The organism is Methylosinus sp. H3A, from assembly GCF_015709455.1.
In the GTDB taxonomy this organism is placed as follows: domain Bacteria; phylum Pseudomonadota; class Alphaproteobacteria; order Rhizobiales; family Beijerinckiaceae; genus Methylosinus.
Window position 1 is genome coordinate 1 of record NZ_JADNQW010000003.1, and the last position, 111439, is coordinate 111439.

At 61.8% G+C, this 111439-nt stretch carries 113 protein-coding genes, 9 pseudogenes and 1 other annotated feature (1 of these 123 cut by a window edge); of the genes and pseudogenes, 72 read left to right on the forward strand and 50 right to left on the reverse strand.

The annotated features are described in order from the left end of the window. The 3 genes and pseudogenes from IY145_RS00840 to IY145_RS00850 form a co-directional block, all read left to right on the forward strand. On the forward strand, window positions 1-1300 hold a 1300-nt coding region (locus IY145_RS00840), incomplete at its 5' end, for a TonB-dependent receptor (protein WP_196406514.1). Between the two features lie 190 nt (window positions 1301-1490). Further along, window positions 1491-1976, forward strand: coding sequence for a transposase family protein (locus tag IY145_RS26450; RefSeq protein WP_196406515.1), 486 nt, complete (start codon window positions 1491-1493; stop codon window positions 1974-1976). Next, window positions 1883-2335: pseudogene (locus IY145_RS00850) on the forward strand (IS6 family transposase); the annotation flags it as partial. The gene IY145_RS26450 and the pseudogene IY145_RS00850, both read left to right, overlap by 94 nt. 317 nt (window positions 2336-2652) lie before the next feature. On the opposite strand, the pseudogene IY145_RS00855 reads toward IY145_RS00850, so the two are convergent. The 3 genes and pseudogenes from IY145_RS00855 to IY145_RS00865 all read right to left on the reverse strand — a co-directional run bounded on the left by IY145_RS00855 (window position 2653) and on the right by IY145_RS00865 (window position 5026). Continuing rightward, window positions 2653-3677 (reverse strand): annotated as a pseudogene (locus IY145_RS00855) (IS110 family transposase). A gap of 145 nt (window positions 3678-3822) precedes the next feature. After that, a complete protein-coding gene (locus tag IY145_RS00860; protein ID WP_409455279.1) occupies window positions 3823-4506 on the reverse strand; it encodes a DUF1501 domain-containing protein in 684 nt (227 codons plus the stop codon). 67 nt (window positions 4507-4573) lie between these two features. Further along, window positions 4574-5026: a hypothetical protein gene (locus tag IY145_RS00865; protein WP_196406718.1), complete on the reverse strand. Its 453-nt coding sequence runs from the start codon at window positions 5024-5026 to the stop codon at window positions 4574-4576. Window positions 5027-5102: 76 nt separating this feature from the next. Here IY145_RS00865 and IY145_RS00870 point away from each other — a divergent pair, with 76 nt between their 5' ends. Together IY145_RS00870 and IY145_RS26280 are read left to right on the forward strand one after the other, a co-directional pair. Then, on the forward strand, window positions 5103-5516 hold the full coding sequence (locus tag IY145_RS00870; protein WP_246721650.1) for a GNAT family N-acetyltransferase: 414 nt from the start codon (window positions 5103-5105) through the stop codon (window positions 5514-5516). Further along, window positions 5509-5853 (forward strand): MarR family transcriptional regulator, encoded by a 345-nt coding sequence (locus tag IY145_RS26280; RefSeq protein ID WP_210332574.1) that lies wholly within the window; start codon window positions 5509-5511, stop codon window positions 5851-5853. Before IY145_RS00870 ends, IY145_RS26280 begins: the two co-directional genes overlap by 8 nt. Before the next feature lie 228 nt (window positions 5854-6081). Here the strand turns inward: IY145_RS26280 and IY145_RS00880 are convergent, their stop codons facing one another. Beyond that, window positions 6082-7071, reverse strand: coding sequence for a zinc-binding alcohol dehydrogenase family protein (locus IY145_RS00880; protein WP_196406517.1), 990 nt, complete (start codon window positions 7069-7071; stop codon window positions 6082-6084). A 147-nt stretch (window positions 7072-7218) separates the two neighbouring features. Between IY145_RS00880 and IY145_RS00885 the strand changes: the two genes are divergently transcribed. Then, window positions 7219-7581 (forward strand): winged helix-turn-helix transcriptional regulator, encoded by a 363-nt coding sequence (locus tag IY145_RS00885; protein WP_246721687.1) that lies wholly within the window; start codon window positions 7219-7221, stop codon window positions 7579-7581. Between the two features lie 31 nt (window positions 7582-7612). Here IY145_RS00885 and IY145_RS00890 read toward each other — a convergent pair whose 3' ends face one another. Continuing rightward, window positions 7613-8239, reverse strand: coding sequence for a peroxiredoxin family protein (locus IY145_RS00890; RefSeq protein ID WP_246721651.1), 627 nt, complete (start codon window positions 8237-8239; stop codon window positions 7613-7615). On the opposite strand from IY145_RS00890, the gene IY145_RS00895 reads away from it, so the two are divergent. Then, the gene (locus IY145_RS00895; RefSeq protein WP_246721652.1) at window positions 8232-8798 is read left to right on the forward strand and encodes a TetR/AcrR family transcriptional regulator; all 567 of its coding nucleotides are present in this window, start codon (window positions 8232-8234) and stop codon (window positions 8796-8798) included. The two genes, IY145_RS00890 and IY145_RS00895, sit on opposite strands and share 8 nt — an antisense overlap. A gap of 57 nt (window positions 8799-8855) precedes the next feature. Here the strand turns inward: IY145_RS00895 and IY145_RS00900 are convergent, their stop codons facing one another. Then, window positions 8856-9767 carry a LysR family transcriptional regulator gene (locus tag IY145_RS00900; protein ID WP_196406521.1) on the reverse strand — a complete coding sequence of 304 codons (912 nt, stop codon included), beginning with the start codon at window positions 9765-9767 and terminating at the stop codon, window positions 8856-8858. A gap of 149 nt (window positions 9768-9916) precedes the next feature. Here IY145_RS00900 and IY145_RS00905 point away from each other — a divergent pair, with 149 nt between their 5' ends. From IY145_RS00905 to IY145_RS00930, 6 genes are all read left to right on the forward strand, one after another. Then, window positions 9917-10705, forward strand: coding sequence for an NAD(P)H-dependent oxidoreductase (locus tag IY145_RS00905; RefSeq protein WP_196406522.1), 789 nt, complete (start codon window positions 9917-9919; stop codon window positions 10703-10705). Between the two features lie 275 nt (window positions 10706-10980). Further along, the gene (locus tag IY145_RS00910; protein ID WP_196406523.1) at window positions 10981-11958 is read left to right on the forward strand and encodes a beta-propeller fold lactonase family protein; all 978 of its coding nucleotides are present in this window, start codon (window positions 10981-10983) and stop codon (window positions 11956-11958) included. Window positions 11959-12094: 136 nt separating this feature from the next. Continuing rightward, window positions 12095-13582: a tetratricopeptide repeat protein gene (locus IY145_RS00915; protein WP_196406524.1), complete on the forward strand. Its 1488-nt coding sequence runs from the start codon at window positions 12095-12097 to the stop codon at window positions 13580-13582. A 249-nt stretch (window positions 13583-13831) separates the two neighbouring features. Then, window positions 13832-14089: a hypothetical protein gene (locus IY145_RS00920; RefSeq protein WP_018268548.1), complete on the forward strand. Its 258-nt coding sequence runs from the start codon at window positions 13832-13834 to the stop codon at window positions 14087-14089. Between the two features lie 103 nt (window positions 14090-14192). Beyond that, a complete protein-coding gene (locus tag IY145_RS00925) occupies window positions 14193-15032 on the forward strand; it encodes a DUF692 domain-containing protein (protein ID WP_246721653.1) in 840 nt (279 codons plus the stop codon). Then, window positions 15029-15784: a DNA-binding domain-containing protein gene (locus IY145_RS00930; RefSeq protein WP_196406525.1), complete on the forward strand. Its 756-nt coding sequence runs from the start codon at window positions 15029-15031 to the stop codon at window positions 15782-15784. Before IY145_RS00925 ends, IY145_RS00930 begins: the two co-directional genes overlap by 4 nt. A 49-nt stretch (window positions 15785-15833) precedes the next feature. Here IY145_RS00930 and IY145_RS00935 read toward each other — a convergent pair whose 3' ends face one another. Then, complete coding sequence (locus IY145_RS00935; RefSeq protein ID WP_196406526.1) at window positions 15834-16481, reverse strand: outer membrane protein; 648 nt, start codon at window positions 16479-16481, stop codon at window positions 15834-15836. Window positions 16482-16689: 208 nt separating this feature from the next. Between IY145_RS00935 and IY145_RS00940 the strand changes: the two genes are divergently transcribed. The 4 genes from IY145_RS00940 to IY145_RS00955 are packed head-to-tail and all read left to right on the forward strand — an operon-like array spanning window position 16690 to window position 19326. Beyond that, entirely contained in the window at window positions 16690-17619 is a 930-nt protein-coding gene (locus tag IY145_RS00940) for a metallophosphoesterase (protein WP_196406527.1), read from the forward strand. 10 nt (window positions 17620-17629) lie between these two features. Beyond that, a complete protein-coding gene (locus IY145_RS00945; protein WP_196406528.1) occupies window positions 17630-17977 on the forward strand; it encodes a cupredoxin family copper-binding protein in 348 nt (115 codons plus the stop codon). A gap of 45 nt (window positions 17978-18022) precedes the next feature. Further along, entirely contained in the window at window positions 18023-18517 is a 495-nt protein-coding gene (locus IY145_RS00950) for a sigma-70 family RNA polymerase sigma factor (RefSeq protein ID WP_210332576.1), read from the forward strand. Next, entirely contained in the window at window positions 18514-19326 is an 813-nt protein-coding gene (locus IY145_RS00955) for an anti-sigma factor (protein ID WP_196406530.1), read from the forward strand. The genes IY145_RS00950 and IY145_RS00955 overlap by 4 nt, the downstream gene beginning before the upstream one ends. Before the next feature lie 7 nt (window positions 19327-19333). Here IY145_RS00955 and IY145_RS00960 read toward each other — a convergent pair whose 3' ends face one another. Further along, on the reverse strand, window positions 19334-20236 hold the full coding sequence (locus tag IY145_RS00960) for a LysR family transcriptional regulator (protein WP_196406531.1): 903 nt from the start codon (window positions 20234-20236) through the stop codon (window positions 19334-19336). A 124-nt stretch (window positions 20237-20360) separates the two neighbouring features. Between IY145_RS00960 and IY145_RS00965 the strand changes: the two genes are divergently transcribed. The 3 genes from IY145_RS00965 (at window position 20361) to IY145_RS00975 (ending at window position 22136) form a co-directional block, all read left to right on the forward strand. Further along, window positions 20361-20912 carry a carboxymuconolactone decarboxylase family protein gene (locus IY145_RS00965; RefSeq protein WP_196406532.1) on the forward strand — a complete coding sequence of 184 codons (552 nt, stop codon included), beginning with the start codon at window positions 20361-20363 and terminating at the stop codon, window positions 20910-20912. Between the two features lie 55 nt (window positions 20913-20967). Beyond that, complete coding sequence (locus tag IY145_RS00970) at window positions 20968-21432, forward strand: nuclear transport factor 2 family protein (protein WP_196406533.1); 465 nt, start codon at window positions 20968-20970, stop codon at window positions 21430-21432. A 74-nt stretch (window positions 21433-21506) separates the two neighbouring features. Next, a complete protein-coding gene (locus IY145_RS00975) occupies window positions 21507-22136 on the forward strand; it encodes a pyridoxamine 5'-phosphate oxidase family protein (RefSeq protein ID WP_196406534.1) in 630 nt (209 codons plus the stop codon). Here the strand turns inward: IY145_RS00975 and IY145_RS00980 are convergent. After that, a complete protein-coding gene (locus IY145_RS00980) occupies window positions 22123-22899 on the reverse strand; it encodes an SDR family oxidoreductase (RefSeq protein WP_196406535.1) in 777 nt (258 codons plus the stop codon). The genes IY145_RS00975 and IY145_RS00980 overlap by 14 nt on opposite strands. A gap of 80 nt (window positions 22900-22979) precedes the next feature. Then, a complete protein-coding gene (locus IY145_RS00985) occupies window positions 22980-23807 on the reverse strand; it encodes an alpha/beta fold hydrolase (protein WP_246721654.1) in 828 nt (275 codons plus the stop codon). A gap of 236 nt (window positions 23808-24043) precedes the next feature. Between IY145_RS00985 and IY145_RS00990 the strand changes: the two genes are divergently transcribed. The 3 genes and pseudogenes from IY145_RS00990 to IY145_RS01000 all read left to right on the forward strand — a co-directional run bounded on the left by IY145_RS00990 (window position 24044) and on the right by IY145_RS01000 (window position 27309). Next, window positions 24044-24625 carry a CGNR zinc finger domain-containing protein gene (locus IY145_RS00990; protein WP_246721655.1) on the forward strand — a complete coding sequence of 194 codons (582 nt, stop codon included), beginning with the start codon at window positions 24044-24046 and terminating at the stop codon, window positions 24623-24625. Between the two features lie 421 nt (window positions 24626-25046). Continuing rightward, a pseudogene (locus IY145_RS00995) lies at window positions 25047-25314 on the forward strand (DUF1348 family protein); the annotation flags it as partial. Between the two features lie 366 nt (window positions 25315-25680). Further along, window positions 25681-27309, forward strand: coding sequence for an ISL3 family transposase (locus IY145_RS01000; RefSeq protein WP_246721656.1), 1629 nt, complete (start codon window positions 25681-25683; stop codon window positions 27307-27309). Window positions 27310-27421: 112 nt separating this feature from the next. Here IY145_RS01000 and IY145_RS01005 read toward each other — a convergent pair whose 3' ends face one another. The 3 genes and pseudogenes from IY145_RS01005 to IY145_RS01015 all read right to left on the reverse strand — a co-directional run bounded on the left by IY145_RS01005 (window position 27422) and on the right by IY145_RS01015 (window position 28415). Further along, the gene (locus tag IY145_RS01005; protein WP_196406538.1) at window positions 27422-27580 is read right to left on the reverse strand and encodes a hypothetical protein; all 159 of its coding nucleotides are present in this window, start codon (window positions 27578-27580) and stop codon (window positions 27422-27424) included. Window positions 27581-27677: 97 nt separating this feature from the next. Beyond that, window positions 27678-27785: pseudogene (locus tag IY145_RS01010) on the reverse strand (DUF1403 family protein); the annotation flags it as partial. Window positions 27786-27863: 78 nt separating this feature from the next. Continuing rightward, a complete protein-coding gene (locus IY145_RS01015; protein ID WP_196406539.1) occupies window positions 27864-28415 on the reverse strand; it encodes a TetR/AcrR family transcriptional regulator in 552 nt (183 codons plus the stop codon). Window positions 28416-28578: 163 nt separating this feature from the next. On the opposite strand from IY145_RS01015, the gene IY145_RS01020 reads away from it, so the two are divergent. Beyond that, window positions 28579-29043 (forward strand): SRPBCC family protein, encoded by a 465-nt coding sequence (locus IY145_RS01020; RefSeq protein WP_196406540.1) that lies wholly within the window; start codon window positions 28579-28581, stop codon window positions 29041-29043. Between the two features lie 223 nt (window positions 29044-29266). Continuing rightward, on the forward strand, window positions 29267-29845 hold the full coding sequence (locus IY145_RS01025; protein WP_196406541.1) for a carboxymuconolactone decarboxylase family protein: 579 nt from the start codon (window positions 29267-29269) through the stop codon (window positions 29843-29845). Between the two features lie 52 nt (window positions 29846-29897). Here IY145_RS01025 and IY145_RS01030 read toward each other — a convergent pair whose 3' ends face one another. From IY145_RS01030 to IY145_RS01050, 5 genes are read right to left on the reverse strand one after another with little or no spacing between them, the layout of a single operon-like run. Then, window positions 29898-30950, reverse strand: coding sequence for a methyltransferase domain-containing protein (locus IY145_RS01030; RefSeq protein WP_196406542.1), 1053 nt, complete (start codon window positions 30948-30950; stop codon window positions 29898-29900). After that, entirely contained in the window at window positions 30947-31525 is a 579-nt protein-coding gene (locus IY145_RS01035) for a carboxymuconolactone decarboxylase family protein (protein ID WP_196406543.1), read from the reverse strand. Before IY145_RS01035 ends, IY145_RS01030 begins: the two co-directional genes overlap by 4 nt. Before the next feature lie 51 nt (window positions 31526-31576). Further along, the gene (locus IY145_RS01040; RefSeq protein ID WP_196406544.1) at window positions 31577-32272 is read right to left on the reverse strand and encodes a TVP38/TMEM64 family protein; all 696 of its coding nucleotides are present in this window, start codon (window positions 32270-32272) and stop codon (window positions 31577-31579) included. Then, complete coding sequence (locus IY145_RS01045; RefSeq protein ID WP_196406545.1) at window positions 32269-33693, reverse strand: NAD(P)/FAD-dependent oxidoreductase; 1425 nt, start codon at window positions 33691-33693, stop codon at window positions 32269-32271. The genes IY145_RS01040 and IY145_RS01045 overlap by 4 nt, the downstream gene beginning before the upstream one ends. Next, window positions 33690-34685, reverse strand: a complete 996-nt coding sequence (locus IY145_RS01050) for a radical SAM protein (protein WP_210332578.1) — start codon at window positions 34683-34685, stop codon at window positions 33690-33692. Before IY145_RS01050 ends, IY145_RS01045 begins: the two co-directional genes overlap by 4 nt. A gap of 170 nt (window positions 34686-34855) precedes the next feature. Here IY145_RS01050 and IY145_RS01055 point away from each other — a divergent pair, with 170 nt between their 5' ends. Then, window positions 34856-35521, forward strand: coding sequence for a TIGR04283 family arsenosugar biosynthesis glycosyltransferase (locus tag IY145_RS01055; RefSeq protein ID WP_196406546.1), 666 nt, complete (start codon window positions 34856-34858; stop codon window positions 35519-35521). A gap of 2 nt (window positions 35522-35523) precedes the next feature. Continuing rightward, entirely contained in the window at window positions 35524-36135 is a 612-nt protein-coding gene (locus IY145_RS01060; RefSeq protein ID WP_196406547.1) for a DUF2064 domain-containing protein, read from the forward strand. A 40-nt stretch (window positions 36136-36175) separates the two neighbouring features. Here the strand turns inward: IY145_RS01060 and IY145_RS01065 are convergent, their stop codons facing one another. Continuing rightward, on the reverse strand, window positions 36176-37075 hold the full coding sequence (locus IY145_RS01065; protein ID WP_196406548.1) for a LysR family transcriptional regulator: 900 nt from the start codon (window positions 37073-37075) through the stop codon (window positions 36176-36178). A gap of 127 nt (window positions 37076-37202) precedes the next feature. On the opposite strand from IY145_RS01065, the gene IY145_RS01070 reads away from it, so the two are divergent. The 4 genes from IY145_RS01070 to IY145_RS01085 all read left to right on the forward strand — a co-directional run bounded on the left by IY145_RS01070 (window position 37203) and on the right by IY145_RS01085 (window position 40352). Then, window positions 37203-37667, forward strand: coding sequence for a DUF1348 family protein (locus IY145_RS01070; RefSeq protein ID WP_196406549.1), 465 nt, complete (start codon window positions 37203-37205; stop codon window positions 37665-37667). 116 nt (window positions 37668-37783) lie between these two features. Next, window positions 37784-38161 carry a DsrE family protein gene (locus IY145_RS01075; RefSeq protein WP_196406550.1) on the forward strand — a complete coding sequence of 126 codons (378 nt, stop codon included), beginning with the start codon at window positions 37784-37786 and terminating at the stop codon, window positions 38159-38161. Window positions 38162-38230: 69 nt separating this feature from the next. Next, on the forward strand, window positions 38231-38836 hold the full coding sequence (locus IY145_RS01080; protein WP_196406551.1) for a pyridoxamine 5'-phosphate oxidase family protein: 606 nt from the start codon (window positions 38231-38233) through the stop codon (window positions 38834-38836). A 283-nt stretch (window positions 38837-39119) separates the two neighbouring features. Then, window positions 39120-40352: a cation:proton antiporter gene (locus IY145_RS01085; protein ID WP_196406552.1), complete on the forward strand. Its 1233-nt coding sequence runs from the start codon at window positions 39120-39122 to the stop codon at window positions 40350-40352. Between the two features lie 190 nt (window positions 40353-40542). Here IY145_RS01085 and IY145_RS01090 read toward each other — a convergent pair whose 3' ends face one another. The 5 genes and pseudogenes from IY145_RS01090 to IY145_RS01110 all read right to left on the reverse strand — a co-directional run. Then, window positions 40543-41202: an NrsF family protein gene (locus IY145_RS01090; protein WP_196406553.1), complete on the reverse strand. Its 660-nt coding sequence runs from the start codon at window positions 41200-41202 to the stop codon at window positions 40543-40545. After that, entirely contained in the window at window positions 41199-41684 is a 486-nt protein-coding gene (locus IY145_RS01095) for an RNA polymerase sigma factor (protein ID WP_246721657.1), read from the reverse strand. Before IY145_RS01095 ends, IY145_RS01090 begins: the two co-directional genes overlap by 4 nt. A 10-nt stretch (window positions 41685-41694) precedes the next feature. Continuing rightward, window positions 41695-42932 (reverse strand): IS3 family transposase gene (locus tag IY145_RS01100; RefSeq protein WP_210332579.1). Its coding sequence is split into 2 segments (ribosomal slippage): window positions 41695-42635 and window positions 42635-42932, totalling 1239 coding nucleotides; the frame shifts between segments, so codons are not numbered across the junction. Next, window positions 42526-42642 (reverse strand) — a sequence feature (AL1L pseudoknot). (Overlaps the previous gene by 117 nt.) After that, complete coding sequence (locus IY145_RS25460; protein ID WP_312030528.1) at window positions 42892-43182, reverse strand: hypothetical protein; 291 nt, start codon at window positions 43180-43182, stop codon at window positions 42892-42894. The genes IY145_RS01100 and IY145_RS25460 overlap by 41 nt, the downstream gene beginning before the upstream one ends. 195 nt (window positions 43183-43377) lie before the next feature. Beyond that, a pseudogene (locus IY145_RS01110) lies at window positions 43378-43608 on the reverse strand (transposase domain-containing protein); the annotation flags it as partial. A gap of 306 nt (window positions 43609-43914) precedes the next feature. Between IY145_RS01110 and IY145_RS01115 the strand changes: the two are divergent. Beyond that, window positions 43915-44094: a hypothetical protein gene (locus IY145_RS01115; protein WP_024881891.1), complete on the forward strand. Its 180-nt coding sequence runs from the start codon at window positions 43915-43917 to the stop codon at window positions 44092-44094. Next, complete coding sequence (locus IY145_RS01120) at window positions 44081-46153, forward strand: recombinase family protein (protein ID WP_024881892.1); 2073 nt, start codon at window positions 44081-44083, stop codon at window positions 46151-46153. The genes IY145_RS01115 and IY145_RS01120 overlap by 14 nt, the downstream gene beginning before the upstream one ends. 30 nt (window positions 46154-46183) lie before the next feature. Here IY145_RS01120 and tnpC read toward each other — a convergent pair. From tnpC to tnpA, 3 genes and pseudogenes are all read right to left on the reverse strand, one after another. Next, a pseudogene (gene tnpC / locus IY145_RS01125) lies at window positions 46184-47620 on the reverse strand (IS66 family transposase); the annotation flags it as partial. A 49-nt stretch (window positions 47621-47669) separates the two neighbouring features. After that, complete coding sequence (gene tnpB, locus IY145_RS01130; RefSeq protein ID WP_142863738.1) at window positions 47670-48023, reverse strand: IS66 family insertion sequence element accessory protein TnpB; 354 nt, start codon at window positions 48021-48023, stop codon at window positions 47670-47672. Then, window positions 48020-48427 (reverse strand): IS66-like element accessory protein TnpA, encoded by a 408-nt coding sequence (tnpA, locus tag IY145_RS01135; protein WP_210332580.1) that lies wholly within the window; start codon window positions 48425-48427, stop codon window positions 48020-48022. The genes tnpB and tnpA overlap by 4 nt, the downstream gene beginning before the upstream one ends. Before the next feature lie 351 nt (window positions 48428-48778). Between tnpA and IY145_RS01140 the strand changes: the two genes are divergently transcribed. From IY145_RS01140 to mtnP, 5 genes are all read left to right on the forward strand, one after another. Then, window positions 48779-49087, forward strand: coding sequence for a DUF2282 domain-containing protein (locus IY145_RS01140; protein WP_196406555.1), 309 nt, complete (start codon window positions 48779-48781; stop codon window positions 49085-49087). Window positions 49088-49101: 14 nt separating this feature from the next. Next, the gene (locus tag IY145_RS01145; RefSeq protein WP_196406556.1) at window positions 49102-50001 is read left to right on the forward strand and encodes a DUF692 domain-containing protein; all 900 of its coding nucleotides are present in this window, start codon (window positions 49102-49104) and stop codon (window positions 49999-50001) included. Further along, window positions 49985-50794, forward strand: a complete 810-nt coding sequence (locus IY145_RS01150; protein WP_196406557.1) for a DNA-binding domain-containing protein — start codon at window positions 49985-49987, stop codon at window positions 50792-50794. Before IY145_RS01145 ends, IY145_RS01150 begins: the two co-directional genes overlap by 17 nt. Continuing rightward, window positions 50787-51269 (forward strand): DoxX family protein, encoded by a 483-nt coding sequence (locus tag IY145_RS01155; protein ID WP_196406558.1) that lies wholly within the window; start codon window positions 50787-50789, stop codon window positions 51267-51269. The genes IY145_RS01150 and IY145_RS01155 overlap by 8 nt, the downstream gene beginning before the upstream one ends. Window positions 51270-51482: 213 nt before the next feature. Beyond that, window positions 51483-52352: an S-methyl-5'-thioadenosine phosphorylase gene (gene mtnP, locus IY145_RS01160; RefSeq protein WP_196406559.1), complete on the forward strand. Its 870-nt coding sequence runs from the start codon at window positions 51483-51485 to the stop codon at window positions 52350-52352. A 61-nt stretch (window positions 52353-52413) separates the two neighbouring features. On the opposite strand, the gene IY145_RS01165 is transcribed toward mtnP, so the two are convergent. The 4 genes from IY145_RS01165 to pstC form a co-directional block, all read right to left on the reverse strand. After that, window positions 52414-53457: an acyltransferase family protein gene (locus tag IY145_RS01165; RefSeq protein ID WP_196406560.1), complete on the reverse strand. Its 1044-nt coding sequence runs from the start codon at window positions 53455-53457 to the stop codon at window positions 52414-52416. A 259-nt stretch (window positions 53458-53716) separates the two neighbouring features. Beyond that, window positions 53717-54598, reverse strand: coding sequence for a phosphate ABC transporter ATP-binding protein (locus IY145_RS01170; protein ID WP_196406561.1), 882 nt, complete (start codon window positions 54596-54598; stop codon window positions 53717-53719). Continuing rightward, window positions 54595-55467 (reverse strand): phosphate ABC transporter permease PstA, encoded by an 873-nt coding sequence (gene pstA, locus IY145_RS01175; RefSeq protein ID WP_196406562.1) that lies wholly within the window; start codon window positions 55465-55467, stop codon window positions 54595-54597. The genes IY145_RS01170 and pstA overlap by 4 nt, the downstream gene beginning before the upstream one ends. After that, window positions 55460-56338 carry a phosphate ABC transporter permease subunit PstC gene (gene pstC / locus IY145_RS01180; protein WP_196406563.1) on the reverse strand — a complete coding sequence of 293 codons (879 nt, stop codon included), beginning with the start codon at window positions 56336-56338 and terminating at the stop codon, window positions 55460-55462. Before pstC ends, pstA begins: the two co-directional genes overlap by 8 nt. A gap of 270 nt (window positions 56339-56608) precedes the next feature. Between pstC and IY145_RS01185 the strand changes: the two genes are divergently transcribed. After that, window positions 56609-57741 (forward strand): IS3 family transposase gene (locus IY145_RS01185; RefSeq protein ID WP_196406564.1). Its coding sequence is split into 2 segments (ribosomal slippage): window positions 56609-56864 and window positions 56864-57741, totalling 1134 coding nucleotides; the frame shifts between segments, so codons are not numbered across the junction. On the opposite strand, the gene IY145_RS01190 is transcribed toward IY145_RS01185, so the two are convergent. The 9 genes and pseudogenes from IY145_RS01190 to IY145_RS26455 all read right to left on the reverse strand — a co-directional run. Continuing rightward, window positions 57705-58562: a phosphate ABC transporter substrate-binding protein gene (locus IY145_RS01190; RefSeq protein ID WP_312030529.1), complete on the reverse strand. Its 858-nt coding sequence runs from the start codon at window positions 58560-58562 to the stop codon at window positions 57705-57707. The two genes, IY145_RS01185 and IY145_RS01190, sit on opposite strands and share 37 nt — an antisense overlap. After that, window positions 58553-59602, reverse strand: a complete 1050-nt coding sequence (locus tag IY145_RS01195) for a methyltransferase domain-containing protein (RefSeq protein ID WP_196406566.1) — start codon at window positions 59600-59602, stop codon at window positions 58553-58555. Before IY145_RS01195 ends, IY145_RS01190 begins: the two co-directional genes overlap by 10 nt. Before the next feature lie 125 nt (window positions 59603-59727). Continuing rightward, window positions 59728-60414: an NrsF family protein gene (locus IY145_RS01200; protein WP_196406567.1), complete on the reverse strand. Its 687-nt coding sequence runs from the start codon at window positions 60412-60414 to the stop codon at window positions 59728-59730. Between the two features lie 4 nt (window positions 60415-60418). After that, window positions 60419-61000 (reverse strand): sigma-70 family RNA polymerase sigma factor, encoded by a 582-nt coding sequence (locus IY145_RS01205; protein WP_246721659.1) that lies wholly within the window; start codon window positions 60998-61000, stop codon window positions 60419-60421. A 241-nt stretch (window positions 61001-61241) separates the two neighbouring features. Continuing rightward, window positions 61242-61916 carry a DUF3047 domain-containing protein gene (locus IY145_RS01210; RefSeq protein ID WP_196406568.1) on the reverse strand — a complete coding sequence of 225 codons (675 nt, stop codon included), beginning with the start codon at window positions 61914-61916 and terminating at the stop codon, window positions 61242-61244. 61 nt (window positions 61917-61977) lie between these two features. Then, window positions 61978-62841 carry a DUF547 domain-containing protein gene (locus tag IY145_RS01215; protein ID WP_196406569.1) on the reverse strand — a complete coding sequence of 288 codons (864 nt, stop codon included), beginning with the start codon at window positions 62839-62841 and terminating at the stop codon, window positions 61978-61980. 214 nt (window positions 62842-63055) lie between these two features. Next, window positions 63056-63418 (reverse strand): carboxymuconolactone decarboxylase family protein, encoded by a 363-nt coding sequence (locus IY145_RS01220; RefSeq protein WP_196406570.1) that lies wholly within the window; start codon window positions 63416-63418, stop codon window positions 63056-63058. Between the two features lie 329 nt (window positions 63419-63747). After that, window positions 63748-64053, reverse strand: a complete 306-nt coding sequence (locus IY145_RS26105) for an ISAs1 family transposase (RefSeq protein WP_312030539.1) — start codon at window positions 64051-64053, stop codon at window positions 63748-63750. 181 nt (window positions 64054-64234) lie between these two features. After that, window positions 64235-64894: pseudogene (locus IY145_RS26455) on the reverse strand (ISAs1 family transposase); the annotation flags it as partial. Window positions 64895-65077: 183 nt separating this feature from the next. Here IY145_RS26455 and IY145_RS25215 point away from each other — a divergent pair. Beyond that, window positions 65078-65308 (forward strand): annotated as a pseudogene (locus IY145_RS25215) (ATP-binding protein); the annotation flags it as partial. 260 nt (window positions 65309-65568) lie between these two features. Here IY145_RS25215 and IY145_RS01235 read toward each other — a convergent pair. From IY145_RS01235 to IY145_RS01245, 3 genes are all read right to left on the reverse strand, one after another. Then, window positions 65569-66303 (reverse strand): outer membrane protein, encoded by a 735-nt coding sequence (locus IY145_RS01235; RefSeq protein ID WP_196406572.1) that lies wholly within the window; start codon window positions 66301-66303, stop codon window positions 65569-65571. Window positions 66304-66388: 85 nt separating this feature from the next. Further along, the gene (locus IY145_RS01240; RefSeq protein WP_196406573.1) at window positions 66389-68851 is read right to left on the reverse strand and encodes a TonB-dependent receptor; all 2463 of its coding nucleotides are present in this window, start codon (window positions 68849-68851) and stop codon (window positions 66389-66391) included. Window positions 68852-69838: 987 nt separating this feature from the next. Further along, complete coding sequence (locus tag IY145_RS01245) at window positions 69839-70384, reverse strand: transposase (protein ID WP_196406574.1); 546 nt, start codon at window positions 70382-70384, stop codon at window positions 69839-69841. Window positions 70385-71002: 618 nt separating this feature from the next. Between IY145_RS01245 and IY145_RS25470 the strand changes: the two genes are divergently transcribed. Then, a complete protein-coding gene (locus IY145_RS25470) occupies window positions 71003-71905 on the forward strand; it encodes a TonB-dependent receptor plug domain-containing protein (protein WP_246721660.1) in 903 nt (300 codons plus the stop codon). Window positions 71906-71971: 66 nt separating this feature from the next. Beyond that, complete coding sequence (locus IY145_RS25475) at window positions 71972-73456, forward strand: TonB-dependent receptor (protein ID WP_312030530.1); 1485 nt, start codon at window positions 71972-71974, stop codon at window positions 73454-73456. 139 nt (window positions 73457-73595) lie between these two features. Here IY145_RS25475 and IY145_RS01255 read toward each other — a convergent pair whose 3' ends face one another. The 3 genes and pseudogenes from IY145_RS01255 to IY145_RS01265 form a co-directional block, all read right to left on the reverse strand. Continuing rightward, complete coding sequence (locus tag IY145_RS01255; RefSeq protein WP_196406575.1) at window positions 73596-74462, reverse strand: TonB-dependent receptor; 867 nt, start codon at window positions 74460-74462, stop codon at window positions 73596-73598. A gap of 104 nt (window positions 74463-74566) precedes the next feature. Then, window positions 74567-74908 (reverse strand): annotated as a pseudogene (locus IY145_RS01260) (ATP-dependent RecD-like DNA helicase); the annotation flags it as partial. Beyond that, on the reverse strand, window positions 74898-75254 hold the full coding sequence (locus tag IY145_RS01265; RefSeq protein WP_196406576.1) for a WGR domain-containing protein: 357 nt from the start codon (window positions 75252-75254) through the stop codon (window positions 74898-74900). The gene IY145_RS01265 and the pseudogene IY145_RS01260, both read right to left, overlap by 11 nt. Before the next feature lie 252 nt (window positions 75255-75506). On the opposite strand from IY145_RS01265, the gene IY145_RS01270 reads away from it, so the two are divergent. The 10 genes from IY145_RS01270 (at window position 75507) to IY145_RS01315 (ending at window position 84878) form a co-directional block, all read left to right on the forward strand. Next, window positions 75507-76448, forward strand: a complete 942-nt coding sequence (locus IY145_RS01270; RefSeq protein WP_196406577.1) for a DUF3991 and TOPRIM domain-containing protein — start codon at window positions 75507-75509, stop codon at window positions 76446-76448. Then, a complete protein-coding gene (locus tag IY145_RS01275) occupies window positions 76445-76882 on the forward strand; it encodes a hypothetical protein (protein ID WP_196406578.1) in 438 nt (145 codons plus the stop codon). Before IY145_RS01270 ends, IY145_RS01275 begins: the two co-directional genes overlap by 4 nt. Further along, on the forward strand, window positions 76882-77505 hold the full coding sequence (locus tag IY145_RS01280) for a hypothetical protein (protein WP_196406579.1): 624 nt from the start codon (window positions 76882-76884) through the stop codon (window positions 77503-77505). Before IY145_RS01275 ends, IY145_RS01280 begins: the two co-directional genes overlap by 1 nt. Continuing rightward, window positions 77489-79606, forward strand: coding sequence for an ATP-dependent helicase (locus tag IY145_RS01285; RefSeq protein WP_246721664.1), 2118 nt, complete (start codon window positions 77489-77491; stop codon window positions 79604-79606). Before IY145_RS01280 ends, IY145_RS01285 begins: the two co-directional genes overlap by 17 nt. Before the next feature lie 185 nt (window positions 79607-79791). After that, on the forward strand, window positions 79792-82065 hold the full coding sequence (locus tag IY145_RS01290) for an adenosylcobalamin-dependent ribonucleoside-diphosphate reductase (RefSeq protein ID WP_246721666.1): 2274 nt from the start codon (window positions 79792-79794) through the stop codon (window positions 82063-82065). 36 nt (window positions 82066-82101) lie between these two features. Next, a complete protein-coding gene (locus IY145_RS01295) occupies window positions 82102-82806 on the forward strand; it encodes a hypothetical protein (RefSeq protein WP_196406580.1) in 705 nt (234 codons plus the stop codon). After that, window positions 82803-83042 (forward strand): hypothetical protein, encoded by a 240-nt coding sequence (locus tag IY145_RS01300; protein ID WP_196406581.1) that lies wholly within the window; start codon window positions 82803-82805, stop codon window positions 83040-83042. The genes IY145_RS01295 and IY145_RS01300 overlap by 4 nt, the downstream gene beginning before the upstream one ends. A gap of 216 nt (window positions 83043-83258) precedes the next feature. Then, window positions 83259-83513: a hypothetical protein gene (locus tag IY145_RS01305; protein ID WP_196406582.1), complete on the forward strand. Its 255-nt coding sequence runs from the start codon at window positions 83259-83261 to the stop codon at window positions 83511-83513. A gap of 348 nt (window positions 83514-83861) precedes the next feature. Beyond that, on the forward strand, window positions 83862-84485 hold the full coding sequence (locus tag IY145_RS01310) for a DUF6927 domain-containing protein (protein ID WP_196406583.1): 624 nt from the start codon (window positions 83862-83864) through the stop codon (window positions 84483-84485). 165 nt (window positions 84486-84650) lie between these two features. Further along, window positions 84651-84878 (forward strand): hypothetical protein, encoded by a 228-nt coding sequence (locus IY145_RS01315; protein WP_196406584.1) that lies wholly within the window; start codon window positions 84651-84653, stop codon window positions 84876-84878. Between the two features lie 88 nt (window positions 84879-84966). Here IY145_RS01315 and IY145_RS01320 read toward each other — a convergent pair whose 3' ends face one another. Then, window positions 84967-85452: a MucR family transcriptional regulator gene (locus IY145_RS01320; RefSeq protein ID WP_196406585.1), complete on the reverse strand. Its 486-nt coding sequence runs from the start codon at window positions 85450-85452 to the stop codon at window positions 84967-84969. 353 nt (window positions 85453-85805) lie between these two features. On the opposite strand from IY145_RS01320, the gene IY145_RS01325 reads away from it, so the two are divergent. The 15 genes from IY145_RS01325 to IY145_RS01390 all read left to right on the forward strand — a co-directional run bounded on the left by IY145_RS01325 (window position 85806) and on the right by IY145_RS01390 (window position 103870). Further along, window positions 85806-86543, forward strand: a complete 738-nt coding sequence (locus IY145_RS01325; protein WP_246721669.1) for an ArdC family protein — start codon at window positions 85806-85808, stop codon at window positions 86541-86543. A gap of 194 nt (window positions 86544-86737) precedes the next feature. Further along, window positions 86738-88147 carry a site-specific integrase gene (locus IY145_RS01330; protein ID WP_312030531.1) on the forward strand — a complete coding sequence of 470 codons (1410 nt, stop codon included), beginning with the start codon at window positions 86738-86740 and terminating at the stop codon, window positions 88145-88147. Then, window positions 88144-89943 carry a hypothetical protein gene (locus tag IY145_RS01335; protein ID WP_196406586.1) on the forward strand — a complete coding sequence of 600 codons (1800 nt, stop codon included), beginning with the start codon at window positions 88144-88146 and terminating at the stop codon, window positions 89941-89943. The genes IY145_RS01330 and IY145_RS01335 overlap by 4 nt, the downstream gene beginning before the upstream one ends. 170 nt (window positions 89944-90113) lie before the next feature. Continuing rightward, complete coding sequence (locus IY145_RS01340) at window positions 90114-92102, forward strand: integrase (RefSeq protein WP_312030532.1); 1989 nt, start codon at window positions 90114-90116, stop codon at window positions 92100-92102. Between the two features lie 148 nt (window positions 92103-92250). Continuing rightward, window positions 92251-92496, forward strand: a complete 246-nt coding sequence (locus IY145_RS01345) for a zincin-like metallopeptidase domain-containing protein (RefSeq protein WP_196406714.1) — start codon at window positions 92251-92253, stop codon at window positions 92494-92496. Between the two features lie 5 nt (window positions 92497-92501). Further along, window positions 92502-93314 carry a phosphoadenosine phosphosulfate reductase family protein gene (locus IY145_RS01350; RefSeq protein ID WP_210332584.1) on the forward strand — a complete coding sequence of 271 codons (813 nt, stop codon included), beginning with the start codon at window positions 92502-92504 and terminating at the stop codon, window positions 93312-93314. Then, complete coding sequence (locus IY145_RS25220) at window positions 93315-93554, forward strand: hypothetical protein (RefSeq protein ID WP_210332585.1); 240 nt, start codon at window positions 93315-93317, stop codon at window positions 93552-93554. Between the two features lie 65 nt (window positions 93555-93619). After that, window positions 93620-94054: a hypothetical protein gene (locus IY145_RS01355; protein ID WP_196406588.1), complete on the forward strand. Its 435-nt coding sequence runs from the start codon at window positions 93620-93622 to the stop codon at window positions 94052-94054. Between the two features lie 216 nt (window positions 94055-94270). Next, window positions 94271-94597: a hypothetical protein gene (locus IY145_RS01360; RefSeq protein WP_196406589.1), complete on the forward strand. Its 327-nt coding sequence runs from the start codon at window positions 94271-94273 to the stop codon at window positions 94595-94597. Window positions 94598-94711: 114 nt separating this feature from the next. Further along, window positions 94712-99769, forward strand: coding sequence for a DEAD/DEAH box helicase family protein (locus IY145_RS01365; protein ID WP_196406590.1), 5058 nt, complete (start codon window positions 94712-94714; stop codon window positions 99767-99769). Window positions 99770-99923: 154 nt separating this feature from the next. Continuing rightward, the gene (locus IY145_RS01370; RefSeq protein ID WP_196406591.1) at window positions 99924-100478 is read left to right on the forward strand and encodes a hypothetical protein; all 555 of its coding nucleotides are present in this window, start codon (window positions 99924-99926) and stop codon (window positions 100476-100478) included. 228 nt (window positions 100479-100706) lie between these two features. Next, entirely contained in the window at window positions 100707-102380 is a 1674-nt protein-coding gene (locus IY145_RS01375) for a ParB N-terminal domain-containing protein (protein WP_196406592.1), read from the forward strand. Between the two features lie 331 nt (window positions 102381-102711). Further along, window positions 102712-103032: a hypothetical protein gene (locus tag IY145_RS01380; RefSeq protein ID WP_064033081.1), complete on the forward strand. Its 321-nt coding sequence runs from the start codon at window positions 102712-102714 to the stop codon at window positions 103030-103032. Between the two features lie 138 nt (window positions 103033-103170). After that, window positions 103171-103419 (forward strand): hypothetical protein, encoded by a 249-nt coding sequence (locus tag IY145_RS01385; protein WP_196406593.1) that lies wholly within the window; start codon window positions 103171-103173, stop codon window positions 103417-103419. A 43-nt stretch (window positions 103420-103462) separates the two neighbouring features. After that, the gene (locus IY145_RS01390; protein WP_196406594.1) at window positions 103463-103870 is read left to right on the forward strand and encodes a hypothetical protein; all 408 of its coding nucleotides are present in this window, start codon (window positions 103463-103465) and stop codon (window positions 103868-103870) included. A 915-nt stretch (window positions 103871-104785) separates the two neighbouring features. Here the strand turns inward: IY145_RS01390 and IY145_RS26115 are convergent. Further along, entirely contained in the window at window positions 104786-105469 is a 684-nt protein-coding gene (locus IY145_RS26115; RefSeq protein WP_157096282.1) for a BPSL0067 family protein, read from the reverse strand. 537 nt (window positions 105470-106006) lie between these two features. Here IY145_RS26115 and IY145_RS01400 point away from each other — a divergent pair. Continuing rightward, window positions 106007-106429 carry a single-stranded DNA-binding protein gene (locus IY145_RS01400; RefSeq protein WP_196406595.1) on the forward strand — a complete coding sequence of 141 codons (423 nt, stop codon included), beginning with the start codon at window positions 106007-106009 and terminating at the stop codon, window positions 106427-106429. Between the two features lie 73 nt (window positions 106430-106502). Here IY145_RS01400 and IY145_RS01405 read toward each other — a convergent pair whose 3' ends face one another. Further along, window positions 106503-107084 carry a hypothetical protein gene (locus IY145_RS01405; RefSeq protein ID WP_024882065.1) on the reverse strand — a complete coding sequence of 194 codons (582 nt, stop codon included), beginning with the start codon at window positions 107082-107084 and terminating at the stop codon, window positions 106503-106505. A gap of 77 nt (window positions 107085-107161) precedes the next feature. Between IY145_RS01405 and IY145_RS01410 the strand changes: the two genes are divergently transcribed. Together IY145_RS01410 and IY145_RS01415 are read left to right on the forward strand one after the other, a co-directional pair. After that, the gene (locus IY145_RS01410; protein ID WP_196406596.1) at window positions 107162-107539 is read left to right on the forward strand and encodes a hypothetical protein; all 378 of its coding nucleotides are present in this window, start codon (window positions 107162-107164) and stop codon (window positions 107537-107539) included. After that, the gene (locus tag IY145_RS01415) at window positions 107484-108734 is read left to right on the forward strand and encodes an IS701 family transposase (protein WP_196406597.1); all 1251 of its coding nucleotides are present in this window, start codon (window positions 107484-107486) and stop codon (window positions 108732-108734) included. Before IY145_RS01410 ends, IY145_RS01415 begins: the two co-directional genes overlap by 56 nt. A 243-nt stretch (window positions 108735-108977) precedes the next feature. Here IY145_RS01415 and IY145_RS01420 read toward each other — a convergent pair whose 3' ends face one another. Beyond that, window positions 108978-110282: a MobA/MobL family protein gene (locus IY145_RS01420; RefSeq protein WP_196406598.1), complete on the reverse strand. Its 1305-nt coding sequence runs from the start codon at window positions 110280-110282 to the stop codon at window positions 108978-108980. A 404-nt stretch (window positions 110283-110686) separates the two neighbouring features. On the opposite strand from IY145_RS01420, the gene IY145_RS01425 reads away from it, so the two are divergent. Both IY145_RS01425 and IY145_RS01430 read left to right on the forward strand, forming a co-directional pair. Next, window positions 110687-111061, forward strand: coding sequence for a hypothetical protein (locus tag IY145_RS01425; RefSeq protein WP_024882062.1), 375 nt, complete (start codon window positions 110687-110689; stop codon window positions 111059-111061). A gap of 85 nt (window positions 111062-111146) precedes the next feature. Continuing rightward, window positions 111147-111439, forward strand: partial view of a coiled-coil domain-containing protein gene (locus IY145_RS01430; RefSeq protein ID WP_196406599.1) — the 5' portion only. It continues 160 nt past the right edge of the window; the window shows 293 of its 453 coding nt (coding positions 1-293); it begins with the start codon at window positions 111147-111149; the stop codon falls past the right edge of the window.

Here is a 111439-nt window from a genome sequence, read left to right on the forward strand (position 1 = left end):
CGAATGGCTGCTCGGCTCCTATGCGAATTATGAGGACGCCTGGGCGCACAGCACCTCCCGTGTTGGAGTCGATGCCGTGAAATGGTTTGGGCGCCCTGCTCTGTATCCCGCCGGCGACCGGGCTGTTAGCGAAGGCAAAGCCCGCACCTTCCATATCGCCGGATATGCGCAGGGAACCTATCATGTCGACGACCGTCTGGCGCTGACCCTTGGGCTGCGCGAGAGCTATGAAATCAAAGAAGGCTCGATATTCACCTGGAATTCGCTCTTTCCCGGCCCATTCACGCCCGCCGAGCAGTTGCAGGCTATCAGAGGCGCAGGCCTCCAAACCTTCTTCGACACCGGTGGCCGGACGAAACGCTTCAATCTGTTCAGCGCGATCGTCAATCCGCAATACAGAATAAGCGAGAATATTCTCGTCTATGGCCTTGTCGGCCGTGGCGAGAAGGCGGGAGCAATTAACGCTGGCGGCGGCGGCGGGCCGGGCGGCGTTCCGGTTTTTGACGACAGGAATAGTTTCCAAGGCTTTCTGCCGCTCTTCACCAAGTCCGAGGTGTCCTGGGATTATGAGATCGGCGCCAAGACCAATTGGTTTGACGGCAGCCTCATCGCCAATGTGAACCTCTATTGGAACGACCTCTATAATTTCCAGGCCAATCTGATCGACTCGAGCTTTCGCAACAGTCTCGGCGAGCCGATCCGAAATACCTATCTTGGCAACGCACGCCATGCGCGGCTGCGCGGCATCGAATTCGACGGGCGCTGGAATCCGTTTGAGCGCCTATGGTTCAATTTCTCCGGCGCCTATACCGAGGCGCGCTGGCTCGATTTCGACAATGCGCCGCCGCCAGAGGATTGGCTGTGGACAACGGGGCCGCTAAGAGCGCCGCAGACCCTCTCGCGCACGAACACGCGTTGGGAGGGGCTTCCGCTCTGGTCGTACAATATCGGCTTCAATTATGAACAGCCGCTCGGATCATATTTCCGCGATCTCGGGGACTGGGCGAACCGTCCGGTCACCGGCTTCGTTTACTCGAATCTCGCTTGGCGCGACAAGGCGCTGCTGACCGACCCGCATTCGGTGTTCCGTTATTGGGCGAAGCCCTACGCGCTGGTGAATTTCGGCTTCGGCCTGCGCACCGACGACGAGCGCTACAGTCTCACATTCTGGAGCAAGAACATATTCGACGAGCGGCCAGTGACCTCATGGTCGCCCGGCAGCCCATCGGCGCCGGCGACGATTGGATTGCCGTTCGAGCCGCGCACGTTCGGCGCCTCGGTTCTCGTGAAGCTCGATTGACCGAATGTGCCGGCGTCGCGGTCCCGCGCCGCGGGGATCGAACAGGACGCTGGAAGCCATCGCCCATTTGAGCGATGCTCCGATCGTCAGGCTATCCGCCGTGACCGCCTGACCATTCCGGGGTCTGCTTCACTCTCGGTGCAAATTGGCTGATTGTTGCGGTTTGGCTTGAGATGTCGCATCTTTCGGTATGAAAACATCAACTTGCTGGGCTCCTGCGCCAAATTTGCAGGCTCTAACCGTCGAGCGCCTGGAGGCGGAATGGGCGGTCTCGCTCAGCGCCGACGCGCACGCAATATGTCCAGCATGCGGGCTGAAGTCGAATTCGCGGCATAGTTCCTATCATCGAAAACTCCGAGATCTTCCCGCGCAGGGGACGCCAGTCGACGTTCGAGTTCGCTTGACCCGCTGGCGATGCCGCAATCAAAATTGCGAGCGGCGCATCTTCGCCGAACGCATTCCAGGGCTCGCAGCGCCGTTCGGCCGACAAACGGCGCGCCTTGCGGGAGTCGTTCGCCTATTCGGGCATAGCGTAGGCGGACGGCCATCCGAACGGCTGATGGACCTCCTCGGCATGCGGGTCGGTCACACCACGATTTTGAGAAAGTCAAAGGCTCCTGGAAATACCTCTATCGGGCCGTCGACAAGGCAGGTGCGACGGTCGATTTTCTGTTGACCGCCAAGAGGGATCACAAAGCCGCGTTGCGTTTCCTGCGTAAGGCGATCGGCCAGCATGGCAAGCCGGAGAAGATCACGATCTCTCAAGAGCGGCGCCAACATGGCAGCGATCGAAAGCCACAATGCGGAGCATGAAGCGGACATCGAAATCCGCCGCATCAAATATCTCAATAATATCGTCGAGCAGGACCATCGAGCGGTGAAGCGAGTGACGCGGCCCATGTTGGGCTTCAAATCATTTCGATCGGCTCTGCGACACTCTCGGGGATCGAACTCATGCATATGATCAGCAAGTACCAGTTGCAGACCATGGGCGAATTGCGTCCAGCCCAGCAGTTCTATGCCCTCGCAGCGTGAGCCGTGTCACTCTCACACGCCGCGTCGCCTCCGTATTCAAAATTTGCGACATGTGTGGACGCCCGCTTCAGCGCAAGAAAAATCTTTCGGATCGCCATGGTGCGTAGTCAGGTGCTGACATGTGTCCGGCCTCGAATGCGACTTTTCACACGCCGCGGGCCCGTATGGGAGTTCGCGGACCGAGTCCAAATCACAACCGCGTGCTCTCATGGCACGTGTCGCAAAACTGGTTTTCCCGATCCCATCTCGCCGACTATTGCGCCATACTTTCCGTTTGACCTCCTACGCCTCCGACCGCCCCACGATCGCGAGCGTGCTTACGCCGCCACGACCGGAGCTCGGTAAGTCCCTCCTTTGGCCATCAGCGCCCACATGACGCGCGCCATTTTGTTCGCCAATGCAACGCGTACCAGCATCGCTGGTTTGCGTGCGATCATGCTCGCGAGCCACGAGCCCTCGGGCGCCCCCTTTCGCGCTGCCCACCGCACCACTGAACTCGCGCCTATGACGAGCAGACGTCGAAGCGTTCGGTCTCCCATCTTCGATGTCGCGCCGAGCCTCTGTTTCCCTCCGGTGGAATGTTGCAATGGCGTGAGCCCGAGCCAAGCCGCAAAGTCGCGACCTCGTCTGAATGTTTCAGCCGGCGGCGCAAGCGCGGCTACAGCGGTCGCGATAACCGGACCCACGCCTGGGATGCTCATGAGGCGACGCGCCATTTCGTCTTCCTTCGCGCGTCGAGCAATCGCGATGTCCAGAAGCTTTATGCGTTGATCCAGCAAGTTCAGCATATCGACCAGGACGCAGAGGATGGGACGCGCCGCTTCCGGGAGCGGCTGCTCGGGGTCCTGCACGGCCGCAATCAGCTTGACGACATGCGCCGGGCCTTGGGCGACAATCAGGCCGAACTCGGCGAGATGGCCACGTAGAGCGTTGATGATCTGCGTACGCTGGCGCACCAGCATATCGCGTGTTCGGAACACCACTGCCGCGCCTTGCGCTGCTTCACGCTTTACCGCTACGAACCGCATCGTCGGCGCTGGGAGGCCTCGCAGATCGCTTCCGCGTCGGCGGCATCGTTCTTCTGACGCTTTACAAACGGCTTGACGTAGGCCGGCGGAATCAACCTTACGCGATGCCCGAACTTGCCGATCTCTCGGCCCCAGAAATGCGACCCTCCGCAAGCCTCCATGGCCACGACGCAGGGCGATTGGGCGGCAAAGAATTCCAGCACCTGCGTTCGCCGTAGTTTCTTGCGGAAGATGACGGCCCCTGAGGAATCCGCACCATGAGCTTGAAAAACATTCTTCGCCAGATCCAATCCGATAGTGCTAACTTTTTTCATGGACGCCTCCCCCGAGTAAGATTCAACACCTCCACTCTGGCACATCGAGGCCGTCGGGGGGCGTCCACCCCATCACAACCAAATAACGAGGCGCTCGACCCAGGGGCCGTATCGAGCGCCTCGCTTTCTCACTTTCAGACGCCACTCAGGCGAGAATATCGCTCGCGACCTTGCCATAGACGACCGTTGGCCGCTCGGCGCGACCGGCGCGCAGATAGACCGTCTTCAGATGATCGAGGCCGAGCAGCTGCAGCACGGTCGCATGCAGATCATAGGTGTCGACCGGATTTTCAACCGTCTTGAGACCGATCTCATCCGTGGAACCATAGGTGAAGCCATGCTTCAAGCCGCCGTCGGCGAGCCATTGCGTATAGCCCCACGGATTATGGTCACGGCCGTCGCCGCTCTGGCCGTACGAGGTGCGGCCGAACTCCGACGTCCACACGACGAGCGTCTCATCCAATAGTCCGCGCGCCGCGAGATCGGCGAGAAGCCCGGCAATCGGCTTGTCGATCGCCCGCGTGTTCGCTCCATGGTTCTCCTCGAGCTTGCTATGCGCGTCCCAGTTCCTGGCGTCGTCGGCGATGGCGTCGACAGGCCCGGAGACGACCTGGATGAAGCGCACGCCGCGCTCGACCAGACGACGGGCGCGCAGCAGCGCCGTGCCGTAGTCTTTGGTGGCGTCATTGTCGAGACCATAGAGCGCCTTGGTGGCCGCCGTCTCCTTGGAGAGATCGACCGCTTCCGGCGCCGAGGTCTCCATGCGATAGGCGAGCTCATAGGAGCACGTGCGGGCCTGCATGTCGGGAGACATCTTATTGTTTGAAATTCCCGGTTCACGGTGGGCTTGGACATCTTATTTGAGAATTTCGGAGGAGTTTTTCGCGCTTGGACATTTAAATTGAGAAATCTTCACTGTCGCCGAGGGCCTCGGCAGCGAGCTCGTCGAAGCGCCTCAGATAGAATGGTCGGCACGCCGGCCGCAGATCGCGCAACATGCCGATTGTGTCTTTAGCTGCAGCAGCGAGGCCGGCCAAAAGCGCAATGCGTAAGTGGACTGGGACGTATGCGGTTGCGCCTTTGCTGATGGTGGGCTTAACGCGCAGCGCTTCAGTATCGAATTCGGGCACGATCTCGTTGAGCAGCCAGCTCTTGCGATAGACTTCGGACGACACTTCCGTTCGGCGCCAGCCCAAGATCAGCAAGAGGCGCATCATGGCGACGGGGGACTCGAATGGAGCGAGCTGACCGTTCAGGCGCCGGTTGACAATGTCCTCGCCTTCCCTGGCGCTGACACATTCGCCGTCCGTCGGTGCGCTCGCGGAGCCGAGCCAGGACGTCGACGTCATGACCGAGCGTCCTGCTCTCGAGGAATATATGCGCCTTTGGCGCTCGATCGGCGAGCCGCTGAATTGGGACGGTCGGATGCGCACGTCCGCCGAAGAGATTGCGACCATCTTGTCGAATGCCGACACAGAGATTCATCTCGCACGGGTTCGAGGCGAAGCGATCGGCCTTTGCGAATTCGGCATGAGCGCGTCGCTCGGCAGCGAGATCGTCTATTTTGGTCTCATCCCGGCGTTTCAGGGCAGACGATTGGGACCGTACCTACTGGACATCGCCTTGCGCCGGCATTGGAAGACCCATCATCCGCGCCATGTTTGGCTGCATACCGACATCTGGGATGGTCCTAGGGCGCTGCCGCTATACGAACGGTTCGGCTTCCAAGCCTTTGCGAAAGTCGATATGCCGGAAACGGCGACCGAGGCGGACTATCGCGAGGTCGCTCGCTCGCGACTGGCGGTCGTGACTTTGGATCGAGGTGAGAAACGTGAGTGACGTCGAACGCAAAGACAGTCTGCGCACCGCCAATTTGTTGGCGGCGCTCGCGTTGGAGCTGACCGGACGACTCGAGCGTCTGCCCAAGCGTCATCCCAATGAGACGACTTCATCATTGGCGGCCCTCAACGTCATCGGCTTCTACGAGGGATGCTCAAACAATGCGCTGAGCCGAGCCCTCGGATTGTCACACACGGCGACCGTTCGCCTGGTCGACAAGCTGGAAGCATCCGGACTGGTGACGAGCGAAACCGGAGCCGATCGCCGTTTCGTCTCCTTGAGGCTCACGCGAACGCGCACAGGAACTCCTATCCGAGCGATGCCGGCGTCTTTGTGAAACGCTGGACATTCTGTCGACGAACGACCGGCGACATTTGTCGCGCATATCCGAAATCCTGCTCCGGTCGCTCGTCTCCGCCGCCGAAGACGCCGACCACATCTGTCGCCTTTGTGACGAGACATCCTGTCCTGAGGATCGATGCCCCGTCCACAATCGGGCGATCGCTCTCGAATCTGGCGCCGAAAGCTGAATTCGCGGTCGAACAATGATTCGGCAACCCCGGCATCACGGGATCAGGACAATCTTGCCTCGTGTTTGTCGTGACTCCAGCGCCCGATGCGCGGCCGCCGCTTGATCGAGAGGGTAGGCGCCTCCGATCGTCACCGCGATTTCGCCGCGTTCGGCCATGGCGAACAGCTGCGCCGAGCTTTGCCGCAGACCCGTCGGCGTGAGCAGGGGCGCGAGGGCGAAGCCGGTGATGGTCTGATTTTGGAAGATCAGACCGAGCAGATCGGCAACGCCGAGATCGAAGTCGAGAATATTGAGCGAGCCATAGATGACGAGCCGGCCGAGGGGCGCGAGCGCCTTCAGTCCCTCTTTCGTCACCGCCCCACCGACCGATTCATAAATGATGTCGACGCCTCGGCCGCCCGTCAGATCGCGTGCGGCGCGCGACCAGTCGGGAAGCGTATAATCGATGGTGGCATCGGCGCCGAGCGAACGTGCGAATTCACGCTTGTCTTGCGTGCTCGCCGCCGCGATCGCCATTTTCGTGCCGGCGCGTTTGGCCAATTGCACGAGCAGGCTGCCGACGCCGCCCGCCGCCGCCGAAACGAGAATTTGCTTGTCGACCGCAGGAGCCTGCTCGAGGAGATAAAGCGCCGTCAGGCCTTGAACCATGAGGGCGACGGCATGCTCGAAGGGGAGGCTTTCCGGAATCGGCGTGACGAATTCGGCAGGGCAGGCGACGAATTCGGCGTAGCCGCCGAAGAACCGGCCCGCTGCAAAAAGCGCTCCCGCCACTCGGTCGCCCAATGCAAAGCCCACCACGCCGGGACCGATCGCTTCGATGATCCCCGCTGCTTCGGCGCCCAATATGCTCGGGAGCGGCGGCGTCACGGCGTAGCGATTTTGTCGCATCGCCGTTTCAGCGAAGTTCACGCCCGAGGCCTTTACGCGGATCAATATCTCACCTGGACCGACGGTAGGAATAGGCGCGTCGACCAGCTCCAAAGCTTCCGGGCCGCCGAAGGCGTTTAGCTGCATGGCTCTCATCGTTATCTCCGATCCGCCGTCGAGAGCCTCGACGAGCTCTTCGACACGCGTGTTTCTTCAGACGGCGGATTCGTGCCATTTAGACGCTCTGACGGACTACAGAGAAATTCGTCTCATACTGACCTGGAGGTAAGTATGGCGTCGGTGATGAAAAATCTTCCGCCCTTGCCCGCGGAGCGAACGCTCCGCGTGATATCCGGCCGCTGGAAGCCAGTGATCCTCTACCATTTGCTGTCGAGGCCTCGACGACTCTCGGAATTGAGCCGGCTCATGCCCGCCGTCAGTCAGAAGGTGCTGATCCAGCAATTGCGCGAGATGGAGGCCCATCGAATTGTGAGCCGCACCGTCTTTCCCCAGGTTCCGCCGAGAGTCGACTATGAAGCGACCGCTTTGGGGCAGAGCTTGAAGCCCGTGCTCATGGCGCTTTGCGAATGGGGCAGACGACATGCCGCCGAGCTCGACGAGCCGGAGCATGTCGCCGATTGCGCCAGACTATCGCTTCCCGAGTGAGCTTTTTTCCGGAAGCTCGCGCGCGACGGAATCAGGCTTTGGATTTGAGATAGGCGACCATGCCGATGACATCATCGGCTACGAGTCTGCCGATCGGTCCGCTCGAATAGACCGCATTCAGAATCTTGCCGTCGGGGGCCAGCAGGAAGCCGGTGGTCTGCAGGTGACGAGGCGTATGATTGGCGTAGGCGCCGGTCGCAGCCACGACTTCGTCGAGATCGGCGGAATGCCCGACGGGAAAGCTCAGCCCGTGCTTTTCGATAACGCCCTTCGTCGTCGCCTCGTCGTCCACCGAGAAGGCGATGACTTTGATGCCCGCTTGCGCCAATTTTTCACCGGCGCGCTGAAATCCGGCGAGCTGAGCCTGACAATAAGGACACCAGGCTCCCCGATAGATCAAGACAACGCCGAAGGATCCGAGAAGCGACTCCGGGATTTGGATGACGCCGCCTCCGACCGCGGGAATCCTCAAAGCAGGGAAGGCCGCGCCATTTTGCAAATGTGACATTTGGATCTCCACATAAATGGACCGCAGAGTCCATTCCGCCACATTGAAACTGGACTTACAAGTCCAAAACCGCCAAAATCCTCCAATGCCGAACAAGCCATCCGATCCACGACCCTTGACCCGCCGTGGAGCCGCCACGCGAATGCGCATCGTCGACGCGGCCGCCGAGCTCATTCACGCGCATGGCGTGGACCGTACGACCCTCGACGATGTGATGGACCGAGCCGAGGTGAGCAAATCGCAGCTCTATCACTACTTCACCGACAAGGAGGCGTTGGTGCTCGAAGTGATCGCTTTGCAGACGGAGCGTGTTCTGGAGGCGCAAGGACCGCATCTCGGGGCGCTCGATTCTCTCTCGGCCCTCCGGGCGTGGCGGGATGCGATCATTCGGCGCTACGAAGTCGGTGACGGAAAGGGATGTCCGCTGGGCACGCTGGCGAGCGAGTTGGCGAATGATTCTGAACCCGCACGCAAGCGGCTTGTCGAGGGCTTTTCGATGTGGAGCGGTTCGATCGAGCAGGGCTTCGCGAAGATGCGCGAGCGTGGCGAACTCGCCGCCACCGCCGACCCGCAGGAATTGGCGACCGCCACGCTATGTGCGGTTCAAGGTGGACTGCTTCTGGCCAAGACGACGCGATCGAGCGGCCCTTTGAAAATCGCAATCGACATGGCGATCGACAATATCGCACGGCACATGAGGACGGGCTGAGCCACTGCGCGCCAGTGAACCGAATAGAGTCGGTCGAGCGGACTATGCGCCGGGCCGTCAGGTCCCGGTCCTGTCACCGGCGATTTCGACGATCAGCTCCCTCAGCCAGCGATGACCGGCGTGTCCATGGCTACGCTCGTGCCAGATCATGCCGACCTCGAATCGCTCGCCGAGCCATGGAAGCTCGATCATCGTAAGCCGCTCCTCACGTCGCTGCAGCAGCCGGCGCGGCACGAGCGCGACGAGATCGCTTTCCGAGACGATTTCCGGAACGAACAGGAACGAACCGGCGGACAGCACGACTTTGCTCTTGCGTCCGAGAGCCTCGAGAGAGTCGTCGATCGGCGTTCGAAAATGGCCGCCGTGTCTCGAAACGACGACATGCTCCAATGCGACATAGTCGTCGATCGTGAGACCCTCCACGAGGCGAGGGTGACTCCGCCGGCCGATGAGCACATAGGTCTCGTCGAACAAATGACGGCTCCGAAGATGCGACGGCGTCGCATCCGGGGTTGCGATGGCGAGATCGGCTTCTCCGCTCGCCAATTGCGGCTCCATGAGCGCCGGCGCGAGATGACGAACCGCTATCCGAACTCCCGGCGCCCTTTGTCTCGACGCCTGCGCGAGCGGCGCGATCACCGCAGCCTGAATATAATCGGAGCAGGCGATGGAGACGGTCAGCTCCGCCGACGCCGGATCGAAATCCTGATGTGACTGGACCGCATTCCGCAATTGGTCGAGCGCATCGCGCAATGGCCCCGCCAATTGCAGGGCTCTTTCGGTCGGAATCATTCCACGTCGGGTGGGAAGCAGCAGCGGGTCGTCGAAGATGTCCCGTAGCCGCGAGAGCTGCGCGCTCACCGCCGGCTGACTGAGATGCAGTCGCGCCGCCGCTTTGGTGACATTCCGCTCGGCGAGCAGTGTTTCCAAGATGGCGAGCAGATTGAGGTCGAGATGGTTGGTATCCATGTGATTTATGCCGACACGTAATACAATCGATTTCAAACATACCGCCGCTGTCGCTAATTTCAAAGAGACAGAACGGCGCCTCACGCCAGAGCGCCGCTCCGAGATCGCGAGCGAGCGTAGAGGCGCCGCCCCCAGCAGGAGCATTTCAGATGACCAAGAAAATTCTCGTCGTGTTCGCGCACCCGGAGTCGACCTCGATCACGCGTAGACTCGTAGACGTCACGGTCTCGACTCTCTCTGGCAAAGGATACGAGGTTATGCAATCAGATCTCTATGGAATGCGCTGGAAAGCGGTGTTCGACGCTGACGACTTTCCGAGCCGAGTCGATCAGCAAAGGCTGTCCTTCATCATGGAATCGGCGCATGCCTATTCCACCGGGCGTCAGAGCGCGGATGTCGTCGCCGAGCAGGCCAAGCTGCTGGCGGCGGATGCGGTGATTCTCCAGTTTCCGCTCTGGTGGTACAGCCCGCCCGCCCTTCTCAAGGGCTGGATCGAGCGCGTTTATGCGTTCGGATTCGCGTATGGCTACAAGACCGGCGGCAATGACTATCGCTTCGGCGACGGCATATTGAAAGGCAAGCGCGCATTGGTGAACGTCATGACGGGCGGCCCTGCGGAGGACTATGGCCCGCGCGGCGTCAATGGGCCGATCGATCAGATTTTGTTCCCCTTGACCCATGGCGCATTGTTCTACCCAGGCATGGATGTCCTACCGACGCATGCAGTCTACGGCGCTGCGCATATCACCACCGCCGAGCAGATCCGAGCCGTCGAAGCGGGCTGGCGCGACCGCTTGGCTGGACTCTTCACCGACGCCCCTATTCCCTTCCGCTTGCAAAACGGCGGCGACTTTCCCGATCGTCACACGATGTCCGATCACGTTGCGCTTGGAAAAACCGGCTTGGCCGCGCATCTCGCCGATGACGTGACCATGTGACAGGCGGCGGGAATTTTTTTCCCGGCCCGTGTAACGCCCTCTCGGCGGCGCGCGAATTGATCCGACGAGGCCCGACCGCTCTCGATCCGTCGTCATCAACGATACGCCACCGAGGTTCCAAAATGTTCGATCGACGTCATTTGCAATTGTTATCGTATGCTTCCATCTGCGCGTTGCTCCAATTTTTCGCGCCGACCCTTGCGCATTCGCGAGATCGAAACGGCGCCGCCGGCGCTGTCTACACGATGAGCAACGACACGAGCTCGAATGCTCTGTTGACGTTCGAGAGGAATGCGACTGGAGAGCTGACAGCGAAAGGCGTTGTTCCCACGGGCGGCCGCGGAACGGGCGCCGGACTTGGAAATCAAGGCGCTCTGGCGCTCAGCGACGATGGCCGCTGGCTCGTCGTCGTCAATGCCGGCAGCGACGACATCACCTTGTTCGATCTGAAAACAGGTCGTCCCGAACCGACTGCGCGCGCCGCGAGCGGGGGAAAGACGCCGATCAGCGTTTCGATCGAGGACGACCTCGTCTATGTCTTGAACGCAGGCAGCGACAGCATCGCGGGATATCGATTGAATGACCACGGAAGACTCGAAGCGGTGGCCAATTCGGTGAGGCCATTGAGCGGAACGGGCGTCGGCGCTGCAGAAATCGGAATCAGCCGCGGCGGCAGGAGCGTCGTCGTCACGGAAAAGGCGACGAACAAACTGACTGTCTATGCGCTCGACGACGAAGGAAGACCGGCGCGCAGCCCCAACATCGTGCCCTCCTCTGGACCGACCCCGTTCGGCTTCTCCTTTTCTGGACATGGGACGCTGTTGGTGGCCGAAGCGGCCGGAGGAGCTTCGGGCGCGAGTTCGGTTTCTTCCTATCGCGTCGGACCGCACGGAGCGCTGACTCTGCTCCAGGCGTCTGCTCCGACGCACCAGACTGCGGCTTGCTGGGTGATCGCCACGCCAGGAGGCCGCTATGCCTACACCGCCAATACGCCGAATGCGACGATCACTGGATTTGATATCGGACCGCGTGGCTCGCTCTCTCTCCTCGCCAATGACGGCGTCGCCGCGAGAACCGGAACCGGAAGTGGACCGACCGACATAGCGATCGCAGCCGAGGGACGGCTCCTCTACGTGCTCGATAGCGGCAGTCACGCGATCAGCGTGTTTCATGTCGGCAACGACGGCGCGCTCACGCCCGGCCCGGTGGCGTCAGGGCTTCCGCCGGCCGCCAATGGCATCGCCGCGCGTTGATTCCTGCACCTTCCAAGTGAAGGAGCTGCCAGCCCTGTCGGCAGCTCTTCATCCTCGGCGCGCTTGCCTTCCGCGGCCAAAACACGTCCCGAAATTTTCGCGCGCCGAGCTCGAGAGCATGGAGCGGAGCTCTTTCATGACGTCCGACGGGTCGCCGACCATCGATGAACGCACACGCAATTTATTCGAACAATATCCGGTCTCGAAGCGCTTGATCGCGGACGGAGCGCCGCTGTCGACTTGCTTGCGCCACTTGGGGTTGGCGCTCTGGCTCGACGGCCGCCTCGACGAAGCGGGCCTTGTTCTTTCGGATGCCGCGAGCCTTGCGCCCGATAATCCTCTGGCGCTCGCCGACCTCGGCTGCGTGCTCTCGGCGGCCGGACGATTGAATGAGGCTCGATCGGCGTTGACCGCTTCGCTCGCTCTGCGTCGAGATCATCTCCCCGCATGGCTCGCTCTCGCCAATGTCGAATCGGCGCTGAACGATAAGCTCGCATCCGAGCGCGCATTGCTCGAAGCCCTGCGGCTGGATTCCCGTTCCAAAGAGGCTCTGACGGCTCTCGGGCTGCTGCGCATCGAGTCGAGACGTTACGCGAGCGCGGCGGAGCTCCTTCGATCCGCGCTGGACCTCGGCGCCGACGCTCCCTATCTGCGCGCCTGCCTCGGTCAAGCCCTGTTCCTCATCGGCGAATTTTCACAGGCGTTGGACGCCTTCGAAAAGGCTGTCGCTGCCTGTCCGGATGACGTCGGCCTTATTCGAAAGCTCGCGCGAGCGCGCTTCCTCCAGTCGTCGCTCCACGAATCGTTGGACGTCGCGACAGACGAGTATTCGGCTGTCGCCGGGGCGGCGGCGGAGGACATCGATAGCGTCGGCCGCGCCACTTTCCAATTGCTCATTGGATTTGGTCATCACGACGCTGCGATCCGATTGGGAAGCGCGTTGCTCGGTAAATTCCCGGACGACCGAGTCATCGCCTATCATCTCGATGCTGTCCGCGGGCTGTCGCACGCAAAGGCTCCGGCCCGATATATCGTCGAATGCTTCGACGGATATGCCGATCGTTTCGACGAGCATCTAGTGAAGGCGCTCGAATATGACGTTCCCGCCAAGTGCCATACGCTGCTCGCCGCGCTGAACGAGCCCTTTCGTTCGGCGCTCGATCTCGGCTGCGGCACCGGTCTGTTTGGACCATTTCTCGAGACATTGAGCGATCGAAGGGCCGGCGTCGATCTTTCCCCACGAATGCTCGACAAGGCCAAGGGGCGCGGCTCCTATCACGAGCTGTTCGAATGTGAGGCGGTCGACTTCCTCGAGGCGAGCGACCGACAATTCGATTTGATCGTCGCCCTGGACGTGATCGTCTATATCGGAGATCTGAAGCCGCTGATTTCCGTTGTATCGGCGCATCTCGCGCTGAACGGCATATTCGCGATCAGCTTCGAGCGCGGAGACGGGGAAACATACAGGCTTCAGCCGACCGGCCGATTTGCTCATAGTTTCGCCTATATCGAGCGCCTCGCGGCCGGAGCGTTCGACGTGATCGCCAATCTGGAGACGTCTCAGCGGCTAGAGGCGAATGCGCCGGTCCCAGGGCATATCGTCCTTCTGCGTCGTAAGCCGTAGACGAGCGACGATCGTGTCGAATGCGCGAGTGGAGTCTCGGATGGCTCCTCGAGCTGCGCGCATTTACGACGTCACTCGTGGCCGCGCAGCAAACTCGAGACGCTTCAATATGACGGACGGTAAAAATTTCCTCCTCATCGTGGCTTCTGCGTAACGCCGATCGCCCGCGAAACGAATTGAGATCAGCAAGCCATTTCCTGGTTTGTCGCGGTCCTCTACAGGGCTGGCTCTCATTATCGGGAGATCGAGATGAAATTGACCATCGTTTCCGGCGGCTCACTCGCCGCCGCAGCCGTCGCGCTCGTCCTCGCCGGCGCGGCGTCGCCGGCTTCGGCGAAAAAGGCGCACAGGACCGTGCAGTGTTTCGGCGTGAACTCCTGCCGCGGTCACTCGGAATGCAAGACGGCTGACAATAGCTGCAAAGGGCAGAATTCCTGCAAAGGACATGGCTGGTTGCCGGCCAAGTCCAAAGCGGCTTGCGAAGCGCAGGGCGGCACGCTGGGCTGAAACGGCGCTCGGCAAAAGGATGGGCGAGATCTTCGCCCATCCGCTTCTCGATGCGCGGCGGTCTCTGACCGAGAAACGCCTATCCGCTTCAGAGGTGGTTGTGATGCCTATCGGACGAATGTCGCGCTTCGGTCTCGGATTGAGGCCGGTCTATTATGGCGAAATCCTCGAAACCAAGCCGAAGATCGACTGGTTCGAAGTCATCACCGAAAATTTTATGATTCCCGGCGGCCGGCCGCTCGCCACATTGGAGCGAATCCGGCGCGACTATCCGATCGCGATGCATGGCGTTTCGATGTCGATCGCCTCCACTGATCCGCTCGATCTCGACTATCTGCATGCGTTGAAGAGCCTCGCCGATCGATTCGAGCCATGGTGGATTTCGGACCATCTCTGCTGGACGGGCGTTCATGGCGTCAATCTCCATGACCTTCTTCCCTTTCCCTTCACGCGAGAGGCGCTGACGCATGTGGTCGAGAGAACTGGGCGCGTGCAGGAGATTGTGAAGCGACGGCTCGTCATCGAGAACATATCGAGCTATGTGAGCTCGCCTTCGTCAGAAATGGAAGAATGGACCTTTCTGTCGGAATTGGCGCGGCGTAGCGGCTGCGGGCTTCTTCTCGACGTCAATAATGTCTATGTGTCCGCTTGCAACCATGGATTCGAGGCGGAGATCTATATCGATGCGCTGCCGATCGAGCCGATCATTCAGCTCCACCTCGCGGGTCACAGCGATAAGGGCGTCATGAAGATCGATACGCATGACGCGCCGATCTGCGACGAGGTTTGGACACTCTATGCTCGCGCGAAGCGCCGCTTCATGGGCGCGTCGACCTTGATCGAGCGCGACGATAATTTTCCGGCGCTGTCCGACCTCGTGAGCGAGCTCGATCGAGCGCGGAGGATCGAAAGCGAAATTCTGGTCCTGGAGCAGGCGTTATGACATTGGCTGATTTTCAGAGCGCGTTTCAGAACCGCATCCTTGCAGGAATGGACAGCGCGCAGTCACAGAAGGAATCGATTGGAATTGGCGTCTATGTGGACGCCTATCGTCTGCGGCTTGCGTCGGCTGTCGCCTCGGACTATCCGGCGCTGCGCAACTCGATGGAAGAGAGCGAATTCGAAGAGCTCGTCCTCGCTTATATCGAGTCGACGCGATCGACGACGCCAAATCTGCGCTGGTATTCGCGAGGACTCCCGGAATTCATGATGGAAGACGCGCGTTGGCGCCATCTCACCGGTGAAACCTCGCTCGCCTGTCTCGAGCGTGCGCTCGACGACGCGTTCGACTCCGCCGACGCGGCAATCGGCTCGGCGGACGAACTGTCCGCGCTCGGACCGCAAGACATGTTTCGTCTGCGATTCGAGTTCCAACCGAGCCTTCGTCTGTTGACGCTCGAGAACGGAACCTGCGGCCGCTATGAAGCTCTGTCTGGCGGTGAAGAGCCCACCGTGTTCGGAGAAGACCACGAATCAGTCTTGATCTGGCGAAGGAGCGGAGACTGCTTCTATCGACTGCTCGAAGAGGACGAGAGCTTCGCGCTGACATTGGCGCGCGAGGGAAAGTCCTTTGGTGACCTCTGCGAATTATTCGCCTTTCGTGAGAATGGAGAGGGCGTCGACCGGCAGTCGGCGGTTTTCTTGTCGCGATGGCTCGCGGATGAGTTGGTCTCGGCGATCACTCTCACGGATTGAAATGCTTCCGCTATCGGGACCCGGCTGTGGAAGCCGGGTCCTCGCCGTTCTAAAATTTTGCGACGACTGGCGTCTGCGCGAACAGATCGAAATGGTAGTTGAGGCCGGCGCGCACCGTGTGGAACTGGTTTCGCCGAGCGTCCGCCCACCAGCCGCCTGCTTCATCCGAAAGGTCGGTGTAGAGATATTCGATTTTCGCCGAGAGATCGGGACGGAACGCCCATTCGACTCCGCCGCCAGCGGTCCATCCGGTTCGCACCCCATCGCCTCCAAAGCTCGGTTGCGCGCGGCCATAGGCGAATCCGCCCGTTCCATAGAAGAGCGCGGGAACGGCGAAAGGCGTGACGCCGATCCGGCCGCGAGCCGTGCCGAACCATTCGATGCGCCGACGCCTCGAGAATGGACCGCCGCTCCGCTCCGAAATGTCGGTTCCCTGGAAGTCGGTCTCCAATCCGAGCACGAACAAGGGCGTCGCTTGCACATTATAGCCGAGCTGTCCGCCGCCGAGCACGCCGTCGAATCCGGAGCGGTCGGTGAATCCATAGCCGACGTTCACGCCGGCATAGGGGCCGGTCCAAAGAAAAGCCACAGCGGGGGGCACAAAATCCGGCGAGGCCTTTCGGGAAGGCAGATCGGCTGCATTTGCAATGGTCGACGACAGCAGCATGCCGATGCTGACCGTAAATTTGTGTTTCATTCGGTGGCTCCACGATGAGTTGGCGCAGATGCTGGCGCTCAGCGTCCCGAGGATTGTTCGTCGAATGCGCGGCAATCGTTACACGAGCTTCTCGCCGTGCGGTCATCGGACTGTGAGTTCGAAAAAAGATCTTCGAGCGGGAATAAACGGGCGGCGGAATGAGTCTTTCCGATATCCGGTGGTTCGGCCGGATACGTGGGAGATAGAGATGATCAATGATCTTCATTCGCCAGATCGCCGCCGTGCGCTGAAATGCATGGCCTGGGGAGGCTCGGGCGTGTTGTGGACTCTCGTCGGCGGCGTGCCGGCGTCGAAGCTCGTCGGCGCGGCGCATGGAGAGACGACGAAGGGCTTTTCCTTCGTTCAGATTTCCGACACGCATATCGGCTTCGACAAGGCGGCCAACAACGACGTCGCCGGGACATTGAACGAGACGCTCGCAAAAATTGGCGGACTGTCCGAGCGTCCGGTTTTTTTGCTTCATACCGGCGACATTACGCATCTTTCCAAGCCGAAGGAGTTCGACGATGCGGATCAGCTGATCGGCGCGTCGCGCCTCGCCGTGCATCGCGTTCCCGGAGAACATGACGTCCTCGATGAGAGAACGGGCGAAGCCTATCTCGCGCGCTATGGGAAAGGGACACGAGGGGATGGCTGGTATTCCTTCGACGCCGGCGGCGCGCATTTCATCGGCCTCGTCAATGTCCTGCATCTCGAAGGCGCGGGGCTCGGCCGTCTCGGGGCGGAACAGCTCGCTTGGCTCGCGGCGGATCTCGCTGCGAGAAGCGCGTCGACGCCGATCGTCATATTCGCTCACATGCCGCTCTGGTCGATCGCGAGCGAATGGGGTTGGGGCACGCAGGACAGCGCGCAAGCGCTTCAATTGCTGACGCGCTTCGGCTCGGTGACGATACTCAACGGCCACATCCATCAGATCGCTCAGAAGGTCGAAGGCAATCTTGTCTTCCACACGGCGCGTTCCACGGCCTTTCCGCAACCTGAGCCGGGAACGGCCAAGGCGCCGGGTCCAAAGGTCGTGCCCGCGGAACAGCTGCGCTCCTTTTTGGGCTTGACCAGCGTGACCATTCGCGGCGGCGCACATAGGCTGGCCATCGCCGACACGACGCTGGCTCGATGAGGAGGACAACATGTCGAAATCTGCTTTTGCGATAGCCTCTGCTCTCGCATTCGTCGGCGTTCTCATCGCCTCGATCGCTCATGCCGGGAACGAGCGGACGATCGATATCGGCGAATTCGCCTTTGCGCCTTCGGAAATTCGCGTGGAGACCGGTGCGCGAATTGTCTTCGTCAATCACGACGATACGCCGCATAATGTCGTCGACCGGAATGGCGCCTTCCGTTCGAAGGCGCTCGACACCGGCGAGAGCTTCTCGATCGTCTTCGACAAGCCGGGCGAAATCACCTATTTTTGTGGCCTTCATCCGCAGATGACGGGCAAGGTCATCGTGACTCCTCGAAGTGATCGACAAGGATAGCTCGTGACGAGCGACGACGCGCGACATCGCTTCACGCGAGCGATCATGCCTCATCTCGACGACGCCTATTCGCTGGCGCGCTGGTTGACCGGCAATGCGACGGACGCCGAGGATGTCGTGCAGGACGCCTGCCTGCGCGCGCTCGCCGCGCTGGAGAGCGCCGAGGTGGCGCATCCTCGCGCCTGGCTGCTGGCGATCACGCGCAATGTCGCCTTCACCTGGCTCGCCAAGAATCGGCCCCGCGACCTCGTGCTGGCCGGCGGGGCCGAAGACGCCGGGACACATGATGGCGCCTCTCCCCACTGCGATGAGCCGTCTCCAGAGGCTGCGCTGATCGAGGCCGCGGATCGGCGTAGCGTCGAGGCGGCGATCGCCGCCTTGCCGATCCCGTTTCGTGAGGCTCTCGTTATGCGCGAAGTCAATGGTTTGTCCTATCGTGAGATTGCCGACGCCACGGGAGCGCCGATCGGCACCGTGATGTCGCGGCTCGCGCGGGCGCGCGCACTGCTGATCGATCGACTGGGGAGAGTGTCGCTATGAGCGAAAACGAGAAGCAGAATCGGGCGCTTTTATTACAAGCCGACTTCGACCAGGAGTTGGATGCGGCGGGCGCGGTGAAGGCCGAGCGCCTTCTCGCGGGCGACGCCTTCGCTCGTGGCGATCGCGAGCGGCTCGACGCGTTGAGGCGGACCCTGCGCCGCCATGCCGCGCGCGAGGCGGCGCCCGAGACGCTGAGGACGCGCCTGCTCGTGCAGATGGAGTCTTCGAACGGGCAAGGACGAATTGCTGCGGGCTATCGTCGCCTTGCCCCGCAGTCTTGGCGCGTCTATGCGGGCTCGATCGCCGCGACGATCGTCGTGACGCTCGGACTTCAGCATCTCGTCGCGGAACTCGCCGCGCCGGATCGCTTCATGCCCTATGTCGTCGCGAGTCACATGCGTAGCCAGATATCGGGGCAGCCGGTGGATGTCGCATCGAGCGACCAGCATACGGTGAAGCCATGGCTCGCCAGCAAACTGCCGCTCGCCGTCACGGTGGTCGATCTCGCCGCCGCGGGATTTCCTCTCGTCGGAGCGAGGATCGATATCGTCGGCGCCACGCCGGTTCCGACGCTCGTCTACAAGCGTCGCGAGCATCTCGTTTCGGTGGCGGAGCTGCAGCCACGATCGGTAAATTATCCGGAAGTCCCTGCGCTGCGAATGATGGAGGGCTATCCGGTCGTCGTTTGGAAGGAGAAACATCGCACTTATGCGGCGATATCAGATCTTCCGCCGGCGGAGCTCGAGGCGTTCGTCGCGGCCTTTCGGCGAGCCGCGTCGAAAATAGAGAGCGTGCCTGCTCGCAATTGAGTGTCGCTCAAAAATCGACGAAGCTCCAATCGCACGCCCGTCCGGCGAGATCGATCAGCGCTCTGACTTTCGCGGACAGCAATCGCGCGCTCGGATAGACGAATTGGATCGGCAGAGGCTCGGGCTCATAGTCCGCCAGCGCCACTTGCAGCCGGCCTGCGCGCACGAGATCGGCCACCTGATATCCGACCGCGATCGTCAGGCCTCCGTCTCTTTCCGCATGGCAGATCGCCGCTTCGGCGCTGTTGGTCACATAGGCCGGGCGTGTCTCGACATCGAACGCCTGCGACCCCGACCAGAAGCGCCAGCGCGCCACCGGCGTCAGCGCTGTGCAGGAGATGAGGCGATAGCGGTCGAGATCGGCCGGAGTGATGGGCGCGCCGCCGCCCGCCTCGAGATAGGCCGGCGAGCCGACGACGACCCGTCGCGCAGCGCCGAGCTTGCGCGCGACCAGCGCAGAATCGGACAAATGCCCGATGCGCAGAGCGAGATCGACGCCTTCCTCGACGAGATCGACGAAGCGATCGGAGAGCGAGAGCTCGACGCTGAGCTGCGGGTGCTCGGTCATGTACCGCGAGATCAGCGGCCCGACATGCATGCGTCCGAACATCAGCGGCGCGGAGACGCTCAATCGCCCCCTCGGCTCGCTCCGCTCGTTCTCGGCGAGACGTTCGGCTTCCTCGAGATCGGCGACGATGCGGCGGGCGCGCTCGAGGAAACGCGCTCCCGCATCGGTCAGACCGACCGAGCGGGTCGTGCGTTGCAGAAGCCGCACGCCGAGCCGCTCCTCGAGCGCGGCGACGAGCCGCGTCGCCATCGGCGCCGAAATGCCGAGCGTCCGCGCCGCCGGCGCGAAGCCCTTATGATCGACGACCGCGATGAAAGCGGAAATCGTGTCGAAACGGTCCATGGGATTGCTGCGCCGGCTGCAACGATGTCGTGTCGAAAACGGGAATTATCGTTTCAGTGGTTATCTATCATCCTCCTCTGGTCAGGCGAAAGACCTGCGATCATCCTTAAATGAGGAGCGCATCATGTCCCGTATCTCGACTCCCGCCGCTATCGAATCCGCCCCCGCCGCCGCCCGCCCATTGCTCGAGGCGGTGAAGGCGAAGCTCGGCGTCGCTCCGAATTTCTATCGTCTCGTCGCCAATAGCCCGGCGAGCCTCGAAGGCCTCATCGGATTGAACGGCGCGCTGGCCAAGGGCGCGCTCGACGCTCGCACGCGCGAGCGCATCGCGGTGGCCATCGCCGAGTTCAATGGCTGCGGCTATTGCCTTTCGGCGCACGCCTATATCGGTAAGACGCTCGTCAAGCTCGACGATACGGAAATCGGCGCCAATCGCGACGGCCGCTCCGCCGATCCCAAGGCGGAGGCCGCGCTACGCTTCGCGCTCGAGGTTGCCCGCAAGCGCGGCCACGCTTCCGACGCCGATCTCGCGGCTGTTCGCGCGGCCGGATTCGGCGAAGGCGAGATCATCGAAATCATCTTCCATGTCGGGCTCAACACGCTGACGAATTACATCAACGAAGTCGCCGATACGCTCGTTGATTTCCCCGTGCTCGAGACGCGCCGCGTGGCGTAAATGGGCTGCGCGCCCGGAGCCGATCCGGGCGCGGCTTTCATCCGAGGACCGAGCAATGTCGAGACCGCCGCTTCCCCCCTTCACGCTCGAAACCGCGACGCAAAAGGTGCGCCTCGCGGAGGACGGCTGGAACAGCCGTGATCCGCAGAAGGTCGCGCTGGCCTATACGCCGGAGAGCCGATGGCGCAATCGCGCCGAATTCATCGTTGGCCGTGACCAGATCGAAGCCTTTCTCGGGCGCAAATGGTCACGAGAACTGGACTATCGCCTCATCAAGGAGCTGTGGGCCTTCCGCGAGAACCGCATCGCCGTGCGTTTCGCCTATGAATGGCGCGACGACAGCGGCGCTTGGTTCCGTTCCTATGGCAATGAGAATTGGGAGTTCGACGCGCACGGGCTCATGCGCTTGCGCATCGCCTCCATCAACGATCTTGCGATCGCCGAGGCCGATCGCAAGTTCCATTGGCCGCTCGGCCGGCGCCCGGACGAGCATCCGGGTCTGACCGACCTCGGCCTTTGATCATCGCCACGCGAGCGCGCTCATAGCGCTCGCGTGGCGATGATCCCCTTCTCGCGCCTCGGGAGAAAATCGACATGACCTATTCCAGCGACATCGCATTCACGCCCACTATCAAATCTATCCAGACGCGTGAGGGCTCGCGTCGCGCTTATGCGCGCATGGAGGAGGAACATTCGTGGCGAACGAGCCTGACGCCGGATATAGTGGCGTTCATCGCGCAGCAGACGAGCGTCTTTCTCGCGACGGCGAATAGGGAGATGCAGCCCTATATACAGCACCGCGGCGGCCCCGCCGGATTTCTGAAGACGCTCGACGAGACGACCATCGGCTTCGCTGATTTCTCGGGAAATCGTCAATATGTGACGATCGGCAATCTCGCCGACAATCCGAAAGCCTATCTGTTCCTCATCGACTATTCGCGCCGTCGTCGCGTGAAGATCTGGGGAACGGCGCGTGTCGTGGAGGACGACGCCGAGCTGATCGCGCGGCTCGCGCCGGCGGATTATGCCGCGCGTGTCGAACGCGCGATCCTTTTTTCCGTCCTCGCCTTGGACGTGAACTGTCCCAGCCATATTCCGCAACGCTTCGAGGCGTCCGATGTCGCCGCTGCGCTCGCTGACCGAGACGCGCGCATTGCCGCGCTCGAGGCGCAAGTGCAGGAGCTGCGCGCGAACGCGGGCCACGGCGTCGTCATAGCGATTTGATCTCGCCGCCATCCATCCGCAGCGTCACGCCCGTCATCCAACGCGCAACCGGCGACACGGCGAAGGCGATCAGCTCGGCGATGTCCTCTGGCGTTCCGTAGCGCGCGATCCTGGTCTCCGCAGCGAAGGCGTCGATCGCAGCGTCGAGCGATAGGCCTTTCGCCTCGCCGTAGCGCGCGAGCATGGCGCGACGGCGGTCGGTCATCACCGGACCGGGCAACACGGCGTTCACCTGCACGCCATCCCCGACGCCGCGCTCGGCGAAGGCTTTCGCGAGCGCCGAAATGGCGGCGTTGATCGTTCCGACTGCGGCGAGCGACGCCTTCGGCGTCAACGCCGAGGTCCCCGACATGAAAATCACCGAGCCGCCGGTTCGCGCGAGCGTTTCCCATGCGGCGAGCGTCAGACGACGCGCGGCGTGGAACTTCAGCGAGAAGCCGTCGGCCCATTCCTCATCGCTCATGGCGAACAAATCTGTTTGCGGAACTGCGCCTGCGATATTGATGAGCGCGTCTATTCGTCCGAAGCGATCACGCGTCGCCTCGATCACCTGCCGCGCCGTATCTGCGTTGCGCAGTTCACGCGTGAGCGTGAGGCTTCTGGCGCCGGCTGCGTTCACCGCGTCGGCCGCGCTCGCGAGGGAGACAGAGTCGCGTGCGACGAGAGCGACAGCGGCGAAATCTCTGGCGAGGCGGATGGCGGTTGCGCGGCCGATCCCGCGGCTCGCTCCTGTCACGATCGCGATACGTTCCTTGTTCGGCATGGCCAATTCCTTCGAATGAAAAAGAGAGTCGGGGCCGACCCGAGAGGCGGACGGATCGGCCCCATTCGCCGGAGGAGGGGCTATTTTCCGGCGAACATCGCTTTGATCTCGGAGGCGACGAGCGGGACATTCTCTTCCAGCGCGAAATGTCCGCCGTCGAGCCAGACGAGCTTGGCGTCCGGCAAGTCTTTTTTGAACGCCTCGGCGCCGGCCGGAATGAAGATCGGATCGTTCTTGCCCCAAACGATCAAGGTTTTCGGGCGATGCGTGCGGAAGGACGCGTGCCAGGCGTCATAGGAGGCGACATTGGTCTTGTAGTTCTCGAGCAGATCGATCTGATAGGCGGCGACGCCGGGCCGGTCGAGCAAGGCTTGATCGACCGTCCAATTGTCGGGATCGATCGCCTCGGGATTTCTCGCGCCATACACATATTGGAATTTGGTCATATCCGGCTGCAGCAAGCTTCGCGCGCCGGCTTCGCTCTTCTCGTCGCGCTTTTCCCACAGAGGCAGAAAGACCTGTCGCGGCGCCTCGCCCACCCCTTCGATATAGGCGTTGGCGTTCTGCACCACCAATCCGGCCACCTGATGAGGACGCGCGGCCTGTATGCGGAATCCCACCGGGCCGCCGTAGTCTTGCATGTAGAGCACATAGGAGCGCAGGCCGAGCTGATCGATCAGCCCGGTCACATGCGCGGTAAGCGTTTCGAACGTGTAGGGGAACTGATCCGCCGCGGGCGCGTCCGAATAGCCGAAGCCGACATAATCCGGCGCGACGACGTGAAACTTGTCGGCGAGCGCCGGGATCAGCTCGCGATACATGCGCGACGAGGTCGGAAAGCCGTGAAGCAGGACGATCGCCGGCGCTTTCGGATCGCCGGCCTCGCGAAAGAAGATCGAGCGTCCCATGACGTCGAGATGTCGATGTCGGACTTCTGGATGCTCGACGCGCGGTCGGCTGGACGGGAGGGGCATGGCGGTCGCGATAGTGGCCGCCGACACGGCCGCGAGTGTGAGGAGGGGATTGGAGGCGAGGAACATGGGATCTCCTGTAACCGATGTAAAGCACGTATACAGGTGACACTTGCTCCAACGCCTGTCAAGAGTCATTTTATCGGTTACAAACCGAGGCGGGCGAGGCGATGATGGTCGAGGCGAGCGAGTGGCGAGACGGCATGCCCTTCTTCGGAGGGGCGTTATGGATCGATTTTCTCAACACCACGCCGATGATGAATGGAGAGACGATCGACTTTCTCGCTAACGCCGACGGGCTGGCGAAATGGGCGCGCGCCGCTGCGATCGATTGCTCGCACAAGCCCTCGATAGCGGAGCTGAAGGCGGCATGGGAGACGCGCGAGGCGCTTCGGAAGCTCTTCGACAACATCTCGGCAGGAGAAGCGATCTCCGCGCGGCGCCTCGAGCCGGTCGATCGACTGCTCGGCTCGGTCGAGATCCACGAGCGATTGGTCCTGCGCGACGGCCGCGTCGCGCTGACGGAAGAGACGCGCATCGAGAAGGATGTGGTCGCGGCTGTCGTCGCGCGTGATTTTGCGAAATTCGTCTGCGAGGCGGAGCCGGATCGATTGAAGCGCTGCGCAAATCCCGACTGCTCGATGGTGTTCTACGATCGCGGGCGCAACAATATCCGCCGCTGGTGCACGATGGCGATCTGCGGCAATCGCGACAAAGTCGCACATTATCGCGCACGCAAAGCGCGAGCGAAATGAGCGGGGCTAATTTCCGTTTCTCCGGAGTGCGAATTGCGCGAGCTCGGCGAGCGATCCGCCTGTCGCGTCGGGCGTCACATCCAAATCCTTGAGCGGTAGTTTCATCCGATTGACCCAGAAGGTCTTGAGGCCCAACGATTTGGCGCCGCCGGCGTCCCAGCCTCCGAAGGAAAGGATGCAAAGTCGAGGGCTTCGTCACGCTGATAGCCGAATCGGGAAATTTTCTTTGTCTGATCGGAAATTGGGATAGAGACGCCTGAATGAGACGACGAGCGTTTTGTTCAGAACGGCCACGCGCGCGTCGAGGTCTAAATCGGCGCGGGGTCACGACGCCGATCGGCGTGGGGTCAAGCACATAAGCGATTGATTTTGTAACCACCAGATTCCTGAAGAGGGGTCAAGGATAGGATCCGATTTACAGCGAGAGCTCGAGTATCGGCTCATCAAGGAGCTGTGGGCGTTCCACGAGAATCGGATCGCCGTTCGTTTCGCCTATGAATGGCGCGACGACAGTGGGAATTGGTTTCGCTCCTACGGCAATGAATTGGGAATTCGACGAGCAGGGCCTCATGCGCCTGCGCATCGGCAGCATCAACGATGTTCCGATCTCCGTCGCCGATCGGAAGTTCCATTGGCCGCTCGGGAGACGGCCGGACGATCATCCGGGCTTGAGCGATCTCGAGCTGTGACGGCGAGCGGGCTGGATCGAGCGGACTCGATTCGACGTCGCAACGATCGCCAGCGGACGACAGCGAGCCTTCAGGCTCGCTTCTGTCGCGTTGTCTTTTATTCGGCGAATCTTGCGTTAGGGGCAGCTGAGTTGCCGCTAATTTGCGAGCGAAATCGTTGATAACAGCGCTCGCTTTTAACACGAAGTGATCGTCAACGCGTTGAAACTACGCGAAAATCTTTGGTTCGCCGGGGAACAACTTTTTGCGCCAGGAATTTTTGCTTTAAATGCAATTGGCCACCGATTCCATGGCGCCTTTAAGAGAGTCTTCCTCACTTCGTGTTGCGCCCTTGATCGACCCGGGGAGCGACCATAGCTTAGCCGTATGGAAAGGAAATCGATTTGGTCCCTCGGGCAGGGCCTAAACATTTTGGACGCCAGGCGGCTAGGCGGCGAGTGGCGGATTTCGGCGGCAGCCGTCGGGTCTGCTGTCTGTCCGGATTGTGGAAGGCGATCAACACGCCGTCACGGCTGGCATGAGCGCTTTCTGCAAGATCTGCCGGCGCAAGGCGCCCCAGTTGTTGTGACGCTTCGCCTCCAGCGCTGGCAGTGTCGAAACGAAGCCTGCGAACGTAAGACGTTCACTGCGCCACTGCCCGAGGTCGCGGCGCCTCGAGCGCGCCGCACCGAGCGGGCCGCCGAAATCATTTATCTTCTTGGCCATGGCGTCGGCGGGCGTCCGGGAGAGCGCTTGATCAAGCGAATGGGCATGCCGACGATCGACGACACGATACTGCGCTGTCTCAAACGACGGGTAAGGGGGCGGCGCTCGGAGGAGACGACACGCGTCGTGGGCATCGATGATTGGGCTTGGCGCAAGGGGTCCACATACGGGACCATCGTGGTGAACCTGGAGCGGCGGGAAGTGCTCGATCTATTTCCAGAACGCGCCGCGGGCATGACTGCGGACTGGCTCGAGCGGCATCCCGGCGTCGAGATCATCAGCCGCGATCGCTGCGGGTCGTTCGCCCAAGGGGCGGAGGAAGGCGCGCCGCAGGCGCGGCAAATCGCCGACCGTTTTCACATCCTGCAGAATCTGCGCGAGGCCATCCAGGCTCAACTCGGCCGCGCGGTCGGAATTTCGGTTCGTCCTTTGCTGCCGGCCGACGGTGAAGATGTCGCCAGCGTGAGAGACAAGCACGGCGGCGCCGAGCACCGCCGCCTCACCAGAGTGGCGAACGAGCGATCGAGGCAAGCGGTTTTCGATCGGGTCCGCGCTCTACACGAGGAAGGTAGAAATGTGATGGACATCGCTCGGCGAACGGGGTTTGATCGCCGCACGGTCATGAAATGGATCCGAGCCGATGCGCTTCCCGAAAGGAGCGCTGCCGCGCCAAAGACAACGTCACCGAGACATTTCGAAGATTATCTATCACGCCGCTGGTCAGAAGGTTGCGTGCGCGGCCGTCGCCTTTTCCAAGAAATCAAAGCGCGCCGTTATACAGGGAGTTTTTCAAGCCTCGAGCGACTTTTGGCGAAATGGCGCAATCCGAAATGCAAGACGGTGAAGAGCACATCGGCTCTTCCGAGCCCGCGACCTGTCGATCCCGCGACCGGACGTTCGATCTCGCCGATTGTTGCCGCGGCGCTCTGCATCAAGCCGCGCGGGCTGTTGACCGGCAATCAGGCTGCGAAAGTCGATGCAATGAAGAAGGACTGGCCAGAGTTCGCGACAATGCGTCGACTCGCCATGCGATTTCGTGGCATGCTTAAAAGCAAGAACGTCGGTAAGCTCGGCGCCTGGCTGAGAGACGCCGGGAAATCGGGCTTGTACGCGATGCAACGTTTCGCTCGCACAGCGCAGAGAGACATCGATGCGGTGAGAAATGCGATCACCGAGCCGTGGAGCAACGGCCAGACGGAAGGACAAATCAATCGCCTGAAAGCGCTCAAACGAACGATGTATGGTCGAGCGGGGCCAGAACTCCTTCGTGCGCGCTTGCTTCCTGTGTAACGGCCATCGCAACAGGAAGTGAGGAAGACCCAATTAAGCGTGCTCGAAGGGTCGGTTTTCTCAATTCAGACGTATGTTCTCAAATTTCCCCCAGTCAGCTACCCATTGAATCTCATGGGAATGATTTCTCGTATTCAGATGTATCCCGACACTCGTCGACGACGTCGGTGAGAAAATCGTCGAGATTGCAACCGGGCCCGACCAGCCGGGCGAGCGTCTCGCGCGGCACGGGATCGCGGGCGGCGAAAATAGCCGCTTCGACGCGGCCCATCCATTCACGCCGGCGCATCGGTTCGGGCAAATCGGAGAGTTCCGCGTCGAAGGACGCATCGGGTCCGGCTTTCCGGGATCGGCGCATCGCCGGTCCTCTACAACCCGTAGAGGCGAAAATTGGGGCGGCCGGACAATTCACGCACGGCGCCGAGGTCGACGAGGCGATCGAATAGGCGGCGCGCGGCACGGTCGGAGAGGCGTGCCGTGCGCGCCGCTCCGGCGAGCAGCGCGGCGCATCGCGTTGTATGCAAAGTCGCCGGTCCTTCGCCCAAGGAAATATCCTAATCGGACATGCGCGCAGATACGCCGCAGGCCGCCCGACCTGACGCGATGATATCCAAAATGAGGGGTGTGAAGCCTTCGAATGCGCCAATCGCCGAACACGCGACCGCCACTGCGAGCGCCTGACGAGCACGTACATGAGGCGGAGGGTCCGATTTTATCTCTTTGCGTTTCAACGCGCCGCGCAGAGCGTTCTCGAATGCATCGGACAGCCGGTCGAAGTGCGCCTTGATCTCGACTGCCACTTCGGGCTCGGCGGCGACCTTGTCCGTGGCGGTCCTTATGACGAGGCAGCCAGACCAACCGGGTTGCCGGGCCGCGCTTTCGAACCTGGCCCAGAACTCGGCCAATGCCGCCACACCCGCGCCGGCGCTCTCGAGGTCGCGCAGAAAGTGGTCGCCGACCATCTGCCGGTAGCTCTTCAGCGCAGCGACAAGGAGCGCCTGCTTGTCCGGCCAGAGCGCGTAGAGTCCTTTGCGGCTCGCGCCAATCTCACCCACCAGCGTATCGAACGACACGGAATCGTATCCCCGTTGCCAGAACAGTGTCATCGCGGTTTGCACCGCAACCTCAGGATCGAACCCTCTCGGCCTCCCCACTATCCCTCTCGATCGCGCACTCGCTCCGTTGACAGAGAATACGCATTCTCTTATGACTGGCCCAATAAGAGAATATTACGTCTCTTTCGAGCGGTCCGCAACCAGGAGACCAAGAATGACCACCCTCAGGGTCGAACTCGACATCGCCGCTGACGCTGGCGTCGTTTGGGCGCTGCTCAAGGATTTTCAACACATCGCCGCCTTTAATCCGAACCTGTCCCGCTCAATCCACATCGACGGCACGCCGCGCGAAGGTGTTGGCGCGGAACGCCGCTGCGAACTCAAGGATGGGCGAAACTGGATCGACGAACGCGTCGTCGATTGGCGCACAGGCGAAAGCTACACCGTCGAAATCTACGCCGGCACGATGCCTATCCGGGAGGTGCGGACGACGCTTGCAGTGTCCCCGAATAGGGCGGGGTCCCGAGCCATCATGCAAATCACTTACACGCCCAAATTCGGACCCGTGGGCCACTTGCTCGACCTATTGTTGCTGCGCGGAAAAATGAAGGAGCTGATGGAGAGCGTGCTCGAGGGGCTGCGGCAGAAGTCCGTCGAGAGCTTGTTGGCCAACAACTGACGCAGCCGAGAGATCGAAAGGCAAGATTGTGCTCAGATCAACCGGCCTTTGGGGAGCAGCTCATCCGGCGCTCGAAATTCGACCTCGCCAAAGAGTCAGAGAGCCCGTGCTCTCCGTCGAAGGTGAAGGGCTTCGACAGGTTGCGTGTCGAAGACGTGCAGACAAGCCTTCACGGATGACGATCCGAGACGATCGACAGGACAATAACAGGGGAGAGATCACAATGACGACGATTTATAAGATCAAGGAGCTCGGCCTCCTGACCATCGAAACCGCGACCGGCAAGGCGCGCGACTTGCTGGATGCCGCCAAGCGGCAACTCGGCTTTGTTCCCAACATGTATGGCGCCATGGCGAACGAGCCGGCCCTGCTCGAGGCCTATTCCACGACCTACGCCGCCTTTCGACGCGACGCCGGCTTCACGTCGATCGAGCAGGAGCTGATATTCCTCGTCATCAGCCGCGCGAACGGCTGTCACTATTGCATGGCGGCGCACAGCTTCGTCGCGGATAAAATGTCAAAGGTTCTGACCGAAGTCACGGACGCCATTCGCGACGGTCGCGCGATCCCGGATTCGCGGCTGCAGGCGCTTGCGATATTCACGCATGTCATGGTCGAGACGCGTGGTCGGCCGAGCGAGAGCGCCGTGCAGGAGTTTCTCGCCGCCGGTTACAGCGAGAAGAACATTCTCGGCGTCATTCTCGCGATCGGCGTGAAGACCTGGTCGAATTATGCCAATCATCTCTTCCACACGCCTGTCGACGACGTCTTCGCGTCTCGGGTGTGGAAGGAAGCCGCCTGATTTCGCAAAGGCGAAAGGCGCCCGGTCGCAATGAGCGGCCGGGCGCCGCTTCTCAACAGCACGCGTCTGCGCCCCGGCTCTGATCAGCGGAGCCCGTGAAGGGAATATTCGTGCCGCAGCCGGGAAAAATGCCGAAATGCGTCGAGAAGTCGCCGAGGAAATCGAAATAGGGAGCGAAGCGGCTCTCCTTCAGCATGCGCCAGCTATTGCCGCAGACGGGGAAGAGCCGGCCCTTCTCGATCACATGATGGCTGTCGAGCGTGAAGCGGTGCGGCGCTTCAGGAACGCCGCCTCTGTAGATCACCGCTTGGCCGTAGTCCTCGCATGCAGGCTCGAGGCCTTCGATCTTGAACAGGCGATAGGTCGCCGAATAGAAGCGCGCCGCGCCGATCTTTTCCTCGATCTCCGAATCGGTGATCTCCAGCGGCCGGCTGGCTGCGAGGCGTGGATCGCCGAAGCCGGCGGCTTTGGCGAGCGCCAGAAAATCGCCCCAATAGAGCGCGCCGCCGAGGCACTCTCCATAAACGACGGGATCGTCGCGCAACGCCGGATCGAGGCGCCTGTCGGCGTAGACATCGGCGAAGTGAAACTCCCCGCCCGGCTTCAAGAGATCGAACGCGCCTTTAAGAACCGCCGGCTTGTCGATGGAGAGATTGACGACGCAATTGGAGACGATGACGTCGAAGCTCGCCCGCTCGAGGCCGAGCGCGTCGAGCCGCTCGATATAGCCATGCAGAAAGCGCACATTATTGCGCGCATAGCCGAATCTTTCCCTGTGCCACTCGATATGCGCCGTCGCGGTTTCGAGCTGCTCCGGCGTCATGTCGACGCCGACGACCTCGCCCGACGGACCGACGAGCTGCGACATGAGATAGACATCGCGCCCGGAGCCGCAGCCGAGATCGAGAACCCGCCGGCCTTTCAGCTCCTCGGGAGCGACCAGTCCGCATCCGTAATATTTCGTTAGAACCTCATCGTGGATATTCGACAGCAGCGCCTTCACCCGCGCGGGCATGCTGTCGGGCGTGCAGCAGGCCATGGTCTTGAGATCGTCGGAGCTGCGCAGCGTCTTTCCGTAATAGTCCTTGACGGCTTCAATGTTCATGAATTTCGCCCTTTCGGATCGGCTTTTCCCGCCGGCACCTTGCAAAAGCCTTGTGAGGGAACGTCTAGCGCCGCATTGAATTTCGAGGAGAGATTTTGAAAGGCGACGAGGCCGGTCAATTCGACGATCGCATCGTCGCTCCAATGCTCTTTCAATCTGGCGCGCAGCTCGTCGCTGACGCCCGGCTCGGTCAATGTCATCGCCTCGGCATATTCCAGCGCGAGCCGCTCGTCCGGAGCGAATAGCGGGCTATCGCGCCAGTTCGCGAGCGCGTCGATCTTGTCCATAGCGACGCCGCGTTTCGCCAATGTCGCGGAGTTGATGTCGACGCAAAAGGCGCAATGATTGATCTGCGAGACGCGCACGGTCAGCAATGAGCGCAGCGCCGGCGACAAAGGCGAGGAACGTCGGTTCAAGGCGCCGTATAACAGCGCCGCGGCCGCGAAGACCAGAGGCGAGCGCCCCCAAAGCAGGCCCGGATCGAGAACTCGTCCATAGGTCAGCTTCTGCTTCCAGAAGAAGAGACGAATGAACCAGGGATATCGGGAAATCGGCTTGGCTTCGACGATTGGCACGAGGAGTCTCCGTTCGAAAGGGAGGGTGCAGCATGCGCTCGACCGCGTTGGTCATCGCGATCTTTCGCGCAGGCGTCGCACGACCACTGGTAGCAGCGACAGAGCGCCTAGTCCGAGCAACGCGGCGATCAATGTGGGGCTGAACACGTCTTGCAACCGCACGTCTGCGCCGGCGTCGAATATCTCGCCGAGACTTGCTCCGAACGCCGCAAAGACCAGTGTGCCGGGCACGACGCCGATCGCGGTGGCCGTGACGAAGGGCTTCATGCGCATTCCCAGCAGCGCGGGCCCCAGATTGACGGCCCAGAACGGAAATGCGGGAACGAGGCGAAGGAACAGCAGATAGTTGAAAGCGTCCTTGCGAAAGCCGTCGGCCATGCGCGCGAGAAAAGGTCCGGCGCGCTCGCGCAGGACGTCGCCCGCGACCGAGCGGGCTATGAGGAACAGCAGGGTCGCGCCCAGAGTCGCGCCGACGACGGTCAATGTCGCTCCGAGCGGTACGCCGAACAGGAACCCTCCCGCGAGCGTCATGATCGCTGATCCGGGCAGCGAGAGCGCGACGACTCCGACATAAGCGAGCACATAGGCCGACGCCGCGGCGACGGTGCGTGACTGGACGAAGTCCGACAGCGCGGCGCGATTGTCGCGCAAGGCGTCGAGCGTGAGATATTGGTCCACGCGGAAATAGAAAGCCGCCGCGATCAGCGCCGCGAGCGCGAACAGAGGGGCCAGTCGCTTCAGGCTCATCCGAAAGCTCCGAGAAAGCGGACGAGCGCGCGCATCCGCGCCGAAAACAGCGCAGGGCTGAAATAGCCGCCGGCGGCGCGCTTGGAGATTTCGCTCAGCGTTGGATAGGGGACGATGAGATTGGCCAGCGCGCCGATCTTCAGCCCTTGCGAGATCGCCAGGGTCCAGGGCGTTATCAACTCGCCGGCATTGTGGCCGACGATGGTCGCGCCCAGCACATGCCCGCCCTTCGTCACCACGACCTCGAGGAATCCACGCGTCTCGCTCTCGGCGCAAGCGCGGTCATTGTCGGCGAAATCGACTCGCAGGATGCGAATGTCGCCGCCTCTCTCCCGCGCCTGCGCTTTGGTGAGTCCGACTTGCGCGAGCTCCGGATCGGTATAGGTCACCCATGGAAAGGCCTTCGGTCGGCTTTTCGCCGGCAGCCGGAACAGCGCGTTGCGGATGATGATGCCGGCGTGATAGCTGGCGAGATGGGTGAATTGGAGCCCGCCCGCCACATCGCCGGCGGCGAAGATTCGCTTGTTGCTCGTGCGCAGCCGGGCGTCGGTCTCGACGCCTTTTTGCGAATAGCGCACGCCCGCGCCGTCGAGCCCGAGATCTTCGACATTTGGCTTTCGGCCGGCGGCGACGAGCAGATGCGAGCCTTCGATCTCGCTTTCGTCGGCGCCGTTTCGCAGCACGATGGCGACGCCTTCGGCGCGCGTCTCGACGCGGAGAATGTCCACGTTCTCGTGCAGATCGATTCCGTCCTCTACGAGCGCGTCGCGAATGACGGCGGCGGCGTCTGGATCGTTCTTCGGAAGCAGAGGGCCGAGGTCGAAGATGCTCACTTGCGCCCCGAGCCGGCGATGCGCCTGCGCCAACTCGCAACCGATCGGCCCCGCGCCGATCACCAGCAGACGTCGCGGCAGAACCTTATTGTCGAAGATCGTCTCATTGGTGAAATAAGGCGCGCTGTCGAGCCCGGGAATTGGCGGCACGGCGGCGCGGCTGCCGGTGGCGATCACGAAGCGCCGCGCGCGAATGATCTTTCCTGCGGACTCTACGGTTCGCGGATCGACGAAGCGCGCGCGCCCTTCGATCACAACGCATCCGAGGCTCGTGAAGCGCTCGATCGAATCATGCGGGGCGATGGCGTCGATGACGCCGTGGACATAGGCGTTGACCGCGTCGAAATCGACGTGCGACTCGTCGGCTCGCACGCCGAATCGGCGCGCTCGCGCCACGGCTTTCGCGGCCTTCGCCGCCGCCAGCAGCGATTTCGACGGCACGCAGCCGGTGTTGAGGCAGTCGCCGCCCATCTTCTGCGCCTCGATCAAGACGGTGCGCGCTCCGAGCTGCGCCGCGCCCGCCGCGACCGACAGACCGGCGGAGCCGGCTCCGATGACGCAAATATCGGCCTGAATGTCTTCGCTCATCGCGCCGCTCCCGTCGCGCTGCATGTCGCGCCGCCGAGAACGCAGAAGCGCGAGCAATGGACGTGATTGAGGCTCACGGGGCGCATCGCCTCCGTGAGGGTCGAGCCCATCTCGAACGCCTGCGCATAGGGCAATAGCGTACAGGAGACGACGATCGGCGTCTCGACGCCCTTGCGCTTCAACACCATGCGCGAGCGCGCGCACATCATCTGCTCCGGCGACTTTCCAAGCACGGTCCAGCAGCTTTCGCTGATCTCGGGTGGATCGTCGTTCGCGGCCAGCTCGGGGAACAGCACGAGCCGCGCTGGATCATCGGCGTCGATGGCGACGCCGAGCGCGTCGAACAGATCGCGAAATCCCGCGCGCGTCTCGGCTTCGCCATCGCTCGACGCCATCCGCGCCGCGACGGCGAGGTCGAAACGATTGGCGGCGAGCCAGAGCAATCCTTCGATGGCGGGCGCCCAGCTGTTCGGCCCGCGAATGGTCTCGTGATCCTCCGCCCGAAAATGGTCGAGCGACACGCGGCACGCCAGCCGACCCGGAAAGCGCATGTTCAGCTCGCGCAGAGCGGGCGCGACGCGCTGCATCGGCCGCATCGCATTGGTCAGCACGAGAACGCGATGGCCTGCGGCGAGACTGTCCTCCACCATCCCGAGAAGATCGGGATTCATGAAGGGCTCGCCCCCGGTGAATCCGATCTCGAGCGGCCCTTCCGCAATTATCGCCGCCTCCTCCAGAAAGGCCTGAGCGTCCTCACGCGTAAAATAGGCCAGGCTGTCGTTCTTGGGAGAGGATTCGATGTAGCAATCGCGGCAGCCGAGATTGCACAGCGTGCCCGTGTTGAACCACAGCGTCTCGAGGCGCACGAATGGCGCATGCGCGCGCCTCTCGCCGCGGGCGGTGACGAACGGATCGCTGAATTTCGCCGGGCCCGAAGGCGCCCGAGAGGGATCGGCCCAGCCGGCCGCCATCTCGGAAGCATCGAATTGCATCCGCTCGCTCCTCTCTGCGTCTACCGCCTATTTCGTTCCCGACGGGTGAAATGTTTCACATATGCGTTTCAGACAGCCGTCCACAGCCAATTCCAAACAATGCTTCGGGCAGCGGTAACCTTTTTCGCTCTCGCAGCGAAATTCGGCCGTAGAGGAAGGGCTGCGAGCAGATGAACTTATCCATCGTCATTCCGACACTCGACGCCGCCGCGACTCTGCCGCGAACGCTCACCGCGCTCGGCGCGGAGGACGATATCATTGTCGTCGACGGCGGCTCCGAGGACGCCAGTGTCGCGATCGCCCGCGCGTCCGGCGCGAGGCTGGAGGCCGCGCCTATGGGACGCGGTGTGCAGCTGCAAGCCGGAGCCGAGGCGGCGCGCGGACACTGGCTATTGTTTCTGCACGCCGATACGGTCCTGGAGCCGGGGTGGCGGAAGGCCGTCGAAATCTTCTGCGCCGATCCCGCCAACCGGCGGCGGGCGGCTGTGTTCCGTTTCGCGCTCGACGATGAGTCCGCGCAGGCGAGACGTTTGGAGCGCCTGGTCGCATGGCGTGTGCGGTGGTTGGGCCTGCCCTATGGCGACCAGGGGTTGCTGATCAGCCGCGCCTTTTATGATGGTCTCGGAGGGTTTCGCTCGCTGACTCTGATGGAGGACGTGGACATGGTGCGGAGGGTCGGCGGCAAGCGGCTGACAGTTCTCCCCAAAACGGCCCTCACCTCGGCGGCGCGATGGCGCCGCGACGGCTGGACGCGGCGCAGCCTGCGCAACCTCGCCTGCCTGGCGCTCTATTTCCTCGGCGTTCCGCCGCATGTCATTCGGCGCGTCTACGGCTGACGATGACGCTCGCGCGCCATCTCGTCATTTTCACGCGCTGGCCCCGATATGGCGCCGGCAAGCGCCGGCTCGCGGCCGAGATCGGAGCAATCGAGGCGCTGCGATTTCAGCGGACGGCGCTGTCCTTGATGCTCCGCCGCCTCGGCGCTGATCCGCGTTGGACCACATGGCTCGCGGTCACGCCGGATCGCTCGGGGCCGTGGCCGGCCGGGTTCGGCATTCTCCCGCAAGGCCAGGGAAACCTCGGCCAGCGCATGGCGCGCGTCGCGCGACGGCCGCCGCCCGGTCCCGTGCTGATCATCGGCAGCGACATTCCGGGTATAACGAGGGAGATGGTGGCGCGCGGCTTCCGCGCTCTCGGCGACCACACGGCCGTCTTCGGCCCCGCGACCGATGGCGGCTATTGGGCGGTCGGCCTGCGTCGTCGCTCGCGCTTCCTGGCGCCGTTCGACGCGGTGAGATGGTCGACCGAGCACGCGCTCGCCGACAGCCTCGCCAATCTGACTGGATCATCGGTCGCGCTGCTCGACATGCTCGAGGATGTGGACGATGCGCGATCCTTCATCCGTCTGCGCCAGCGAGGCTTGCTCGACACGCATTTCGCGCGGCGCTGACGGATGGAGACTGTCGCCCCGCCGCCTCATCGGGCGAGCGTCAGAAATCCACAAAGGTCCAATCGCAGTCGCGCGCCGCGAGGTCGATCAGAGATCTCACTTTCGCCGACAGAAGCCGCGCGCTGGGATAGACGAAATGGATCGGCAGCGGCGCCGGCTCATAATCGGCGAGCACGACCGCGAGCCTGCCGGCGCGGACCAGCTCGATGATCTGATAGCCGGCGGCGATGGTCAGCCCGCCATTGTTCTCGGCATGCCAGATCGCCGCCTCGGCGCTGTTCGTCACATAGGCGGGCGCCGCATCGACGTCGAAGCGTTCGCCGTCCGACCAGAAGCGCCAGCGGCCGGCCGGCGTCAGGGACGTGCAGGAAATCAACCGATGCTGCTCGAGATCGGCTGGCGTCATCGGCGCGCGTCTCGTCTCGAGATAGGCCGGAGAGCCGACGACGACCCGCCGCGTCGCGCCCATCCTGCGCGCGACCAGCGCGGAGTCGGACAAATGGCCGATGCGCAGAGCGAGATCGAATCCTTCTTCCACGAGATCGACGAAGCGATCGGAGAGCGACAGCTCGACGGTGAGCTGCGGATGCGCGTTCATATAGCGGCCGATCAACGGCCCTATGTGCATGCGACCGAACATCAGCGGCGCGGACAGGCTCAGCCGTCCTCTCGGCGCGCTCTGCTCATTCTCGGCGACGCGCTCGGCCTCCTCGAGATCGGCGACGATCCGCCGGGCGCGCTCGAGAAAGCGCGCGCCTGCATCCGTGAGGCCGACGGAGCGGGTCGTTCGTTGCAGAAGCCGCACGCCGAGCCTTTCCTCGAGCGCGGCGACGAGTCGTGTCACCAGGGACGCCGAGACGCCGAGGCTTCGCGCCGCCGGCGCGAAGCCCTTGTGGTCGACGACCGCGATGAAGGCAGTGATCGTGTCGAAGCGGTCCATCAGATTGCTGCGCCTACCGCAACGATGTCGTGCCAAGAAAGGCGATTATCGTTTCGTCCGTCATCTATCATCTTCCGGGTGACAGGCAAAACGCCTCGCTCACATGCGCCGATCGGAGGAGGAAATCATGTCGAGACCGCCACTGCCGCCTTTCACCGCCGAAACCGCCGCCCAAAAAGTGCGCCTCGCCGAGGACGCCTGGAACAGCCGCGATCCGGAACGCGTCGCGCAGGCCTATTCGATCGACAGCCGCTGGCGCAATCGCGCCGAATTCATTGTCGGCCGCGAACGGATCGAAGCCTTTCTCGAGCGCAAATGGTCGCGAGAGCTGGAGTATCGGCTCATCAAGGAGCTGTGGGCGTTCCGCGAGAATCGGATCGCCGTCCGCTTCGCTTATGAATGGCGTGACGACAGCGGGAGCTGGCTTCGCTCCTACGGCAATGAAAATTGGGAGTTCGACGAGCAGGGCCTCATGCGCCTGCGCATCGCCAGCATCAACGATGTTCCGATCTCCGCCGCCGATCGGAAGTTCCATTGGCCGCTCGGCAGGCGTCCGGATGATCATCCGAGCTTGAGCGATCTCGGCCTCTGACGGCGAGCGGACTCCGACTCGGTCTGATTTCACATCGACGCCGGTGGACAAGAGCGAGCCTTAGAGGCTCGCTTCCAAAACATTCGGAAATTATCGGCAAACGCAAGGAGAAACCCATGAGCAAGACCGCCATCATCATCTATTCCGATCCGAAGCCCGGCTCCGAGGAAGCGCTCGGCCGCCTCTTCAACGGCCTGTTCCTCGCTTACGAGCTCAAGGAAAAAGGCAAAGACGTCGCCGTCGTCTTCCAGGGCGCCGGCACGCGCTGGCCTGCGCAGCTCGTCAAGGCCGACCACGCGGCGCATGCTCTCTACGAAGCGGTGAAGGATGTCGTCGCGGGCGTGTGCGGCGGCTGCGCGGATGTCTTCGGCGCCACAGAGGACGCCCGCAAGACCGGACTGAAGCTCGATTACGAAAAGGCGATTCCCGGAACGCCGGGCGTGCTCGATCTGTCGAGCTATCTCGACCAGGGCTACAGCCTCGTCACATTCTGATCTCCGTTCTGCGCCCGGCCGCTTTCGCGGCTGGGCGCCCGCTCCCTCGACTCCGCCAAGGGATCGATCATGGACAATCAACGCCCCAACAGCGACATCGCCTTCACCGAGACGGTGAAGCAGCTCCAGCGCCGCAATGGCTCGCGCGACGCCTACGCCAAAATGGAGGCGCGCGGCTGGCAGGACCGCATCACCCCTCAGCTGGCCGCCTTCATCGCCCAGCAGAACAGCTTCTACCTCGCGACCGTGAACGCCGAGGGCCAACCCTATATCCAGCACCGCGGCGGGCCGCGCGGCTTCCTCAGGCCGATCGACGAGCATAGCTTGGCGATGGCCGATTTCAGAGGCAACCGTCAGTTCATCTCGCAAGGCAATCTGCTCGAGAGCCGCAAGGCGTTCATTTTTCTGATGGACTATGCGAACCGGCGCCGGATCAAGATTTGGGGCGAGGCCTCCATGGTGGAAGGAGATGACGCCTTGCTCCGATCAGTGACGCCCGATGACTACGCCGCGGCGCCCGAGCGCGTGCTTTTGTTCAGGGTGTCGGCCTGGGACGCCAACTGCCCTCAGCACATTCCGCGCAAGATCGACGCCGACGAGGTCGACGATATGCTGGCGAAGCGGGATCGGCGAATCGCCGAGCTCGAAGCGATGATAGAACAGCTGCGGCGCTGAACTCGATTCTAACTTGCGCCGAAAGTGAAATAGAGCTCGCGATTTGTAGTTCGTGCATGATGCTCCCGTACAGGGATGATCTAGCCCGGTCGAGAGTTCGATCGACTGCGCGGAATTGTTGACGGGCGCTCCGGTCAGTCTATCACCACGACGCGAGCCGTCCGGCGAACAGACGTAGTCTCTGTTTGGGTCGCTTGAGAGCTTCTATTCTTGGACCCGAGTCGACCAGGATGACAAACCTGTTACAGTTCATTGATTCTATCATCCGGATGCAAGGGCCAACATGACCGTATTCGAGATAACCGCGGCCATCCTGACGCTGACAGCGGTCGGCGGATACCTGAACCAGAAATATCTCCAGTTCCCGGCGACGATCGGAATGATGGCCTTCTCGTTCTTGATATCTCTAATCGCTCTCCTGCTCGACAAAATGGGCTGGATGGATCTGTCTGTCGCCAGCGCCTTTGTCGGACAAATTGACTTCTCAGAAGTCCTCCTGCACGGGATGCTTTCGTTCCTGCTTTTTGCAGGGGCCTTGCATATTAATTTCGATGACCTGAACAATGTTAAATGGCCGGTAGCGGTGCTCGCGACGTTTGGCGTCGTGGCGTCGACATTCATCACAGGGACCCTGGTCTGGTGGGGAGCCGACCTAGTTGGTTTGAGACTCCATTACCTATACGCGTTGCTTTTTGGCGCATTGATCTCTCCGACCGATCCGATCGCCGTACTCTCCATTCTCAGGGAGGCCGGGATCTCGAAAAGACTCTATGTCAAGATCGGAGCCGAAAGCCTCTTCAATGACGGCATCGGCGTCGTCGTGTTCCTCACCATTCTCGGTCTTGCGACTGGAGCACAGGAGTTGGAGTTCTCGACGGTCGCGTTGCTTCTCGTCCGAGAGGCGTTCGGCGGGGCAGTCCTGGGTCTTCTCCTCGGATGGATAACCTATCGACTGTTACGCTCGATCGACTCTTATAAGGTTGAAGTGCTTCTGACGCTTGCCTTGGCCACGGGAGGCTATGTCATCGCCGACCTGCTTCATGTCTCGGGGCCGATCTACATCGTGACTGCAGGACTCGTCGTCGGCAACCACGGGCGGAACTTCGGCATGTCCGAGCTTACTCGAACTCGGCTCGACGACTTTTGGGAACTGTTGGACGAAATCCTCAACGGCGTCCTATTCATACTGATTGGACTGGAGGTCATCGTCATCACGATCACAAAACAGCACATCCTGCTGGGCGGCATGGCGATAGCGGCGGTTCTGAGCGGGAGGATCGTCAGTGTGGGTGCCCCGATTAGCTTCGTGTCCCCGAGGCAGTTTTTGGACTGGAGAATGATCGGACTGCTCACATGGGGTGGGTTGCGTGGAGGCTTGTCTATCGCGATGGCGTTGGCGTTGCCAGCCGGCCCAGAGAAATCCATTATCCTGCCGATCACCTATATCGTCGTTCTGTTCTCCATCCTTGTTCAAGGGCTGACCTTCCAATCCTCCCTAAAATTCTTGGTCAAGTGACGATGGTAACACGTCTCTCGTCAATGCGCTCCGACGACGGCTGTCGACAAAAGCGGAGGAAGTTTCAAATGCCTCGTTCACGCGGCATGCACCAGAGTCCGCAGGGAGGAACAGGTCACCTTTCGAAAATTGGCCGCCCCTTGAACTCGATCATCGTGCTGTTCCGCCGTCCCTAGCCCTACACAGCCAATCATAACCCCGGCCCGCGCCGCGCAAAATTTGCGACAGAACCGACAACTGCACCTATCCCGACGAACAAGCAAGCTGTCCCCAGATGCCAAATCAGAACCATCGCGGTGGCGTCCAATACATGAAATAGCGACATAGCGATCGCGGTAACCGCACCAACAGCGAGACTGCCAGTGCAGATGACTTCCAACGGTCTGAGCAGAGCCACGCAGCGGAGCATGAGCAGAGATGCGAGCGATAGCGGCAGGCTCGTCAAAACGAGGGTTGCAAAGCAGCGAGACGTTTCTCCCAAGGTGACGCCGCCTGGTTGCACGCTGATCCAGTTGGTGAGGCACTGATACCCGATGCCCGACATCCAGAGCGCAAGCGACGGAACGGGCAAGTAAATCCAATGCCGTGACCGATCGGGTAGGCTCAACATGAAGGCAGCCAGGATCGCTGACACCCCTGTCACAAGAGCGCTGATGAGATTCATGAGGAAGTTTGCTTGACGCAAACAGATCCCGAGTTCCGTCCGAAAGCCCTCGACAACAGCGAGCAGCGCGACGATAACTGCGGCCAGTAGTAGCCAACCAAATGCTCGAACGATGGGTGGCCGCAATCGCTGGACAGGTTTCAGATTGGCGGCTAGCAGCTCAATGAGCTCCGGCGTGGACGTCATATGCCTTCCCTCGTCCCCGAAAGCTTCTTCCTGAGGCTGTCGAGGGCGCGATGGGTCGCAACCTTCATCGCGGTCACCGACATACCCGTGATCGACGCCGCTTCCTTCAAGGACATCTCCTTCAACTTGAGGAGCAGGATGGCTTCTCGTTGACGCATCGGCAAGCTGTCGACTGCCTCGTGGAGCGCACGGCGTTCAGAGCGCTGTTCTATGAGGTTCGCTTCTTCCGCGGGAAAAGTTTCGTGTTCGGCAGTCAGTGGTTCTTCGCGCGCCTTCAAACGCCCGCGTCGCCGAAGTCGGTCGATGATGCGACGATTGGCGATAGAGAAGAGCCACGGTCCGAATGGTCTCGTCGGATCGTAGGTTTCCCGCATCAGATGGACCGTCAGCAGAATATCCTGCACGGCATCCTCGATCTCGCTCGTGTCTCTATTGCGACGGGCGGCGAGGCTGTGAACCGCGCCGGGATCGCCGGAGGCCATTTGGTTTGAGTCACGCCGCGATGGCGGGCTCCTCGAGTTGCGCATAATAGCGCGCTTCGGCTTCGGCCGGCGGAATGTTTCCGATCGGCTCGAGCAGTCTTCGATTGTTGAACCAGTCGACCCATTCGAGCGTGGCGAACTCGACCGCTTCGAAGTTTCGCCACGGCCCGCGTCGCCAGATCAGCTCGGCCTTGTAGAGCCCGTTGATCGTCTCGGCGAGCGCGTTGTCGTAGCTGTCGCCGACGCTGCCGACCGATGGTTCGACGCCGGCCTCGGCGAGGCGCTCGGTGTATTTTATAGAGACGTATTGAACGCCGCGGTCGCTATGATGGACGAGGCCGCCGCCATGAACCGGCCGACGATCATGCAGCGCCTGCTCGAGCGCGTCGAGCACGAAGCCCGCATGCGCCGTGCGCGAGGCGCGCCAGCCGACGATCCGCCGAGCGAAGGCGTCGATCACGAAAGCCACATAGACGAAGCCTTGCCAAGTCGAGACATAAGTGAAGTCGGACAGCCACAGCGCATTCGGCCGCGCCGCCCGAAATTGCCGGTTCACCTTGTCGAGCGGGCATGGAGCCTTGCGGTCGCTCACCGTCGTTTTGACCGGCCGGCCGCGCACGATCCCTTGCAACCCCATGTTCCGCATCAGCCGCGCCACCGTGCAGCGCGCGACCTTTTCGCCCTCCCGGTCCAACTGCTTCCACACCTTGCGTACGCCATAGACCTGGAAGTTCTCGTCGTAGACGCGCCGTATCTCTTTGCGAAGGACCGCGTCTCGGCGCGCTCTGGCCGAGGCCTTCGCAGGGTCACGCCGGCGCGCCGCATGCGCCCAATAGGTGGAAGGGGCGATCGGCAACAGCTTGCAGATCGGCTCGACCCCGTGCTTGTCCCGGTGATCGTCGATGAAGGCGATCATTGTTTCGAGCGGCGGTCGAGCTCCGCCGCCGCAAAATAAGCCGACGCCTTGCGCAGGATATCATTGGCCTGCCGCAACTCGCGGTTCTCGCGCTCCAGCGCCTTGATCCGCTCGCGCTCATCCGTCGTCGCGCCAGGGCGGGCGCCCGAGTCGCGCTCCGCCTGGCGGACCCAGTTCCGCAACGTCTCGCCCGTGCAGCCGATCTTCGCCGCGATCGAGGCGATCGCCGCCCATTGCGAGGCATGATCGCCCCGGTGCTCCAGCACCATCCGAACCGCCCGTTCCCGAACCTCAGGTGAAAATCTGTTCGATGTCTTCTTCTTCGTATCCATGGCTCCATCCTCTCAAGGCTTGGAGCCTCCGGCAATCCCGGCGCGGTTCACTGCGCAGGTGAGGAGCAATTTCCCGAAGCAGGCGTCGATAGGCGGCTCCGTCTCCCGCTTGAGCATGCGCCATTAGAATCGACCAATCGAGATCGCGATGCGAACCACTGTCGCTTCCGTTATCAGTCGCGTCGCGAGAAGCGGCGGTTTCCCTGACCAGCGTCAAGGGCGTCGCGCGCTTGGACAGCCCCGAGGTCATTTCCGTGTGTCCTCTCGCATCTCGGGCGGTAGTCTGCCTCCCGAACCTTGATCGCATACACCAGATTTCAGTAAGCGCCGTTTCCGTCCCATTACCGCGGGAATGGAAGAGCAGCTTGCAATTCGTTGCGACAAGGCATTGCACGCCTTTGGCGCAAAGCTTTGCCAGCGATTAGGTCAGCGTGCTGGCGAGCGATCAGGCGGCTGGCGTCGGCGACGAGGATTTGAAGGCCCAGGGCATCAGCTCGTCGATGCGCGACTGCGGATGGCCGTCGGCGATCGCCTCGAGCGTCGCCTTCATCCAGGCATAGGGATCGACGCTGTTCAGCTTGCATGTCGCAATCAGCGAAGCGAGACGTGACCATGTACGTCCACCTTCATCGTGCCCCGCGAATAACGCATTCTTGCGCGTGAGAGTCATCACCCGTTCATTCTGCCCATGTCGGGCAGGAGTTGGAAGTCCATTACCGGTGGCATCCGTATTTTGGCAGCAAGGTTGCTGTACGTCGGGTGGAGCAGCGAGCAACTGGGCAATTTCTCAAAGTGCTGGGGCCTGCCGGCGTTGTGGTCTCGATGGCAGGCTGGATGCTTGATCCCGCCATCTGCGCCGGAATGACGCTTGGCGGCCCGCGTGTCGATGTGGCCGCCCTCGTCGAGTTGGAGCGAGTGTTGATAGGTGCGATCAATCCCGCACAGTGCCGGAGCGATATTGCGATCGTTCCGGAGGAAGGCAATGCAGTCTCCCAAAGCGCCGGCAGTGGAGCCGGCTCGGCAGTTGACCCTGTTATTCGACAACACCAGGCTGGAAAGGCTCGGCTCGGCGGAGCGGGACGAGATCATTTTGGCGTTGGCTCAGATCCTGATGCAGGCAGCCGGCCTCAGCGTCGAGGAGCTTGACGATGACAAGCGCTGAAATCATTCCGGCGGTCATCCTCAAGAGGAAGGCTGTCGTCTACGTACGCCAGTCAACGCAATCCCAGGTGATGACCAATCTGGAGGGCAAACGGCGTCAATATGATCTGGTCGACGTCGCCCGCCAACACGGTTTCGTGGATGTTGAAATCATCGACGACGATCTCGGCCGGTCGGCGAGCGGAACGGTGGCGCGCCCCGGCTTCGACCGCTTGGTGGCGTGGCTGTGCGCCGGGAAGGTCGGCGCTGTTTTGTGCTTCGATGCGTCCAGGCTCGCGCGAAACGGCCGCGATTGGCATCACCTGCTTGAATTGTGTGGGCTCGTCGAAGCCCGCGTCATTGATGGCGAGGGGGTCTATAACCCGTGTCGCCCCAATGATCGCCTTCTTCTTGGCATGAAAGGCAGCATCAGCGAGTTCGAACTCGGCGTGCTACGCACCCGGATGTTGGACGCCGCCCGGTCCAAGGCCGGCCGGGGCGAGCTGCGCTTGTCGGTTCCCTTCGGCTACATCTGGCACCGGGAAGCCGGGCTCGGCCTTGATCCAGATCAGCGCCTCCAGGAGGTTATTCGCGTCATCTTCGTCCGCTTTCAAAAACTCGGGAGCGCGCGCCAGGTGCTGCTCTCGATGAAAGCCGATCAAATCCACTTCCCACGCCCCTCTGACGAGGGCCGCATGACGAGCTTCGACTGGACGCCGATCCGCTACCGTAACGTGATCGCCGTTCTCAAGAATCCCTTCTACGCAGGGGTTTACGTTTACGGGAAAAGTGAGAAACGCACCTCCATTGTCGACGGAAGGGCGCGGCGAAGCTACGGCCATGGCAAGCCGATCGGGACATGGGAGGTGATGATCAAGGATCATCACGAAGGCTATATCGACTGGGCGGAATATGAGCGCAACCAGAAGCAGCTCGCTCTCAACAATTATGGCAGTGCCGGAGGCGTGAAGTCCGGCCGGGGCGGCAAGGCGCTTCTGTCGGGCGTGATGACTTGCCGGCGGTGCGGACGACGACTGAGCGTCGCGTATACGGGCAATCCTCAGAGCCGGCCGGTGTATCGCTGCGACAAGCCAAACCTTATGATGGGGCTGCCACGGTGCATGACCTTTGGCGGCCCGCGGGTCGACGCGGCTGTCTCCCGAGAGTTGTTGCTGGCGGTGGAGCCAATGGCGATCGAAGCGGCGTTTGAGGCGGAGCGGATGCACCGGGAACAACAGGAAGACCAGCAACGCATCCTCGACATGGAAATGCAGCAGGCTCGTTATGAGGCGAGTCTGGCCGAGCGTCGTTACGCCGCCTGTGATCCTGACAATCGTATGATCGCTGCGCAGTTAGAAAAAAACTGGGAGACGGCGCTGCGGCGTGTCCGGGACCTGGAAATACGCCAGCCCGCGGAACGGACGTCAAACATCGAGGTCGACCCGAGCGCATTCTCGAACCTCGCAGACAACTTATCGGCAGCATGGCATGCGCCGAATGTTACGATGCGCGCCCGACAGAAACTGCTGCGGACACTGATCGCCGACATTATCGTCGACGTCGACGATGATGCGCGCGAGGTCGTGCTCACGATTCATTGGCGCGGCGGTCAGCATTCCGAACTGCGTGTCCGTAAACCACGGGCTGGTGAGCATGGATGCGCAACTACCGAGGACGCTTTGGCGGTGATGCGCAGCATGGCCGGTCGCTGGTCGGACGAGCATATCGCCGCGTCGCTCAATCGAATGGGCATGCCCACAGGCCAAGGCAAAACCTGGACAGCGCATCGCGTTGCTTCCGTTCGACGCGTGCGCGGAATCCATGCCTATCGATCTGCGGAAAAGGACGGCGAATGGCTCACCATGAGGGAGGCGGCAAAGCTGTTAGACGTCACACACCATACGATTCGGCGCCTGATCAAAACGGGTGTCCTTCCTGCGGTGCAGGTTGTCGCCGGAGCCCCGCATCAAATACGGGCCGACGACTTGGCGTCGGACCCGGTGAAAACCGCGGTGGCCCGTAAAGGCCGCCCGTGTCGCGCTGTTGACGCGGACACGCTTCCAATGTTTCCAGATACTTGAAGAAGGGGCGTACAATGACTCACGCATCGTCAGCGGCCGAATCTGATTTTCGACGAGGTTGGTGTCCATCTCGACGCGACCATCGTCGAGGAACAGGGTCAGCCCGCTCCAGTGATTCAAGAGATAGGCGACCGCCTTGCCCATGTCGCTGCGGCCGGACAGGCGCGCGGCCTGGGCGCGTAAAAACTCTTCGAGCTCGACGACGAGAGGCCGCGACCGTTCGGCGCGAACGCTCTGCCGGATGGACGCCTCTTTGCCCCTGATCTCCGCCTCGATCGCATAGAGCGCGGCGATGCGCGCCAGGATCGCTTCGGCGATGGGCGAGCCCGCTTTCGGCGTGGCGGCGATGATCTCGCGCCTTCCGTGGCTCCAGCACCAGGCGAGCCGCAACGGCGCGCCGCCTTTGCGTTCGGCGCGCGCCAGACGATGATAGCCGCCATAGCCGTCGACCTGGAGAACGCCGTCGAATCCTTCGAGCATCCGCTCGGCGTGCTCGCCGCTGCGACCCGGCGCGTAATGATAGACCACGATCGGCGGATCGGCGCCGCCGTGCCCGCGGTCGTCGCGCAGAACGGCCCAGAGATAGCCCGTCTTCGTCCGGCCGCGGCCGGGATCGAGAACCGGCGCCCGCGTCTCGTCCATGAATAGACGGCCGGACAGCTTCATCAGCGCGCTCATACGCTCGACGATCGGCGCGAGGTGGAAGGCCGTCGTTCCCATCCAATCGGCCAGAACGGCGCGGTCGAGCATGATCCCGTGGCGCGCGAAGACCTGCGATTGACGGTAGAGCGGCATGTGCTCGCTGAACTTGGCGACCGCCACTTGCGCCAGCAGCGCCTCGGTGGGGACGCCGCCCTCGATCAGATGCGCGGGAGCCGGCGCCTGAGCGACGCCCGCGCATCCGTTCGGACAGGCGTAGCGGGGCCGCACGGTCTCGATGACGCGATATTGCGCCGGCGTCACGTCGAGGCGGCTGGAGCGGTCCTCGCCGATCCGAACCATCAGGCCGCAGCCGCAGGGACAGGCGAGGCTCGCAGGCTCGATCACACGCTCGACGCGCGGCAGATGAGCAGGAAAGGCGCGCGCGGCGCGGCCGGCGCGCTCGCTCGTCGCCGGGCGTCCCGAGCGGCGCGCGCGATCGTCCTCGCGCTCCTGGACTTCGGCGATCGCGATCTCGATATCTTCCAGAACGAGCTGCAACTGATCGGGATCGAGTTTCTCCGAACGCTTGCCGAAGCGCGCGCGTTCATATTCCTTGACGAGCAATTGCAGACGTTCGACCGTCTCCTTCGACGCTGCGAGCTCGCTCTCTGTGTGAAGGCGCGCGGCGAGTTCGTTCTCGGCGCGGCGATGCTCGCGATCGGCGCGGATGCGTTCGGCTTCGAGCATGGCGCGCTGCGCTTCGAAAAATGCGCGCAGATCAGGAGAAAGCTCTGCGAGTCTGGCGGGATCGAAGCTCGGCGTCATATCGGTGAATCTATCGCAAGGGAGGCGCCGAATGAAGCTGAAGTTGCGATCAGCTCGCCGCAGTCGGCGTCGCCACGATCCGCTCGCCGATACGCTTCCAATGAAGCCCGTCGAATAGAGCTTCGAACTGCACCCGGCTCAATTGCAGGACGCCGTCGCTGACCTGCGGCCAAGAAAAGCCGTTATCGCCGAGACGCTTGTAGATCAGCACGAGTCCGGTTCCGTCCCACAGCAAAATCTTCAAGCGATCCTTTCGCTTCGAGCGGAACACGACGATGAGGCCGGAATGCGGATCGAGTCCGAGCTTGTTTTGCACAAGAGCGGCCAGCGCGTCATGCCCGCAACGAAAATCGACGGGACGCACCGCGAGCACGATCCGCAGCCCCTGTGACGGAATGATCATGCGCCACGCTCCAGCGCAGTCATGATCTCGGCGATGCGCGTCGACGCGGTGTCCTGCTCCAGCCGCAACACGACCTTGCCGACGACGATCTCGATCTTCGTATCACCTTCGCTGTGAGCCGCGGGTTGCTCGAGCTCGATCTCCACGAACTCCGCGGGACCGTCGGTCACGAGCGCGAGCCGCCCAGTGCGCGCCTGGCGGCGCCATTGCGTCAATTGCTGCGCGCATATCCGATATTTGCGGGCCACGTCGGCGACGCGCGCTCCAGGCGCGAGACTCTCTCGCACGATCCGGCCCTTCAGCTCCTTCGACCACAGCCGATTGCCCGAACGTGAACGACGAAAATCCACACGTCCGACAAATCCCGCGCCAAAAGCCGTTTCGATCGTCGCATTCTCGTTCATCTTCGGATCCTTCCAGAGACATGGCTGTCCCTCAGAAGAATCTCACATCCGAAAATCCGCCAGAACCCAAAGAATCAATGGGGCAACAACGGCGCTTACAGATTTCACACAGTGTGGTTCCAATTATTTTTTGCCATAGACAGTAACATCTGACCCCTTCCGATCGAAACTGCTATCTCGTCACGAGATAAAGGCCAGCGAGGGAGATCGATTGCGGATTGCAAGAGGGAACCTCCGTGGCGGCGATCGGATCGACAAGTATTTTCGACGTGGCAGTAACCCGCGAACTAGGTCCAGCGAACATCATAGTGTCGGCCTCTGATCGAGGCGGTCAATGAAGGAAGAGGATCCATGAGTCGTCGAATTTTTTCAGCGTCCGCGCTGTCCACTGCCGTGAGTCTGGCGCTCGTTCTGCAAGCTCTCCCGACGAACGCCCAGGAGAACAAAGCGCCGCAGCCCGGCAAGGACAATGCGGCGGGCGCGGCCGCTCAGCATCTGGAAAAGTGCTACGGCGTCAACGCCGTGGCCAAGAATGATTGCGCGGAGGGCGCGCATTCCTGCGCCGGCCAGGCTTCTCAGCCCCGTGACCCGAAGTCTTTTGTTCTTCTGCCCGCCGGAGATTGCAGCAAAATCCAGGGCGGAAAGACCACGGCCGGCTGAAAGCGAGGCGGCGGATGTTTTCCACCACCCCCACATTCGCCGCCCCACACGCCGTAATCTGCACGGCGCTTGGCGGCGCCGGCATCGGGCTACGTTTCCAACACCATGAGATCATTGCTCGCACGAGGCCTCCCATACCCTGGCTCGAAGTCCACACGGAGAACTACATGGGTGGCGGAAAGCCTCTCGCATATCTTGAAGCGATCCGTGTGGACTACCCGATTTCGCTCCACGGCGTCGGTCTATCGCTCGGGAGCGCGGAGGGGCTCCAAGAGCGACATCTGGCTCGCATCGAAAAGCTGGTCGACCGTATCCAGCCGGCGCTCGTCTCCGAGCATCTGTCATGGAGCGTCGTGAATGGCCGCTATCTCGCGGATTTGCTCCCGCTGCCGATGACGGACGAAGCGCTCGACCTCGTTTGCCGTCACGTGGGGCAGGTCCAGGACCGCCTGAAGCGACAGCTTCTGATCGAGAATCCATCTTCCTATCTCCGCTATCGACATTCGACGATAGCCGAGTGGGATTTCTTGACGGCGATCGTCGAGCGCACGGGCTGCGGTATTCTCTGCGATGTCAACAATATCTATGTCAGCGCGAGCAATCACGGATGGGATCCGCATCTCTATCTCAGGTCTCTGCCCGCCACGGCAATCGGGGAAATTCACCTCGCCGGTCATACCGTTCGCCACCTCGATGGGGGGCAGATTCTCAGGATCGACGACCATGGTTCGCAGATCTGCGACGAGGTTTGGTCACTCTACGATGAGGCGATATCGCGGTTCGGCGCTCTTCCGACTTTGATCGAGTGGGATACGAATGTGCCGCCGCTCGCCTCACTCCTCGGCGAAGCTGCGAAAGCCGCCGCCGTGCTCCATCGTCATGCGCTAGAGGCGAATTGTGCCGACGCTTCTTGATATCCAGCGCGGAATCTATCGCAGCTTGGCGATAGGAGACGATAGCCTCGCGGCGCCATATGTCATCGACGGTGGCCTGTCGGCCGAGGCGCGGCTGAATATATACCGCAACACATTCCTCGCCAGTCTGACGACGGCTCTGCACCTGACTTTCCCGGCGGTGCATAAGTTGGTCGGAGCGGAATTTTTCGAATATGCGGCGGGTATATTTATCGAGGCACAGCCGCCGACGAGCGCCTATCTCGACGAATACGGATCGGGATTTCCTGAATTCCTGTCGAATTTCGAGCCGGCCCGCTCGCTTCCCTATCTTCCACATGTCGCGAAATTGGAGTGGGCGGTCAGCGCTGCGCTCCACGCCGATGACGTCGAGCCGATGGACATCTCGCTGCTCGCTGCTCTGTCCATCGAGGAACGATCTCTCGTCCATCTGATCCCGCATCCGTCGATAACGCTCCTGCAGTCGGATTACCCCGTCGACGTGATCTGGCGCGCCGTTCTGTCGCAGGACGAAAACGAACTGGCTCAGGTCAGATTGGATTCCGGCGCTGTCTGGCTTCTCGTAGAGCGTCGCGCCAACACGATCGAAGTCGTTTCTTGCGACCAAGCGACATGGTGGTTCGCGAAGCAGCTCTTTTCCTCGCTGTCCGTCGAGGCCGCAATCGAATCCGCGTCGACGAACGACGTCGACATCCTTCTCGCCGGCCATCTCGCCGCCGGCCGTTTCGTCGGCTTGACGCTTTCCGGGCGCGGGCCAGGGATCAGAGAAAATGTGAGACCTTCCGATGAATGAAGTTCGTATTATTCGCTTCCAGACGCATTTTCTCCCTTTGGTGCGCCGAACGGAACGAGTCGTCGATTGGCTCGACCATATTCCCTATTCGATACTGGCGATTCCACTACGCTTTGCGGTGGGAGTGATCTTCTGGAATTCCGCCACGGCCCATCTGGCCAATTGGGATACGACGCTCGAGCTCTTCGAAACCGACTATGCGCTGCCGTTCATTCCTCCTCACATTGCCGCCGATCTTGTTATCACCATCGAGACAGTCGCGCCGATTCTCCTCGTTCTCGGCCTGGCTGTACGACCGACGGCTCTCATTTTGCTCGGGATGACGCTCGTCATCCAAATATTGATCTATCCGCAGGCGTGGCCGACGCACATCCAATGGGCCGCAATGTTGACGATCTTGCTTTGTCGTGGTGCAGGTGAATTCTCGTTGGACCGTTTGTTCAAACGGTCCACGCCTCGTATCTCTCAGCAATGACCGGCTTCTGACCGGTACGGTGGGCTTATGCGCGAAGGGCGCCGGCCGCGTCGTTGAGACCGGCGGATTGCCGACGTAATGGCAATCTGAGAGGCCTACTCTGGCGATTGTTGGGCTGGCACAAAAATTACGTTCGGCAATGCGGCGCTTTCAAACGGCTTTTCGTCCGAGAAGCACGCGCTCGTCAGGCCCGTTGATCCTGGAGAAACGACTATGAACGACTGGACGCTGGGCGTGATCGGTGGATCGGGCCTGTACGAATTCGACGGCTTGAAGGACCGTCGCTGGGTCAAGATCGACAGCCCGTGGGGTCAGCCCTCCGACGAGGTTCTGCTTGGGCGTCTCCATGGCGTGAATCTGGTTTTCCTTCCTCGGCATGGTCGCGGCCATCCGCTCGCCCCGAGCGCTATCAATGCTCGAGCCAACATCGACGTTCTCAAGCGCGCCGGATGCACCGATGTTCTGTCGGTTTCTGCCGTAGGTTCGCTCCGCGAAGACTTGGCTCCGGGGATGTTCGCGATCGTCGATCAATACATCGATCGAACTGTAAACCGTCCGACGTCGTTTTTTGGAGCGGGATTGGTGGCGCACGTATCGATGGCCGATCCCGTCTGTGCCCGGCTTTCGAATTTTGCTGCTCACGCGGCGCAAAGAGCCAATCTGAAACATGTCGAGCGGGTGACTTATCTCGCTATCGAAGGACCTCAGTTCTCTACCCGAGCGGAGAGCCGCCTATATCGAAGCTGGGGATGCGACGTGATCGAGATGACTGCCATGCCCGAGGCGAGGCTCGCTCGCGAAGCGGAACTCCCCTATGCCAATATCTGTATGGTCACAGACTATGATTGCTGGCGCACCGAGGCGGCTGAGGTGGATGTCGCTTCTATCCTCGCCGTTATGCACAATAATGCGGAAGGTGCGCGGCGCCTGATCTTCGCATTGACGGAGATGCTTCCCGAACTCCGGGAGCCGTCGCCCGTGGATACATGTCTGGATGCAGCCGTTGTCAGCGACCCAGCTATCTGGGATGCGTCGTTGCTCTCCAAACTCGATGCGATCGGCGCTAGACGATTCAAGAAATGAACTTGCTAACGTCGCAGCCCCGATCACGACAGCCTATCTTTCATTGCGACGCCCGACAAGGTCATCTCTGAGACGAAACGATGTTTCCGGGGACGCCGTTCCGGTCGAGCCAAAAGATGCGCGGTCTCGCGAACAGGAAGCCCAAGTCCGAACCCCGAACCAACCAGAACAGCGTGAGCGATCCGAGGACGCCGGCGATGGTGACAAAGACGGATATCAGCCCGACGTCCGTGATGAGCCCAGTCTGGACCAGCGCAATGCGACTTGCCGCCATCGGCAGAAAGAAACCAAGGTAGATAACAATCGAATTGCGGCCACAGTAGCGAAGCGGAGCGAAGACTTCATACATCGACATCAGCGCGGATACCCCAACGACCGCGCAGGCGCCGAAGAGCCCGAGCCCGAGCGAGACGAACGGCCGCTCCGACTGCCCGTTGGACACGAGAAAGCCATTCGCCAGCGCCCACAGGAGGAGCGTGGTCATTGCGGATAGTGGTCGTAGTTGGACGGTCTTCGCGAGCCCAAAGATGCGGGGGGCGAGCAGATAGCCCGTATAGAAATAAACGAAGCGGCTCGCAAACTCGTCCATGATCAGGACCCCGGTCTCCAGACACGAGATTTCGAGGGCCGCAGCGATCGACCAAAGAACCCAGGGAGGAGCGCGACGGAAGAGCTTCGTGAGGATGAAGAACACCGGCAGCAGATAGACGAACCACAGCGTGCCGAAGGGCTGGATAAAAATCAGGAGATATTCCTGAAATATCACGCGCGGGCTGAGTTCGGCGGCGAGCGACGGGATCTTGACGACGAATTGGATGGTCGCCCAGAGCACATAAAAATAGGCGAAATGCGCGACTTTGCGGTCGAGATAGGTCTTCCAATCACGGTCGATCACCCGCGCGAGAAACAATCCCGAAATCAAGAAGAAGTCCGGCATTCGGAAGGGTTTCGCGAAGGCGACCAGATAGTGCATGAAGCCTTCTCTCCCGACCGCTGCCTCGACGCCGAGAGTGGAGTGCATCATCACTACGAAAATAATGCAGAACCCCTTGGCATAATCTACCCAATCGACTCGTTCACTAGAGAGGCTCATGGAGTTGATCATTTCCCCGGCTCCGAGCGCTCGCCCCGCCTGCGTTCCAGTCCGAGATGGCGCAGCGCTGCGTCCCCATTGCCAACAAGGTGTCGACCTTGGCACATTGCTCGTGCAACCGCGATTTCGGACTGACGCGGCTCCGTGATAGAAATCTGTACCGAGATCGATCGTTCTCTCATCCGTCAGTCACCAAAACCGTCGATTGCGTTGTGGATGCGACTTAAAACAATTAAACGATACGGAGCCTTTCGTCTCGTTCCGCGTAGCGTTACCCTCTCAGCCCACCGACATAGGCGGCAGTCAACGCGTCGCGCGGCGCTTCGAAAATGCGATGGCAGAGGTCGAATTCAATCAACGCTCCGGCCCTGTCCTTCACCCAGAAGAATCCCGCGTAATTTGCGATGCGGCGCGCCTGCGCCAGATTGTGAGTGACGATCACCACGGTGTAGCGGCCTCTCAGGCTTCCAATCAGCTCCTCCACGACAGAAGAGGAAAGCGGATCGAGCGCGCTGCAGGGCTCGTCCATCAACAGAACCTCGGGCCGCAATGCCAAGGCTCGTGCGATACACAATCGCTGTTGCTGTCCGCCCGAAAGCGTGAGAGCGGGGCGGTCCAGGCGATCTTTGACTTCGTTCCACAGGCCGACGTCCGCCAGCGCTTCCCACAAGCGTTCGTCCAATTCAGAGCGGTTTATGACGCCGTGCTCCTTCAGCGGTAGCTCCAGATTGCGTCGGATCGACAGCGGGAAGGGATTCGGCTTTTGAAAGATCATGCCGACGCGGCGACGCAGGACCTGGACGTCCATGTGCGGAGCGCAAATATCCTCACCATCTAGCGTCACTCGTCCCGCAATCTTGCATCCGGGGAGGAGATCGCTCAGTCGGTTGAGGCACGACAACAAGCTGGTCTTTCCGCAACCCGAGGGTCCAATGAGCGCTGTGACACAGCCTCGGTATATCTCGAGGCTCACATTCTCGAAGGCGGGGGCTCCGGAATAAGTGAGAGTGAGGTTTTCGATCCCGATGTGCCGTTGCGGCTGGCAACACGGGCGCCCCGCAATCAATGGCCCCATCGTATAGGCGTCACACTCAGGCTCTACCGCTTGGCCTCCGCCGGCGCGGTCCGCGCCATCGTTGATTCTCGAAGTCATGAGCGAGCGATCCTTCGGCTGAACAATAAATCCGACAGCCATAAGGCCGCGCTGTTGGAGGCGATCAGCAGCGCGATCAGCGCCAGCGCCGAAGCATAGGCGTTTCGGTCACCTCCGCTGACATTCATCGTCAGATCGTAAATGTGGACAGAGAGGGCGCGTCCCGAGTCGAACAGGGAAGAGGGCATGCGATCGACATAGCCGCTCGTGAACATCAGCGCCGCGGTCTCCGCCATTGCCCGTCCGATCCCGAGCATCAGTCCGGCCGCGAGCGAGGGAGCCGCCGCCGGAATGACAATGCGCCATAGCATCGTCGCGCGTGAGACCCCGAGCGCGGCAGCCCCCAGTCGCCATTCGTCGGGCGTCGCTCGCAGCCCGGATTCGATCGTGCGGATCAAAACAGGAAGCGCCATGCACGCCAATGTCATGCCGCCCGAGAGAATCGAGAACCCGAGCCCCAGAAAGACACAGAAGAAGGCGCCGCCGAATAGTCCGAATATGATCGACGGGGTTCCGGCGAGAACATCGAGGCTGAGACCTGTCCAACGCGCCAGCCGGCCCCCTGCGCGCGCGAAATCCGAAAGAAACAGAGCGGTCGCCAATCCGAGCGGCCCGGCGAGGACCATCGCCACGACGATAATCAGGAAAGTCGAGACGAGGATCGGCGCGATGCCCCCATCGCGCCCTGCATTTCGGGGCGCGGTCGTGAGAAAGGACCAATCGATGCGCCCGTAGCCCTGCCGAAGTAGATCGAACAGCAGCCAGACAAAGGCCATGGCCAGAATCGAGGCCGCGATCCAAATCACAGTTCGAATGAGGGCGTCTCTCGAGCAAAGAGCTGCTTTCGCGTATTCAACTGCGTCACGCATGGCCGCGCGCTCCCACCAGGCTACGAGCGGTAGCGGCGAAAGCTAGCGCCAACGCCGCGAGCATCAAACCGGAGACGAACAACGAGGCTCGATGATTTCCTGTGGCGTAGGCCATTTCGAGCGCGACGTTGGCGGTCAGCGTCCTCACCGAATCGAACAGGCTGGATGGCGTCTGCACGACATTGCCGCTGACCATTACGACGGCCATGGTTTCGCCGAGCGCGCGGGCGGCGGCGAGTAGAACGCCGCTCGCGACGCTGGCGCGGGTCGCCGGAAGAACGACATGCGCAATGACGCCTTCTCGCGACAGTCCGAGTGCCAGCGCGCCCCGCCAATAGGCGTCGGGAAGGGCGGCGAGCGCCGCTTCGGTGGTCAGGGCGACGGTTGGCGCAATCATCAATGTGAGGATCAGGATCGCGGCCAGTAGGCTGGCGCCGGGCGGTTCGACCAGTGCGATCAGCGGGACGACGACGGTTAATCCCCACAAGCCCATAACCACCGACGGCATGCCCGACAGCAGAATGACCGCCCAGCGATAGAGCCGTGCGATCGCCGGCGGCGCGTAGTAGCGCCAAAACAGCGCGCAGCCTATTCCCAAAGGAGCAGCGAGCAGCGTAGCTCCGATGGAAGCGGCGAGCGAGGCCGCCAGCATCGGCGTAAGGCCGAACAGGCCTTCGGTCGGATGCCATGCCGGGTCGAGGAAAAAACGAGCGGGACCGACGCCTGTGAGCGCAGGCCAGGATTCTTTCAGCACGAATGCGACGACCAGGACGAACAGCGCCGACGAAATGAGGGCCGAGAGCGCCGACACGCCCGCCAGTTGCGCGTCACGGGCCGAGGGGGACAAAGAATTGCGCCTCGATGAGATCATGAACCGACTTCGAACGTGCAAAATCGATGAAGCGCTCGGCCAGTCCCTCCGGCTTGGTCTTGGTCACGAGGTTGAGCGGTCTTGCGAGTGGGAAAGCGCCGTTGCGAATGTTCTGGATCGAGGCCGCGACACCGCCTACCGGCAGGAGCTTGATTGGCGCGCCTAGCCCTGCTTCATATTCAGAGCCGGCCTCGGAAATTCGGACAGTAGCTTGAGTGGATTTTCTGCCTGACAGCGGCGAGGATTCTCGCTGCGAATCAGGAGCATTCGATGACGAAGAAGAGCCGCCGGACGCATTCCCCGGCGTTTAAAGCGAAGGTGGCTTTGGCCGCGATCAAGGGCGAGAAGACGCTCAGCGAACTCGCACAGCAGTTCGACGTTCATCCGAACCAGATCACGACCTGGAAGGGCCAGCTTCTCGAAGGCGCGGCGGGCGTTTTCGGTCAGGAAAAACCGGAAGCGAAGGAAGCGGCGGTCGATTTGAAGGCGCTTCACGCCAAGATCGGCGAACTGACGCTGACCAATGATTTTTTGTCCGGCGCGCTCACCAAAGCGGGATTGCTGAGCGTAAAACGATGATCGACCGCAGCCATGAACTTCCCATCGCCCGTCAGGCGCGCGCGCTCGGCGTCGCCCGCAGCTCGGTCTATTACAAGACGCGGCCGGTCTCGGCCGAGGACTTGAATCTCATGCGCCGCATTGACGAGCTGCATCTCGATCATCCCTTCGCGGGGGCGCGGATGCTGCGTGATCTTTTGCGGCGCGAAGGTGTCGCCGTCGGTCGTCGACATGTGGCGACGTTGATGAAGCGCATGGGCATCGCCGCGATCTATCGGCGTCCGAACACGAGCAAGCCGGCGCCGGGGCATAAGATCTACCCTTATCTCCTGCGCGGCGTGAAGATCGAGCGGCCCAATCATGTCTGGGCGACGGACATCTCCTATATCCCGATGCGGCGCGGCTTCGTCTATCTCGCGGCGGTTGTCGACGTGGCGAGCCGGCGCGTGCTGGCGCATCGCGTGTCGATCACGATGGAGGCGGAGTTTTGCGTCGAGGCGTTGAAAGAGGCGCCGGCAAAGCATGGCAGACCGGAAATTTTCAACACGGACCAGGGCAGCCAGTTCACCGGCCATGACTTCACGAGTGTGCTGCTCGATGCGAAGATCGCCATCAGCATGGACGGCAAGGGCGCCTGGCGCGACAATGTGTTCGTCGAGAGGCTGTGGCGCAGCGTCAAATATGAAGAGATCTATCTGCACGCCTACGACAGCGTGTCCGAGGCGCGCGCGTCGATCGCCAAATATCTGGCCTTTTACAATGAGCGGCGCCCGCATTCGAGCCTTGACGCCCGCACGCCAGACGAGGCTTATTTCGGTTGTGGAGAGGCCGTGATGGCTGCATGATCGTCGCCGCGAATTTGTCGCGCCTCTGGTCGGGCTACGCCCTCCCGACGCCGCGACAAATTCGCGAAAGCCCCGCGTTCAGCAAACCTCGGCAGAGATCCACTCAAAATCCGCGGGGAGCTGTCCAGAGAAGCGGGGCCAGCTCTTTCCGCCGAGCCGATCGACACATAACCGATAGCTTTGGGATTGCCGGCGACCGTCTTGATCCCTTGCTGATTGTCGCCGATGACGACTTGGGCCTTGATGTCGCTGTTCTTCAGTTTGAAATATTGCAGGAACAATTCGAGCGTCGAACGGCCTTCGGCCTTGTTCACGACGGTGATCCGGCCCGGTTTGCCGCCGACTGCGCTCCAATCCGCGATCTTTCCGACGTAGATGCCGGCGATCTGCTCGTCGGTCAGCGATCGCACGGAATTGCTCTTATGGACGATGACGCCGATCCCGTCGCGGGCGATCGTGAAGAATTGGAGATCGGATTCATCTGGATTGGTGGCGCGCGAGGCCATGCCGATATCGGCGAGGCCGGAGCGCGCGTCTGCCACGCCTCGCGACGATCCGCCAGACTGCACATCAACCCGGACGCCGGGATTGTTTTCCTCGAAGCGCCTGCCGATCTCGGCCGCGAGAGGCGCCACAGTGCTAGAGCCGGAGAGCGTGATCTTACTTTCGGCCGCGCGAACGTGCGGATCCGGCAAAACAGATAGAATTCCAGCGACGACGCCTGCCGCCGCCATGACCTTTCGCGAAGACACGATCGGACGTCGCTTCGCGGAAAACGCCTCTCGGGCGGCGTTCGAGGAGAACCGTTTGGTCAACAACATGCGGTTGCTCCCCGATTCTCTGCGGAGCCTATGAAGGGAATGTTTGTGCCGCAGCCAGGAAAAACACCGAAGTGCGTCGAGAAATTGCCCAGGAAATCGAAATAGGGAGCGAACCGGCTCTCCTTCAGAATACGCCAGCTGTTGCCGCAGACGGGGAACAGGCGACCCCTCTCGATGAAGTGATGGCTATCGAGCGAGAATCGGTGCGGCGTCTCTGGAATGCCGCCCCTGTAGATCACCGCCTGGCCGTAATCCTCGCACAGGGGTTCCAGACCTTCGACCTTGAACAGGCGATAGGTCGCCGAATAGAAGCGCGCCGCGCCGATCTTTTCCTCGATTTCGGGATCGGAGATTTCTAGCGGCCTGCTGCTGACGAGGCGCGGATCGCCGAAGCCGGCGGCTTTGGCGAGCGCCAGAAAATCCCCCCAGTAGAGAGCTCCTCCGAGACATTCTCCATAAACGACCGGATCGTTGCGGAACCCTTCATTCACGCGGCGGTCGGCGTATACGTCCGCAAAGTAGAACTCTCCGCCCGGCTTCAAGAGGTCGAACACTCCTTTCAAAACGGCAGGCTTGTCGACCGAAAGATTGATGACGCAGTTCGAGACGATGACGTCGAAGCTGCCCGGCTCCAGACCGAGCTCGTCGAGCCGCTCGATATAGCCGTGAAGGAATTGGACATTGCGGCGATCATAGCCGAATCTTTCAGTATGCCATCCGATATGCATCGCGGCGGTTTTAAGCTGCTCGGGCGTCATGTCGACGCCGATGACCTCACCCGACGGCCCGACGAGCTGGGATAGCGCATAGACGTCACGACCCGTTCCGCAGCCGAGGTCGAGAATCCGCGTGCCTTCGAGTCGCTCAGGAACGACGAGCCCACAACCGTAATACTTCGCCAGAACGTCGTCGTGAATGTTCGCCAGCAGCGCCTTCACCCGCTCCGGCATACTGTCCGGCGTGCAGCATGCCATGGTCTTCAGATCATCGGAGCTGCGCAAAGTATTTCCGTAGTAGTCCTTGACGACTTCGATATTCATAGATTCGCCTTTTCGGATCGAGCGGGCCGCAAAAGGCGAGCCCCGCCTTCGGCTTTTTTTTGATCATCGGCATTGCCGATCTGAGGCTACCTCATCGCCCACAGCAGACTTCGAACGGGACGCGCCTACTGGATCGGCTGCTCCCTTGTTTGGAGCGCGCGCAGATCGGGCGCCTGCCAACGCAAGAGGCGACGCCCAAACAACGCGCCTATTCCCGTTAACGTTAGGACTGTGCCAAATTGCCAAATCAGCACCGTGATGCTGGCGTCTTGCGGATGAATCAGTTGCAGGGTGGCCGCCGCAAGCGCTGTGGCCGCGAGAGTCGCAAGACCGGTCGTAGCGATCGGAGCGATCGGCGCGCCACGGCGGATCATGACAAATATCAGGATCGCCGGTGCGACGCTGATCGCCAAGATAGCGGGAAAGCACGAGAAATCGAAGCGCACAGACAGACCTTCGGAGCCGGATCTGAGCCACTCTCGCCAACATCCGTCGCCGAGGCTCGCGAGCCAGACGAAAAGGAACGGACCGGGCGTGAACCGCTCCCAAAGCAGACGGCCAGGGCATCCGGCGCAGAAGGCCGCGGCGGCGGCCATCACCGTGGTCGACAAGGCCCCCAGCAGCTCGATGACAAAGCGAAGCTCGGTGAGGCGTACGAAGATATCTGAGCGTGGACCCATAGTGTAGATCACCATCGCTGCATATGCGAGCGACAATCCGAACCAGACCATCGCCCGCCATGCCGGGTGGGCAAGTCGTCGAACGGGCGGAGCATTCTCCGCTAGACGTCGGATGAGTTCCTCGGTTTGCATGGGCTCAGATCCTTCGTTCCAAAATCCCGCGCATGGCCCTTAGCGCACGATGCACGCTGACTTTGAGCGAAGCTATGCTTTTGCCGGTAACGGCGGACGCCTCTCGCAACGATAACCCTTGCACCTTGAGCAGTTCCAGCGCTTCGCGTTGCCCGTCCGGCAATTGCTCCATAGCTCGCAGTATCGCCTCCTGATCGTCACTGGATTCCTGTTCGGTCTTCGTTTGATCCCCCGAAAAGGTTTCAGGCATCACGTCGACCGTCGTTTCGATCGCGCTCCTGACTCGTCTACGCCGTGCCGCGTCCAAGCTGCGGCGCGTTGCAATCGTCATGAGCCAGGGCATGAAGGGTCGCTCGGGATCGTAAGTGTGCCGAACGGTGTGGACCGAGATGATGATTTCTTGAACCACGTCCTCGACGTCGAGCATCCCCGACCACTTGTGAGCGACCACTCGACGAAGCATCGGTAGTAATTCCGACAGGAGCTGAGCATAGGCGGCATTGTCACCGTCTTGTGCGGAGCGCATGAGTTCCTGCCATCGCCGCTCCCGCGCAAGCTTGATTCCATCGCTTGCAAAGCTCGTCATATCAGTGGAACCCCGAGGTATAGCCGTAGCTCGCCTCATACGCCATTTTCGGCCAAAATTGAGCCCCCCATCTACAATGTCGCAGGCCGCACGATTTCAAAGTCCTGAGGCAAAGCCTTCTTGTCTTGATCGCGCCTCCACGACGTCTGAGATAAAACATTGCGAGCGGCGGCAGTACGACCGATCAGGATTGCAACGGCCTGAGCGCCATCCTGACGGGAGATCTTCGTTCGCGCGAGGATCACCGCCCACCCGCCTTCTTCCGAAGATCGAGAATCGGCCCGAATACCGCGGATGCCGGCTCATTCGTCTGATCGTTGTCGTTGAACACGGCTATGTATTTCAAAGCCCCGGGTTCCGTGCCGAAGACGGCTCTGAAATCCGCGGCGACGTCACGGATCTCTTCCCGCAGCCGCCCGACATCACCTCGTCCCCGCAACTGAACGTAGGCGAGCGCACCGTACCGCTGGGAATGCAAGAACGTCTCGTTTCTAACCGGCGTCGACGTCCACACATAGCCCAGAGTTGGAACATCGCGATTCATCAGCGACGGATGGCCGAAAACGAACATCACCATGGCCCCGAAGTCTTCTGTTTGGAGCCTACGGACGTCAGCTGCCTCGTGTAGCCTGTCGACACGCCAGCGCCAGTTTATCTGCGTCAGTTCCCTGCCATTCATCTCCACAGGCTTGTAGAGACCGGATGCCGATCGATGCGGAACGCTTCGCAGGACTGCGCCTTGCGCAGTCTGCTCCACGCTGAAATCGTTACGTCCGACAAAATCGATCCGCTTAGCTGTGCCGAGCATCTCAGCAGGGTCGACGAGCACGTTTTGCGCTCTGGCGGCGGGAACGAGAACGAGAATTGATAGACAACAGAGCAGCCGCAAAGCGGCGCCGGACGTCTCGTTGCGCATCCGTGTTTCCGCTCCCCTCGATATGCTCTTTCGTGATGGATCCTCACAGATGCGCATAGTTTCAGCGCGCGTCGTTCAAGCTCCAGTCATAGCGGTGGGCGCCGATCTTCTCGAAGGCTTGGAGCTTCGCTTTCAGCTCAGGCGCGGCGTATTTGCGAAGATGCGCCAGCACTCCCTGATCATTGCCGCCGAAATCCGCTTTGAACCACTCATATATCGAGGACACGACGAGCTTGCCTTGTGTGATCGTGACTGCGCGCGTATGATTCACGTAGGCTCTCGCAGAGGCGTCGAGTTGCGCGTCGAGCATGACCCCGACAAAGGCCCGCGACTGCAAATTGGGGCAACCTACGGATGCGCAATTCACGGAATAATGTACGCGCGGATCTTTGAAAAGCGCTCGTAACACGCCGTGCTCGATATCGTCGAGGCTGAACTCGACGCCATTCAGCGTCACCACTTTGGCTCTCCACGGGCCGCTCGAGAAGGTTGAAAGCAATCCGGCGCCGAGCGAAACATCTTTGATGGACCTTACAGGATAGTGGTCGATCACGATGTCGATCGTCTTCGCGTTATAAAGATTGGCGAGGAAGGCGAATTGCTCGGCTCTATTCAAGCGCTCCGGATCGACGGCTTCGAGCTGGGCGATATATTGTTTCAGCGCGCCGTGGCCGCCCTCCTTGAAGGCAGCGTAGTCCACCCGATTGAGGCCGTCCGGGCCGGGTTTGACGTAAGTCGACAGCAAGCGATCCCAAATCGAATGATCGACGCTCAGCTTCGATCCAGATGCGGCGCTACGAAAAAGGTCCGCCGGCTCCGCGGCGCTCGCCTCTGTGCAGAACGCGAGCAGAAGAAGACAGATCGCTCGGGTGACGACTTGAAGATAAGCGCGGTGATCGGCCGCGTGACCAACGAAGCGACGCATTTTTCGAACTCTCTCTTTGGGCGGCGACGCTGGTATTCGAATTCCGGTCGAGAGGACCTGTCCACGGCTGAAGCGGACATCGACAGGGACGCCCACGATCCACGTCGCCTAGTTCGCGGCAGCGGGGAAAAGGTTACAGCTCGCCCAATGATCGATCCATGTCAGCCCTCGCCTCCGGTGGTGTTTCGAAACCGGGTGGCTGCGTGCAGAATCCTTACGCGGGAACGTCGAGCGCCGCATTGAATTTCGAAGACAGACTTTGAAAGGCGATGAGGCCGGTCAATTCAATGATGACGTCGTCGCGCTCCGTCAATTTGGCGCGCAGGCTGTCGCTCACCCCGGGCTCGGTGAATGTCATCGCTCCGGCATATTCGAGAGCGAGTTGTTCGTCTGGAGAAAATAGAGGGCTATTTCGCCAGTCCGAGAGCGCGTCGACCTTGTCGATCTTGTCATCATCAAGCTCCTCGACGCTGAGGCCGGCCGCCTGCATGAGTATCTGAGCCAGCGCCAATATAATCTTGTCGCGCTCGGCGGACGTCAGCCCGTCCAGCCTGACGTCGTCCAACAACAGTCTCAACTGCCGACTCGGCGTCACTGCCGGTGTTTTGGGAGCCTGCATTCCGTTCCTCCGGAATGATGGCGTCATCACTCCGGCAGTTTGCGGGTTTGACCGCACCCAATAATAGCCGCTTCAGCTCGACAAGCGCGACCAAATCGACGCGCGGCGCGCCAACAGTCATCCCGGCGCAGATCGCGGGATCAAGCATCCACCCCGCTATCGAGACCACAGCGCCGGCTGGCCCCAACACTTTAAGAAACTGACCGGTTGTTCGCTGCTCCACACGGCGGACAGCGACCTTGGCGCCGAAATACGGGTGCCACCGCAGGGGAATCGGGTGAAGGATTTCAGGCGGCGACGAGACTCACGAAGAAGTCGTCGTCCCAAGCGGCGGTCATGCGCTTGAGGCGCTGGGAGTCTTTTCCCGGCGCCTTGCGGATGAGATTATTGGCCATATGCTCGAGCGTGGTGAAGTTGGCTGGGGCGTTTTCCGTTCGCACGCGGCATTCGTCGTCGCGGAAGACCATGTCCATGACCCAGTGCAGGCTGTTCTCGATCGCCCGATGATCGCGGATCATCGGGCCGACCAGATCGGCGGCGAGCGTCAGCGACGTGATGTAGAATCGTGTTTCCTTCGTGCTCTCGCCATTGATCTCGCGCCGGCTCTAGACCATGACGACGCCCTCGAGCCCCGGCCAGTCGTGTCTCTCTTTCAACCAGTCGATCTTGTGGAACGCCGTATAACGCCGCGTTTCGATGCGGCCGTGCCTCGCCGTCGAGCGTCTCCTGGCGGCTGACCGTCGAATCCACGAAACCATTGGCTTTCTGCTCGGCGGCGAACAGCTTCACGTCTTCGTGGAGCGTTCCCTGATTGCCTCTGTGCGCGATGATGTAATCGGCCTTCTTGTCCTTGATCTTCTTGGAGATGGCGCGCTGACAGCCCATGGCGTCGATGGTGACGACGGCGCCTTCTATGGCCATCATGTCCAAGAGCGCGGGAATGGCGACGATCTCGTTGGATTTTTCCGCTACGGCGATCTGCCCCATGACGAGCCGCTGCCGGGCGGCGAAAGCCGAGACGATGTGGATCGGCTCCTTCGCGCCCTTCTTCTGATAGGAGCGGCGCGAGGTTTTGCCGTCGGTGGCGACGACCTCGGCTGGCGTCTTAGTCAAAGCCGAGACCCAGGCGACGAAGCAGCGCTGGAACGCCTGCGCGTCGAGCGTGGTGAAAATGTCGCCGAGATGGTCGTGCGCCAGCGTGCCGTTTTCGAATGGCCGGAAGCGACGCAACAGGTCGAGCTTTTTCTCGCCGAACCGCGCGATGTCGGTGAAGGCCTCCGCCCCGGCCAGCACGGCGAGCAGGCACAAGAGCAAGATCTCGTCGAGCGGATAGACGACCTTCCCGGCCTGCCGGCGATCCGGCATATCTTTGAAATAGACTAGAAAAGCCGTCGTCTCGGCCAGAGCCTCGAAGTCGTGTCCGCTCGCGTCCATCGCAATCCCCCAAAGATCGAATCAGAGGATTCCGACAGATTCAGCTCAGACGCGTCTTGTCACCTACTTCTTCACCCGATCGCCCTGGGTGCCACCGGTAGTGGACTTCCAATTCCTGCCCGACATAGGCACAATGAACGGGGAATCCCGGGGGGTGTTTGTCTCAACTTCGTTGGCACGGAGGGCTCGACGATCGACACCTCCAATCTGCCCTTCGACGAGTGGACGAGCATATTCAGCAATCAGCGTGTGACCGGCGCGCTGCTCGATCGCCTCACCCATCATGTCCACATCCTCGAAATAAATGGGGAGAGCTATCGGCTCCGACAATCGAAGGCGCGACGACGCGTGACCCCCACGCCGATCGACGAGGCGAGCGTCGACGCCGACACCGGCGAAATCCTCTCTTCGTAGGCCCACGAGAAATTTTCGCCGCCGACATGCAAAAGGGCCCGATCGGGCCCTTTTGCATGTCGGCGATCCCGCCTCACTGGCTTGAATTTGCGCCGCCCCGCCGGCCGGAAATCTCTCCGCCGTTGACAGGCGCGCCGCGCTATCGCGGGCGAGCCCAAACAAAAAGAGCTCTTCATGCACAAAATCAAATTCCGGATGAGCGTCGACGCAACCATCGAATGGATAGATGTATCCCGTTCGCGGAGACCACCCGGTGAAAGCTATTTCACGAGCGACGTCCCCGTCCCGCCCGTCGTGAAGCGATAATTGAGACCACCCCGGACGATGTGGCCCGCGCTGCTCACATTGGCGGAAGCGACGCCGAAATTCGTCGAATAGCCCACGCCGCTATCGGCAAGCCATGCATAGAGATATTCCACCTTCACAGAAATGCGGTCGGACCAAGCGTATTCGACACCTCCGCCGGCCGTCCATCCCGGACGAACGGTCGTGCCCGTGCTTCCCCGACCGAATGTGAGAGGCAGGCTGGCTGTGAAGGATCGGGGCGCGAAATCAGTTCCATACGCGAGGCCAGCCGTTCCGTAGACGAGCCAACGGGGCGTGAAGGCGTACCCCGCTCGCGCGCGGAACGTGCCGAGGATGCCCGCGTCGGTGGCGCCCGGATACGTCCTGGACACGGCCTCCGATTGAATTGGCCCGCGATAGCCGAAGTCGGCTTCGACGCCTAGAACGACGGTCGGTGTCCATTGCAAGTTGTAACCGATGGCGCCGCCGCCGACCAAGGCGGCGCCGCGCTGGGGCGCCTGTCGTAAGAAGGTGAAAGACCCGTCGCCGAGCAGAGCGCCCGCGTAGACGCCGACGTAACCTCCCTGCCAGCTGAACGCCGCGGGAGGAGGAGCGATCGGCGGCCCCTTCGCGGACGGCAGGTCCGCCGCGACTGCGGCGCTCGACACCAATGCGCCGGACAGATAGACCGAAGCGCGTATGATTTTCATCTGATTTTACTCTCCTCGATGCTAGATGCGTATCGATTTCGATCGTTGGAAGGCGATTCGGTTTCGCGCTTCGGTCGAACAAAAGTCAGTATAGCTTGACCCTCAAAGTGCCGCCGAACCAACGCGGATCCCCATAGGTTTGAGTGTTCGGACCGCCGCCTGCGCTGATCGATTGGTTGGTCAGCCAGCGTTCATCGAGGATGTTCTTGGCCCAGAAAAACAGATTGTAGTCGTCGTCGTCGGTCTTGATGCCGAAGCCGACGTTGACGAGCGTGTAGGGGCGTTGCTCGAGCTTGTAGATCGACCACGGATTCGAGAATACCGTCGTGTCTTTCCAGGAGGCGTTCAGATAGGTGTAGGCGGAAACCGATCGGCCGAATCCGAAGTCATGGAATATCGCTCCCAGCGGATGTTCGTAATTGACGCCGACGTTGAAGGAGAGCGGCGAGATGCCGGTCGCCTTGGTTCCAGTCAGATTCACGGACCCCGGCGATCCCGCGAAACCCCAATCGGCGGATTTTGGCCCTTTTTCGAAGTCGACGTAGCGCACTTCGGTCAAGGCTCCGGAGAAAGTCAGCCACAACCGGTCGATCGGACTCCAGCGGCCGTCGAATTCCACGCCGCGGAAGCGGACATGTCCGATATTGCCGAGAAAGGTATTGGAGATCGGCACGCCTGTGACATCCGTGAAGTCCGTGTTCACGAGAGGCGTTTGGAAGTTGTATGTGTCCTGCCAATAGAGATTGGCGTTCACGATGAGTTTGCCGTCGAGCCAATTGGTCTTGGCGCCGAGTTCGTAATCCCATGTCACTTCCGGCTTAATGATAACGGGCTGGAACTCCTTGAAGTTCCGAGCGCTGTCGAGAATCGGGATGGCGTTGGTGTTCACGGCCCCCGACTTCTCGCCACGGGCAACGGAGCCGTAGACCAGGACGTTCTCATTATATCGATACGACGGATTGATCAGGCCCGAGAGCGAGTTGTTGAATTTTCTCACGCCGCCGGTGTCGAAGCCTGTAACGCCGCCTCTCGATTGCGCCACCGCGTTGAAGGTCTGTTGAAGCGAGAATGCAGAGTTGAAGCCGCTGATCCAGCCGAAATCCGAGCCGTTCTTGATTTCGTAAGTGTCTCGCAGCCCCGCGGTCAACGCCCATTGCTGGTCGATATGCCAGGTCGCTTGTCCAAAGAGCGCGAAGCTCGTCGTTTTGGCCTTGCCGTCCTGATGCACGGTGACGCCGTTCAATAAGGCGCTGTTCGTGTTGATGTTGTTGGAGAACCATTGCGACGCGTCGCTGCCATAGTCGTCGTGGCGGTAGGACCAGATGTGCTCGCGCAGGCCATAGAAGCCGATCTGCCATTCCAGCTCCTGCTCCTTGGGAGAGGCGAGGCGAATCTCCTGAGAAAATTGCGCGACATAAGTGTCGAACGCCACCGATTGAATTTCGAGCTCATTGCCGAAATTCGGGCCGAGCGAATTGCGCGGATGCAAGACGAAGTCGCGCCAGGCGGTGATTGCCGTGAGCGTATTCTCGCCGATCTGATAGTTGATTTCGTTCGAGAGTCCATGCGTGCGCTGGTCCAGATGCCCGAGACGCGTCAAATAGGGATTGTAAGGATCGAGACTGAGGATCGGCTTGCCGAGGCGGCTCGCGACGTTTTGCGAAAAACGTCGCGCGGTCGTCCCATTGGCGAAGAAAGGGATCGAATCTCCCCACAACGCATTATAGTTGTTGTATTCATCCGAACGTAGACGCTCGAAAATGAGACGGTCGGTAAAATTGTCACCTACATATAACAACTGGCCGCGCACGCCCCAGCGATCATTGTTCAGCAGTCCGGCGCCCGTCACCTTATCGTGAATGAATCCATCGCTCTTATCCAGGAAGAACGTGGCGCGATATGCGAGCTGGTCGTCGATGATTGGGCCCGTGACATTCAGCTTTTCCGTCACGCGATTGCGATTTCCGTAGGACGTCTCGAGTGTCGCCGAACGCGCGAAAGCGGGCAATTGCGTGTGGATGACCACGGCACCGGCGGTCGTATTCTTTCCGAGAAGAGTGCCTTGCGGCCCGCGGGCGATTTCCAGGGATTGGAGATCGACGTAGTCGGCCCATTGGAAGCCCGTGTGCGTGTAGAACACATTGTCGACGATGAATCCAACGGCGCTCTCTGCACCGTCGGCGCTGTTGAAGGCGCCCGAGGTGCCGCGGATATTGACGCCCGATCCGCGGGGGTTGCCGACGAAAAAGTTGAAATTGGGAACCTTCTGCGCGAATTCCTGCAAGCGCTCGATATGCTCGCGATCGGCTGTCTTTCCTCCGACCACCGCGACCGGCTGCGGCACGTCTTGCGCCTTTTCTTCGCGAAGGCGCGAGGTGACGGTGACATCATCGACCTTCGTCGACGCCGCTGCGGCTTGTGCTTCCTGCGGAGGAGCCGATTGAGCAAGCGCTGCGGGCGCGATGGAGACGCCGCTCGCGAGGGCCACACCGGCGAGCGCCGTATTCGCGAATAGGTGGCCGCGAAACGCTTTGGCCAGGCTGCTCATCGCCAAACTCCTCTATTTGCTATTCGAGGCCGCTCTAGCCACCCCATTAAGACTATTAAGTAGATCGGGTTTATACGTAATATGTCAAGCTACGTTCGAGTTGCAATTGTGGCTTCACCTGCGCTTAGGATATTTTCGCGAATGCTGTTGCAAAAATGCCACACATTTGTAATTCGCAAAAAATGTCCGTGCCTTGGAGGGGACGACATGCCTGCCGGGCATCCCATCGGCTGGGACAGAACGATCAAAGCGGCGATCATCGAGAACAAACTTCCGGAACCCGGTGCTGGCTTATATCGCCGAACGGCAAGGGGACTTGGACATGCCCGGGGCCGTGATTTTCGAGAGTGGCGAATTGCTCGAGGAGTTCGATGAATAGCGACGGAGCCCAGCGACGGCACGATCATGACGGAAATCGGTGGGCGGCTCATGCACACCAAACAGGCGCAAGCCGCGCTCGACAAAGGGTTGGCGGGGCAGGCGGAGAATGCCGAGAACGTCATGCGGCGGATCTGACAGGCCGTCCAGATCCTGAAACAACTCCGGCTGGCGGCGGAGCAGATCGGGGCGCGGGCCGAACAGGCCGGAGAGAGGCCGTGGGGAGCAGGCGCGGGAGAGATTTTCGGAGGCGGCAGGATCTTCCAACCGAGCGGTCGGCGCCCTGGCTTTTCGCGGCGGCGGGCCGAACCGCTGAAGCTCGCCCTACAAAATCCTTATGACCTTTTTCAAGAGCAATCTGCGTGCGCTATCCACCCCCTCTCCTATGAGGCGAGGGCGAGCATGTTCGGCGAGGCAGAGGTCAGGACGCCGGCGTGATTTCGACGGTTGAGCCGTTTCTCATTCGCGGGCTGGATACCGCATACGGAGCTTTCGTCGTAGGGGAGCCTCGGTCTGACCCGCGGAGATCGGTCGTGCCGCTCCTAATTTTGGCGGAGGATCCCTTGACGGGCGCCGACGCCCTGGCCGCTGCCTCGATGTCGTCGCGCGTTACGCGCCGATGGTCTTCGGTTTGACCTGTCGCGCGATCGCCCACATGAAGCCGACGAGCTCGCGCGCGACGGCGGTGATCACGATCGGCGCCTTCTTGCCGCGCGCCAGCATACGAGGATATCGCCAGCACAAGCGGACCTGTGCCTTCCATGCGATTCCACGGATCGACACCGCGATCGATTGGTGTCGCAGCATCATCGCTTGACCGACCTTCGCCGGCAGGCGATAGGCCCAAGAGGATTCGACGATCAGTCGCCGCGCGACGACGCTGCCGGCTTTTGTGATGCCGGTCAATTTCCGCTTGCTTCCACTCGAATGCTCGCCCGGAATGAGACCGATGAAGGCCATGAACTGGCGGGGATTGTCGAAACGCCGCATGTCGCCGATCTCGGCCACCACGCCGGCTGCGACCACCAGCGCGACGCCGCGCAGCGCCTGGAGAGCCGCGATGCGCCCGCGATAGCCGTCGGTCGTCTGGTGAGCGTCGTGGCCCTCCGGCTCGCGCTCGCGGTAGTGGCCCACGTCCTCGGCGAGCTGCGGCAATATGTCTTTCAAGGCGACAAGGTAGACGGGTCCCTGGGCACGGGTCTCTAAGCGATCTCGCGTTGACATTCCATAGCGTCGATGGTGACGAGCGCGGCTGAAAACTCAGCGCGTTCGAGCAGTATCGGAATGGCAATGATGTCACAGCTCTTCTTGTCAGCGGCTCCCTGGCCCAGCATGAGGCGCTGGCGCGCGCAGCCGGGGCGGAGACCAGAAGAAGCGGCGAGCCGTCCTTGCCGTGCGTTCGGCGCGAAGTCTTGGCGTAGATCACCTCTATGTCGGGCTCGCGCCGCGCCGGCTCTCGACCCAATAAGTGAGGCATTCGGCTAAGGGCGAGGCGAGCAGCGCGTTCGTCAGATCATTGAGGTCTTCTTGGACATCACAGACCTCAATGATCCCAGTCCTCCCAGAATGACATCAATTCCCGCGCCGAAACTCCCCTCCCGTTCACGCGATTGAACTGCCTGCCTCGACCTTGGCTTGACAAATGCCCATTACATCCTACTAAATCGATCGGAATACAATACAAAAGGTCATCCATCCATGTTCCGCACAGTGTCCGGCGTCGCGACCAAATCGCGGTCTTATTTCATGTCCAGCGCGTCGAGTCTCGCATATATGGCCGCGGCCGCTATCGCATTGTCGACGAATGTGGGCGAGTCTCGCGCCCAGGACGCGCCGGCCTCGAGCGCGGTGACCGTCCAGGTCGGCGACGTCGTCGTCCGCGGCGAGGACGATGATCGGGGCGAAAACTCGCGCCCCGTCCTAGACGCGCAAAAAAAGCCGCGCTCTATCGTCGTCATCGACGAGAAGTCCATAGAGCGCGAGAACATCAACCGCGCCGACGAATTGCAGCAGAAGATCCCGAATTATCGCGCCAACAACGGAGGCACCCAGCAGTCGGCGCGCCAAACCATACGATGGCTCGGCGTCGCTGGCGGAGGCGTCGGCTCGGAATCGCCGACCGGCTATGTCGTCGACAATGTGTTCTGGCGGTACTGGGGCTTCCAGTGGATGGATTTGTTCGACGCGAGGTCCTTCGAGGTCGCCTATGGACCTCAGGGGACGGCGGGCGGAAAGAACGCATCTGTTGGCAGCCTGATCATCAATAACAGGCTGCCGTCCTTCACGCCGCAAGCGACGATCGAGACCAATTTCGCCAATTACAGCCGCGTCATCGAGAAGGTCTCGATCACCGGTCCGATCCTTGACGACACGCTCGCCTATCGCGTGAGCTTCTTCATGGACAAGGGCGACGGCTGGATCCGCGATCAGGTGAGCGGCGCCGGCTACAAGAACACCGACCGTTGGGGCGTTCGCGGGCAGCTTCTCTATGTCGGCGACGACATCACCGACCGGCTCATCTTCAATTTCAACACCTCTCACGAATATAACGGCTACAACAGCGCGCCCTACGCCGACACCTCCCTCTTCTATGCCAATGGCACGCGTCCGAGCGCGACCTGGGTTCAGAACGTCTGGAAACGGCTCGGCAAGCCGATCCTGTCCTTGGATCCCTAAAAGCCGTCCATCGCCCGCATGGGCGTCGATCCGGTGAGAACCATCACCGTTTCGAACGAGCTCAACGTGGCAGTCGGCGAAAATATCTTTACGTCCATTTCGGCCTATGGGTTCAATCGAAACCAGCAGCGTTATTTCGAAGAGACGCAACTAATCGAGAACTGGCGCGACGGCATGGATACTTATGTCGGACAGGCGTCGCAGGAGTTCCGCCTGACCTCGCCCAAGGAGCAAGAGCTCGAATGGACGACCGGCCTCTATTTTATCAACGACGACGCCTCCAATCAGATGCACCACGTCGCGTTCGGCTCCGACGCGGCGAAATGGCTGAACATGCCGGGGGCGCTACCGGGCGTGCAGGATTGGTGGTACACCAAGGCGCGAGAAATTCAATTCGCCGCCTTCGGGCAGGCGACTTGGCATTACGACGAGCAGTTGGCGCTCACCCTGGGCCTGCGCAACAGCTATGAAATTCGCCAGGGCTCGGTGAGCCATCTCAACCGGTATTATCCCGGCGTGTCGATCGTCGATCAGGACCAGGCGATCATCGCGGCGGGCGGCTACGGCCTTTCCGACAGCGGCGGCAGCACGAAGCGCTTCAACCATGTGACGGCGACCATCAATCCGCAATACCGATGGAACGACAACCTCCTTCTCTATGCCATCGTCGGCCGCGCCGAAAAAGCGGGCGCGGTCAATACGAGCGCCAATCCGACCTATGCGACCGACCCTGCGACAGGGCTGAAAGTGTTCAGCGCCTGGCAGCCGCAATTCACCAGGCCCGAGGTGTCCTGGGACTATGAGCTCGGATTCAAGACGAACTGGCTCGACAACAAGCTCCAGTTCAACGCGAATTTCTATTGGAACGACTTCTACGACTTCCAAACCAACACGGTCGACACCTCGCGCGTCGACGCCCTCGGCTCGCCGATCGCCGTGTCGTCGCTCGGCAACGCTGATCATGCCCGAATGCGCGGAATTGAGCTCGACGGCCGCTGGAGCCCTATTGAAAGGCTGTGGATCAACTTTAACGCGGCCTTTTCCGACTCGCGCTGGGTTTCCTATCCGGACGCCGCCCCGCCGACCGATTGGCAATGGACCTCCGGAACCCCGAAGGCGCCCAAAACCTTGTCGCTGTCCAATAAGCGCTGGACGGGCGTTCCGATGTGGACATTCAACATCGGCGCGAACTACGAGCATCCGCTCGGGGCCATTTTCGCAGGTCTCGGCGGCTTCGGCAGCCTCGACGACTGGACCTCGAAGCCGCTCACGGCATTCGGCTATTTCAACGTCAACTGGCAGGCCAAGACGCAACTGACCAATCCCTGGTCCATTCAGCAATATTGGCAGGGGAGCTACGCGATCGTGAATGTCGGTGCCGGCATCCGCACGGATGACGACAAATACAGCCTCACCTTCTGGGCCAAGAACATCGGCGACGAGAGGCCTTTCAGCACCTGGGATCTCGGAACCGGCGGCAACCCGGCGAGGGTCGGCCTCACTCGCTGGCCGGCGACCTTCGGCGGGGCGTTCCGCGTGAAGCTATACTGATCAGGGCTCGTCGCCGATGGTTTCGATCATCAGCGGACGCGTCCCGGAAAACCCCGAACTGCTCGGCGACAAAATATGGGCACAAAGCTTACGCTGAACTTTTCAACGGAACTTCGCAGCGCATCTGCGGCGACTCCGCTCAGAAGAATTTCACGCGCAGCGTCCCGCCGATGGCGCGGACCGTGTCCGGCAAGCCGATCGTCGTCGGGCCGGTGGCCGTGCCGGGGCTGAAGGACGTCGCCGGCCGGACGTCGGCGATGTTCTTGGCCCAGACGTTCAGGCTGTAGCGATCGTCGTCGGTACGGATGCCGAAGCCGAGATTGGTCAATGCGTAGGCGTCCTGCCAATAATGGATGACCGCCGTCGGATCGGTCAGTTCCTGCTTGTCCTGCCAGGCGACGTTCGCGTAGACGAATCCGGTGACGGGACGATTCGCCCAATCGCCGAGGCCGTCGAATATCGCGCCAAGCGGACGCTCATAGTCGAAGCCAATATTGAAGGCGAAGGTCGGCACCGTGTTGAATCGCGAGTGCGATCTCGAGACCTGGAGCGGGGCCTTCACGGTTCCTCCGCTCCAGGTCCAAGCGGCGTCGAGCGGCGCTTCGTCGAAGTCGATCCAGCGCGGATCGGTGATCGCGCCGGCGAAATTCAACCAGAAGCCCTCGAAGGCGTTCCAACGGCCGTCGAACTCGAACCCGCGCAGACGAGCATGCTTGGCGGTGCCGAGATATGTCTGGCGCGTCGGCACGCCAGCGGCGTCGACGACCGACGTGTCCACGAAATTGGTCTGGAAGTTGTAGAGGTCGTTCCAGTAGAGATTCGCGTTGAGGATTAGGGTCTCGTCGAACCAGTTCGTCTTGATTCCGATCTCGTAGTCCCAGGAGGTCTCGGGCTTGGTGATCACCGGCTGGAATTTCTGGAACGCGTTGCCGACGAAAATGGCCCGCGCGCCGGTGTTGACCGCGCCCGCCTTCTCGCCGCGCCCGACGAGACCGTAGACGGTCACATTCTAATTCACCTTGTATTGCGGATTGAAAATGCCGGTGAGCACCTTGAGCGTCACCTTGCCGGCCTCTAATCGAGGCTGGAGGAATTTATCAGGGGCAGGCCAACAATTCTCGCGGCGAGCTTGGGGCCGATGCCGCGGACCATGCCGGAGCCCAGATATTTTTCGATGCCTTCCGCCGTCGTCGGAGGCGTGGTCTTCAGAAAATCCGCTTTGAATTGAAGACCATGAGTGCGATCGGTGATCCAAACGCCGACAGTGTGAATATATTCGCCGGCGGAGATCGAAGCGGCGTGGCCGACGACCGGCACGAGGTCGCGCTTGCCGCGCGCTTTGACCTTCAGGACGGCGAACCCATTCTCCTCATTGTGGAACGTCACGCGTTCGACCGAGCCGACGAGCGTTTCCCGCGAAGCGGCGGCGTCCGAGGGCCGTTCAGGCTTCAAGGCGAGGCCCTGCCGCTTCGAATATCTTCGGGGCGCTCGATATTTTGAGCGTCGCCAGAAGAGGCAGCGCCGCCGGCGACGCGTCGATGACGCGATATTCGACCCCGCAGCGGCGAATGGCGCCTTTCCGGCGGCGCAGGCCGTCGCGCACATAAGCGCACGCCTCGTCCTCCGACGCGAATTCTCGCGCGAATGTCCGCCCCCGGCAGCCGATCCGGCCGAAAGATACGCGCACCATCCATTTTCCGAACAGATCGCGCCCCGCCTCGACGCGCCAGGCCCGGTGGCGGTTCGCCTCCGCATTGCGGCCCTGCAACAGAATCGCGATCTCGTCCATCGCCGCCATGCCGGCCCTCCACGCCCGCCCGCTTCGCATTCGCACACAAGTGAATCACGAATGGGAATCTGGAGCAAAGGGAGAGGAAGCATGGCTACCGCTAGCGCCGGCCGCGCCGACAAGGGTGCGTCGCTTTGCTCCCGCGCGTTCCGCGCGCCCTTGCAGCCCGGCCGTCTCGCGGTCGGCCAACGGCGTTTTGGGAAAGGAGAAGGGGAAATCGACCTCTCCGCTCCGCCCGACCCGAGAAAGGGACGGAACGCCATGAGCCATGACCCGGAAATCGAACAGCTGCGGGCCGAGACCAATTGCGCCGCGCTGCTGGAGCGCTCGACGCCGCCGTGGCGGCTCGATCGCCGAGAGAGCACGAAGCATTGCCTCAAATATCGGCGTGGGCGGGGAGAAATCCTGATCGTCAATCACGAGGGCCGCGGCTGGTGGGATCCGCAGAGCGACGCGAAGGGCGACGTCTTCGATCTCGTGCAGCATCTCGAGCCCGGCCTGAATTTCGGCGAGGTCCGCAAGATGCTGCGCCGGTTCACCGGGATACAGCCGAGTTGTCCGGCCGCCGACATCCGAAGGGGACGCTCTCCCGATGTCCCGCTCCCGATCAGATGGGCGCGTCGCCCCCGGCTTCGGCGCGGCTCGCCGGTCTGGCGATACCTCACCGAAGAGCGTCGGCTTCCCCCGAGCGTCCTGGAGACGGCTTGCGCCGCCGACGTGGTGAGAGAAGGGCCATACGGAAGCGCCTGGTTCGCGCATCACGACGATCGACGGAATGTCACCCATATCGAAATCCGCGGACCAGACTTCAAAGGATCGGTGCGAGGCGGCGACAAGATCCTGTTCCGCTTGCCCGGCGGTTCAGGGCCGCCGACGCGCTTCGCCCTCGCCGAGGCGCCGATCGACGCGCTCAGCTTCGCCGCCTTGGAGAACATTCGCGCCGACACGCTGTATGCGGCGACCGGCGGCGGCATGGGTCCGAAAACGATCTCCGAGATCGAGGCGATCGTCGCGCGCCTCGCGCCCATCCCGGGCTCGCGCTTTTGCAGCGCGGCCGACGCCAATCCCGCCGGCGACCGCTACGCGGCCCGCCACCAGCTGATCGCCGCAGCCGCCGGCGTCGCCTTCGAGCGATTACGGCCTCCCGTCGAGGACAGCGACTGGAACGACATGCTCGACCAACGAGAAAGGACGAAACCATGACATCACATCGCGCCTGGATGTTGCTCAAATCGGGCGGTCGGCTCGACCTGCTCGATCCGAAGCCGGACGCCTGGACCGACGAGGATCTCGCGATCGGCCTGTCGCGCGCCTATCGCTGGGGAGGACATTCGGCATGGGACCTGCCGCTCAGCGTCGCCCAGCATAGCCTCGCCGTTCTGGCTTTGCGCGAACGCAAAGGAAAGCTCACCCCCCGTGAGTCTCTGCGCGAGCTATTGCACGATGCGACCGAGTTATCCACCCTATCCGAACACATACTCATTTATTCGTTTTGGGCTTGTGCGGGCTTGCCGGCCTTCGCCTGCAATAGCGTTATCCACCCATTGCATTTGGATACTGTGCCAGCGTGCTCAGGCGAACCTCAGAGCGGCGCGTGCACGCACGTGTCCCACCCGGCCGCCCCGGAGCCGTTCTGATGCGTGGCGACCGTGCCCACGTCATCGCCATTGTGGCCACCCGCGATGGTACATTGCCGCTGCTGTTCGTCGACGGCCCTGACGGCGGCGTGGTCATGCAGGAACAGGTGGCGCTGGTCCGCCACATCGCCGGCCAAGGCTACAGCCCATCGCAGCAGTTGAAACTCACAGAGAGCATCGGCCGCTTCTACGACTGGCTACTGATCGCCGAGCGCGGCATTCCCGCAAACCCCGACGCCGTACCGGCGGCGTTGCGACGATTTCTGATTGCCCGATATCAGGGCACCATCCAGCCCGATGGCTCGGATCCTACGGGCTTATTTTGGCGGCCCGTAAAGGCGCAGACGGTCGACATGGACCGGCGGCATCTGAACAAGCTGCCCGAGGCGACGCGCCGTCGTTGCCGACACATCCCGACCGGCGAACGGCGCCTGGACACGCTCGTTCAGGTCGAAGCCGGCGACGGCTCGCAAACCGTCGAGGGCGTCGTCGTTGACGGCGAACGCAACGACACGGGCGCCGTCTACTTCGACGACTTTTTCACGGTTTTCACGACCATCGACGATTCCCGCGGAGAGCTTATCCGCTGCAACGGAGCCAATTGCCATGTCGAGATACTCTGACATCGACCCGCTCGCCGGCATGGAGGAGTGGGACCGTTTTGAGCCTTGCTTCTACGAGCCGCCGGCGGAGCATAGCCCATCCGCCGATGCTTTCGACAGGATGGCGGCGTCGCTCACGCCCGCCCAAGCGCAGGCCGCCGTGCATTTCGGACCGATCCTCGTCCTCGCGGGAGCAGGAACCGGAAAAACCTCGACGCTCACCGCCGCGGTCGTGCATCGCATCGCCGTCGACCGCATTCCGGCCTCGCGCATCCTCGCCGTCACCTTCACCAACAAGGCCGCCGCCGAAATGGCGTCGCGCATCCGCGCCGCGCTCGACGGCCACGCGGCTCCCTCCTGGCTCGGCACCTATCACGGGCTCGCCGCCCGTCAGCTCCGTGACGCGCCGGAGATCGCGGAACTTCGGCCGAATTTCGACATCGTCGACGCCGAGGACAGCCGCCGCTTCGTCAAGCGCGTCATGAAGGCGCAAGGCCTCGATGGCGAGGAGAGCGGCGACGCCAATGCACGCGATCCGTTGAAAATCATGTGCAACCGCATCGCGAAGTTCAAAGACAATCTGATCACGCCGGCCGGCGCCGCCGCCTGGGTCGAAGCCAAGATCACCAAAAGCGATCGTTCCCGCGAGCCGGTCGATCCCCATGCGCTGCGCACCGCCGCGCGCGTCTACGCCGATTATCAGCGCGCCCTGCGCGAGGCGAACGCGGCGGATTTCGGCGACTTGCTACTGTGGCCGACCCTCGCCATGCGCAAGGACGACGCCTACCGCGCGCGCTGGGCGTCGCGCTTCGATTGGCTCGCCGCGGACGAATATCAGGACGTCAATTTCGCTCAATACAGTTGGCTGAAGTCTTTTGCGGCGGAGCATGAACGCGTATTCTGCGTCGGCGACGATGATCAGGCCATTTACGGCTGGCGAGGCTCTGACATCGAGTATATACGTCGCTTTCACAAAGACTACCAGAGCGCTGTGCAGGTTCGGCTCGAAGAAAATTTCCGCTCCACTTGGCACATACTCGCCGCCGCCAATGCGGTTATCGCTCGCGACATGAAACGTCTCGGCAAGACACTCTACACGCGAAAGGAGCAGGGCGACAAGATCGAGCTCGTCGCCTACCGCGACGCCCAGGCCGAGGCCGCCGGCGTCGTCGAGGAAATGCTCGCCCGTCATGCCGAGGGAACGGGGTGGCAGGAGATCGCCATTCTCTATCGCAGCTCCTTCCTGTCGCGCGGCTTCGAAGAGGCCTTGATGCGCGCCCGTATTCCGCATGTGATCGTCGGCGACGTCGGCTTCTATCAGCGCGCCGAGGTCAAGGACGCGCTCGCGCTTCTGCGTCTCGCGGCGACGCCCGACGATCGTCAATCGGACGAGGCCTTCCGACGGGTCATCAATGAGCCCCGCCGCGGCTTCGGCGCCAAGGCCATGCAAGCGGTCGAGACGGAGGCCTCCTTCCGCAATGTCTCGCTGCTGCGCGCCCTGGACACCGCCGAGCTGCCGGCCAAATGCCGCTCCGCCGGATTGCTGTTCGCCGACCAGCTGCGCCGCATCGGCGAGGACCGCTCGCACACGCTCGCCGATCAGATCTCGCTGCTTCTCGACGCCAGCGGCTATCGCGCCATGCTGCGAGGCAGCAAGGCCGAGAGCTCGGAGGATCGCCTCCAAAACCTGCAGGAGCTGATCGCGCTCGCCGGCGAGTTCCACACGGCGCGTGAGCTCCTCGATCATGCGGCGCTCGCCACCAGCCGCCCCGGCGAAGACGAAACCGACCGCGTGCGCCTGATGACGCTGCACAAGGCGAAGGGCCTCGAGTTCCCGCATGTTTTTCTTCCTGCCTGGGAGGCGGGCGTATTTCCGTCGGATTACGGCGACGCCGATGAGGAGCGTCGGCTGGCCTATGTCGCGCTGACGCGCGGAATGCGCCGCGTCAGCATTTCCTACTGCGCTTTCCGGCGCGGCTTCGGAGCGCCGTCGCTTTTCGTCGACGATATTCCCGACGAGCACAGCGTCAGAGGACGCCTGCGCCATGCAGAGCGGCGCCGTGGGGCGTCACGCCAGCCCGTCGATTGGCGGAAGCTCCCGAGCCATTTGCGGCGGCCTTGAGCAGAGGCCGCAAGAAGGAACGAGAACCCAAAATCATTGAAGACACAAATGCCGCCTGCGCGCCCGTCGCCGCAAGGGGTTGTCGCCGAGGCTCCCGCGCGTTCCGCGCGCCCTTGCCCCGACGGGCGTGAGGCGGCCTTCGGGGTTTTATCGGAGAAAACCATTCACTGCTCGAGGAGCAAATCATGAATATGATATCCGCAACCCCATCGCGCCGAACGGGCGCGACGCTGCCCGCGATCTCGCAACAGATTTGGGACGAAAAATACCGGCTGAAGACACCCGCCGGAGAGCCGATCGACCTGACCGTCGAAGACAGCTGGCGTCGCGTCGCGCGCGCGCTCGCGAGCGTCGAGAACGATCCCGCGCAATGGGAGGGAACCTTCGATTCGGCGTTGCAGGATTTCAAATTCTTGCCGGGCGGTCGCATCCTCGCCGGCGCCGGGGTCTCGCGCCGCGTCACCCTCTTCAACTGCCTCGTCATGGGAACGATCGAGGACGATCTCGACGCCATCTTCTCGCATCTTCGTGAGGCGGCGCTCACCATGCAGCACGGCGGCGGCATCGGCTATGATTTTTCGACGCTCCGCCCGAAGGGCGCGCTCGTCAAAGGGGTCGGCGCTGACGCCTCTGGTCCCTTGTCGTTCATGGATGTGTGGAATTCCATGTGCGGCACGATCATGTCGGCCGGCACACGGCGCGGCGCCATGATGGCGACGATGCGCTGCGATCATCCCGACATCGAGGCCTTCGTCGCCGCGAAGGCCGACAAGACCCGCCTGCGCAATTTCAATCTCTCGGTCCTCGTCACCGACGCTTTCATGGCCGCGGTCGACGCCGACAAGGACTGGCCACTCGTGTTCGGCGGCGAGGTGTATCGCACGATCTGGGCTCGCGACCTTTGGGACCAGATCATGCGCGCCAATTACAATTATGCCGATCCTGGCGTCATTTTCATCGACCGGATCAACGCCCGCAACAATCTCTATTATTGCGAAACGATCGCGGCGACCAATCCTTGCGGCGAGCAACCGCTGCCGCCCTACGGCGCGTGCCTCCTCGGCTCGAACAATCTCACCAAGCTCGTGTGCGACCCCTTCACGGAGCGCGCCCACCTCGACGAGGGCGGTCTCGCACAACTCGCCACCGTCGCCGTGCGTATGCTCGACAATACGATCGATGCGTCGGAATTCGCGCTCCCCGAACAGCGTGAGGAAGCGCTGGCCAAGCGGCGCATCGGTCTCGGCGTCACCGGCGTCGCAGACGCCCTGGCCATGTGCCGGCTGACCTATGGGACGCCGGAGGCCGCCGCGATGGCGGCCCGCTGGAATCGCTTGCTCAATCGACACGCCTATATCGCGTCGATCGGACTCGCCAAAGAGAAGGGCGCCTTTCCGCTCTTCGACCGCGACGCCTATTTGGCCGGCGAGACGGTTCGCAATCTGGACGGCGACATCAAAGCCGGAATCTTCGAGCATGGCATTCGCAACGCCTTGCTCACCTCGATCGCGCCGACGGGGACGATTTCGTTGTTCGCCGAAAATGTCTCATCAGGAATCGAACCGATCTTCGATCTCACCTATCTGCGCAAGACCCGCCAACCCGACAATTCCTTCGTCGAGCAGGAGGTCGACGACTACGCCGTACGCCTCTACCGCGAAAAATTCGGCGTCGACGCGGAACTACCGGAATATTTCGTCACCGCGCAGACCCTGACGCCCGCCGATCACATTCGTATGCAGGCCGCGGTTCAGGACCACGTCGACGCATCGATCTCTAAAACCGTGAATTGCCCAGCCGATATCTCGTTCGAGGACTTCAAGACGATCTACGTGGACGCCTATCGCTCCGGCTGCAAGGGCTGCACCACCTATCGACCGAACGAGATCACCGGCTCCATCCTGTCGACCACCACGCCGGCGGCTACCCTTCCCCCGACGCCGCCTCATCCGGCGATCGCGCCGCGAGAGGAAAAGCTCGCCGGCGCGACCTACAAGCTGCGCTGGCCTGAGAGCGAGCACGCTCTCTATGTGACGATCAACGACGTCGAGGAGAATGGCGCGCGGCGTCCCTTTGAAATTTTCCTGAACTCCAAGGACATGCAGCATTACGCGTGGGTGGTTGCCCTGACGCGCATGATCAGCGCGGTGTTCCGTCGCGGCGGCGACGTTGCATTCGTCGCGGAAGAGTTGAAGGCCGTGTTCGATCCTCGCGGCGGACATTGGAGCGAAGGGCGCTATGTCCCCTCTCTTATCGCCGCCATCGGCTCGATTATCGAGCGACACATGATCGACACCGGCTTTCTCGCTCCGGCTGAAGTGATCGTGGCGCACGCTTCCGACGAACATCCGCCGGCGGGCGCCCTCGGCGCGCTCTGCCCGAAATGCAGCCAACCGGGTCTCATCAAGAACGACGGCTGTCTGACCTGCCGGCACTGCGGCTGGTCGAAATGTTCGTGAAGGTCTCACCGCTGGCCTCGTATGAGGAGACGTTCTATGAATGACTTGCCCCTACGGCCGTCCTCGATCCTAGTCGAGCGAGACGGCCTGATCACACCGGCGCGTCGCAAGTCCACCCGGGCGCGCCACGATCGGTCCGAGCCGGTCGAAATCGTTCCAGCCGTGCCCGATCGAGCGCTCAACGCCCATCTCTGGGTACGGCATCCGGACGATTGGTACGTCGAAGAGAGCTGGGTCGACCACCGGCTCTTCGAGGATGAGCATTTCGAAGGTTCGATCTACGATCCGGCCTGCGGGCTCGGACGCATCGTCGAGGCCGCAAGAGCCGCGGGCTATAATGACGTCTGGGGCGACGACCTGGTTTCTCGATCCATGTTCTGTGATCGCGCCGTCGACTTCCTATCCGAAGAAGCTGGAAGGCCGGCGCCGGACAACATCTGTTGCAATCCGCCATTTCGAAAGTCGCGGGAGTTCGTCATTCGGGCGCGCGAGATCGCGAGACGCAAGGTCGCGATGATCCTGCCGGTCTCCTGGATTTCCGGCGACCGCCGCTCCAGATGGCTGGAGAGAACATTTCCGCGGCGCGTGCTGATCATTACGCCGCGCCCTTCCATGCCGCCCGGTCCAGTCATTCTCGCGGGCCTGAAAGCGCGCGGAGGACGAACAGATTTCGCGTGGTATATTTGGGAGAGGAACTATGTCGGTCAACCATCCTTCGGATGGCTGAGGCGAAAGCGATGAGCGAAACCGGTGGAAAGAAACGACACTCTCTCACCGCTCTTGTAGCGTCGATCCGCGTCGTCCAGCAGCTCCTACGGACAGCCGGTCCGAGAAAATGCGGCAACGTGCGCCAATCCGAGTTCGACTCGTTGCTCGACCAGCTCGACGAACTGCGCGATCTGCTCCAATGGCTCGAACGTAACAAGACGGACTTTCTGGCCTGGCGTGAAGCGAGAAGAGACATCAAAAGCCAGTGAAGAAGTGAGCTGCCCCTAGCGCGAACGTCGCCGCAAGGGGCCGTCGCTACGCTCCCGCGCGTGCCGCGCGCCCTTGCCCCGCCGTCCGCGAAGGGGCGTTTCTCCTCTCGTTTCGAACGAAAATATCACAAAAGAATGGGCTGGCGACGCGACGAAAGCAGACGTCGCCACCATTCGGCGAAACTCGTTCGGCGCTCTGCATAGAAGGAGATCACTATGCTTTACGAAGCGACCATTCAGATTCTCGTCGATGTGAACGACGAGGCGGAAGCCTGCGATTGTATCGCCGAAGCGATGCGCCCGCTCCTTCGCAAATTCTCGCCGCGCTCTGGAGTCGTCGATTGGCGCTACACCGCCGATGGAGCGCCCACTCCCGATGATGGGCGAGGCTTCGAATACGCGCCCCAGCGCGTGGAGACGTCTGGCTTCACGACCTCGCAACCCGCCGGAGAATCGGAGATCGCAAAATGAGGACTCGCTTCGTTCTGCAAGACGGCTCCGTGGCGATCTTCGAATGCGTTGCGCGTGATGGGAGAGCACGGGTGATCGTCGATAATGGTCGCCTCGATCGCGTCGCTCATTACGCGCCCGGAATTCCCGATGTAGAGGCGATCGCCGCCGTCGACGCGTTTCGCGCGCGCGAATACGCAGAATTCCTGCAATGGGCGGCGCGCAAGGAGATCGAGGTCGACGTCTCGCAATACCCGCCGCCACGATCGATCGCTTCACAACGCGGAACGATCGACCTCGCATCGCGCTTCATGGACCCGGTTTTCCGCCGGATCGCTTTCGCGTTTTCCATTTCCAAAGGAGGTCATCATGGGTTGGCTCTATATGCGATCGCTGGAAGGCCACGACGGGCCCGGCGCTTATCTCGACGCGCAATTCACCTTCGAGAGGAAGGAGGTCGTCTCCAAGGTGCTGAAATCGGCGTTCGTGTCGCCGCGCGTCTATTACGCCGCAGTCGAGTGCGTCACCAAGGCCACTGGAGAGCGCGTCGTTTGGGCCTTGGTCTGCCTCGTCGACTACAACCCCAGAGATCGAGAAGGATTCATCTTCGGATACAAAGACATAGGCGAATCTGCCGGTCCCTGCGAAACCGAATGTCCAGAGGCTATTCTCGATCTCTTGACCGAGACGGACTACGAATATGCGCTCGAGTGGCGGAAGCGCTGCCGAGATCACGCCGCAGCGCGACGCGCCAGAGCTGTAAAGCCGCGTCCCCGTCCCGGACAGACGATCGTTTTCGACGAGCCGGTGCGCTTCGCGGACGGCCGCGACTTCACCACCATGCGGGTCGTCTCCAATCGTCCCGGCCGTCGTCCCGCCATCCTCTACCAGGATCCCGCGTCCGCGGCATACTATCACATCCGCAACATCAAAGATCATAACTACCGCCTCGTCGCGCCCGAGCAGACGCGAGAGCAGCTCGAGATTTTTTAAACAGACGAGCGAGAGGCGGCGCTATCGCGCGCGCCCTGCCACGTCGGACGGCCGCCGCGCCCCGACTGCCCACGGCCAGCCCAAAATTCCAACGGTCCGTCGACGTCCTGTCGAGGCGCATTGGCCTGGGCAAATTCCAAGACAGCCAAATAATGGAGTCCTTTCATGCCGATCCGCTACTCGACGTCAGGAAAAATAATCGCCCATCGCTTCACGCTCGGAGAGATCGAGGAGGCGTCGGAGCTGATGCAGGGATTTTGTCTCGCCTGCGGCGCCCTGAGAGATTGCTGCGAGCCGGACGCCCGCCGCTACGAATGCGAAGAATGCGGAAATCATCTCGTCTACGGCGCTGACGAAATACTCGTCATGGACCTTGTTCGCTCCGATCCGTGACCGGTCGCGCAGTCGCCACGCAATGTCCCGCCGTGCGCCACTCGATCCACTTCGAATGGCGCACATTGCGAGCCAGGCCCGTCGTCCCTCACACTTTTTTCTTGGTCGCCCGTCCGCGCTTGGCGGGTCCGCTGGCGGTCGCCTTCGGGCTCGACGCTGCGCTTTTGCGCTTTTGCCCGAGCCCGATGGACTTCGCCATTTCCGATCGTTGCGCAGCATAATTGGGCGCCACCATCGGATAGTCTGCCGGCAGGCCCCATTTCGCCCGATACTCTTCTGGACTCATACCGAGCAGCCTTAAATGGCGTCGAAGCGATCGGAAGCTCTTCCCGTCTTCGAGACATATGATGAAATCCGGCGTGATCGACTTGCGGACCGAAACCGCCGGCTCCCGTTTCACCAGCGGCGGCGTTGTATCGATTGGCGCTTTGCCGAGAGTTTCCAGCGCCCCACGTACTGCTTGGATGAGCGAAGGCAGGTCTCCGATCGGCAGGGAATTATTGGCGACGAAGGCCGCGACGACCTCGGCCGCGAGCGTGGTCGAACGAGAAGGTTCTGCCTCTGAAGCCGTCATTCGAATTTTCCTCGAAGTTCATGACGAATAAGATTTCGTAACTATTGGCTGCTCCTCGATACCAGCGCAAGCGCTTTCAGCGACTTTTCCCTGGAGAGGGATCGAATGGACTGCTCGTCGCCACGCCGAGCGTCTTCGGCCTCGTGATGATCGGCGCATCCAGAAATCACCGACAGCCGAAGCAAAAGAAGATGGAAAAGCGCGAAGCGCCGTTCCCGCATGCGCGTCCACCGCCGCAAGGGTGAAGGCGCGCGCGCCCGCTCTCGCCGCGAGCGGCGAGTCCGCCCTTGCCCCGGCGGCCGTGATGCGGGGCGTGGGATTTCGTTCCGAAACCTGAAACGGAGACGAATCCCATGAACAACAACATGAAGAGCAATGGACGCGCGTCCGCGCGTCGCGATCATTACCAAGACGTCACGGACCGCATCGTCGCTGCTCTCGAAGCGGGCACGGCTCCCTGGCGCAGGCCCTGGGATCCCGAAAAATCGGGCGGCCCGCTCTCGCCGATCAACGCCGTCACGGGGCGCCGCTATCACGGGATCAACGTTCTTCTGCTCGGCATGTCGCAATTTTCATTCGCGAGCGGCGATCCCCGCTATTGCAGCTACAAGCAAGCGAAGGCCAGGGGCTGGCAGGTGCGCGCTGGCGAAAAGGGCACGACCGTCTTCTTCTATAAGCAGCTTCGCGTCGAGGATCGCGACGCTCCCGCCGATGGCGAGGAGCACACGCGCAATATCCCTCTGCTTCGCGCCTACACGGTTTTCAACGGCTCGCAGATCGACGGTATCCCCGAATTCGTGGTCCCGACGATCGAGGAAGCGCCGTGGCGCCGGTTCGACGCGGCGGACATCATCCTGCGCAATAGCGGCGCCGTCGTTCGCATTGGCGGCGACCAAGCGTTCTATAGTCCGTCGACCGACCACATTCAGCTACCGCCGGAACGCGCATTCCGATCTCCAGAGGCATACGCAGCTGTGCAAATGCACGAGCTTTGCCACTATTCTGGCGCGCCGAGTCGGCTGAACCGTGATCTCACAGGACGCTTCGGTTCGGCGAAATACGCTTTCGAAGAACTTGTCGCGTTATCTTGACAGTCTGCACCGACTCAATTGCCCTCAGTAGGGTCGTCGAGGCAGTCCATAGGAGGTGCCCGCAGAGCCGGCGCCGGGCGATTATCGTAAGGACATATCGTTCGGGCTGTTGGACCGTTGGGAGCGCCTGTGGGCTTCGCCTAGTCAACCCCGTGTCATCGCAATCACCAAGGGCGTCGGGAGGGCTGGTTGTTGTGGATAATGGGAAAATTGGTGCGAGGAGCATCACGCTTCAAGAACAGCGTGCAATCGGCGGTCTCGATCATCAGGTGCCGATGATCCTTCTCGATGGAAGGACATACGATGACAACTTGGATCGCTTTCTTCTCGATCTGCCACTGAATGGCGTGAGATCTCGGCACTCTCTACGTGCCTACGGCTACGACCTCATGATCTGGGTTCGCTTTCTCGAGCAAGCTTGCGGCAAGAGCGTCTGGGAGGCCGTACATAGTGACATCGCTGCATTTCATCGAGCGCGCCGTCGCGGGGACGCTGGGGCTCGCATTTCCGCGGCATCATGGAATCGATCCGTCGCCGCGCTCGACAAGCTTTATCGTTGGGCCGTAGTCGAAGGGATCGTCGCATCCAGCCCATTCATGCATAGAGATGAGTGGCGTCGAGGTCAGGGCCCTCGACGAGTCCGCGTTATCGCGCGGAATGAAGCTTACGAGCGCGCCGCGAAGCGGATGGATGTGCGCTTCATTTCACTCGAGGACTACCGCGTTTTCCGGGACGTTGGTCTGCGTGGTCTGACGGCCGCGGGCGCGGAACGTCCCGGCGCACGGGACCGCAATAGCACGCGTAACGCGCTTTTCGCCGAACTCTTGCTAACCACGGGAATGCGACTTGAGGAAGCATCGTTTCTTCTCGCCGCCGAGATTTCAGACTCAGCGCAAGCCACGCGCGGCGGCCAGGGCTGGTTCGAACTGCCGCCTGCGCTCACCAAGGGTGATCGCGGTCGACGTATATTGATGCCGGGACGTGTGCTTCATGAAATCTCTGCCTATATCGACATCGAGCGAGCGCACGCCATCAGCAAGTTCCGATCCAGGCAAGGGTGGGAGACGATCGAACGGCCGATCTTCGTTCACCGGCGAGCGTCGGGTGCAGCCTCCATTCCGATCCGGAACGGCGGCGCGATTCCGATAGAAGCGTTGACACCGGACGAGCGTGGTCGGCTAGTTATCTGTGACGATGAAGGCGTGCCGCTGGAGCCGGCCGTACTCTGGTTGACCGAGGTCGGACAGCCGGTCCAACCGAATACATGGGAAGCAACTTTCACTCGCGCGTGTCGGCGTTGCTCGGCGGCCGGTTTTCCGATGCAGGTCAGTCCTCATCGGCTCCGTCACGCGTTTGCCGTCCACATGCTCGCGATGCTGATTCAAAACCGCTTGCGTGATGCGTCGGTCGCAGCCGGAGACGCCGGGACGGAGGCCTATCATCGGATGCTCGGGGATCCCTTGCAACAGGTCCAACGTCTTCTCGGTCATGCCAGCCTGACGACAACTTATATCTACCTCGATCACGTCGCCGGCCACGCCGACACAGTCGATGCCGCGATGGAGGAGCTTTTGGCTCTGGTTCCAAAGGTTGGTAATTCATGACGGGACGTCCTCGCAAAGGTCGTCGGGTCGCGTTTCAGCGCGAAGACGGCCTCCCAGGTCCGCAGGATATCGATCCGATCTCCGGGCTGCGCTTCACAATCGGTGCCCAGCACGGCGGCGAGGCGTTGGTCGACTTCACTGGTTTGAGACCCCGACGGCTCGCGCTCGCTTTTGCACGCGCGCTTCGTCATCTGGCTGCTCCCGGTGGCCCGCTTGGCGTCCGCGCGACCGTGAAGGCTTATGCAGTCGCGCTACCGAGGTTCTTCGACTATTTGCGGGAGTCGGGCGGTTCCGTCGATGGACCCGAAGATCTCCAAGGGCAGAACGTCGACGGCTTTGAGACATGGCTCGAAGTCCATGGCTATTCGCGCACGCATCTGTTCACCGTGCTAGTGAAGGTTGTTGCCGTGCTACGGCAGATCGCCATCGACTCACCGGAGGGCGTCTCGCCGGACCTTCGCGACCGCCTCCGCTATGCCAGCGCTCGGCCTTTTCAGCGATCGAGGCCTCGAGATGCTTACAGCCCTTTTGTGGCGCGCCAACTGCGTGACGCTGCGCGGGGCGACGTTGCCGCCGTAATCCGTCGGATGCAACAGAACCGGTCGTCTGAATCCGACGCTGTTCTTCTACCGCTCGAGTCTGCCGCTCATGCGCTCATCGAGGAGCGAGGCCTCATCCGCAGCGACGACACGGTATTCGAACATCTCTACAGCGCTCGCCGCCGCTGCGGGCGATCGAATAAAGGTCTCGGCGACGAGCTCAACGGCCGCCATCACCTCAGTCGTGACGACGTGATTCCATTTCTTGTGCTCCTAGCCTTGGAGACAGGGCTGGAGATCGAATGCTGCAAGGCGCTGAATGGCGATTGCCTTCAAAATGCATCGGGCGGCACGGTGGAAATCGCCTACTTTAAACGCCGCGCACGGGGCAGTGAGCACAAACGGCTCAGGGTTCGCGACGGAGCCTTGATGACTCCTGGAGGCCTGATCCGAAAATTGTTAGAGCTGACGGCGTCGGCGCGTCGCCACCATCCGAGCAACTGCATATGGGTGTACCGCAGCGCCGGCGCGTTCACGGCTGGTATTCGGCATCCACGTATGCTTGTCGATGCTTGGACGCGGCGGCATGGCATTGTCGACGACGACGGGCGTCCGCTGCAGCTTCTCCTCTCCCGACTCCGCAAGACCCATAAGGCACTGTGGTATCTTAAGACCGAAGGCCACATGGCCCGCTTTGCGGTCGGTCACACCCCCGAGGTTGCCGCCAGACATTACGCCGATGTGCCGGCGCTCCGGCCGCTTCATCAAGCAACCGTTGCCGAGGCTTTGCAGGATGCCGTGTCGTCAGCTTTCGCGCCACTCGTCCTGACACCCGAACAGGAAGAGGTCTGGCGAGGACATCCGGCAACCATAGCGAACGTATCCTCCGGTAGCGATCCGGACGCGCCGCTCGTTGAAGAGCAGGACGTCTGGTTGGCTAGTTGTGGCGGGTTCTATGCCGGCGTTCATGGCGAAGCCGGCGCTCCCTGTCCAGTCCCATTTTGGGGGTGCCTGGAGTGCTCGTGCGCGGTGATCACCGCGCGAAAACTCCCTGCTATCCTTTCGTTTCTGGCTTTCATCGAAGATCGGCGCCAGGCGCTTCCCGCTGACGATTGGAGAACAAAGTTCGGACGTGCTCACGCGCGGATCGTCAATCAGATTCTTCCTTCGTTCAGCGATACGGTCATCGAAAATGCCCGCGAGTCGCAGGCTACGGACGAGAGTCCGATCTATCTGCCGCCGGAGGCTCTCCAATGAACTCAGCGGTCTCGCCTTCGCGGCTGGCGACGTCTGTTCCAGATGATAGGCCCGTGCTGACAAGCTTGCCTCTTCGGCCCGGGTTCGTCCGGGAGCACCTCTCTCGCTATTGTGATGCGAGCTGGGATCTCAGTCCCGCTGTGTTCCGGGAGAATGCCCGACGATGCCATGTGACGGTACATTTCGACAGTGTATCGAATGCGGCGGTCGCACAAGCTCTTCGTGAGTATCTGTATGCGCGGTTGAACGTTGATTTGCCCGGCTATCGCCCACGTTTGCCTCCTGCCAGTGTCCGGCAAGGATTCAACCGGGCTCGCCGCTTCTTTGAGTTCGTCCATGCCGAGTTGGGCGTTTGCGACGTCACTCGCGTTACCCAGGGTTGTCTCGACCGCTATGCGAAGTTACTCCTCGACGGTCATCGACGGCCCGTTGTCGCCGCTCAGCTTCTCGAAATAATCTTCGATCTCTATGCGTACCGAGCTCATCTTCCGATCATTCGCCTCCGACTGGAGCCATGGCCCGGCCGGACACCGTCCCAGGTAGCCGGATATCGTTTTACCCGCGGAGAGAACCGCACGCCTCGCATGCCTGAAGAGATAATCGCACCGTTGCTCAAGTGGTCGCTGAAGTACGTTTCCGTGTTTGCCTCCGATATTTTTGCGGCCCGCGTTGAACTCACCCAGCTCGAGCGACGGCAGTCTGGGTTGATTGCGGACGATTTGCGGCTCACGCTGGACGAACGTCGTTCACGTCGGCGTGCCCGACTCTCGGCCTATCTCGAGGAGCGCCGACTCCAAGGGCGCGGCGTGCCGATCTGGACGACCGCGCATAACGGGGTTTGGCGCACGGATGCCGTGAACGGCGAACTGACGCCCCCAATCAACTGGTTGTTACTCCATCAGCTGGCGGGCGTAGATGCATGTGCTGATCCGAAGGCGCACCTATCTCTCATGTCCGGCGCGCGCGACCTTGTCGCTGCCGCGATCAAAGCGACAGGTGTCGAGATCGGCGGCATGCACACTCCCATTTCCATTGACCCAGACACGGGTCGGTCATGGCGGCCGCGCTTCGATTCCAAGACGCTGGTTCACGAAGAACGCATGCTCCAGGCCGCTTGTTATGTCGTCTGTGCCTACCTCACTGGCATGCGCGACTGCGAAGTCCAAGCGATGCGATCCGGTTGCCTGTCGGTGAGCCGCAGCGCGGACGGTATTATCGACCGTCATCGCGTGCGGGCCGTCGTTTATAAAGGAAAGCAAACTCAGGGCGAACCTGCAGAGTGGGTGACAATTGCACCGGTCGCCGAAGCAATTCGTGTTCTCGAGCTGCTCTCGGCGGATGGGGCGGCGGTTCGAGGCTCGGATACCCTTTGGCCTGTGCTTGATCCCGTGCGCGCCCGTAAGGTTCACGTGTCCGCAGAGATTGTGCGTCAGCTCAATGACTACCGCAATCATCTGAACATTTTGTTCGGAACCGAAGACAGGCCCGTCGTCCCGCCTGGTTCTAGCGGCCGACCCTGGCGAATTACGACCCGTCAGTTTCGGCGTACGATTGCTTGGTATATCGCCAATCGGCCATTCGGCACGATCGCGGGGATGATCCAGTATAAGCACGCCTCGGTCGCCGCCTTCGAGGGGTATGCGGGTTCAAGCCGTTCCGGTTTCCGGGCCGAAGTCGAAGCAGAACGGAAGCTCGGGCAGCTCGACGACATTTTCAGATATTTTGATGAACGGCGGACAGGGGCACAGCTGTCTGGACCGGCGTCGGCCCGGATCGGATTGGCTCTCGATACTGCCAATGCCGAAGTCGGACCGCTGCCCGCGATGATAGCCGATCGCAACCGGTTGCGTACATTGCTGGCAAGTCTAGCTCGCACACTTCACGTCGGCATTCTCGCAGATTGCTTCTTCGATCCGTCAACGGCGCTTTGCTTGAAGAACGCGACCGAGACTCCTCAATCAGCTCCGCTCACTGCGCTCTGCCAGCCTACGCGCTGCTCAAACGCATGCATTACCAAAAACCACCGAGCCGCATGGGAAAGCGCAGCGAGTGACGCCAGGAATCTTCTTCGTGAGAAGCGGCTGTCGGACTTGCAGCGGATCGCGTTGCGTCAGGATCTTGACCGGATTCAGGCCGTTCTCGACGATTTGAACCCCTGACAACGATAGCCAGGTGTTCTTCCGCCGCCTGCAGCTTCGCAAAATTATCGTTCGAGACAATTCTCTCTTCAACGGCAATGACAAAATTTGACGAGATCGAGCCATTGCCGTCACGGGCGGAACTTGACTGTCAGGATAAGTCGCGGACATAGCGAGCTGTCTCGTCAACACCGAACTCGGATTGCCGACAGACATAGAGAACCACGCGAGCTATGTGGCATTTTGGCTCCAGCGACTCGAGACGGACAAGCGCGAGATATTTCGCGCGGCGGCGGCGGCGCAGAAGGCGGCCGACTATTGTCTGGCCTTTCATCCCGATTTTGCCGAAAGCGAATTCGGCTCGGATGAAGAGGAGTCCGCCGGCGATAACTCCAGCCTTAATCGCGCGGCGTGATCGCCATGCCGCGCGTCGCTCCGAAATCCCAAGAGAGGAGAGCGCGCACGCTCGCTCTCCTCCGGAACCAATCCCTCGTTGCTCCTGATCTCAGGAGCTACGATCACATTCTTGTCGCTTGCTCTGGCGGCAAAGATTCACTCGCTTGTCTCATCTATCTCATCGATGAGGGCGCCGATCCCACTCGGATCGAGCTGCATCATCACGACGTCGACGGTCGCGGGCCGCCGACGTTCGATTGGCCGATCACTGCCGCCTATTGTCGTGCGATCGCCGAGTCCTTCGGCGTTCCGCTCTACCTCTCATGGCGCGACGGCGGTCTGCGACGCGAGATGTTGCGTGAACACGAACCCACCGCCCGCGTGGCGTTCGAAACGCCCGAGGGAAGTATCGCGACATTTGGCGGCCGCGGCGGTCCTGGCACGCGTCTGCGCTTTCCCCAGGTAACGGCCGATTTGCGGCTTCGCTGGTGCAGTTCCGTCGCGAAGATCGACGTGATGCGAAGCATGGTCTGCAATTCGCCGCGCTTCCTCGGCAAGCGCACGCTCGTCGTCACTGGCGAGCGCGCCGAGGAGAGCCCGGCGAGGGCGCGCTATGCGACTTTCGAGCCGCATCGCACCGATACGCGTTGTGGAACTCGCCGGCGTCGTCACGTCGATCATTGGCGTCCGATTCACGGCTTGGAGGAAGGACAAGTCTGGGATCTGCTCCGGGGTCACGGCGTCGTTCCGCATGTCGCCTATCAGCTCGGCTTCGGCCGCGTCTCCTGCATGCATTGCATCTTCGCCTCGCCCGACCAGCTGGCGACGGTCAGATGAATGGCGCCGGAACGCTTCGAGGTGATCGCCGAATATGAACGGCGCTTCGGCTGCACCGTCAAACGCGACGCTCCCATCCATGCCGTCGCCGATCGCGGCAGACCCTATCCGGCCGCGCTCGCTCGGCCAGACCTGGTCCAGCTCGCCCTCTCTGAGCATTGGGCTCCGGCGATACGCACATCTCCCGAGCGCTGGCGCCTGCCCGCCGGCGCCTTCGGCGACGCCGCCGGTCCCGGCTGACGTCCGCAGTTCTCGACTTCCCATTTTTCACAATCCGTTTCTCGCCTTGCAGAGGAGACATCGACATGTCCCGCTCCTACACGCATTTTTCTTGCGCTCTACCACTCGGCCGTTCCGAATTCGTGCCACCGGCGATTGCTCTCTATGAGCAATATGCCGAGGAGCTCGACGCCAGATATGAGCGCGTCTTCTTCACGGTGAGCGCCAGCGACGCCGACAGAGGATGTCTTCGCATCGTCTCCGGGGATGACGGAGACCCCGAACAAGTGATCGCATTCGTTCAGCGCTGTGCGAGGACGTTCGGACTGACGGGCTTATGGGGCTTCCACTGGGCTCAGGGCTGCGCGTTCCCCTCATTCGACGCATTCGGCGGCGCGGCCTGCGTGCTCGATCTCGGCGCGCAGCGCGTCGTCGACAGGATCGATTGTCGGCGCTGGCTCTCGGAACGTATCGCGCGTGACAAGACGCCGGCGGCTCCGCTCGTTCGGCCCCATTCGTGATGCTGCGCAATTCGGAGGCGTGAAAAGGAGAAAACCAAAAAGAAGAACATGAATGGAAGGCGTTACCGCGACCGAACGGCCGCCGCAAAGGGTGGGTCGCTCCGGCCGCTTCGCTGGACCGGATCGATCCCGGCGCACGAGCGCCGCCTTTGCCCCAGCCGTTCGTCCTCGGTGCGTGATCGGGGTCTTCGAGAAGAAGATCGAGAGGAGACTCCGATGCAACAGTTCAGCACGACTGGATCCGAAAATCGCGACGCCGCCACCGCGACGGCGTTCAGCCTCGACGCCTTCGACCACGAAGCGGCACGCCGCGACGGCTGGGTCATATCCGATTGCGGCAATTATCGCGACGACGCGCCGCACATCGAGCTGCAGAAGTTCGACGACCCGCAGCAAGGTCCACTGAAATTTTGTGACGACAGAGAGGCCTGGTCCCATGTCGTCGCGCGTGCGCGTGGGGGCTCCGTCCTCCACATGCGAGCGCTCGATCTCGTCGATCGCCGCGAGCGCTTCGCCATAGAAGCCGCCTTCGGAACCTGGTGAGTCCGCCGACCGCCGCCTCCTGAACCTTCCCCTTCGCACATTCGTCCGACTGCCCATGCCCGGCCGCCCATCGCGCGCCGGGCTTTTTCGTGCTCGCCGAAAGGATTTCTCGCCATGGCCAAGGACAGCAATCAGCTGACGCTTTCTCTGTTCGATTCCACCAGCCTCTCCGGGGGATTGACGCTCGACGGCGGAAGTTTCGGCCCCTCGACCAATCTCCCCGAAGAAGACGAAACGCCGGCCGTCGCGGCGGCGCCTGCCATTCCCGCGCAGGACTTCGTGTTGCGCGGCGACCGCCAGCTCGCCCACGGCTGGAAGGCCCGCGCCGCCGACAATCTCGCCGCCATCCGACTCGCGTTCGAAATCGAGGCCGAGAAGCGTAATGCGACTTCGGAGGAGCAGGACGTCCTGAGCCGCTTCGTCGGCTTCGGCGCGCGCGACCTCGCCGATATGATGTTCCGCCGCGCCGGCGAGAGCTTCGCCGAGGGCTGGGAGGATCTCGGCGAGGAGCTGGAGCGGCTCGTCCCGCGCGAAGAGCTGGCGAGCCTCGCCCGCGCCACGCAATATGCCCATTACACGCCGGAGTTCATCATCCGCGCCATCTGGGGCGCCGTCCAGCGCATGGGCTTTGCCGGCGGCGCGATCCTGGAGCCCGGATGCGGGACGGGGCTCTTCTTCTCCCTCATGCCGGAAGCGCTCGCCGGCAAATCGAGCCTCACCGGCGTCGAGATGGACGCCACCACCGCGCGCATCGCCGCTCAGCTGTTTCCGAACGCCTGGATGCGGCGCGAAGACTTCACCAAGGCGCGCCTCACCGAGAGCTTCGAGCTCGTCATCGGCAATCCGCCGTTCAGTGATCGGCGCGCGCGTCTCGACGGAGCCGAGCGCCTCGACCTTTCGCTGCATGATTATTTCATCGCACGGTCGATCGAGAGGTTGAAGCCGGGCGGTCTCGCCGCCTTCGTCACCAGCCGCTGGACCATGGACAAGGTCGACGCCAAGGCGCGCGCCCATATCGCCGCCATGGCCGATCTCGTCGGCGCGATCCGGCTCCCCGAGGGGGCCATGAACGCCGCCGCCGGAACCGATGTTGTCGTCGACATTCTGTTCCTGCAGAGGCGCGCCGCTGACCAGGAGCCCGCCGGCGCGCTCTGGCAGGACCTCGCCGAAGCAGTCCCAGCCGAGGATGGCGAGGAGGCTCTCTCGATCAATCGGTATTTCATTGATCATCCCGAGATGGTCATGGGGCTCCACGCGCGAACCAGCAGCGCCTATGGCCCGACCTACACCTGCCTGCGAAAGGACCGCGCCGCGCTCGACGACGAGATCGACGCCGCCGTTTCGCGCCTGCCGCGCGGAATCCATCAGCCGAGCGAGCGATCGGCGGCGTCAGCGGCGAGCCGCCCCGCCCTTCGCGTCGGGACGGCGGCCGAAGGCGCGACGATCAAGGAGGGCAGCTTCGTCATCATCGATGACGCGCTGATGCAGATCATCGACGGCGCGCCGCGCAAGATCGAGGTGCGCGGCGGCAAGGGAGGCGAAGGCATTCCCGCAAAGCACGCCCGCATCATTCGCACCCTCATCCCGATCCGGGACGCCATCCGCGAGGTCCTGCGCGCCCAAGAGGCCAACGAGCCCTGGGGGACCGCCCAGACACGGCTGCGCATCGCCTACAAAAGCTTCCTGCGCAATTTCGGACCGATCAATCTCACCACCATCACCGAGACGACCGATCCGAAGACCGGCGAGGCGCGCGAGACGCAGCGCCGCCCCAATCTCCAGCCCTTCCTCGACGACCCCGACGTCTGGCTCGTCGCCTCGATCGAGGACTATGACGTCGAGACCGGAACGGCGACAAAAGGGCCGATCTTCTCCGAACGCGTACTGCATCCGCCGGCGACGCCGACGATCGAGAGCGCGGCCGACGCCCTCGCCGTCACCCTCCACGAGCTCGGCCATGTGGACATCGACCGCATCGCCGACCTCCTCGGCCGCTCGCGCGACGAAACGCTCGCCGAGCTCGGCGATCGCGTCTTTCTCGACCCGCAGACGACGATCGAAGGCTTCGAGAGCTGGCAGACCGCCGACGCCTATCTGTCCGGCCCGGTGCGCACCAAGCTCACCGCCGCGATCGCCGCGGCCGAGCGAGATGCGCGCTATCGGCGCAATGTCGAGGTGCTCGGCCCGGTCCAGCCCGAGGATTTGAAGCCGTCGGATATTTCCGCCCGGCTCGGCGCGCCCTGGATCCCGACCGCCGATGTCGCCGCCTTCGTCGCCGAGGTCATCGGCGTGAAGGCCTCGATCCGCCACACCGTCGAGATCGCCTCCTGGACCGTCGAGCTCTCTGCCTTCGCCGGCCGCGCCGAGGCGACCTCCGAATGGGGCACGGCGCGCCGCAACGCCGGCCTGCTGCTCGGCGACGCGCTCAATTCCTCGATCCCGCAGATCTACGACGTCTGGAAGGAGGACGGCAGAGAGCGGCGAGAGCTGAACGCCGCCGAGACCGAGGCGGCCAAGGAGAAGCTCGCCAAGATCAAGACGGCTTTCGAGCGTTGGGTGTGGACGAATGTCGAGCGGGCCGAGCGGCTCACCCGCATCTACAATGACCAGTTCAACAATCTGGTCCCGCGGCATTTCGACGGAGCCCATCTCCAGCTTCCTGGCGCGAGCAGCGTCATCAAATTCTACGACCACCAGAAGCGCGCCATCTGGCGCATCGTCAGCGCGGGCAAGACCTATATCGCCCATTCGGTCGGCGCCGGAAAGACCTTCACCATCGCCGCCGCCATCATGGAGCAGAAGCGGCTCGGCCTCGTCGCCAAGGCGATGCTGGTCGTTCCCGGCCATTGCCTGGCGCAGGCGAGCCGCGAATTCCTCCTGCTCTATCCGAACGCCCGCATTCTGGTCGCCGACGAGACGAATTTCTCCAAGGACAAGCGCCAGCGTTTTCTCGCCCGCGCCGCCACGGCGCAGTGGGATTGCATCATCATCACCCACAGCGCCTTCAAATTCGTGCCGGCGTCCGCCGCCTTCGAGCAGGCGCTCGTTCAGACCCACCTCGCCAGCTATTCCGAATTGCTGGAGAAGATCGACGGCGACGACCGCATCTCGCGCAAGCGCATCGAGCGCATGAAGGAAGGGCTTCAAGCCAAGCTCGATGCCTTGCAGAGCCGCAAGGACGATCTCCTGACCATCGGCGAGATGGGCGTCGACCAGATCATCGTCGACGAGGCGCAGGAGTTTCGCAAGCTCTCCTTCGCCACCAATATGACGAGCCTGAAGGGCGTCGATCCCGACGGCTCGCAGCGCGCCTGGGACCTCTTCGTCAAATCCCGCTTCGTCGACGAGAAGAACCCCGGCCGGGCGCTGCTCCTCGCCTCTGGCACGCCGATCACCAACACCCTCGGCGAGATGTTCACGCTGCAGCGCTTCATGCAGCCGGAGACGCTAGAAGAAAGGGGCATTCACGAGTTCGACGCCTGGGCCGCGACCTTTGGCGAGACGCGCACAGAGCTCGAGCTGCAGCCGTCCGGCCTCTACAAGCCAGTCACGCGCTTTTCGGAATTCGTCAATGTTGCCGACCTCATGGCCATGTATCGCTCGATCGCCGATGTCGTGCTCAAATCGGACCTGCGCCATTATCTCCGCCTGCCGAGCGTCAAGGGCGGCAAGCGCCAGATCGTCACGGCGGAGCCGACCGACGCCTTCAAGGCCTATCAGAAAATCCTCGCCCAGCGCATCGCCGTCATCGAGAAGCGCAAGGGCAAGCCCGAGAAGGGCGACGATATTCTCCTCTCCGTCATCACCGACGGTCGCCACGCCGCCATCGATCTGCGCTTCGTCCTCCCCGGCCACGCCAATGAGGACGGCAACAAGCTCAACGCCCTGATCGACAACGTCTTTGCGATCTGGCGCGAGACCTCCGACCGCCGCTACACGCGGGCGGATGGCGTTCCCTACCTGTTGCCCGGCGCGGCGCAGATGATCTTCTCCGATCTCGGCACGCTCAATGTCGAGGCGACGCGCGGCTTCTCGGCCTACCGCTGGATCAAGTCGCGCCTCGTCGCGCTCGGCGTTCCCGCCGAGCAGATCGCCTTCATGCAGGATTACAAGAAGTCGAGCGCCAAGCAGCGCCTCTTTCAAGACATCAACGCCGGCAAGACCCGCATCGTCATCGGATCGTCCGATACGATGGGGACCGGCGTCAACGCTCAGCGACGCCTGGTCGCCCTCCATCATCTCGACGTTCCCTGGCTCCCCTCGCATATCGAACAGCGCGAAGGCCGCATCGAGCGCCAGGGCAACGAGAATGACGAGATCGAGCTCTACGCCTACGCCACCAAGGGCAGCGTCGACGCCACAGGCTGGCAATTGCTGGAGCGGAAGGCCCGCTTCATCGAAATGGCCATGTCCGGCGACCGCAGCATCCGACGGCTGGAGGACGCCGGATCGCAGGTCAATCAATTCGCCATGGCGAAGGCCATTGCATCGGGCGACCCGAGGCTCATGCAGAAGGCCGGGCTCGAAGCCGAGATCGCTCGGCTGGAGCGTCTGCGCGACGCGCATTTCGACGATCAATACGCCGTCCGCCGCACGATCTCCTCGACCGAGGCCTCGCTCCGTCACGCCGAAAAGCGGATCGGCGAGATCGAGCAGGACATCGCCAGACGAACCCCGACCCGCGGCGACGCCTTCCGCATGGAGGTGAACGGAGAGCGATTCGTCGAACGCAAGGACGCCGGCGCCGCCCTCCTCAGAGGCATCCGCGCCAGGGAGTTCGAAGGCAAGGGCGGCGACTGGCGCGTGGCTAATATCGGCGGCTTCGATTTGTCCGTCACGGCAAGATCCGTCGAGCGCCAGAAGCTCGCTGAGGTCGAGCTGACGATGCAGCGCGCCGGCCGGCATTTCGACATCGAATATTCGCACGATCTGACGCCGCTCGGCATCATCTCCCGCCTCGAATACGCGCTGAGCCGCTTCGAGGTGGAGCTGGCCGAGCAAAAGCGCGTCATGAGTGAGGCCGCCGAGCGCCTGCCCGCCTATCGCCGGCGTTTGGACGAGGCCTTCGCCTATGAAGACGAGCTCGACGCGAAGCGCGACGAGCTGGCCGCTCTCAATGCGTCTCTCGCCGCGAACGACGATGGCCGAGCCGAGGCCAGCTCCGCGGCCTGACGCGCCACGCTGGCGCGTCCATCAAATCCCGAAGGTCTGACGACCACGCGCGGGCTCGGACGGCATGGTCTTGGTCCGAACGCCTCGGCGCGGGCGATCCCCGAGAGTTTGCGTCGCCGATCGCCGCGCTCCCCTTCTCATCAGGAGACGATACATGCTCCCGACCGCAATCATTCGATCTCTCCGAACGCCACAATTGACGGCCCCGGACTTCACGCCGACCAAGTTCCATACGACCGACGACAAGGCGTGGTTCGCCAACGCGCTGCTGAAATTTCTCGCGGACGACTGTCCACAAAGCGCCTTCACCGACCGGCTTTATGTGCGCCTCTCCAACAGCTTTGGGAACATTGCTCATCATGACCGGACCAGATTTTATGACAACTTTTTCGTGACTTCCGAGAGGAAGATAGGATTCCTCGAACAGACGCTGCGATGGCCCTGTTATGGCGCCGCGGAATTCACATTTTGCGACGTCGAGATACTCGTCCAATCACGCATAGCGGCGACAAATCTTCTCGCGATTGAACAATCGAGGCGCGACGCCGAGATCGCGCGCCGTGAGCGCGAGCTGCTCGCGCGCTTGAAGGCCAAATACGAGTCGATTCCTCGCGCCGATCCGACGCCATCGCCGATCACGACATCGACGCTGGCTCCGTCGGCCGTTCCGACGCCGCGGCAAGGATCGCTCTTCGATCTTTCACAGTGAGCTGAAGCTCTCCCGCGTCACGCGAAGAGGGCGAAGAAGCTCCGTCAAAACGAAACGAAGAACAAAGAAAAGGCGCTCTGCCCCATGCGCGGCCGTCGCCGCAAGAGTTCGTCGCTTCGCTCCCGCGCGTTCCGCGCGCCCTTGCCCCGCCGTCCGCGACCGGGGCGTTCGATCCTCGTCTTCGAGAAGAAGACCGGAAATTTGAAATTCAAAGAGGAGATCATCATCATGGAATTGCGTCACGTCGATCCTCGCAATCTCAAGCCCAATCCCAACAATCCGCGCCACACCGCGCCCGGCGAGCACGCCGATCGACAGCTCGTCGCCAACATCCAGAAGATCGGCATCACGCAGCCGCCCGTCGTGCGCGCGGATGGCGACGATCTTGTCATTGTAGCCGGTGATCGGCGCGTCCGCGCCGCGATCGCGGCAGAGCTCCCCGAGATCATCGTCCTCGTCCGCGGCGCCGACGACGGGGCCGACAATCTCCGCTCCCTCTCCGAAAACGTGGCCCGCGCTCAGATGGGGCCGGTCGATCAATGGCGCGCCATCGAAGCGCTCATTTCCTACCACTGGACCGAAGACGCGATCGGCGATGCTCTCGCTCTGCCGGTCCGCACCATCAAGAAATTGCGGCTCCTCGCCCACATTCATCCGGCGATCCTCGATCACATCGCCAAAGGCGACATGCCGCAGGAAAGTCAGCTCCGCATCATCGCCGCGGTTGGAGCCGACGAACAGGCCTCCGTATGGAAGAAGCACAAGCCCAAGAAGGGCCAGGACACGGTGACTTGGCTCGATGTCGCTCGCGCGCTCCAAAAGCGGCGCATCTACGCGAAGCACGCGAAGTTCGGGCCAGACGAGGAGCAGGCGTTCGGCATCGTCTGGGAGGACGACCTGTTCGAGCAGGACGGCCAGGACTCTCGCTACACCACTCAGGTCGAAGCCTACTTCGCGGCGCAGACCGCATGGCTCGAAGCCAATCTGCCGAAGAATGGCGTTCTCCTGCAAATCGACGAATATGGCCAGGGGAAGCTCCCGCCGAAAGCCGAGCGGGTCTGGGGCCAATCGAGAAAGAGCGACACGGTCGGCTTCTACGTCGACCCCCGCGAAGGCTCTGTGAAAGAAATCGCCTACCGCCTGCCCAAGGCGGAAACGAAGACCGCGAAGAGCGGAGCGCGCGCCGGCGCGGTGGAGACGGCTTCCGAGCCGACCCGCACGCGTCCCGAGATCACGCAAAAAGGCCTCGCGATCATCGGCGATTTGCGCACGGACGCTCTCGCCCGAGCGCTCGCCGAGAATGAGATCGACGATTTCACGCTCCTCAGCCTGCTCGTCGTCGCCTTCTCGGCCGAGAATGTCGATGTGAAAGCGAGCGGCTACTCCGCACCCTTGCGTCGAGGCCTCACGCGTCGCCTCGCCGTCGAGGGCCGCATCACCCAAGAGGCCGCCCTCGTTCGGAAGGCCGCGCGCGACATGCTCGCCCATGTCCTCACCTGCCGTCCCGGCTATCATTCGAGCGGCGTCGCCGCGCGCCTTATCGGCGACGCGATCGGCGCGGACGCGCATCTGCCGAACATGGCGACGGAAGAATTCCTCTCGTCGCTTTCGAAAGCGGCGCTCGAAAAGGCCGCCGCGCTGCACTCGGTGCTGCCGCGTCCTCGCGCCAAGGAGACCCGCGCCGCCCTCATCGACCAGCTCGCGGGCGCCAGATTCGTGCTACCGGCCGCGCGGTTCGCTCTGTCGGAAGAAGAGATCGCGAACCAACTCGCCCGAGCGGCCGAACGCGCCGAGGAGGACGAGGGCGAGGGCCAAAACGTCGACGGCTCCGATACGGAGATCGGCGCCACCGACGAGGACGGCGACCCGGAAGAGGATCAGCAAGCCGAGGAATTCGCCTGATCAACGCATCGGCGCGGCCGGCTTACCGTCGGCCGCGCTCTTCTGCACGCTGCCATGAACCCCGAGGACGGGAGGTTCGCTCATGTACGCATTTCAATTCCAGGATGGAAGCTGGCGCATCGACTTCATGACCAACAGTCGATCGCCCCGTCCTGCTCCCAGAACCGAGGCGTACGATCTCTATGAAGCGTCCTACCTCAGTCGCCGCGCCGCGAACGCCGCCATCGACAAAATCCGCGCGCTCGCTTCCGACAGATCTCCTCCCACATCAGAGGAAGTTTCGTCCTGAAGCGCCGCGCATTTGTGAATGTTCGAGCTACGGAGCCTTCTAATGCCGACCTACAGAATTCTACTTGTGGAAGAGCTGGTGGAGAGCGACTGCGCGGAATTCCGAGTCGCCGCCCCTACAACCCGTGACGCCGCCAATGTTCTCGTCGACGCCCATGCCCGTGCGCGGGAGAAATCGTCGAACTGGGTCTCTCTGCCCGACGGCCAGAGCGCCCGAATCGAGCCCGACAATATCGTTCGGACGCGCGTCTATTGCGTGTTGCTCGACGACAACGGCGACGAGGTCGAGGAGATCGACCTCGAGACTCCCGCCTCGCGAGCACAGCCGCCTTCAGAGGTGGATTTCGAAGACGGTGGCGCCTGATGCGGCAGTGTCATGCGCGACGCGCACTGCCCGACGACGCGAACTCGAGGGCCAGTGCCGCGGTCTTTTCCCTCTCACCGCGACGACGTGAACGTCGCCGTCCCATCTTTTCGGAGGCCGATTCCCGGAGGCATGAACATGGCCAGGACGCAGGTCGACGTCAGCACGGTAATTTTCGGCAGCGCCACCAGCATCGCGCATCTGGCCCAATTCGCATTCGACCGCGAAGACAGCCGAGACATGACCGTCGAATACGCCATGAGGCTGATCCAGAAAGATTGGCCCTTCGAAATCGATCACTCGAAAACAGAAATCGAATGCGGCGTCGGTATTCGTGTCGCCTTCAAAGACGGTTCCGTTCTTCATGTCGGCGCTTGGGCGGACTGACATGAAGCCTTCCCACGGGATGCCCTAACTAGGGAGCTGCGCTATGATACGGCAATATTATGCTCAACGCCGCCAGGGTGGCGACAATCCGAAGGGCGTCGGCGTCATCGCCGTCGGATCCATCTACTATCTGCAGAACGACGGCTATTGGCGTGATCGAGTTTGTGGGGCGCCTATTCGCCGCAATCCCTGCATTGTCCTCGCGTTTTTGAATGGCGTCGTCGCCGCTTCCCGTCGCAGCGCCGCCGCAGGCAAATGGGAGGACGTCTATGTGAGCGGACGTTCCGATCTCGCCCTCGTGCGCTCCCTTCGCGATGGGCGCATCCGCAAGATCGCCGTCCGCACATTGATCCTCCACGACGATCTCGGCATGTGCAAAGACGCGGCGGAATATCCGACTCTTCCGCGGCTCGCCGGTCGCAAGTTGCCGCTTCGATCTGTCGCAGCATAACGAGGCCGTCGCAGAGCGCTCTGGCTCTCGACGCACATGTGAAGCAGAGGGCGCCGAAATGTGTCGACAATGGATTCCCTCGCAGCTTTTGCTGTTTGCGAGCGCCAAATCGTCCCCTGAGTTCATTCGTCGGTCTGAAAAGGCGAGCGTGGCGCCATCCGCTCTCGTCGCGACAGATTCGAGGTGAAAGTTCGCGAATCCGAAATCTCGCTTCGCTCGCTCGCGGTTCTTTCGAATAGACGGGCCAAGTCATCGCTGACGCCCGAGACGGGATGAATGAAGGACGCATCGACCATGCGCCCTCGGATCGCTGTCGGACCGTCCAGCACCAACACGACAATGCTTGCGACGGCCGCGCCCAGCGCGCCAGCCCCGACTGCTATCGACAGAGCGCCTGCGAGGAAGGCCGCGACGGATTTCGAAATCCAGCTTCCACTGGGATAAATATCTGACGACGATTCCTTATTCATGATGTCCTCCGGACCTGCATACGGCGACACCACTATCGACCGCATCGCAACCGTGAGCTCGCTGTGCGCGGATATAAATGGAGGATCGAATGCCTGAGTCGCACCCGATCCTCATTCACAGTTCGATGTTGGCGCTCGCCGCTATTTGCACACCACGCGCCCAGGAGTGTACACGCATCGATCAATCGGACTTTTGAAGACAAAAGTTTCGCGCGTTCCATCCTTATATCGGCACACGAGTTTTAGCGGTTGATGCGCCTTTTTGAGATTGTGCCATCCTTGCTCCTTCAGAGAGCCGTCAGGCGTCAGCGATTCTGTGTCCGGCGTGAGTGTCCCCGGCGGGTCCGCTAGTCCCGAAATGATCGTGATCCCCGATAGGTTATTCTTGCAAGGTTCGACGGCGAAGGCCGCCGAAGGAACCATCAGCATCAGTATGGTGAGCGCCTTAGTGCGATACGACATAAAATTTATCTCCCGCTTCATATTGATTGTTCCCTGTCCAATATATCGTCCTGTAATGGGCCGGCTGATTCAACCATTGGTCCATTACCTGTATGCCCTGATCGTTCTGACCGAGGTAAATCGCCGTGTGGCTCTGGCCCGGCGTGTTCGTGTATGTCCCGTCATCGCCAAAAGTCGCGATCACAGTTCCCGTTGCAATGTCGCTAGCGCCCTCAACACGTTCGCCCGGAACCCAGGTCGACGTCAGGCCGACGTCGGATGTCGCCTGCGCCAGCGCGACGCATTGCCCACTTCCGACGCTCTGGCCATTGTATTGACTGTAGTCGGTTGCGATCGTGCCCGCGCCAATTCCGCCGTCGCCATTGTAGCCGCCGCCTCCGCCATTTCCTCCTCCTCCGTTCCCGCCACCCGTATCCGTTCCACCGGTCGGATAGCTGAAATTCGGCGCGCCTTTCTCGCGGTACGTCGGAATCACCGTGGCGGGCAATCCGCGTTCGACGACAGGGGTCGGGTCGGCTATCCCCGGCGTCGGCCCCCACAACGCGCACCCCGCGCCCGCGGCGAGAGCCACCGCAATCAATCGACATGAGACGACGAGCTGTCCTCGTCCTCCGCCATGCCCTCCGCCGCCGGCGTCCGGAGGGGACATATTCATTTTGCGCAACATGAGACCTCCTTTTTCAGAAGGCTCTCAACATTGCTCCCATCGGCGCGAATGTGAAATTCCTGTCAACCGCGAAATCATCATCGCGGATCTTTTGGCCATGTCGTCGCCGCGCCTTTGGCTAATCCCTCATCGCGACGGGCGTCCGGCCGCGGAGACCGGCCGCTGCTCATGCGGGCGCGCGCAGCGTCACCGTCGCTTCCGGCGCTGTGCGATGCGAGGCGAGCGAGGAACTTCGAAGAAGGAAGAATGAAGAATCGAAGTCGAGCGAGAAACCGCAAATCCCGATTGCACGCCGGCGTTCTACAGCCGCCTGCGAGTCCTTCGGCTCCAGGCGCCGCAGAATTTTCCCCTGTCCGCTGCCGCCCGCTCTACGGCGGGCTCCCGAGCGCGGACATTCCTCGCGCATCAAAATTCACCGGCGCCAGGAGCTCAGCGCTATCGCTCGACCTCCGGCCTTTCGGCCGGAGGCTCCAGATCGCCTTTCCGGCTGTTCGTGAACGCCGTGCAACGGGCTGCGGCCCCGCTCGGAGAAAAGACATGAAAAACATAGCAGAGTTTCAGCTCATCGGACGCGTCGGCGCGGTCAAGAAGGTCGGCTCCACCACGCACGTCACCAGCGCGTCGAACTACTCCTACAAAGACGAGGGCGGAGAGTGGCGGGACGACCCGCACTGGAACGAGGTCGTCGTCTTCTCTACCGTAACCACACGTTACATCGAAAAATATATTGGCAAGGGCGATCTCGTTCACGCGCGCGGCCGCGTCCGGCAGAACAACTATGAGCGCGATGATGGCGAGCGTGTCTTCACCGTTGATCTCATCTGCAACGATTTCTCGCGCCTCGCGCAGGCCGCCGACAATCGCGACGGCGAGCACCGCGACGCCGATGCGCGGGACGACTCCTACGGGCGCCGGCAAAGGAGCGCATCTCCTGGCCCGGATGACGCCATTCCCTACTGATCGATTGGCCGGAGGGGAGGCCCTCGACGCCTCCCCTCGTCCCTATTTCGGAGCGCGGTAAACCGGGAAGGCATCAGCCGCCGGACGTCCTCGCCGCGAGTTCGTCGGCGCACAACGCATGCGCTTCCGCGTGCAAGTCGAACCGCGCCCAGGTCTCGCCGCGCTTCGCGATCTCGATCGCGCGCGACGCGCCCGCAGCGCGCTGACACGCCACATGCGCGTCGACCAGCAGGCGCGCGGCGTAGAAGGTCCGCGCCGACGCCTGCTCGCTGAGCGGGGTCAGCCAATAGCCACCTTCCGACTGCGCCTCGACCACCTGGCGTTGCGCCTTCACCGCCGCCAGTGACGCGTCATGCGCATCACGGCACAGCGACACCGCGCGTTCGACGATCGGCTGCAGCAGCCGGTCCAGCTCCGCCTGTCGCTGCGTGCTCGACAGGCGAGCCCCCTTCTGCGCGATGTCATCCGCCATGTCCTGGTCGGCCGCGTCGCGAATGCCATCGATGTCGTCGTCGAATCCGAACGACTCGATCACCAAGGAGACTTCTCGCGAATCCGGCGCGATATCGCGCACGAGCTCCATCGACGGCTTTGCGCGCCGCTCGATCGGAAAGCGCACGACGTTCGTCATGCCGGGCGTCAATTCGATGCGCATGGCCACTCTCCTGTTGCGGATCGTCTCATCAAACCAGACGCGGCGTCGGAATACAACGGCAACACATTGATAATAAGATGAAAAGTCACGTCGATGCGACTTTTATTCCCTTCGTCGCCGCGCTCGCACTCTCGCTCGTCGTGGACGCGCTCGGATCGCAGCGGAAATACCGCCCGCCGATCGCCCCTTCGAAAGCGGCGCCGTCGCGCGACCGCCGCAACTCGAATTTCATGACCGTGCCCGGAACGGCAACCATCATGATCTGCGTGTTCGATTCCACCACCTCGACCTCCAACGGCTCCCGAGGGCGATCGATATCAGTCAGCTTAACATTACAGTTGCATATTACAATGACTTCTGACTCACTGGGCCACCATGATTCGGCCTGGGGATCATGGGATGGCGGGAGCTTCGATCGAGACGACGCTGGAGTTGTGGGCGTCGTCGCTGCGTGATGTGAAACGTCGGATGCATCCGTTGTTCACGCAAGACCGCGTGGCGCGATCGGCAGAAGCTTTCCTCGACGGCCTGCTCGGCGAAGAACGACGCAAGACGGGCTGGATGCGGGCGGAGGCCGCCGGTGATCCGGGGCCGTGGCGACAGCAGGCCGTTCTGGGCCGGGGACGTTGGGACGCCGATGCGTTGCGCGACATCGTGCGCGACTATGCGCTGGAGACGTTGGCCGACGACGATGCGGTCTTTGTCGTCGATGAGACGGGCTTTCTGAAGCAGGGCAAGGCATCCTGCGGCGTCGCGCGGCAATACACGGGCTCGGCGGGAAAGATCACGAATTGCCAGATCGGCGTTTTCGCTTGCTATGTGTCGCATCGCGGCCATGCCTTCATCGACCGCGAGCTCTATCTGCCGAAGAGCTGGACGGGCGACAAAGAACGTATGACGAAGGCGCATGTCCCGCAGGAATTGATCGACAGCGCCAATGGCGGCTTCGCCACCAAGCCAGCGTTGGCGCTCGCCATGATCGAGCGCGCGATCGCCGCGAATGTTCCGTTCTCCTTCGTCGCCGCCGACACGGTCTACGGAGTCGGCGACATCGAGATGGCGTTGCGGCGCGCCGGCAAAGGCTATGTGCTGGGCGTCAAATCCAACGACACGTTCTACTCCTGGGGCAAGCCGAGCGCCGTCGCGGGCACGGCGAAAGAGATTGCCGACCGCTTGCCGCTGTCCGCTTGGAAGCGTCTTTCGGCCGGCTCTGGAACGAAAGGCGAGCGGCTGCATGATTGGGTCTACCTCGAGCTCGCCGATCTCTCCGGCGGCGATTACAATGAGGCGCAGGGCGGCCAGGTCTGGACGCGCGGATTGCTGATCCGCCGCAAGATCGCCGATGGCGATCTCGCCTTCTTCACGACATGGGCGCCGAGCGGAACGACGATCGAAGCGCTGGCGAAAATCGAAGGGCATCGGTGGGCGATCGAGGATAGTTTCGAAACCGCCAAGAACGAGCTGGGCCTCGATCACAACGAAACGCGCTCATGGCATGGATGGCGACGTCATGTCTCGCTCGTCATGCTGGCTTTCGCCATGATGGCGACGATACGTGTTCACGCCAATGGACCGGCGACGCCGTCCCCCAAAAAGATCCGGCGTGCAATGACGACAAAAACTGCGCGGCCTCGATCGACGGCGAACTGATCCGCTGGTCGATGCAGGAAATCCGACGCATCGCCACGCGTCTCGCACGAAAACGCATTCGTCCCGAGTTCGTCATCGCATGGTCGTTATGGCGACGAGCGCACCAAGCCGAAGCAAGGCGAGCCCATCTCAAAAAGCAACTGTAATGTTAATTCGGGCGCTCATGAATAATTCGCTCCAATTGCTTATTGTTGGTCTGAAATTCGCTTTCGTTCGAAACATGTGCGGCGGCGGGCCTTGGCGTCAACCGCTCACGGCCGTCATTTCTTCCGGGCTCAAGCCGGTCGCACCGCCGTCGATTTCGAGCACGCGCGCCCCATCGACCAACGCCAGCTTCGACCGCGCTGCGCGCGTCGCCCGCAACATCCATTCCTTCTGGCGTGCGCTCAAGCCTTGGGCGTCATTCACGACCAGCACGTCCGTCGCCGCCAGCCGATCCTGCTTCTTCTTCCATCGGCCCAGCAGCCCGTGGACCCCGACGCTCTTGATGCCCGACTTCTTCTCGAACGCCTTCGCCGTCTCATATGTCAAGCCTACTCCGCGGAGCCGCAGTCCCGCTCGCTCCCATTGCGAGATTGCCTCCGCCAACGTCCTGCCCGTCTCCGTCGTGTCGACGCCGCCCGAAGCCGCGGCGGCGACTCTGCTTTCGTCGGATGCGCATTGCACTGTCGCGGCGAGGCTGCGCGTGCTGAAACTTTCGCCGTCCGCGAGCCGGACCAGCCCGATCGAACATTCCACGCGCGCCAGCGCCGTGTCGAACTGCTCTTTTCCGGCTGTGTTTCTGCTCACGAACGCGATCATTTCGCCGTACGTGAATGTCGCGCCCGCGCGCGTCAATGCACGCAGCGCCAGGTCGGGTTCACCGAGCAGTCGCTCGCCGTTGCGCCACGCGATTTCATAGTTCTCCGCCAGGCGCTCGCTTTCGGCGTCGTCGAAAAGTGGTTCGAGCTCTCGGCCGCGCGCCGCGTCCGCGCCCGCCCGGATCAACCGATCCCGGCCCGCGGCGAGAAGATATTTGTTCGAGAGCATCGCCCAGCGCTCGCGCCATTGCATGAGGAGCTTCGGCCCATGCCAATCGTCCAGCTTCTTCCCGAAACCATCCGACCCGATCTCGCGCATCGACAACAGGGCATGAAGATACACGCGCGTATGTCCATCGGCGCCTACCGCCCGATGCAGGTTCACGTCCACCACCCGTCCGCGCTCGACGAAGAGCGGCGTCACGAATTCCCTGCAGAGCCCCACCTCGTCGCCAGCAGGAAGAGCTTCGGGCAGCGCCGCCTCGATTTCTAGCGCGAGCTGCGCATTGCTGCGCGTCTCGACTGCTTCGACTTCGTTCCAGAGGATCTCTCGCTCAGCCCACCGAGCATCTGCGCCGAGAGGCAGCAAGATCTCCGAATGAATGAGGTCGCTCCCGGCGGAAAAGTCCACCTCGCGAAGTGTCTTCGCGTCCTTCAGCCTCGATCGCGAGCAATACGCCGCCGCCGAAATCACACTGCGCCCTTCGGACCGCCGAACCGAGCCGACGTTAAGAAAATGTATCGCCATTTCGAATTCCTCGTCGCGCGTCGCTCCAGCCCGTGCCGGAAATTCCGACGCGCGTCCGAGAGGCTCCGCGAAATCGGCGCGAATCTCGACGCGAGAAAATCGAAATTCGAACTCGGCCGATTGGCGCGGCCGACCGCGACTCCTGCTGCGGCCGGTCGTCCGCGCGCTACGCCGCGAACAATCGCCGAGCACAAAATGCCGTAATCGCCTGAAGAAGAAAGGTGAAAACTCGATTGCCACCATCGGGGCGCGGCCGCAAGGGCAAGTCGAGGCGCGCAAAGCGCGCCCCTTGCCCCCGCGCCCCGACGGCGGCTCAGCGGGAAAGTGTTCGAGGAATAGTCCCGAACGAAACAGGAGACGCTTCGATCTTCGACAAGCTCTCTCCTCAACCGCGGGAGCCCATCATGACCGTCAGCTTCTATCCCTACGTCTTCGACGCCGTTGCCGAACGGTACGTCCTCGCCGGAGCCGAGAACGGGACTTTCGAACTTTCCAACGCGAACGCTTTCGATCTTCTCTCCATCTTAGGATTCGAAGACCTGTGGTCCGCGCCCCCACAACCCATTGCCGCTTTCCTCGGCCGTCTCACCGCTGCTTTACGGAAATCCACCGGACGCCCTTCCGCGGAAATTCCCGTGACGGTCGACGAAATGCCCGGCCAGCTCATAGTTATCGATTGCGGTCGCTCTGAGGGCTACCTCAATCGACGGCTCCATGAGCTTGCCATCCTCGTCCAACAAAGCAAGGAAGCCGGAGCGACCCATGTCGGCTGGGGATGACCCCCCGAAATCCCGGGCAAATACGCCGCGTCCTCGTCTCGCCGCCCCCTTCTTCTATCTCTCCGTCCATGATAGGATTTACACCATGAGCGCTGCAGCAATTCTCAAACTCCAGGCCTCTGGCTTCTCCGTCGAGCAAGTCTCGGCGCTCGCCGAATTGGTTGACACTCAGGCCGCGACCAAAGCCGATGTCGAGGCCGCCAGCCATAAGTTCGATCAGAAAATCGAGGCTACCGGACATAAGCTCGACCAGAAAATCGACGGCGTCGAGCACCGCCTCGAGCTCAAGATCGGCGAATTGAAGTCCGACCTCGAAGCCACAGAGCGTCGCCTCGATCAGAAAATCGACGGCGTGGAGCATCGCCTCGAGCTGAAAAT

Excerpts from the sequence above, each read along its gene's own strand:
- IY145_RS00945 (WP_196406528.1), top strand. The coding sequence starts at position 17,630 with ATGTCGAAATCTGCTTTTGCGATAGCCTCTGCTCTCGCATTCGTCGGC.
- IY145_RS01350 (WP_210332584.1), top strand. The coding sequence starts at position 92,502 with ATGCCGCGCGTCGCTCCGAAATCCCAAGAGAGGAGAGCGCGCACGCTC.
- IY145_RS01075 (WP_196406550.1), top strand. The coding sequence starts at position 37,784 with ATGAGCAAGACCGCCATCATCATCTATTCCGATCCGAAGCCCGGCTCC.
- IY145_RS01290 (WP_246721666.1), top strand. The coding sequence starts at position 79,792 with ATGAATATGATATCCGCAACCCCATCGCGCCGAACGGGCGCGACGCTG.
- IY145_RS01310 (WP_196406583.1), top strand. The coding sequence starts at position 83,862 with ATGGGTTGGCTCTATATGCGATCGCTGGAAGGCCACGACGGGCCCGGC.
- IY145_RS25470 (WP_246721660.1), top strand. The coding sequence starts at position 71,003 with ATGGCCGCGGCCGCTATCGCATTGTCGACGAATGTGGGCGAGTCTCGC.
- IY145_RS01425 (WP_024882062.1), top strand. The coding sequence starts at position 110,687 with ATGACCGTCAGCTTCTATCCCTACGTCTTCGACGCCGTTGCCGAACGG.
- IY145_RS00920 (WP_018268548.1), top strand. The coding sequence starts at position 13,832 with ATGAAATTGACCATCGTTTCCGGCGGCTCACTCGCCGCCGCAGCCGTC.
- IY145_RS00915 (WP_196406524.1), top strand. The coding sequence starts at position 12,095 with ATGACGTCCGACGGGTCGCCGACCATCGATGAACGCACACGCAATTTA.
- IY145_RS01210 (WP_196406568.1), bottom strand. The coding sequence starts at position 61,916 with ATGCGCAACGAGACGTCCGGCGCCGCTTTGCGGCTGCTCTGTTGTCTA.
- IY145_RS00895 (WP_246721652.1), top strand. The coding sequence starts at position 8,232 with ATGCGCATCGTCGACGCGGCCGCCGAGCTCATTCACGCGCATGGCGTG.
- IY145_RS01140 (WP_196406555.1), top strand. The coding sequence starts at position 48,779 with ATGAGTCGTCGAATTTTTTCAGCGTCCGCGCTGTCCACTGCCGTGAGT.
- IY145_RS01205 (WP_246721659.1), bottom strand. The coding sequence starts at position 61,000 with ATGACGAGCTTTGCAAGCGATGGAATCAAGCTTGCGCGGGAGCGGCGA.
- IY145_RS01060 (WP_196406547.1), top strand. The coding sequence starts at position 35,524 with ATGACGCTCGCGCGCCATCTCGTCATTTTCACGCGCTGGCCCCGATAT.
- IY145_RS00865 (WP_196406718.1), bottom strand. The coding sequence starts at position 5,026 with ATGACGTCGACGTCCTGGCTCGGCTCCGCGAGCGCACCGACGGACGGC.
- IY145_RS00900 (WP_196406521.1), bottom strand. The coding sequence starts at position 9,767 with ATGGATACCAACCATCTCGACCTCAATCTGCTCGCCATCTTGGAAACA.
- IY145_RS01015 (WP_196406539.1), bottom strand. The coding sequence starts at position 28,415 with ATGACACTGTTCTGGCAACGGGGATACGATTCCGTGTCGTTCGATACG.
- IY145_RS01265 (WP_196406576.1), bottom strand. The coding sequence starts at position 75,254 with ATGGCGGCGATGGACGAGATCGCGATTCTGTTGCAGGGCCGCAATGCG.
- IY145_RS00965 (WP_196406532.1), top strand. The coding sequence starts at position 20,361 with ATGTCCCGTATCTCGACTCCCGCCGCTATCGAATCCGCCCCCGCCGCC.
- IY145_RS01270 (WP_196406577.1), top strand. The coding sequence starts at position 75,507 with ATGAGCCATGACCCGGAAATCGAACAGCTGCGGGCCGAGACCAATTGC.
- IY145_RS01305 (WP_196406582.1), top strand. The coding sequence starts at position 83,259 with ATGCTTTACGAAGCGACCATTCAGATTCTCGTCGATGTGAACGACGAG.
- IY145_RS26115 (WP_157096282.1), bottom strand. The coding sequence starts at position 105,469 with ATGTTGCGCAAAATGAATATGTCCCCTCCGGACGCCGGCGGCGGAGGG.
- pstC (WP_196406563.1), bottom strand. The coding sequence starts at position 56,338 with ATGATCTCATCGAGGCGCAATTCTTTGTCCCCCTCGGCCCGTGACGCG.
- IY145_RS01370 (WP_196406591.1), top strand. The coding sequence starts at position 99,924 with ATGCTCCCGACCGCAATCATTCGATCTCTCCGAACGCCACAATTGACG.
- tnpA (WP_210332580.1), bottom strand. The coding sequence starts at position 48,427 with ATGAACGAGAATGCGACGATCGAAACGGCTTTTGGCGCGGGATTTGTC.
- IY145_RS01380 (WP_064033081.1), top strand. The coding sequence starts at position 102,712 with ATGCCGACCTACAGAATTCTACTTGTGGAAGAGCTGGTGGAGAGCGAC.
- IY145_RS01025 (WP_196406541.1), top strand. The coding sequence starts at position 29,267 with ATGACGACGATTTATAAGATCAAGGAGCTCGGCCTCCTGACCATCGAA.
- IY145_RS01115 (WP_024881891.1), top strand. The coding sequence starts at position 43,915 with ATGCAGTCTCCCAAAGCGCCGGCAGTGGAGCCGGCTCGGCAGTTGACC.
- IY145_RS01360 (WP_196406589.1), top strand. The coding sequence starts at position 94,271 with ATGCAACAGTTCAGCACGACTGGATCCGAAAATCGCGACGCCGCCACC.
- IY145_RS01325 (WP_246721669.1), top strand. The coding sequence starts at position 85,806 with ATGAACAACAACATGAAGAGCAATGGACGCGCGTCCGCGCGTCGCGAT.
- IY145_RS01200 (WP_196406567.1), bottom strand. The coding sequence starts at position 60,414 with ATGCAAACCGAGGAACTCATCCGACGTCTAGCGGAGAATGCTCCGCCC.
- IY145_RS01410 (WP_196406596.1), top strand. The coding sequence starts at position 107,162 with ATGAAAAGTCACGTCGATGCGACTTTTATTCCCTTCGTCGCCGCGCTC.
- IY145_RS00975 (WP_196406534.1), top strand. The coding sequence starts at position 21,507 with ATGACCTATTCCAGCGACATCGCATTCACGCCCACTATCAAATCTATC.
- IY145_RS00885 (WP_246721687.1), top strand. The coding sequence starts at position 7,219 with ATGAAAAATCTTCCGCCCTTGCCCGCGGAGCGAACGCTCCGCGTGATA.
- IY145_RS01000 (WP_246721656.1), top strand. The coding sequence starts at position 25,681 with ATGGAAAGGAAATCGATTTGGTCCCTCGGGCAGGGCCTAAACATTTTG.
- IY145_RS00880 (WP_196406517.1), bottom strand. The coding sequence starts at position 7,071 with ATGAGAGCCATGCAGCTAAACGCCTTCGGCGGCCCGGAAGCTTTGGAG.
- IY145_RS01090 (WP_196406553.1), bottom strand. The coding sequence starts at position 41,202 with ATGACGTCCACGCCGGAGCTCATTGAGCTGCTAGCCGCCAATCTGAAA.
- IY145_RS01385 (WP_196406593.1), top strand. The coding sequence starts at position 103,171 with ATGGCCAGGACGCAGGTCGACGTCAGCACGGTAATTTTCGGCAGCGCC.
- IY145_RS25220 (WP_210332585.1), top strand. The coding sequence starts at position 93,315 with ATGGCGCCGGAACGCTTCGAGGTGATCGCCGAATATGAACGGCGCTTC.
- IY145_RS01065 (WP_196406548.1), bottom strand. The coding sequence starts at position 37,075 with ATGGACCGCTTCGACACGATCACTGCCTTCATCGCGGTCGTCGACCAC.
- IY145_RS01195 (WP_196406566.1), bottom strand. The coding sequence starts at position 59,602 with ATGAATATCGAAGTCGTCAAGGACTACTACGGAAATACTTTGCGCAGC.
- IY145_RS01415 (WP_196406597.1), top strand. The coding sequence starts at position 107,484 with ATGGCGGGAGCTTCGATCGAGACGACGCTGGAGTTGTGGGCGTCGTCG.
- IY145_RS00960 (WP_196406531.1), bottom strand. The coding sequence starts at position 20,236 with ATGGACCGTTTCGACACGATTTCCGCTTTCATCGCGGTCGTCGATCAT.
- IY145_RS00950 (WP_210332576.1), top strand. The coding sequence starts at position 18,023 with ATGCCTCATCTCGACGACGCCTATTCGCTGGCGCGCTGGTTGACCGGC.
- IY145_RS01005 (WP_196406538.1), bottom strand. The coding sequence starts at position 27,580 with ATGGGCCGCGTCGAAGCGGCTATTTTCGCCGCCCGCGATCCCGTGCCG.
- IY145_RS01315 (WP_196406584.1), top strand. The coding sequence starts at position 84,651 with ATGCCGATCCGCTACTCGACGTCAGGAAAAATAATCGCCCATCGCTTC.
- IY145_RS01215 (WP_196406569.1), bottom strand. The coding sequence starts at position 62,841 with ATGCGTCGCTTCGTTGGTCACGCGGCCGATCACCGCGCTTATCTTCAA.
- IY145_RS01170 (WP_196406561.1), bottom strand. The coding sequence starts at position 54,598 with ATGACTTCGAGAATCAACGATGGCGCGGACCGCGCCGGCGGAGGCCAA.
- IY145_RS01095 (WP_246721657.1), bottom strand. The coding sequence starts at position 41,684 with ATGGCCTCCGGCGATCCCGGCGCGGTTCACAGCCTCGCCGCCCGTCGC.
- IY145_RS01120 (WP_024881892.1), top strand. The coding sequence starts at position 44,081 with ATGACAAGCGCTGAAATCATTCCGGCGGTCATCCTCAAGAGGAAGGCT.
- IY145_RS01335 (WP_196406586.1), top strand. The coding sequence starts at position 88,144 with ATGACGGGACGTCCTCGCAAAGGTCGTCGGGTCGCGTTTCAGCGCGAA.
- IY145_RS01235 (WP_196406572.1), bottom strand. The coding sequence starts at position 66,303 with ATGAAAATCATACGCGCTTCGGTCTATCTGTCCGGCGCATTGGTGTCG.
- IY145_RS00955 (WP_196406530.1), top strand. The coding sequence starts at position 18,514 with ATGAGCGAAAACGAGAAGCAGAATCGGGCGCTTTTATTACAAGCCGAC.
- IY145_RS01320 (WP_196406585.1), bottom strand. The coding sequence starts at position 85,452 with ATGACGGCTTCAGAGGCAGAACCTTCTCGTTCGACCACGCTCGCGGCC.
- IY145_RS01165 (WP_196406560.1), bottom strand. The coding sequence starts at position 53,457 with ATGATCAACTCCATGAGCCTCTCTAGTGAACGAGTCGATTGGGTAGAT.
- IY145_RS01240 (WP_196406573.1), bottom strand. The coding sequence starts at position 68,851 with ATGAGCAGCCTGGCCAAAGCGTTTCGCGGCCACCTATTCGCGAATACG.
- IY145_RS01085 (WP_196406552.1), top strand. The coding sequence starts at position 39,120 with ATGACCGTATTCGAGATAACCGCGGCCATCCTGACGCTGACAGCGGTC.
- IY145_RS01070 (WP_196406549.1), top strand. The coding sequence starts at position 37,203 with ATGTCGAGACCGCCACTGCCGCCTTTCACCGCCGAAACCGCCGCCCAA.
- IY145_RS01050 (WP_210332578.1), bottom strand. The coding sequence starts at position 34,685 with ATGCAATTCGATGCTTCCGAGATGGCGGCCGGCTGGGCCGATCCCTCT.
- IY145_RS01030 (WP_196406542.1), bottom strand. The coding sequence starts at position 30,950 with ATGAACATTGAAGCCGTCAAGGACTATTACGGAAAGACGCTGCGCAGC.
- IY145_RS01400 (WP_196406595.1), top strand. The coding sequence starts at position 106,007 with ATGAAAAACATAGCAGAGTTTCAGCTCATCGGACGCGTCGGCGCGGTC.
- IY145_RS01155 (WP_196406558.1), top strand. The coding sequence starts at position 50,787 with ATGAATGAAGTTCGTATTATTCGCTTCCAGACGCATTTTCTCCCTTTG.
- IY145_RS01300 (WP_196406581.1), top strand. The coding sequence starts at position 82,803 with ATGAGCGAAACCGGTGGAAAGAAACGACACTCTCTCACCGCTCTTGTA.
- pstA (WP_196406562.1), bottom strand. The coding sequence starts at position 55,467 with ATGCGTGACGCAGTTGAATACGCGAAAGCAGCTCTTTGCTCGAGAGAC.
- tnpB (WP_142863738.1), bottom strand. The coding sequence starts at position 48,023 with ATGATCATTCCGTCACAGGGGCTGCGGATCGTGCTCGCGGTGCGTCCC.
- IY145_RS00970 (WP_196406533.1), top strand. The coding sequence starts at position 20,968 with ATGTCGAGACCGCCGCTTCCCCCCTTCACGCTCGAAACCGCGACGCAA.
- IY145_RS00980 (WP_196406535.1), bottom strand. The coding sequence starts at position 22,899 with ATGCCGAACAAGGAACGTATCGCGATCGTGACAGGAGCGAGCCGCGGG.
- IY145_RS01045 (WP_196406545.1), bottom strand. The coding sequence starts at position 33,693 with ATGAGCGAAGACATTCAGGCCGATATTTGCGTCATCGGAGCCGGCTCC.
- IY145_RS01295 (WP_196406580.1), top strand. The coding sequence starts at position 82,102 with ATGAATGACTTGCCCCTACGGCCGTCCTCGATCCTAGTCGAGCGAGAC.
- IY145_RS01080 (WP_196406551.1), top strand. The coding sequence starts at position 38,231 with ATGGACAATCAACGCCCCAACAGCGACATCGCCTTCACCGAGACGGTG.
- IY145_RS01145 (WP_196406556.1), top strand. The coding sequence starts at position 49,102 with ATGTTTTCCACCACCCCCACATTCGCCGCCCCACACGCCGTAATCTGC.
- IY145_RS00870 (WP_246721650.1), top strand. The coding sequence starts at position 5,103 with ATGCGCACGTCCGCCGAAGAGATTGCGACCATCTTGTCGAATGCCGAC.
- IY145_RS00890 (WP_246721651.1), bottom strand. The coding sequence starts at position 8,239 with ATGCGCATTCGCGTGGCGGCTCCACGGCGGGTCAAGGGTCGTGGATCG.
- IY145_RS01390 (WP_196406594.1), top strand. The coding sequence starts at position 103,463 with ATGATACGGCAATATTATGCTCAACGCCGCCAGGGTGGCGACAATCCG.
- IY145_RS01285 (WP_246721664.1), top strand. The coding sequence starts at position 77,489 with ATGTCGAGATACTCTGACATCGACCCGCTCGCCGGCATGGAGGAGTGG.
- IY145_RS00935 (WP_196406526.1), bottom strand. The coding sequence starts at position 16,481 with ATGAAACACAAATTTACGGTCAGCATCGGCATGCTGCTGTCGTCGACC.
- IY145_RS01355 (WP_196406588.1), top strand. The coding sequence starts at position 93,620 with ATGTCCCGCTCCTACACGCATTTTTCTTGCGCTCTACCACTCGGCCGT.
- IY145_RS26450 (WP_196406515.1), top strand. The coding sequence starts at position 1,491 with ATGAAAACATCAACTTGCTGGGCTCCTGCGCCAAATTTGCAGGCTCTA.
- IY145_RS00985 (WP_246721654.1), bottom strand. The coding sequence starts at position 23,807 with ATGGGACGCTCGATCTTCTTTCGCGAGGCCGGCGATCCGAAAGCGCCG.
- IY145_RS01365 (WP_196406590.1), top strand. The coding sequence starts at position 94,712 with ATGGCCAAGGACAGCAATCAGCTGACGCTTTCTCTGTTCGATTCCACC.
- IY145_RS01420 (WP_196406598.1), bottom strand. The coding sequence starts at position 110,282 with ATGGCGATACATTTTCTTAACGTCGGCTCGGTTCGGCGGTCCGAAGGG.
- mtnP (WP_196406559.1), top strand. The coding sequence starts at position 51,483 with ATGAACGACTGGACGCTGGGCGTGATCGGTGGATCGGGCCTGTACGAA.
- IY145_RS01275 (WP_196406578.1), top strand. The coding sequence starts at position 76,445 with ATGACATCACATCGCGCCTGGATGTTGCTCAAATCGGGCGGTCGGCTC.
- IY145_RS01190 (WP_312030529.1), bottom strand. The coding sequence starts at position 58,562 with ATGTTGTTGACCAAACGGTTCTCCTCGAACGCCGCCCGAGAGGCGTTT.
- IY145_RS25460 (WP_312030528.1), bottom strand. The coding sequence starts at position 43,182 with ATGACCTCGGGGCTGTCCAAGCGCGCGACGCCCTTGACGCTGGTCAGG.
- IY145_RS00905 (WP_196406522.1), top strand. The coding sequence starts at position 9,917 with ATGACCAAGAAAATTCTCGTCGTGTTCGCGCACCCGGAGTCGACCTCG.
- IY145_RS00930 (WP_196406525.1), top strand. The coding sequence starts at position 15,029 with ATGACATTGGCTGATTTTCAGAGCGCGTTTCAGAACCGCATCCTTGCA.
- IY145_RS01020 (WP_196406540.1), top strand. The coding sequence starts at position 28,579 with ATGACCACCCTCAGGGTCGAACTCGACATCGCCGCTGACGCTGGCGTC.
- IY145_RS00925 (WP_246721653.1), top strand. The coding sequence starts at position 14,193 with ATGCCTATCGGACGAATGTCGCGCTTCGGTCTCGGATTGAGGCCGGTC.
- IY145_RS01375 (WP_196406592.1), top strand. The coding sequence starts at position 100,707 with ATGGAATTGCGTCACGTCGATCCTCGCAATCTCAAGCCCAATCCCAAC.
- IY145_RS00940 (WP_196406527.1), top strand. The coding sequence starts at position 16,690 with ATGATCAATGATCTTCATTCGCCAGATCGCCGCCGTGCGCTGAAATGC.
- IY145_RS01405 (WP_024882065.1), bottom strand. The coding sequence starts at position 107,084 with ATGCGCATCGAATTGACGCCCGGCATGACGAACGTCGTGCGCTTTCCG.
- IY145_RS01055 (WP_196406546.1), top strand. The coding sequence starts at position 34,856 with ATGAACTTATCCATCGTCATTCCGACACTCGACGCCGCCGCGACTCTG.
- IY145_RS01040 (WP_196406544.1), bottom strand. The coding sequence starts at position 32,272 with ATGAGCCTGAAGCGACTGGCCCCTCTGTTCGCGCTCGCGGCGCTGATC.
- IY145_RS00990 (WP_246721655.1), top strand. The coding sequence starts at position 24,044 with ATGGTCGAGGCGAGCGAGTGGCGAGACGGCATGCCCTTCTTCGGAGGG.
- IY145_RS01280 (WP_196406579.1), top strand. The coding sequence starts at position 76,882 with ATGCGTGGCGACCGTGCCCACGTCATCGCCATTGTGGCCACCCGCGAT.